The following is an 82726-nucleotide window of genomic DNA, read 5'->3' on the forward strand; positions in this document are numbered from 1 at the left end:
AAATCATAAGTCTTAAAATCCTCTCTACTTCAGATCAAAAAAGTCTAAGCCATTTTAGCTATTAAGTTGTAATAAAAAGTCTGAATATCATTAAGTTACTAGTTTGCTAGACTTTTAATATTCCCAATACACCAACCATCGCTTGAAATTATTTCAACTTGCTTTGAAACGCTCGACAAGTAGAGTCACATTAGTTAGATTGTTTAGCATTCTAGAAGTCTAAACGCACAAAGTATATTTAAGGGGATGAACCATGCCAATTCGCCTGCCTGATGAGCTACCAGCAGTTAATTTCTTGCGTGAAGAAAATGTTTTTGTCATGACCACGACAAGAGCCAGCCTTCAGGAGATCCGTCCCTTGAAAGTACTGATACTGAACCTAATGCCGAAAAAAATTGAAACTGAAAACCAATTTTTACGGTTACTATCAAACACGCCATTGCAAGTCGATATCCAGCTTCTACGCATTGATCAGCGAGAATCTAAGAATACGCCAACTGAACACTTGAACAATTTTTACTGTGATTTTGAAGATATTAAACACCAAAATTTTGATGGATTAATTGTAACAGGTGCTCCGCTCGGCTTAGTTGAATTTGCTGACGTGTGTTATTGGGAACAAATAGAGCGGGTCATTGCATGGGCAAAAGAGCATGTGACTTCAACATTATTTGTTTGCTGGGCGGTTCAAGCTGCACTTAACGTATTGTATGATTTACCTAAATTAACCCGCAAAGAGAAACTCTCTGGCGTATATTCACACGAAACATTAGAGCCTTATGCGTTATTAACTCGCGGATTTGATGCTTCTTTTTATGCGCCGCATTCCCGTTATGCCGATTTCCCTGAAGACTATATTCGTCAGAACACAGACCTTGATATTTTAGCCAGCTCACCGGAAGCGGGAGCGTACTTATTTGCATCAAAAGATAAGCGTTTGGCCTTTGTCACGGGGCATCCTGAGTATGATGCGGAAACATTATCTCAAGAATATTGGCGTGATGTGGATGCCGGGATCACACCTGAATTACCGTGTAATTATTTCAAAAATGATGATCCGAATAATTCGCCGGAAGTTCGTTGGCGTAGTCATGGTCACTTGTTATTCTCCAATTGGCTGAATTATTATGTGTATCAGATCACACCATTCGATCTTACTCATATGGAACCAACATTAGATTAAAAAAACTCACTTAATGCCAGATAGCTGGTCATATCTCAGAATATAAGGCTGAGTAATCAAAATTATTTAGCCTTTAAATCAAAATTCCTCCCATTTTTTAGATGAATAAAAAATCAATTTTTGTCTGCTTACTCATTTTCTTTGTTCAAAAGAAAATTTCGACTTATACATAACTTCATGATTTAACTTATATTTAACATTTTATTTTTAGAGATAGAAATTAAGAGCAAAATAATAAATTCATCTAATTACTTTATAATCAATATGATATGTTGATTATAAATTAAAATGGAAACCGTTTTTGATTTATTTGTTTTTTAAGTTTACTCTTAATTCATAGCCAGCCATGAATGAGGAAAAAACAATGGATCAGCAGTTATCTATTTCAGATTTAACCTTCAAGAAAGCATTTTCTCAGCAAGCAAAACAAATATTAAGTGCTGATTTTATTGTCTTTCTTTCTTATCTTGTCGAAGGTTTCTTGCCAAGAAGAGAGCAGCTACTCAAAGACAGAGTTCATCGTCAAAAAGAGATTGATGCAGGTGATTTACCTGATTTCATTATGGAATCTAATTCCATTAAAAATTCGGACTGGAAAATTCAAAATATTCCTGATGATTTACAAGATCGTCGCATAGAAATTACTGGGCCAGTTGATCGGAAAATGGTGATCAATGCATTGAATGCTAACGTAAAAGTATTTATGGCTGACTTTGAAGACTCTCTATCGCCATCATGGGAAAGATTGATCGACGGGCAAATTAACCTACGAGATGCGATCACTGGCGAAATCTCCTATACCAATGAAAATGGCAAAGTTTATCAGCTGAAATCTAACCCAGCCGTATTGATAGCTCGAGTGCGTGGACTGCATTTAGATGAAAAACATGTGCTTGTCGATAATCAACCGATCCCCGGTGGGCTATTTGATTTTGCTCTCTACTTTTTCAATAACTATCAGGCATTACTGGCGAAGGGTAGCGGTCCTTATTTCTATATTCCGAAACTGGAATCTTGGCAGGAGGCTCAGTGGTGGAGCGATGTATTTAGCGCTGCAGAAGATTATGTGGGCTTACCACGCGGCACTATCAAAGCCACGGTATTAATTGAAACACTCCCTGCGGTTTTCCAGATGGATGAAATTTTGTACCACATGCGTCATCACATTGTTGGGCTTAACTGTGGACGCTGGGACTACATTTTCAGCTATATCAAAACATTGAAAGAGCACGCTGACCGCGTTTTACCTGATAGGCAGTCGGTGACAATGACGCAGGAATTTCTAAGCGCCTATTCACGTTTGCTGATCAAAACCTGTCATCGTCGCGGAGCATTTGCGATGGGGGGAATGTCCGCCTTTATTCCAAGCAAAGATACGCAGGAAAATCAAGCCATTCTCGCCAAAGTTAAAGCGGACAAAGAGCTGGAGGCGCGCAATGGTCATGATGGTTCATGGATTGCACACCCAGGTTTGGCAGACACCGTCATGGCGGTTTTCAACGAAGCATTAGGTGAGCGAAAAAACCAGCTGAATATCCGACGTGAAAATGATGATGAAATTACAGCGCAGCAGCTACTAAAACCTTGTGAAGGCGAAAGAACCGAAGCGGGTATGCGTGCCAATATTCGAGTGGCGGTGCAATACATTGAAGCATGGATTTCAGGAAATGGCTGTGTGCCTATCTACGGTTTGATGGAGGATGCGGCGACGGCTGAAATTTCGCGGACATCAATTTGGCAGTGGATCCGTCATAGCAAATCACTATCGAACGGCATGAAAGTCACTAAAGAGTTATTTGAAGAGATGCTGGATGAAGAGTTGCAAGTCATCCAGAAAGAGCTTGGCGACCATCGTTTTCAAAGTGGGCGATTCAAAGAAGCTAGTGAGTTGATGCGCCGAATCACAACCCAAGATGAATTGATCGAGTTCTTAACTATACCGGGCTACCAATTGCTTGATTAGCCAACTTGAAGAATAGAGATAGCACTCAATTACCCTACAAAGACAGATAACAAGAAAGGATGTAAATCATGACAACATCGCGCTTAGAACAGATTGCTCAATTGGAAAATGAGTGGAAAAAACCACGCTGGAAAGGCATCACGCGCCCATATACGGCGGAAGAAGTGATCAAATTACGTGGCTCGGTCAACCCTGAGCATACATTAGCTCGTAAAGGTGCTGAACGCTTTTGGGCACAGCTGAATGGCGGCGCGAAGAAAGGCTATGTAAATGCATTAGGTGCATTAACTGGCGGGCAAGCATTGCAACAAGCAAAAGCGGGGATTGAAGCTGTTTATCTCTCTGGCTGGCAGGTTGCGGCAGATGCGAACTCGGCATCCAGCATGTACCCTGACCAATCACTCTATCCTGTAGACTCAGTGCCTAACGTGGTTCAGCGGATCAACAACACATTCCGTCGTGCGGATCAAATTCAGTGGGCGAATGGCATTGGTCCCGATAATAAAGAATATATTGATTTCTTTTTACCTATCGTCGCGGATGCAGAGGCTGGCTTTGGTGGGGTTCTGAATGCGTTTGAATTGATGAAGCATATGATTGAAGCGGGCGCAGCGGCGGTGCACTTTGAGGATCAATTGGCGGCAGTGAAAAAATGTGGCCATATGGGCGGGAAAGTCTTAGTTCCAACCCAAGAAGCAATTCAAAAATTAGTTGCAGCACGCTTAGCGGCGGATGTTTCAGGTGTTCCTACTATCTTGGTTGCTAGAACGGATGCGGACGCTGCTGATTTACTAACATCAGATTGTGACCCTTATGATGAGCCATTTATCACTGGTGAGCGTACGACCGAAGGCTTCTTCCGTACCACGGCAGGGATAGAGCAAGCGATTAGCCGAGGCTTAGCTTATGCCCCTTATGCTGATTTAGTTTGGTGTGAAACCTCCAAGCCAGATCTGGAAGCTGCGCGCCAATTTGCTGAGGCAATTCACGCTAAATTTCCAGGAAAATTACTGGCTTATAATTGTTCACCTTCATTTAATTGGAAGAAAAATTTGGACGACAGCACCATTGCTCGTTTCCAACAAGAGTTGTCAGATATGGGCTATCGCTTCCAGTTTATTACCTTGGCGGGGATTCACAGCATGTGGTTCAACATGTTTGACCTTGCCCACGCCTATGCGCAAGGCGAGGGAATGAAACACTATGTTGATAAAGTACAGGAATGTGAATTCGCCGCTATCAATAAAGGCTATACCTTCTCTTCTCATCAGCAAGAAGTGGGAACTGGCTATTTTGATAAGGTGACAACGGTGATTCAAGGGGGGAGCTCTTCAGTCACGGCATTAACAGGTTCGACTGAAGAAGAGCAATTCTAATCGGGGAGAAATATACGGTTCCTATTGCTCGGTGTATGTGTGTTGACATAAGTGTATCTTTTGAGTTTTCAGGCACGCAAGTGCCTGTTTTTTATTGGGAGAGTGAAGATGACCCTCGAAACTGAACAGATCATCGCTCAAACCATTTTGCAGGGCTTTGATGCGCAATATGGGCGATTTCTTGAAATCACATCGGGTGCTCAAGAACGCTTTGAACGCGGGGATTGGCATGCCGTTCAACACGCGATGAAACAAAGGATAAAGCTGTATGACCATCATGTGGGGCTTGTCGTTGCTCAGCTGCAATGTATGGGGCTAGTGCAATCGCTCAGTCCCTACAATTTGGCGAGGATCAAACAGGTCTATGCGACATTGCTACCGGATTACCCACGTTTTGAAATTGCTGAAAGTTTTTTTAATTCAGTGTATTGCCGACTGTTTCAACATCGAGAGTTAACCCAAGAAAATCTGTTTATCTTTACTTCACAACCTGCTCGGCGCTTTTGCACCTTACCGAGGCCATTAGCTCGCGAATATAAGCTTAATGGGAACATGGAAACGGTATTTAATGGGATCTTAAGCGGGTTGCCGATTCGCTTGGTGTGGCGAGATTTAGCCTTTGATATTGAATGTATTGTGGAAACACTAAGGCAGCGCTTCCCTGAGATTGTAGAGCAAAGTGCCCAATTACATGTGGCGAATGAGTTGTTTTACCGAAATAAAGCTGCATGGTTAGTTGGGAAGCTATATATCAATCATCAAGTTTACCCATTCTTATTGCCTATTCACCATAATGAAGACGGCAAAATGTATGTAGATGCGTGTTTAACTGGCTTTGATGACGCAAGTATCGTGTTTGGCTTCGCTCGTTCCTACTTTATGGTGTACGCCCCGTTTCCCGCAGGGTTAGTTTTCTGGTTACGTGAAATTTTACCCAGTAAATCAATCGCTGAATTGTATATGGCGATTGGTTGTCAAAAGCATGGTAAAACAGAATATTACCGAGAATATTTGGCGTATTTAAACTTTTCACGAGAACAATTTACCCTTGCCCCCGGTGTGAAAGGGATGGTGATGTTGGTGTTTACGGCGCCATCATTTGATCGAGTATTTAAGATTATTAAAGATAAATTTGCGCCACAAAAAGAGGTGACTAAAGCTCGAGTGCTTGAGTGTTATCAAATGGTCAAAGAGCACGACCGAGTGGGGCGCATGGCAGATACTCAAGAGTTTGAAAACTTTATTATTGAAAAGCGTTTTGTCAGTGATGAGCTAATGACCGAGTTACTGGCGGAGGCGCCGTCTCAGGTTGAAGATTTGGGGGATAAAATATTAATTCGTCATCTCTATATGGAACGTAAGATGATCCCGCTGAATATTTTCATGGATGAAGCATCGGATGAGCAGCTTTATCACGCGATAGAAGAATATGGTTGCGCCATCAAGCAGCTGGCTGCCGCCAATATTTTCCCGGGGGATATGCTATTTAAAAACTTTGGGGTAACACGCCATGGTCGGGTGGTATTTTATGATTATGATGAAATTTGCTATATGACCGAGGTGAATTTCCGCCATATCCCTGAGCCGCTCTACCCTGAACAAGAGCTCTCAGGCGAACCTTGGTACAGTGTGCGAGAGCAAGATGTTTTCCCCGAAGAGTTTGCGCAATTCTTATGCCAAGATCCGAAAGTCAGGGACTATTTGCAGATGCATCATCAAGATTTATTTAGCGCGGATTATTGGCAAAAACTGCAAAAACGCATTTTGGATGGGTATGTCGAAGATGTGTTTGCTTACTCGGAAGATCAGCGCTTTTGTCGTCGATTTTTTCGCACTATCTCTACGGTTTAGTTGATTAAAAGTGGGTCAATGACCCACTTCATGACTTAACAATTACAGAGCACCTTGCACTGCTTGTTGTGCTAATTCGGTGATTTTATCGTAGTTGCCATTTTCCAGAGCATCTTCAGGTACCAACCATGAGCCGCCAATACATAACACGCTGTCTAGCGCGAGATAATCACGGTAATTGGCGAGGGAGATCCCGCCAGTTGGGCAGAAGCGAACTTGAGAGAAAGGTCCTGCAATTGCTTTGAGCGCTTTCACGCCACCATTGGCTTCGGCTGGGAAGAATTTGAATTCTTTAAGCCCATAGTTCATGCCCGCCATTAATTCAGATACAGTGGAAATCCCAGGAATTAATGGAATACTGCCTTGATTTGCAGCCGCTAATAACTCGTCCGTTAAACCGGGACTGATAGCAAATTGCGCACCCGCTTGTGTCACTTCTGCTAGCTGTTTTGCATTGATGACAGTACCAGCGCCGACAATCGCTTCAGGGACTTCTTCAGCAATCAGTCGGATAGCTTCGATAGCGCATTCCGTTCTCAACGTGACTTCCAATATTTTGATACCGCCTTTGAGTAAGGCTTTTGCTAAAGGAACGGCTTGCTCGAGTTTTTTGATCACAATGACAGGAACAACAGGACCTTGTTTTAGAACATCTTCAGCGGTCATTTTCCAATTATTCATAATAAATCCTATTAAGCGGTATAAATTAAAAATTAATGCTGCAAGCACCTTCTTCGGCGCCAGATAAATGTTGTCTTAATGCACCAAACAGCTCTCGACCACAACCCACTCGTTCTGCACTCAGGTCAGCTTGATAAGGTTGACGAGCAGATAAAATTTGTTCGTCCACGAGAAGCTCAATCTCTCCCGTTAATGCATTAACGCGAATTAAATCACCATCTTGGACTTTTGCAAGTAAGCCGCCATTGTAAGCTTCTGGCGTGACATGAATAGCGGAAGGCACTTTACCCGATGCTCCCGACAACCGTCCGTCAGTGACTAACGCTACTTTATAGCCTTTGTCCAATAATACCCCGAGTGGTGGCATTAATTTATGTAATTCAGGCATGCCATTCGCAGATGGTCCTTGGAAACGAACCACAATGACGCAGTCTCTGTCTAATTCACCAGCTTCAAAACGTGGTGCAATATCATTTTGATTATTGAACACGATGGCTGGGGCTTCAATCACTTGGTTTTCAACGGGTACGGCTGAGGTTTTCATCACAGCGCGACCGAGATTTCCAGACAGTAGTTTAGTCCCACCATGATGGGAGAAAGGATGATCAATATCAGCAATCACTTCAAGATCATAAGAATTTTTTGCCCCTTCACGCCAAGATAATTGACCGTTGTCCAACCAAGGTTCGAGGGTATAGCGTGATAGCCCAAATCCGGCAACGGTGTGAACGTCATCATGGAGTAAACCTTTAGCAAGGAGCTGGCGGATCAACAATTGAATGCCACCGGCCGCTTGGAATTGGTTAATATCGGCTTGGCCATTTGGATAAATACGGCAAATCAGCGGAACGACAGCAGAAAGATCAGAGAAATCATCCCAATTGATAATGATGCCAGCAGCACGTGCAATCGCCACCAGATGCATGGTGAGGTTGGTGGATCCCCCTGTTGCCAGAAGCGCTACAATACCATTCACAATGACTTTTTCATCAACCAGTTTACCAATCGGTAAATAATTTCCTGATTGCTCAGTAAGACGTGTAATTTGGCGAGCTGCAGCATGAGTAAGTTCATCACGTAATGGGGAATCAGGCGGAACAAAGGAAGAGCCAGGTAAATGTAGTCCCATCACTTCCATCACCATTTGGTTAGAGTTTGCAGTGCCGTAAAATGTGCAGGTACCAATGCTGTGATAGGACGCGGCTTCAGCATCAAGTAATGCATTACGATCCACTTTTCCTTCAACATATAGCTGACGAATTCTCACTTTTTCTTTGTTGGGCAAGCCTGTGCTCATAGGACCTGCGGGGACAAAAACGGCGGGTAGATGCCCAAAAGAGAGCGCGCCCATCATCAGCCCTGGAACAATTTTGTCGCAGATCCCTAAATAGAGCGCACCATCGAACATATTGTGGGAAAGGCCGATGGCAGTGGACATCGCGATAACATCACGGCTCAGTAATGAGAGCTCCATACCATCTTGTCCTTGGGTAACGCCATCACACATGGCAGGAACACCAGCGGCTACTTGCCCAATGGCGCCATTTTCAAGTAATGCTTGTTTCAGCTGGTCAGGGTAGCGGTCATAGGGGCGATGGGCGGAAAGCATGTCGTTATAGGAGTTAATGATAGCGATATCGGAACGGGTCATGCTTTTGAGTATGCTTTTTTCTTCGCTTTGGCAGGCGGCAAAACCATGAGCCAGATTCCCACACGCTAATTCAGCGCGATGCACAGTACTGCTACGAGCCTGTTCAATTTTTTCGAGATAGGCTTTTCGAGTCTCTTTAGAACGCTCGATGATACGTTGGGTGATCTGTAAAATGTGGTCATTGACCTTCGTTGAAGGCGTGACGTCAGAAATATTTTTGCTCATGATAATGGCTCCATTATACAAACAGTATTCTTTATGTTACCGGTAACATTGTTCAATGAAAAAACAATTGTTGCAATGATAAAAATGAAGATTTCGACATATATGTGATCTGAATCAAGAGGAGGATCGGAGAGAAATTGGGAGTAATCGTGACCATTTCAGCCTAACAGAATGATAAATAATAACTATAATGAGTTAGTCGATGGCATTGAGATAAAAATCAAGTAGGGAAATATGGCTGGGTTGAAAAAACGTAATCCGCTTGGGTGGCTGTTAGGTATTTTTTGGTTGTGCTCAAGCAGCGTTCAAGCGACAGAAGTGCCTGAAGTGGTCTTAACCACTGGATCTTACGGCGTTTTAGAGAAGGTGATTTCAGCCAGCCAAGGTAGTTCTGCGGAGCAAAAAATGGCGAATGCCACTGCTATTTTGTTGGGCACCCCGTACAACAATCGCACTTTAAATATGGATGCATTCTCTGCTGAACGGTTAATCATTGATTTAAAAGCCGTTGATTGCATGACATTTATTGAGTATAGCGAAGCCTTTAAACATGCGGATGATGCTGAACAATTTGCCTCATATTTAGAAAAAGTACGCTATGTCGATGCAAAAGTCGCATTTAATCAACGTCGTCATTTCTTTTCTGATTGGGCGGAAGGGGAGCATAAAATTGTCTCTGATATAACGGCTCAATTAAGCCCCCATACGGTTTTTGTTAATAAACAACTTAATAAAAAAAGTAACGGTGACCCTATTATTGCTACGGTTAAAATAACACCAAGAGTGATTAGTTATGTCCCAACTCGATTTATTGATAGAGCACTACTGAAGCAGTTAAAAACAGGGGATTACATTGGTATTTATTCCTCAGCATCAGGATTGGATGTTACCCATGTGGGGGTTGTGATTCGAGAAGGGGAAAAGGTGCTATTTCGCCATGCTTCTTCACAACGAAAAAATTTACGGGTAATGGATGTCGAGCTATTTTCGTATCTTCAAGGAAAAAGTGGAATTATGGTATTTAGATAAAGTCGGTTTTAAAGTTAAGCTATCTAATTACCTATTTTTTAATGTTAATTACGCCCGTCTTATTTTAAATAAATTTTAATTTTTAAAATAAACTTAAATCGTAAGTACAAGTGATTTTTAGTTACTAATCATTGCCATAACCGTGTAAATTGTAAGACATTATTAAATTAGAGATGTTTTAATAATAGTTTCACATGGTTAAAACAACTACTGATATTAAAAAAATATTTTATAAAGCAATGAATTACAACCCAGAGTAGTAAAGATTAAAAATTAAAATCATAATGACACCTTAAATTCCTATCAATAATAGTTAATTCGATTGTTTTTATCTATTTTAAAAAAAATAGATTGTTTTTATAATGCCCATTAATGTTTGATTAGATTCTTTATATTGAGGTGAGCGTGTACATGTCGGAAAAACAAAATATTTATGCTTTGCTTGGCAATCATCTTCGTAAAGCTAGGGTACGTAAAGGGTTATCAGGACAGGAGTTGGCGGCTATTATTCAGCTTAGCCAGCAGCAGGTATCTCGATATGAATTGGGTGTTAACAAGCTAAGTTTAGATAAATTAATCGAGATTGCTATTTTACTTGAAATTGATATTCATGAAATTACCACTATGATTGCACGTCAGTTTGAGAAAGAGAGGATTAATTCAAGTGAGCTAGCATTAGCGAGTTTTTAATTTATTTTATCTTATCTTGAAATCTTATAGATTAATAAAACTACAATGATTAAATGATTTTAATTATTAATGCTATCTTTAACGTATTAATTAAATTTCATAAATCTGATGATTCTGCTTTTAAATGATAAAAGCAGATAACGATTAAATTCAATTAGATTATTTTTATAAAAGTATTCATATTTTGTTTTTTTGATTCATTTAATTTACGCTTTTTTTAATGTTTGTTCATATTTAAGACGATTCTTTGCGCAAAGTTCTCATGGTTTTATCGAGGTCGGTGTGCTTAAATGTGCGACAATTCAACATGGAAAAAGGGCAGTTTTAAATGGCTAGGGCAATATGGATATTTGTCATATTCCTACTTGTCGGTTGTTCAACGACACCTTCAAAAACGGGTTACTATCTCGATCAGAGTTACCCGTCACAGAATACCAGCGAGCGTATTCAATTTATTGTTCTGCATTACACTGTTTCTGATGATGCCCACTCAATTAAAATATTAACGAAAGGAAAGGTGAGTTCCCATTACCTCATTCCTAGTCAACCTGCACAAAAAAATGGTCAGCCTGTCATTTTACAACTTGTTCCTGAGCGCTTGAAAGCGTGGCATGCAGGGGATAGCCGTTGGCAATATCATCACGGGCTTAATGATAGCTCGATTGGTATTGAAATCGTTAATGAAGGTTTGGTGAGAAAAAATGGTCAAGATATCTGGCCGCCTTTTAATGACTCGCAGATAGATGCGTTGATCCCGCTATTGAAAGACATTATGCAACGTTATGACATTCCTCCAGAAAATGTCATTGGCCATAGTGATATCGCCCCGCTGCGTAAACAAGATCCGGGTCGTGCATTCCCGTGGCAATCATTAGCGCTGCATGGGATTGGCGCTTGGCCAGACCCTCAAACCGTTAATAAGTATTTAGCAGGGCGGCAGATTAATGCATCTGTCAGTGTGTTAAACCTACAAAAAGCATTGAAATTTTATGGCTATGCAGGGATCCCACTGACAGGAAAATTAGATAAAGAAACGAAACAGACGTTACGTGCATTCCAAATGCATTATCGTCCACGGGATATTGATGGGCGGGCAGATGCAGAAACGGAAGCTATCGCTTTAGCCTTGATTGAAAAATATCGCAATATGCCGAAGTTCAAACAATCTTTGAAATCGAATAAATCGGAAAGTGCGTCCAATCAACAGGGTGATTAGCCCGCCAGTAACATGATTAATTGAAGAAGTGCGGGGAGATCCCGCACTTTTGCTTGCTAGCGATTAGCGCCATATTCATGGCTGATTTCTTTAGCGGCTTTGATCATCATCGCTCCCAGCTCTGTTACCCGATCATCGGTGATCCGCGAAAGTGGTCCAGAAATTGAGATCGCGGCAAATGCCTCTTTATGCTCATCATAAATACAGGCACCAATACATCTTAACCCCAGCGCATGCTCTTCATCATCATAAGAAAATCCTTGTTTTTTAGCTTGTTGCAGATTTTCTTTCAATGCTGATGGATTAGTTAATGTATGCGGTGTATAGGCATGTAAGCCTTTTTTGCCCAGTAATGGAATTAGCTGCTCTTCAGGCAAATTGGCAATAAACGCTTTTCCTGCACCCGATGCATGTAATGGCAGCTTTCCGCCAATTGGGGCAGACATGCGCATTAACGCATTACATTGCACCTGGTCAACAATCACAGCGTCATATTCTGTGTGATCCAAAATCGCTAAATTGACGGTTTCGCCAGATTCTTCCATCAAACGGCGTAATATTGGATGGACAAGGGCTAATAAATTACGACTTTCAAGGAAGCTACTGCCGATGATAAAGGCATGAGAAGCGATGACCCACAACCCAAGATCCCCTGTCTGGCGCACAAAACCGTGCTGTTCGAGGGTCATTAATAAGCGGTGAGTCGTGGAATTAGGTAAACCAGCTTGAAGGGCTAAATCGGTGAGGGCGATCCCCCCAGTTGATTCAGAAATGTATTCCAAAAGCGTCAGTCCACGGCTTAAGGATTGAACTTGTCCGGCAGCCGTAGCGCCACTCGCAGGTCCTTTTGCCTTCTTTATTTTTTTAGTAATGGGTGTAGCCGCCATCAAGTGTCTCCTGACAGGAATGAGTATTCGTTTCTATTATGAATGATTTCATTCAAAAATACTCATCGGATCAGCAAAAAGTCGATCTTTGGCAACCTGAAAAACTCTCATCATAACGACGAATTTTCTCTTCTGAAGTTATGGTAGGATGTGATTCATACAAATTTAGTTTAGTTTCAATTCATTGACGATTTAGCTGTGCGAAGTCACAGCATGGGGCAGATTAAGCCGAGGGATTATCATTTTCAGGAGGACAGTGCAGTGTCCAGCAAGAAAAACCAATTAGAACAACAATTAAAAAATAGAATTCTCGTCCTAGATGGTGCGATGGGAACGATGATCCAACGCCATAAACTCTCTGAAGAGCAGTTTCGCGGCGAGCGTTTTGCAGATTGGCCAAGCGACTTGAAAGGCAACAATGACTTACTTGTGCTAACTCAACCTGAGATTATTCGCGATATCCATAGCCAATATTTTGCGGCAGGGGTGGATATTGTTGAAACCAATACGTTTAACTCCACCACCATTGCGATGGCGGATTATAAAATGGAAGCACTTTCTGCGGAAATAAATGAAACCGCAGCTCGCCTTGCTCGTGAATGTGCCGATGAGTGGACATGTAAAACCCCAGAAAAACCGCGTTATGTGGCTGGGGTTCTGGGACCAACAAACCGTACAGCATCGATCTCCCCTGATGTGAATGATCCGGCCTATCGCAACGTGACGTTTGATCTGCTGGTGGACGCGTATCGTGAATCCACACGATCGCTGATTAAGGGTGGTGTCGATCTGATCATGATCGAAACTATCTTTGACACATTAAATGCAAAAGCGGCGATTTTTGCCGTAGAAACTGAATTTGAATCCCTTGGGATCCACTTGCCTGTGATGATTTCAGGGACTATCACTGATGCTTCGGGGCGAACTTTATCGGGGCAAACCACGGAAGCATTTTACAACTCATTGCGCCACTCTCAGCCGTTATCATTTGGGCTTAATTGCGCATTGGGACCTGATGAACTGCGTCAATATATCGCTGAATTATCTCGTATTTCAGAGTGCTATGTTAGCGCTCACCCCAATGCAGGGTTACCGAATGCATTCGGTGAATACGATCTTGATGCCCAAAATATGGCGCAGCAGATCCGCGAATGGGCGGAGGCTGGCTTTTTAAATATCGTCGGTGGATGCTGTGGTACCACGCCACTTCACATCCAAAAAATGGCACAAGCCGTTGAGGGACTAAAACCTCGCCAGTTACCAAAATTACCTGTGGAATGTCGGTTATCCGGTTTAGAACCGCTGAATATTGGTGCGCAATCTCTATTTGTGAACGTTGGTGAGCGCACTAACGTCACAGGCTCTGCAAAATTTAAGCGTTTAATTAAAGAAGAAAATTACCAAGAAGCCCTTGATATCGCTCGCCAACAAGTGGAAAACGGCGCGCAGATCATCGACATCAATATGGATGAGGGCATGTTAGATTCCCACGCGGCGATGGTGCGTTTTCTGAATTTGATCGCGGGAGAACCTGATATTGCACGAGTGCCTATTATGATCGACTCCTCGAAATGGGACGTGATCGAAAAAGGGCTGAAGTGCATCCAAGGCAAAGGGATCGTGAACTCCATCTCCATGAAAGAGGGGGTTGATGCCTTTATTGAACACGCCAAATTAGTCCGTAAATATGGTGCGGCAATGGTGGTCATGGCGTTCGATGAAGTGGGGCAAGCTGATACCCGCGAGCGTAAAATCGAAATTTGCCGCCGCGCATACCAAATATTAACGGAAACGGTCGGTTTTCCACCTGAAGATATTATTTTTGACCCGAATATTTTTGCAGTTGCTACGGGGATTGAAGAGCATAATAACTATGCTGTTGATTTTATTGAAGTCTGTAAAGATATCAAAGATCAACTGCCCCATGCGTTGATCTCAGGTGGGGTGTCTAACGTCTCTTTCTCATTCCGAGGCAATGATCCGGTGCGTGAGGCAATTCACGCTGTTTTCCTGTATCACGCGATCCGCAATGGGATGGATATGGGGATCGTCAATGCGGGGCAACTGGCCATTTATGACGATCTTCCCGCCGAGCTCAAAAACGCGGTAGAAGATGTGATCCTCAATCGCCGAGAAGACGGCACTGAAAAGCTACTGGAACTGGCTGAAAAATACCGTGGAACAGGAGGACAGGAGCAGCAAGTTCAACAAGCGGAATGGCGCAGCTGGGAAGTGGAAAAACGGCTTGAATACTCGCTAGTGAAAGGGATTACGGAATTTATTATCCAAGATACGGAAGAGACTCGCCAACGTGCGTCAAGCCCGATCGAAGTGATTGAAGGCCCGCTAATGAACGGCATGAACGTGGTGGGTGACTTATTTGGTGAAGGAAAAATGTTCCTGCCCCAAGTGGTGAAATCCGCCCGCGTGATGAAGCAAGCCGTGGCGTACTTAGAGCCGTATATTCAGGAGCTAAAACAGTCGGGAAGCAGTGCAGGTAAAGTATTACTAGCGACGGTGAAAGGGGACGTACACGACATTGGCAAAAATATTGTGGGTGTCGTTTTACAGTGTAATAACTATGAAATCATTGATTTAGGCGTCATGGTGCCGTGTGAAACGATCCTAAAAACCGCCCGGGAACAAAACGTCGATATTATCGGTTTATCGGGTCTGATTACGCCGTCATTGGATGAGATGGTGCATGTGGCAAAGGAGATGGAGCGACAAGGGTTTACCTTACCACTATTGATTGGAGGCGCAACGACCTCGAAAGCTCATACTGCGGTGAAAATCGAGCAAAACTATTCAGGACCTACGGTCTATGTGCAGAACGCATCCCGTACGGTGGGGGTCGTCGCTGCATTACTTTCAGCAACCCAAAAAGCCGAGTTTGTTGCCCGAACGCGTCGTGAGTATGAGACGGTTCGCCTGCAACATGGGCGCAAAAAACCAAGAACGCCACCCGTTACATTAGAAGCCGCTCGCGCTAATGGGGTGAATATTGATTGGCAACAGTACCAGCCGCCGGTTCCTAAATTCCTAGGCGTTCAAGAAGTGACGGCTTCCATTAAAACATTGCGTGACTATATCGATTGGACACCATTCTTTATGACATGGTCATTGGCTGGTAAATACCCGCGAATTCTCGAAGATGAAGTGGTCGGGGAAGAGGCGCGCAAATTGTTGTCTGATGCCAATGCGATGCTCGACACGTTGGAAAGCCAAAACTTACTGACGCCAAAAGGGATTTTTGGAATTTTCCCAGCAAACCGCGTGGTGGATGATGTGGAAATCTATCGTTCCGATGCTCGGGATGAAGTCCAAGTGGTGGCACTTAATTTACGCCAACAAACGTTGAAAACCGATTTTCCGAACTACTGTTTATCCGATTTTGTGGCACCTAAAGAGAGCGGTAAAGCGGATTATATTGGTGCATTTGCCGTGACTGGCGGGTTAGAAGAGGATGAGCTGGCCCAGCAGTATGAAAATACCCACGATGATTATAATAAAATCATGGTGAAAGCCTTGTCTGATCGCTTAGCAGAAGCTTTTGCGGAATATCTGCATCAACAAGTTAGAACCCAGTATTGGGGCTATGCGTCAGAGGAAGCACTGAGCAACGAAGAGTTGATCCGTGAAAATTATCAAGGCATTCGCCCTGCACCGGGTTATGCCGCTTGCCCTGAACACACAGAAAAGGAAAAAATCTGGCAACTTCTGAATGTGGAAGACAAAATTGGTATGAAACTGACTAGCTCTTACGCAATGTGGCCGGGAGCCTCGGTGTCGGGTTGGTACTTTAGTCACCCTGATAGTAAATACTTTGCGGTGGCACAAGTGCAAAAAGATCAAATTGAAGATTATGCCAAACGCAAAGGAATGACGGTCGCAGAATTAGAACGCTGGTTAGCGCCAAACTTAGGCTATGACCCAGAAGATTGATTTGATCCATAAGATTGATTTTTCAGTTATTCGCCTCCATCTTATAGGTAGGAAATCTATTGGGAGCAAATGATGAGCTATGAATTTATAATTGAAGGAAAACTGCCGTCCTCGGTAGTTTATCCTTATCAGATCCAAAATAGCGCCGCGCCAGAGACATTTATGATGAGCGAAGACGCGGTGAGTGCCATGATGAGTATTTTGCAAATCATGGACAAATTGGATACTGAAGATTCATTGACGGAACATTGCTTTAACCAAATTTGGTTAAGAAGCGAGTTAACGCCAGCAAGAGCAGAAGAAATTTATCTGTTCTTGGAAAACCAAGAGCGGGTTGAGCCGATCCCTTCACAAGAGGAAATCGACGCGTTTTATCAAGCGCAACAAGCGGAAGATAAGTTACTCTCTAAAGAAAGTACCAAAGAAGGTATGGTTCCGGTTCATAAATTTGCGACCAATGATGGCTGGTTAATTACAGCGAAAGAGAGTGGATTAATTGCCGAGGTATTTTCAGAAGAATTAGTGGGTGAAAACCATTTTGTGGTTTCCCAAATATCGACGCTATGCAAAATTAGCCATCAAAAATTGGAATTGATTTTAATTGAGTGGGGTAAGTTTAATTTATTTGCCAGTAAGCATGGCGGATATCGCGTTAATTAATTTTGCGCATTAAGACAATTTAATTATTAATTAGAGGGTGATTAGCTCGTTTTATAACCAATTACGATAATCACCCAAATTATTTTCTTAAAAATTCACATCATTTGGTTATTTTCTGCTTATAGTCCTTATGATTTTTGTATGGGAATGATATCTTATATAGCAGTGGTCAATGCCAAGCTGTGAGTAAATGTCATGAAATTACCCTCTCTCTTATTTAGTTTCTGCATTATCTGTGCCCCTTATGTGCAAGCAGAGCCAATAGAGTCGGGTTCGTTTCATAACCAGCCAACCAAAGCGGCTGCTAACCAATCTTCCAACCCAATTATCACCCCTGTGGTTTTGACGCCTCAGGCGGACTCCGCTTTAGTTGAACCTTTACCTAAAGCCCTTGAAGTGACTGAGCCAAGCAACCTTCCAACCGATTTTCAAAGCAGTATTAAAGAGGCCAATGCGGGTAAAGTTGATGCCATGATTGACGTGGGTGTCGCTTATTTGGATGGCACAGACTTTCTCGATTCCGATGAAAATAAAGCCTATTACTGGTTTAAGAAAGCTTCTGATTTAAATAGCAATGATGGTGATTACTACATCGGGATGCTGGCACAGCGCAAAAAGGATTATGAGCAAGCGGGTAATTGGTATCGTAAATGCGCCGAAAAAGGCGATGCATACTGCCAATATGCGATGGGCTATTTATTTGAGCGTGGTTTAGGTGTCGAAAAAGACTATAAACAAGCTCGCGCTTGGTATTATGAGGCCGCAGAACAAGAGCAAGAGTATGCACAGTTTGCCATTGGGTTGTTCTACCATGATGGGCTTGGTGGTGATATTGACTACAATAAAGCTTTTACATGGTATGAGCGCAGTGCACGTAATGGCGTAGCCTCTGCCGTGAACAACTTAGCCGTGATGTATGAAAATGGCGAAGGCATGGAAAAAGATGAGGATACGGCGATTTACCTGTATCGCCAAGCCGCGAACATGGGCTCCCCAGTTGCACAAAAAAATATGGGAGACTTTTACAGCAAAGGTCATCCGCTCGTTGAGCAAAATAACTACCAAGCCGTTTACTGGTATAAGCGCGCGGCAAACCAAGGTGAATTTTCGGCTCAATATGCGTTAGCGCAAGCGTATGAGACAGGCGATGGCGTTGGGCAAGACCTGAGCGAAGCCTTCAAATGGTACCAAATGGCGGCAGATAATGAATCTGCTGAAGCCGCTATGAAAGTGGCTGAGTATTATGAAAAAGGCCTTGGCGGCGTTAAACCGGATATGGCGAAAGCGACCCAGTGGTATATCGAATTAGCGGATTCAGATATTGTCGACGCACAATTAAAGTTAGCGAATTTATATCTGGCAGGTCAGTTGAAAGATGTTGAGATCCAGCAGATTGTGAAGTGGCTGGAAGTTACTAAAGAAGACAATATGGAAGCAAAAAACCAGTTAGCGATTTTTTATCTGACTGGAACTGGGGTTCAGCAAGATAGCCAAAAAGCACGGGAGCTTTTGGAGTCTGCGGCATTCAAAGAAAACAGTGATGCGCAAAATAACCTCGGCGTAATGTATGCCCGAGGAGAAGGTGGCAGTAAAAATATTTTCCGCGCTATTATGTGGTTTGAGCGTGCGGATAAACTGGGTAATGTGACCGCAAAAAATAACTTAGCATTATTGCAAAAAGACCATAATGCAAAAGCGAATATGCTGCAATATACAGAAAGTGTAAAAAATTCATTGCCTTCTAAAAAATGAATCACTGAAAGAATCCATTCCATTTCATTTAAAAGCCAATAACCTTATTAATACTGTTGGCTTTTAATCATCTCTATCTATTTTGCTGTTTTCATCGTAATGACAAATATCATTTTGATATTCTTAAAAATTACTTTCTTACTCTTTCTTTTAAGATAATTACGTATTTCTACACCATAAAATTTATCAATCTTTGTGAATTAGGAAGCTATTTTTATTTAGCTAAATAATGAAGTATAGTTTTATTAACTGGTTCTTTGTTGAGTCTTTGTTGTAAATCTCTCCATTAGATTAGAACGAGTTTAGTTGTTTTTTGAGCATGAAAAAATGAGGTGTTAAATGAGCACTTATTGTTTTTTTATTAAATCTGACGAAGTTGTTGCGTTAGAGATGACTGAAACCCAAAATGCTACCGAGTTAGTGAATATGGGTTACCAAAAGCAGTTTGAAGAGATTGAGGCGAATAGCAAAGAATTAGCGTTAGCGCGCTTTGCAGATATTCGCGGAGAAGAGCTAAAAAGCACTTATGCTTTTGCAGGTGAGTCGACGTTTAGTGGGCTGATTACCTCTTTCCTAAGTCGTTAAATTTATTTTTATTAGCAAGTCAAACGGGCAATCAAAAGATTGCCCGTTATCGTTTATGGATTGCTATTATTTATGGTTAGCTATCCGCTATCACTCAAAAAGATTATTGTGCAGTGTGCGAACAATCTCTTCCGCGTCGTTACCTGGCACAAGCAGACAAATATTATGGCTGCTAGCACCGTAGCTGATCATACGGATATTAAAGGATTCCAACGCGCCGAAAATCTGTTTGCCGAGCCCGTTCACTTGTGAAAGTTGGTTACCAATAATCGCCACCAGAGCCAGGTTTTCTTCCACTTCTACACGGCACAGTGCGGATAATTCGGTCATTAAGGCATTAGTCAGCAAGCTACCATTAGTGCCTGTTGAGCCCGTTGTATCTAATGTCAGTGCGACACTCACTTCCGACGTGGTGATCAAATCCACGGAAATATTATGGCGCAGCAAGATAGTAAAAATCTCTGCCAGGAAACCACGTGCATGCAGCATTTTCAAACTGTGCAAGGTCAGTAACGTTTGTTTGCGGCGTAATGCGAGCGCTCTAAATTGCGGAGGGTTTTCCGTTTGGTCGCTGACAATCGTCCCGCCTGCTTCTGGGGCTTTACTCGAGCCGACGAATACAGGGATCCCCGCACGCACTGCGGGTAATAACGTGGCTGGATGCAGAATTTTTGCTCCGAAAGTTGCCATTTCAGCGGCTTCATCAAAGGCGATTTCATCGATTTTTTGGGCATTCGGCACCACACGAGGGTCGGTGGTGTAAATGCCGGGTACATCCGTCCAAATATCTACGCGGGATAGGTTCAATACTTCAGCCAGTAAGGCAGCGGTATAGTCACTTCCTCCGCGCCCTAGTGTGGTAGTGCGCCCTTTGGCATCACGCCCAATAAACCCTTGAGTGATAACAATCGATTCGGCTAAGCGTGGAAGTAATTGCTGCTGTGCGAGCACTTGTAGCTGTTCAAGATCCGGCTCAGCACGACCAAAGCTTTCATTGGTTCTCATCACTTTACGGACATCAAACCATTGTGAGGATGCCCCGCGCTGGCGCAATACTTCCACAAACAGTAATGTGGACATAATCTCACCGTGGCTGACCATTTCGTCCGTTAAGGCATCAGAAGTGGCAAGAGAGGCGGAATCAGCTAAATGAGCGATGTTCTCAAGTAGACGGTCGATTTCTTCGCGAATAACGTTCGCAGTTTGCAGGTGTTCGATAATGTCATACTGAGTCTGTTTGACTCTTTGCAGTAGCTCATTGCGTTTATCAGTGTCGCAGCCTTCAGCGAGTTCAATGAGTAAGTTGGTGATCCCTGCACTTGCAGAAAGCACAACCACACGAACTTGATCATTTGCCAGTACGATATCTGCACTTTTATTCATGGCGTCGAAGTTAGCGACGCTTGTGCCGCCGAATTTTGCGATAACAAACTGATTACTGCCAGCTACTGTATTCATTTTCCAATCCCTTTAATTAAACCGCCTATCTTTAAATAATGCATGAACCCAAAATAATTCCTGCGGCGCAGGCCGAATACGGCACGACATCAACAGCTTGAAATACGTTGGAGTAATAGATTTATCGACTTTGGCACGTATCGTCAATAATGAATCGAGGTAAATCAGTAATTCTAATGATGGGCAAATGATTATCGGTTTTCTCAATATCATTTTTGGGATGAGATGACAGTGGCCGTTAGGTTTGGGAGAATAGACCTAACAACAGCAGATTATGAGAACGCAGAAAACCGATAAGCTTCGTGTCCTCGGCGAGTTACAATCTATTATTATTTGAAATTGTTTTGGAGGTGTTATCCATGAAAAGTATCAATCCAAGCCAGACGGCGGCATGGCGAGCGCTAGAGCAGCATTATGCAGACATGAAAAATGTGCATATGCGTGACTTATTTGCACAAGATAAACAGCGCTTTACGAAGTTTTCAGCCACTTTTGATGACCAAATCTTAGTGGATTTCTCCAAAAACCGTATTACACAAGAGACATTGGACAAACTTTTGGCATTAGCCAAAGAAACGCAACTGGAAGATGCAATCAAAAGTCTGTTCAGTGGTGAGAAAATCAACCGCACTGAAGATCGTGCTGTGCTGCATACCGCATTACGTAACCGCGACAATACCCCAGTGCTGGTGGATGGCAAAGATGTGATGCCAGAAGTGAACGCGGTACTGGAAAAAATGCAGCAATTCAGCGCACGCATTATCAGTGGCGAGTGGAAAGGATACACCGGTAAAGCCATTACTGATGTGGTGAACATTGGGATTGGTGGTTCAGATCTGGGACCATTTATGGTGACTGAGGCGCTACGTCCTTATAAGAACCATTTAAATATGCATTTTGTTTCTAACGTTGATGGTACTCAAATTGCAGAAACATTGAAGGATCTCAATCCTGAAACTACGTTATTCCTGATTGCATCGAAAACATTTACGACGCAAGAAACCATGACCAATGCGCATTCAGCGCGTGAGTGGTTATTGACGTTTGCCAAAGATGAAAAACATATTGCGAAGCATTTTGTGGCGCTTTCAACGAACAGCGAACAAGTCGCAAAATTTGGTATTGATACCAATAACATGTTTGAATTCTGGGATTGGGTTGGTGGTCGTTACTCTCTGTGGTCAGCGATTGGTTTGTCTATCATCTTATCCGTCGGTTATGAGAATTTCGTTCAATTACTGAGCGGTGCTCATGCAATGGATAAGCACTTCACGCAAACGCCTCTAGAAAGCAATATCCCTGTTTTATTAGCGCTGATCGGCATCTGGTACAACAACTTTTTTGGTTCAGAAACTGAAGCGATTCTCCCATACGACCAATACATGCATCGCTTTGCCGCCTATTTCCAACAAGGCAATATGGAATCAAACGGGAAATATATTGACCGTAATGGCAATGCAGTCACTTACCAAACAGGTCCGATTATTTGGGGTGAACCGGGAACTAACGGGCAACATGCGTTTTACCAGTTAATTCACCAAGGGACAAAAATGATCCCATGTGACTTTATTGCGCCGGCAGTGACACATAACCCGCTGGGGGATCACCATGCTAAGTTGCTGTCTAACTTCTTTGCACAAACGGAAGCATTAGCCTTCGGTAAAACCCGTGAAGTGGTGGATGCTGAATTTGCTGCGCAAGGTAAAACTGTCAAAGAGATGGAATATGTGGCGCCTTACAAAGTGTTTGAAGGCAACCGCCCAACTAACTCTATTTTACTTAAAGAGATCACTCCGTATTCATTAGGGGCGCTGATCGCTATGTATGAGCATAAAATCTTTACCCAAGGTGCAATTTTGAATATTTTCACCTTTGACCAATGGGGGGTTGAGTTAGGTAAGCAACTGGCGAGCCGTATTCTGCCTGAATTGGAAAATAGCCAAGCGGTAGAGAGCCATGATAGCTCTACCAATGGGCTGATTAATTGCTATAAAAACTGGCGTTAATGGCGTTTTTTTAAGCGACTAATAGCCTGTAATTGGCAGGCTATTAGTATCCTAATAAAATACGATTTTTAAGCTAACTCATTATAAATCAAATATTTTTCACAAAATTTTTACAATTTGTGTTGAATTAGCGACTTTTTATATAAATTGTTATCTATCTTTAACCTTGCACAATAACAACGTGCTATTCTATCGCCCAATAATTTAGATGAACGATGCTGGTTGTGGCTTTAATACGCTAGACGTTAACAAGCTTGAGTAGCAATCAGGGGATAACCATAATTACTATGGTGGAATTTGATTGAATGCCTGAAACGATTTTTACCTCTCACCCGATAAACTGGTTAGAAGAGGGCGACGAGAGTGTTCCTGAAAGTGTATTAGATTGGTTGCAAGAGCAAGGGTCGATGACCAAGCGGTTTGAGCAGCATAGTCAGAAAGTGACGGTAATACCTTATTTAGAACGCTATATCTCACTGGATATGCTCACCGCCGACGAACAAAAATGCTTACCAATTAGTGAGCGTTATTGGCTACGGGAAGTGATTATGTATGGGGATAATATCCCTTGGTTGATTGGCAGAACGCTGATCCCAGAAGAGACGCTCACTGATAATGACAAAAAATTAGTGGATATTGGGCGTGTCCCATTAGGGCGCTACCTCTTTAGTCATGAAAACCTAACCCGAGATTATATTGAAATGGGATCCAGCGCTGACCGCTGGGTACGCCGCTCCCTACTTAGATTGTCCCAAAAACCATTATTATTAACCGAAATATTTTTACCTGAATCACCTGCATATAGATAACTATCTAACATAATTCAAATAACGTTTATGGGTAAAATAGAAGCATAAAGGAGCACGATAACGTGGAGGGAAGTATGGCGCTAAGTAAATGGCATGCATACAGCCGTTTAATGCGTATTGATAGACCTATTGGCTCACTGTTATTACTGTGGCCAACCTATTGGGCGCTGTGGATTGCCGCCCAAGGCACGCCAAGTTTGCATATTCTGATTGTCTTTACGGCCGGTGTATTTTTAATGCGTGCCGCAGGCTGTGTTATCAATGACTTTGCTGATCGTAATTTCGATGGGCATGTAGAAAGAACTAAACACCGACCACTGCCTAGCGGTGATGTTACGGAAAAAGAAGCAAAAATTCTATTTGCTGCGTTGGTAGGGCTCTCTTTCTTATTGGTATTGAGTCTGAATACCATGACCATCTGGTTATCGGTCGCAGGCTTAGCGCTAGCGTGGATCTACCCGTTTGTGAAACGTGTGAGCCATTTGCCTCAAGTAGTCTTGGGCGCTGCATTTGGCTGGTCAATCCCGATGGGATTCTCAGCAGTTAGTGAGTCCTTACCACTAGTTTGTTGGTTACTGTTTTTAGTGAATATCATCTGGTCAGTGATTTATGACACGCAGTATGCCATGGTCGATCGTAACGATGATTTAAAAATTGGCGTGAAATCAACGGCGATTCTGTTCGGTCAATATGACAAGCTGATTATTGGTTTGCTGCAAATTGTGATGGTTGGCTTGCTGGTGGTGATTGGCTCATTGGCTAACTTAGGCATGGTTTATTATGGTTCGTTAGTGCTAGCCGCTGCGCTGTTTGTTTATCAACAGCAATTGATGGTGAACCGAGAACGAGCGCCGTGTTTCAAAGCGTTTATGAATAATAACTATGTTGGCTTTATTCTGTTTATCGGTATGGTGATTAGTTATTTTTAACCGCTAAAACGGGATAAGAAAAAGGGTAATGCAGATGCATTACCCTTTTTTATTGCTGAATATCATTGAGTTGCGATATTACTCTTGCGAGGTTTCTGAGTCTTCATCAGCACTTTCCGGCGTATTTTTCGGCGCTGGTTTTGGTGCAGAAAGTTCTTCAGTTTGGCTAACGCTCTCAATGGTCAGACGGATTTCCGGTGACATCAAGCGTGCAAGCACGGCGTACAAGTTCTTCGCATTCGTCGAGAAAATATCATTCTCGTTATTGTCGATATAGCCTTCTTCTTTGAGGGTATCGACCAGTGTTGAGAACACGGCTTTATCAAAGAATTCAGGGGCGTTAATACCGTGCAGAACGGACAGACGCTGCGCGAGCATACGACTCTCTTTCTCTAACGTATTGCGGCTGACTTCTGGGCTTGCATTGAGCAATGACAGTGTAATGGCGTAGCGTTGCAGTGTTTCACGAACACCAGCTGCCAGTAGCTGTAACGGACGGATACGGCGAGGATTTAACACCACCATATTCTCATCTTTCAAGCAGATCAGTTGTTGGTTATTCAGCTCATCAATCAATGTATCCACTGTTTCCGTAAGCGCGTTTGCGTCATAACGCATAAACAGCTCAGCTTTCAGGAATGGATAAATCAGCGCAACTTGCTGGTGGATTGCATCACGGCTAATGCGCTCATGGTGCAGCACAATGCTGGCGATAAGCGAAGGCAGAACCAGTAAGTGATGAATATTGTTACGGTAATAGGTCATTAAGACGGCATTTTCGCGTGGCAGAATAATAATATCCCCCATGCTGTCTTTTTCGACTTCAAACTTGTTCATCTGCAAAGCGTGTTCAAGCAGCTCTTCAGCCGTTTTGTTCGGCGTAGTTGCATCGGCAGTGTAAGGCACATTGCGCAGTAGCTGTAGATAGCACTCGATTTGTTCAAGCAGTTGTTCACGGGTGAGCGAGCGCTGACGTGAAGCCAACAATGCCGTTGAACATAGGTTAATCGCGTTGGCAGCTGCCGCATTATTGATATTCACCATAATGTTATCGGCTAAGCTGCTGACGGTTGGGTTTAACCAGCTCGGGCGCTGTGGTTCAATCGGGTCGATAGATTCACGCCAATTTGGTACGCGGTTATTTAAGTACTGGGTCAGTGAAATTGGTTGCCCAAAGTTCACATAACCTTGACCCAAATTACGTAGTTTACGCAGACCACGTACCATGGAGAAGAAGCCTTCTTTCTCTTTCTCAGCGCCACGCAGCTCTTTTGCGTAAGTTCCTACTTCCATCACATGCTCGTAACCAATATAGATAGGAACGATGGTGATAGGGCGGGAGTCTCCGCGTAGCATCGCTTGTAGGGTCATCGACAAGGTACCAGTTTTCGGTTCCAGTAAGCGACCTGTACGTGAACGACCGCCTTCCACAAAGTATTCAATCGAATAGCCGCGAGCAAATAGCTCACTGAGGTATTCGCGGAATACGGTGGAATAGAGTTTATTGCCTTTGAACGTACGGCGAATAAAGAATGCACCTAAACGGCGGAAAATAGGACCGGCTGGCCAAAAGTTAAGGTTAATACCCGCCGCAATGTGTGGTGGCACCAAGCCTTGGTGATAAAGCACATAAGAAAGCAGCAGGTAGTCCATATGGCTACGGTGAGAGGGCACATACACAATTTCGTGACCATCTTGCGCCAGCTGGCGAACGCGCTCAGCATGTTGAACATTGATCCCTTGGTATAAGCGGTTCCATGTCCAACCGAGTACACGGTCAGTCAGTCGCACTGCTTCATAAGAGAAGTTAGCTGCAATCTCTTCCATCATCGCCACGGCATTTTGCTGGGCTTTTTGTAATGGGATTTTTTTACTGCGCGCTTCGTCTTCAACGGCTTTTTCAATCGCTTTAGAGGATAGCAGCTTATTAAATAGCTCATAACGGGCAGGCAGTTTTGGCCCGACCGCAGCTAAACGCTGACGAGAGTAGTGAATACGTGCTACGCGAGCAAGTTTATTGGCAATGATGGTGTCGGTGCCATGTTCTTGCGCCATCTGGCCAAGAGAAATACTCGGAGAGAAACGTACAAAGCTATCGCGCCCTAACCACAGGACTGCAAAGAATTTTTGCACACCGTTTAAGAGTTTTAGCGGGGCAGGCTTATGCCCTTCGCGACCCGGCGCACGTCCAAACATGACGGATGCAGGTAGCATTTGAATATCAAGATTTGGATTGTTTTTATGCAAATCCAGATACGCATGGAATATTTTTACTGACTCTTTACGTGGATCTGGGGAGTAGTAACGGAACACGCGCGGACCATCATCAATAAACACATAGGCTGGAAGCTTGGTGCCATTGATGTCGTTATCCACTAGCGGATCAGGTAAACCAATCGCTAAGCATTGTTGGCGAAGCGTGAGCAGGTCGGACTTTGAGTGATATGGCAAGACGTACAGCGTTGGCTTGCTTGGGTCAAGCTGTAACTCTGTTATCGGATCCGTTGGGATTAGTTTACTTTTTACCAATAATTTCAGTGGTAAATTCAACGTGTTGTAATATATTTTACGCCATAGTGACATAAATGATTATAGCCTCTTGTTAGTAATGCTGCGCAATCATAGCAGAAAGCAACGTTTAGATCTGTTATCGATAATTCACTTTGACTGCAAAAGTTGATTATTGTTTAAAAATTAAGGAAAAAATATGGCAAGTCAAACTAAGGGACTCACTCGAGTCATCAAAGCGGCTGGATACTCCCTTAAAGGTTTAAAAGCAGCATGGGTAAATGAAGCTGCATTTCGTCAAGAAGCGATTGCTGCTATCATTGCGATAATTATAGCTTTTTACTTGGATATTAGCCAAATTGACAGAGTTTTGTTGATTGGTTCAGTTGTATTAGTCGCAATCGTTGAGTTAATTAACAGTGCAATTGAGGCGGTTGTTGATCGTATTGGCAGTGAATACCATGAATTATCTGGGCGAGCGAAAGATATCGGCTCCGCAGCCGTGTTCGTCACGATAGGATTAGCTCTGTTTATCTGGGGAACCGTATTATGGGCACGTTATTTTACGGCTTAGTGGGCTAAAAACAGTAAAAGAGATAAAAAGCCAGAAATTCATCAACAAAAGCAGGTTTTGGCTAATTTAACAGTTCCCAATACCCATTTACCTGTATATACTCACAGTCTGACTGTATAAACAAACAGGGGAACGGGATGAAAGCACTGACAGCTCGACAACAGCAAGTTTACGATCTGGTGCGTGACCACATTTCGCAAACGGGCATGCCACCAACACGCGCTGAGATAGCAGCAAGTTTGGGTTTTCGTTCGCCTAATGCGGCAGAAGAACATTTAAAAGCCTTAGCTCGTAAAGGGGTAATTGAGATTGTTTCTGGAGCTTCCAGAGGCATTCGTCTGTTGTTAGAAGAAGAATCCGAAGATTTAGGACTTCCTCTGATTGGACGTGTTGCTGCTGGCGAACCATTGCTTGCACAAGAACATATTGAAAGCCATTACCAAGTCGACCCAGAATTATTTAAACCACACGCAGACTTTTTATTACGCGTAAATGGTATGTCGATGAAAGATATCGGTATCATGGATGGTGATTTACTTGCGGTACATAAAACACAGAATGTCCATAATGGGCAAATTGTTGTGGCACGTATCGAAGATGAAGTTACTGTTAAACGCTTTAAGCAACAAGGCAATCGCGTTGAGCTTATTGCTGAAAACTCTGATTTTGCACCAATTGTGGTTGATTTACGCGAACAGAATTTTACTATCGAAGGTCTAGCTGTTGGGGTTATCCGTAACAGTGACTGGCATTGATGATGAGTGATTGAGTCTGGCAGCAGACTCAATATCTCTATTTTTTGAATAGCCTTTCTTTATATAGCTATTTTCATACTGTTTTTCTTTATATAGCCATCTTCCATGTTGCTATATAGCTTCCTTTATTTTACTTCCTGTAGACCACTTATTCTATATCACTTCTTTTTTGAACTGACCGTGGCGTGATGGTTATGCTCACAGTGTTCATGATCTTGGCAATTGGAAATCTCAAAACATTTTTGACATAAACCATGGTTTTCTACCACCGTATGCCTGAGATGAAAATGATTTTCTTCCGCTAGTGTGCTAATCGCTTGTTCGATAGTCGTGCAGTCACTTTCGGTCACATTGCCACAATTATCGCAAATCAACATCACTGAAATATGGCTTGGATTATCCACATGGTGACAAACCACATAGCTGTTTGTGGATTCAATTTTATGAATAAATCCTTGTTCCATGAGGAACTCTAAACCGCGATAAACGGTAGGGGGTTTAGCCTGAGGCTCTATTTCACGCAGTAAATCTAGTAGATCATAAGCACTGATCGCACCGTGTTGCTGCGCAATTAATCGCAGAACAGTCTCTCTTTGTGGGGTCAAACGCACGCCTCGAGACTGACAAATACGTTCGGCCGTCGTAAGCAGCATGTCTTCACTGATTGTTTTCATCTTGTTTGGCCCCACCTAGATAGCTTCAAGTTTTTATTACTGTTTAGTTTACCATAACTTCCATTTCTGTTGTGTTTGAAATGGTGGTGATGAAATAAACAATTTTTTACTAAATTGAATACGCAATTTTAACTTTAATAAAGGCAACATTAATAAAAAATGAACTCCTTATTTAAGAGATGGTTTTTTCTATTTTAAATAAATCATTAATTGCTACATTTTAGTTAATAATTGGGTGTTAAATTTAACCAAATAAAAACAATTATTGAAATTCATTGTTACTATTTAGCGTTGATTTTAATTAAGACTTATCTTACCCCTTGTTTCTTATGTAGCGATTACTGACGCGAAAAAGACACTTGATAGATGTTAAATCTAATAAATTTACAGCTGTTCGGTTTATTAAGTTGTATTTAAATATAAATATAGATTTTTATATTTATAGGTTTTTTGCAATATTTAGACATTTTTATAAATGCAAAATGAAGTCTTCATATAAATCTTTCTAAGTAATTCATCATTTCTTTAGATTTAAGTACTCATTCAGTGGGTAAAAGTTGTCTTTGCTCATTTTTCCGATATAAAAAACCAAGTCAACGCTTTATTTGGGTGGTTTTTGACAACATATGTCACGCATGTAGAATTGACATCAGAAAATATCACAAGGTAGTTATCAGAATTCATTTAGTGTTCTATATCAATTTTAATTAATTACTGAATGACTCAGTAATTAATTTAGAAGTGAGAATGTTGGCTTAATGATTTCTGTTTTTTAAATCACATAAATGAGATGGAGCTCGTTTATATAAAAAAATCTCTAACCTGAATGAAATTCATCAAGTAGGAAAGCTAGAGGAATTTTCAAGGGTGCACTGATTAAGTAAATGGACTTAATTTTGCATCAGTGGAAACAGGAAAGAGAAAAAGAGAAATAGCAGTTCCTACTCATTTAAAGGAAAACTTTTATGAAACTGAATAAATTAGCATTAACTCTAGCTTTAGGTTTAGGTGTTGGCGTTTCAGGTGTTGCTTTAGCTGCTGATCCAGTAGAAAGCTCACAAGGTGAAATCCGTTTTACTGGTTTCATTAACGACGTTCCATGTTCAATCGATGCTGACAACCTGAAGCAATTAGTTGAATTCGGCGAAATCGCGTTACACGAACTGACTTCTAACCAATTCCGTTCAGACAGCAAAGCGTTCGATATCGTTCTGAAAAACTGCTCTACTGAAACTTACAAAAACGCAAAAATCACATTTACTGGTTCTACAGTAAACGGTTTCCAAGGCTTCACTGGTGACTTACTGGGCTTAGGCGGTAAAGTTAAAAACGCTGGTATCGTAATCACTAACGGCGCTGACAAAATCGTTGAATTCGGTAAAGCATTCCCAGGTACTGGTGACGGCTACGCGTTAAACAATGGTGACGGTTCACAAACTACTCTGCACTTCGCAGCGTACGTTAAAGGTAACGAAGATCCAACTCAAAAAGCTACTACAGGTCGTTTTGACACTGTAGCTAACTTCAAAATTGTTTACCAATAATAGTCAGTTCCTATAGAGAACAATATGGCGTAGTCATACGCCATATTTCTTATATCGTCTTCACTGTATTTGTTTGTATAGGCGCATAGTTAATGAAAAGCATAAAGCTAAATCTAATTACAAAATTAATGCTTTTAATGTTAACGCCAATGGTTGCATTCTCTGAAGAGGCCGTTGATTTTAACACCGACTTCATTGATTCTGAAGGTAAAGAAAACGTCGACTTCAGTAAGTTCTCTCATGCCAACTATGTCCCTCCTGGGGATTACTCTTTAGCGATTGAAGTTAACCGCGCTAAAGTTTCTATGGAACAACCTATCACCTTTTTTAATCCTAATTACGACGACAAAGTTTCGTTGGCATGTATCACGCCTGAAATTTATGCATTATTGGGATTAAAAAAGGAGTGGAATAGCCAAGTCAAATGGCTAGATGATGGAAAATGTTTGGATATTCGCTCAGTTCCGGATATGACCATTCAAGGGGATTTGGCAAAGAACGTTGTACAGTTCAATATTCCTCAGGCCTACATGGAGTACTCAGACCCTGATTGGGACCCACCATCTCGTTGGGATGACGGGATTATGGGTGCATTTATTGACTATAACGCGACAGGACGCGTTGTTAATAGACAAACCGGCGATAAAGGAACGAAATCAGGTCTGACGGCCACAGGGACAATGGGTGCAAACTTCGGTGCATGGCGTTTGCGTGCCGATTGGCAAACTCAAAACGGTGAGCTGAATAAAGGTAGTAAATCATGGTCTTGGAACCAATTATACGCCTATAGAGCGATTCGTTCACTGAGTGCGCGTTTGACGATCGGGGAGCAATATTTAGCGTCAAACCTGTTTGACAGTATTCGTTATCTTGGTGCGAGTTTAGAAACCAACGAATCCATGCTGCCACCTCGCTTACAAGGCTATGCGCCTGAAATTGCGGGTGTTGCAAAAACGAATGCGACAGTCATGGTAAAACAAGATGGTCGTATTATTTATCAAACAGAAGTTAGCCCTGGTCCATTCCGTATTCAGGATGTGAACTCATTCGGTGGCGGTACGCTGGATGTAGTGATTCAAGAGCAAGATGGCACAACAAGCAGCTATCGAGTGGAAACCTCTCGACTGGGTACGTTGACACGCCCTGGTCAGCTGATTTATCAATTTGTGATGGGTAAACCGACAAAAGATGACCATGATACTCAAGGCCCTGCATTTAGCATGGGATCGCTCTCTTGGGGGGCGACAAACAATATCACGGTTTATGGTGGTTTACAGGCATCATCTGAATATCAAAACGTTGCATTTGGTTTAGGTCGTGACTTTGCGCCATTTGGTGTTTTATCGGGAAACATCAACATTTCTCGCGCGCAAATGGGGCGACTGGATGACAATGAAACGTTAACCGGTAACTCTTATAACCTGACGTATTCTAAGCAGTTTGATGAAATTAACAGCCAGATTACGTTTGCGGGTTATCGATTCTCTGAACGAAATTATATGTCAATGAGTCAGTTTATTGACCGTCGCTATAAAGGCGATAAGGTCGATAGCGGTAAAGAACTTTATACCATTATTTTTGGTACGGCGTTCCCGGATTATAACGCCAATATGTATTTGAACTATTCGCACCAAACCTATTGGAATAGAGCATCAACCAACCAGTATAACTTTACGCTTTCAAACTATTTTGATATTGGCAAAGTAAAAAATATCAGCCTGAGTTTAACAGCTTATAAAACGAAATCACGTGACCGTGATGATGATGGCGTTTATTTAAACCTCATGATCCCATTAAATAAAAATGAGTCGAGCATAAGTTATTCCAGTTCCTTTTCTGGGGGGAATAACTCTAATAACGTTAACTATTATAGCCGAATTGATAATCGCTCTTCTTACTCTGTATCTGCAGGTAACTGGGATAAAGATAAAGTCACGACCGCGGGTACATATAGTTACGATGGCGATAGAAGCCAGCTGAATTTGAGTGGTACCTATATTCAGGATAACCAAACCGCCGTTTCTATGCAGTTAAAAGGCGGTATGACGATGACACCTGAAGGTGGCGCGATACACCGTAATAACTCAGTTCGTGGCGGATCCAGAATATTAGTCGATACTAATGGTGTCGCAGATGTACCCATCTTAAATGGAGTAACACCAATAAAAACTAACCGTTACGGTAAAGCGGTGGTCACCAGTGTGATGGACTATAACCGTAATAACTTAAATATTGATCTGAAAAATGTGCCGGATAATGCAGAAGCGCTGCAATCCACACAGTATGCAACTCTGACAGAAGGTGCCATTGGTTACCGTAAATTCAATGTCATCACGGGTGAAAAATTAATGGGAATTATCAGCTTAGCTGATGGAAGCTATCCACCATTTGGGGCTTCAGTGAAAAATGCGAAAAAAATAGAAGTCGGAATTATTTCAGATAAAGGTTTTGTTTACTTAGCGGGTGTTAACCCATCAGAGTCGCTTGATGTGACATGGGGTGATGATACTTCATGCCATATTCAACTGCCTGAAAAATTAGATAGCAACATGGAGCATGATGTTTTACTGCCATGTAAATAATTAAAAAAAAAATTTTTAACGTCAACGGTGAATATATGAATTTATTAACTAAACGCAATGCGGTCGCTATTTTAAGTGCCTCATTATTGGCTCAATCAGCTTATGCAGCCATTGCTATTGATAGAACTCGTGTGATTTACAACGAGGGCGATAAATCAGTGAGCGTAGGTTTAAGTAATGAACACAAAACCAGCCCTTATTTGGCGCAAGCATGGATAGAAAATGATAAAGATGAAAAAGTAAATTCACCTTTTATTGTGACTCCGCCAGTACACCGACTTGAGGCGGATTCAAAAAGCCAAATTAAAATTCAGTCTGTACCTGCTATCGCTAAATTACCGAAAGATCAGGAAAGCGTTTATTACCTAAACGTGCGAGAAATACCACCGCGCAGTGAGAAAGCCAATGTATTACAAATTGCGTTACAAACAAAAATTAAACTGTTCTATCGTCCCGCTGCGATTGCAACGAAAGATAGAATGGAAACTATTCCTCAAGAAAACGATATTAAACTGGTGAAACAGGGTAGTGGATATGTCGTTAAAAACCCAACCCCTTACTTCCTATCAGTCACTAAACTCAGCAAAGGTAAGACAGAAGTTGCCGATTTTGAACCTATTATGGTTCCACCACGTGGTGAAACTAGCTTAGGAAAAAATACAGGGGATATCGGGGCATCACCAACCTTAGTATATCTCAACGATTTTGGCGGTACGATTGACTTGAAATTTAACTGCAGCGCGGTTGAGTGTTCTGTCGTACCTAGAAAATAAGGTCTACCGCTATGATGTCTATTAAAAATTTAGCCAAGGTATTATTGATATCATCGACTCTTTTTACGTCAGGTGCCCTTGGATTTTCAGGCTACCTGTATGTAGAAATTAAAGGTGTCGTCTTATCCAAACCCTGCCAGATTAATAATGGACAAGCCATAGAAGTCGATTTTGGCGATGTCATGACAACGCGTATTGAAGGTGAAGTGTATAAACAGCCAATGGACTACACCATTACCTGTAAAGACGGCGTTCAGCCAAAATTGAATATGTATATTGACGGCACGCCCGCTGCATTTGACCAGCGGGTGCTTAAAACGAGTGTCGATAATCTCGGTGTCCTTTTTAAGGCGGATACCAGCGATTTCCCATTAAAAACTAGGCGTGCCTTTAACTTTGCATCACCGACTAAATTATTTGCGGTGTTGGTGAAGAAAAGCGGTACTGATTTGCCAGCGAAAGCCTTCACGGCTAATGCGACACTCAAAGTTGAGTATCAATAAGGGTGATAAACATGCGGGACATTTATAAGCTTATTGGGGTGTTTTTACTGTTTATCTTATTTCCTTTCTCTTCAACGGCGAGAGATAACGAAACAGACATTCTGATTAAAGGTAATTTAATCACGCCGCCACCGTGCCATATTGATAATGGTAAAGATATTGAAGTGGAGTTTGGTAACGTTTCCATTAAATCCATTCAAGGTAATGCTCAAAAGAGACAAGTGAATTACCAAATCCAGTGTGAAGAAAACAAGAACAACTGGGCCATGTATTTAACATTAAATGGCGCAAAAAGTGCATTTGATACTAATGGGTTGAATACAGGAATTACTAATCTTGCGGTTAAATTTCAACTGGGCGATCAAACTTTAGATTTAGGCAAAAAATATTTAATTAACCCAAGTAACCCTGGGGTACTTTGGGCTGTATTGGTTCGTGATGGTAATAAAGAGCTGAAAACGGGCGACTTTATTGCAAACGGAACCATGCTAGTGGAGTACCAATAATGAATAAGAAAATACGTTTTGGAATTTTATTTGCATTACTGGGAAACCTCGCTGCGGTAGCAACGATGCCTGCACAAGCCGCACAGAATAATATGAAAATCAAAGGGACGCTGGTGAACGCACCTTGTGTGGTGTTACCAGAAAATTCAAAGGTTGAAGTCGATTTTGGTGATATCAGACTGTTGGATATCTATGAGCCGGGATTTCAATTTCCGAATGAATCCTTCACGTTAGTGTTGTCAGATTGCGATTTGACCATTGCGCAAAAGGTGAAAGTAAAATTCTCAGGAACTGAAAACTTACTGTTGCCAGGTTCCCTCGCGTTGACGGGCAGTGATTTAAACCCTGGATTAGGTGTTTTTATTGAGTTGGCGGATGGGACTCCGATGAAAATTAACCAATTTTCATCGCTAATGCCAATCAGTAAAGCAGGTAAGAATGAATTACAGTTTAATTCATTTATCAAAGCGACATCGGATGTTGTGAATAATAAACAAGTGAAAGTCGGTAAAATATCAGCCACTGCAACATTTATATTTGAGTACGAGTAATTTTATTATCAAAGTTTATGGCTTTGATTTAATTAAGCTTTATTAAGTAAATAAAGAGAACTGAAATGGGAAAACGAATTCAAAGGTTATTTTTAATACCGTTGCTTTTTATAAGCTCTCTTGGTTATGGGTCGACATATTTTTCGTATGTTGAAGACATTGTCTCTTCAGGGAGTAGCCATACCTATTATTACCAATTTGATTATTGGAGAGCTAACTCTCCTACGGAACCAAATCCATGTGTTTCTGTTCTAGGTTCTGGTGGCGCTAGGAACTGTTATTTTACGATTAACCATTTACATACAGCGCCAAATATTGGGGGAGCAGGGTCTCGTAAAGACTGGGAGTGTTCCATAAATTTCGCGACTTACCCGACGATGCAATCAATTATTGATGCAGCGCAAAATCAATGCGGTTTAAGTTTTCCTAAAAGAGGGGATAGTCGTCACTCCGGAGCGATTACAGCAGATGAGTGTGTCGGTATCTTTTTAGATACAAACCGCACTAGTAGTTCTGCGAAAATGCTACCCGGTGGGATCTGTGGTATTGCGCCACCACCTGCCGGTAAGTGCTATTTCAATTATGTTGCAAATAACCGAATGGAATTAGATCACGGTACATTGAACACTGGGGATCTGAATGGAAATACGCAGCGTGGATTCTTCTCGATTGTTTGTAACCAAAACATGCGAGTAAAAGTTTCTTCAAATATGTTGCAAGAGTATGTGAATTTACGTCCGAATGGTGAATTGATGTCACGAGTGACATTGAACGGTCAACCGGCTTGGTTTGGCACGATTATCAATGCAAGAGCAAATACGAATGAGCTTGTGACAGTAGAATCTGTATTGAAAACGAATGGTACGGTTGCAGCGGGTAACTTTAGTGGTGTAATTACACTGGTAATGACCATTCCATAATGTAAAGCGTTAAGAATTTTGTATTCGTCATTTTCCCATGTTGACGGTTTTGCCTACTTAAACGTAAATGTTGGTAGGCTTTTTTTTAATCTTTTTTATTTATTCTAAAATACGCATTTCTAATATAGAACTTATTAAGCTTTATGCTTATTCAACATAACAGGTGAAGGCAGAATAGGCCTCATCCTTCAAAATATAAACATTATCTTCCATTCTAGTCACATTTACATAATATTTTATTTTGTCTTTTTCCAATTGAATGAAATTGGCAAATACGTCATTAGGGGTGCTATCAGAGTTTGTCACTGATGAGGAATTCATCACGATTAAATAATTACCTTTTTTATCTACCGGTGTATAGGAAAAATAAATAGCACGATCTAATCGATAAATGGTTTCTTGGTTTTTTATATAACCATAAAAATTCATTCTGCCATTATGATTGTCTGAAACCTGTAATGACATTTTAGATTTAAGGATAATACCATCCGGTGTGCCATTTTCTTTTATCCAAACAATTTCAGAATGACAAAGTTTTACATCATCTTTATCTTTTGCAAAGGTAACATAAGTAATGGGGATAATAACCGCAGCTAGAGCCGCAGTAATAAGATACTTTTTCATTTAAATTCTCTGATCGTTAATAGAAACACAGTCAAACTTATTATTTTTTTCTTTACAAACGCTAATTGCAGCATTTTTATCGAATGAGTAAGAGGCATTGACATCTGAAAGAACAATAATTCGTTTTGGTTCTTCGCAGGCAATATTATATTTATCTAGCTTTTTATTAATAAAATCGAGATTGGTTTTTTTTGCCTGTTCATTCATTTTGATGGGAGATTGAAATACGCAATTATCTCGGCTTCCAAATGTTGTATAGCTATTCCTTTTATCATTATTTGGTTTTAGTGTATTGATAAATAAGTAAAATGATCCAATAAAGATGAATGAAATGATAGCGAATAAAAGCATCCTACCTTTTAGATTACTATTTTTAGTGGCAATGATTTCTGAAGTTGCAATGGGTTTCGTCTTTGAATTATCGGTGCTATTACTTATTGAAGTATTAAGTTCTAAAATTTCATTTTCACCCTCTGAAATAGCGACTTTTGTCAGTTCAGTATTTTGGGGTATTAGCAAATTCTTAGATGGGGTGACAAGTGTTTCTGTTATTCCATAATTATCTGAAGTGATAATTTCATTGGATACAGTTTGCTTGTTGTCATTATCCATTGCAATACTGGATAGATGACTATCAATTCTAAATCCTTTTTTGGGAACCGTAACAATTGTTTTTGGATCAATACCAACCAGCTCAAGCTTTTTCCTTATTTCGCTGATATAGGTGTTTAAATTATTATTTGATCCAACCAGACCATATTCTTCCCAAACATTTGTAAGAAGTTCGTCTCGAGTGGCAATACCTTTCTTTAAATTTAATAAAAGGATTTCACCAAATAATCGAGCGGCAGGTTTAGATAATTCAATATGTTGATCTGGATCATCTTTTAGAAAAATACGACTTGTCCTGTGCTCAAAAATAAACTTGTTATCGATTGTATAATCATGTTTTTCAATCATAGTTATCTTCTGCTCTCTGAAATTCAAATAATTCAATAGCTAAGCCACTATTAATTAGTGGCTTAATGTAATTTAAGTTAAATTTATTCTAGGGATTTATATATTTTTATTAATTTAATTATAGGTATAGTCTAAATAGGGATTGGAATAACTTCAAGTATTCGGAGATGAGCTTTTTTGCTGTAAATTAGCAAAAATATTGATTTGAATATCATATTGGAGTAATAAACTAAATAAAATATTATTGCTAGTTTATTATTATAAATATATTCGTTTTCGTTGTTATATCGGTAGATAAAACTAAATTTCTAGAGCGATAAGTAGAGTTATTTATAAGAATTATCCTAAGGGATTTCGCTTAATTCTATTTATAGGTCAAATTAACTGATAAGACAATTTATTTCTCAATTTATAAGGCAAGAAAGTAATATCTTGCCTTATAAAATTAAGTATTAGTATTTATATTCAATTCCTAGCCAATAGTTGCGACCTTCTTCTATATAGCCATCAGTATATTCATAAGACTTGTCGAACAGGTTGTTGACTGAGCTGTTCACAGATAGCCCATGCCCTAAGTCATAATCCACGCGGAGGTCAGTTTTGGCGAAGCCGCGTACCTTATCTTCACTGTCCACATAGTTAAATGCCCAGCTTCTGGCTTCTTCTGTAATCGTAATGCTCATTGGCTGATATGGGGTAAATTTCACCCAAGCAAACGCTTTGTGGGTTGGCAGCTCTGCAACATGGCGTACGCTATAGTGTTTCGGATCCGCGTGGATATAGCTGTAGTTCATACCTGCTTCCATCCAATCGGTGATTTGCCCTGTAGTGCCTAAATCCGCGCCGATATAATCCACTTTGCCGCTATTACGGTTTTGCAGTAATGCGCCACCTTTTTTATTTTCGCCTACATGGTGCGCCATAATGGCATCAGAAACGTGGTTATAGTAGGTACTTGCTGTATAGCTCCACACTGGAGTGAAATGCCCTTTATAAGTTAAATCAAAGGTCAGTGCACGCTCAGCATCTAAATGCGGGTTAATGAGGAATGAATCATCATTCTTCATTTTATTTTCGGTGTAGCGCTCTTTTTGTGTCGGGAAACGTGTTCTTTCGGATACAGAGAATTGAACGGTATCTTCATTTTCTAAATGGTAACGGGCCATCATCTCCCAGTTAAAGGCATGTTGGTTGTTATTGTCATAATGTTGAACGCCTTCCATTGCACCGGTTTTTTTATTGTATATATAGCGTTTTCCATCATCACTATCACGCCAGTCATAGCCAATTCCGCCGATGATATCGAGCTTATCTGTCGCAACCCATTGGTATTCGGTAGAGACAGACCAGGTTTGATCTTTATAACGGTCAAATGGGTTGGTTTTATTACTGCGAGAGCGGTGAACGTCTTCTTTCCAGTGTGCGGCAAATGACAGCATATCTAATTCACGCACAGTAAAGTCTGCGCGTAGGTCTGCGCCGTTGCTGTAGTCATCATAGCGGCTGTAGTTATAATTACCTTTTTGATAATCCTTGACGGATTTGTACTGGTGCAGCGTGTTTTTGAATGAATCGTGATAAACGCGGCTTTGCAGGGCAATACCGTCAGTGACTTGGGTGGTGCCATTAAAGTAGATGCTTTCTTTATCATAAGCTGGCCACTGCCAGATCTGCTGCTTATCAGAGTTGGCATTCGGCGCACTGTTTTTGTCACCATCTTGCTTAATATAAGTCACCACATACTCATCGGCTTCTCGTGGCGTCCAGCCCATTTTCAGCATCAAACGCTTATCATCGGTGGCGGAGTTAGTGCGGCGTCCATGCGTTCCCGCATACGGGTTATTATCATCAGAGCTAGGTAGACCCATAAAGCGCTGCTTATATTGGCTACCACTGACTTGAATAAAACCTAAATCATTGCGACCACCAAGGCGGGCGCTAACGTTATGGGCATTATCTGCACCACGCGCAAAGCCTTGGTTCAGGCTGATATTCGCTTCGAACGGTTTTTTTGGGGTCGCGGTGGTTAAGTTGATGGCGCCGCCCATTAAGTTCGGACCTTGTAACAGGGACGTATACCCCGTAGAAAGCTCAACACTTGCCAGTTCACTGGTCATAAAACGCCCAAGGTCAAGGGTACCGTCATAAGGAACATAGGTCGGGATACCGTCGAAGAAAACAGGCACTTGGCGGCTATCAAAACCACGTACATTCACTTGAGTCTCATTACGGTTACCGGATTTTTGGATCGCCACGCCGGGTAGGGTGCTGAGAGCTTGAGCCACGTTGGTTTTATTGAGTTGCTTCATTTGCGACTCAGTGATCACGTTAGCATCAGCGGCGAGTGGGGTACTCCAGACTGACATCACATCGCGGCTCGCGTCAGCTTGTGTCTGATTATTCTCTGGAGAGGTCGTTGCTGCTTGCCCCTGTGTTGCGAATAACGCCATTCCTATCAAATAGGTAATTTGTTTTATTTTCATTATTAATAATTTCCAGTTAGTTTTTCCTGCGACTTATATCGATATATTTATTTTTATATAACGATGGGCGTCGCTTTTGCCATAAAACACCATCCCGCGGTGAGCCGCAGGATAAGGTTTTAAATCTATGTATTTGGGTCGTTAAGATTTAAATATCTGTACTTTGATGTCTCTCGGGTTTGCGTAATAGGGAGCTGAAGTGATCAACAGAGGAACACCCGCTTGGGCGAAACTTTCGATAGTTTGCAAGTTAACGCCACCGGCAATGGATAATCGGCAGCGGGATTTTTTCTCATTCACCAAGCGTTGTAATTGCTGAATCTGCTCCACAGGAAGTTTATCCAGCTGGACAATATCGGCGTTGGTATCAATGGCAAGCAGAGCTTGCTGATAATCATCGGCTTCAACGATGATCTGCTTCTCAGGCGCGGCCGCTCGTAACGTATCGACATGAGATTGCCAATCATCGGGATTTGTAAGGCAGTTGCGATGATTGGTAAACAGCAAGATAGTTTCTGCGCTGCCAGCACGATGGACAATGCCGCCACCAGCGAGGATCGCGGTTAACGCAAGGGGCTTGGTCGCGGGAATGGTTTTCCGTGTGCAAGCGAGCTGCCCATTAGGGTGATATTTTTTTAATATCGTGACCATTTGATGGGTGTAGTGACTGACGCCACCGCACCATTCAAGGACATTCTGGACTGCCTTCCACCCTTGATGCAGTGCTTCAACCGAGCCAGACGCGTTAATCAAGCGGCTTTGTGGCTCCACAATATCTCCGTCACGAAATAGGCATTCACTGCGTATGCCCAGCTTTGTGAGCATACGCTGGGCGATATCCAACCCGCTTACACAGCCGCCAAGTTTCGAGGTAAAGGTCATGGTGCCTTGCTGGGTGTGTAAGCCAAGTGCGCGGCTGGTGAGATCCCCATACTGGATATCATCGAGAAGCAGCTGGTCAATTAGGGTGTCAGGCAAGTAAATCATAATGTCAGTTCCGCTTCATCCACCACATCCCATGAGACCATCGCCCAATCGCGGGATGGGAACGGCAGGGCTTTACCATCGGCGGTTTGTTTCTCGTAGTAAGCGCGCAGCTTTTCAGTTTCTTCTTCGGTGAGATCTTTGAGCGACCAGTTTACGCTGTCGATAAATGCATCCACGTTATCGAATCCACCTCGATTTGGACTTTTAATAAAGTCGACACGGGCATGGATCCCCATTTGATGCAGGACATTCACGGCATAGATATAGGTTGGCAGGCTAACCACTTCGCGCCCAATTTCACGGATAATTTTCTCATCAATAAATGTCGGGTTAACGGTGTGAGTGGTATACACGCGCAGGTTAGTTTGGCGGTTGAGTTTTAACATCGCAGCTTTTAAGTCATCCACGAGGGTAGAGCGGGAGGCCACCGAAATATCGGCTTTTGGTAAGTCGTCCCAGCTATCTTCCCACGCAAGGGTTTTAAATTGCGCATTGGTGACATTCATCTCTTTGGCGCGAATATTGGCCATTTCGAGCATACCTGCACTGTAGTCAATGCCGGTGACAGATTGAAATTGGTTAGCGAGATAAAGGCTAATAGAGCCAGGTCCACATCCCACATCCAGCAAGGTTTTTGCACCCGTAAAATCCATTAATTGGCGAAAGCGAATTAAGTATGGGTCGTTCGGATTGGCACAGTTTTGCGCCATTTGGTGGGCTTTTTTATCCCAATGTTCTGGTTCTTTGCGTGTGCGTTGGGCTTGTTGCATATGCTGCTGATACATCGCGGCAAAATCGAGTTGGTGAATAAGCATGATCCCTGACCTTAACAAGTAAAATTGAGTGGAAGCTGAAAATGCGCCGTAATACTCGGTGCATCGATATTATAGAGTTCTGCCAAGTTAGTGAGCGTTAACATACTTTGAGTCGAGCCTTGCCGTGCCTGCTGTTGTTTGTTTAATAAAATCACATGGTCGGCAATGGCAGCGGCATGTTGGGGGTGATGGGTGGACATTAACACCGTGATCCCATGCTGCTTCAGTGTTTCGATATGCTGTAACAGCCGAATTTGATTGCCAAAATCGAGGCTGGCTGCGGGTTCATCCATAATCAATAACTTGGGTTTTTGGACTAAGGCTCTGGCAATTAAAACCAGCTGCTTTTCTCCCCCGCTGAGGGTGCTATACAAGCGCTCTGCAAGGTGAGCAATGCCAAATTGGGTCAATTGCTCCATGGCACTGACTTTCTCTTTTTCCCCCGGTACGCTGAACGCTGAGAGATAGGGGGTTAGCCCCATCATCACCATATCGACCACCGAAAACGTAAAGGGCGTATCGTGAGCTTGGGGTACGTAAGCAATCACTTTCGCGATATCTCGCTGTTTCAGCCGGCTGATGGATTGCCCTTGCAAGCGTATATCCCCATCAATGGCAGGAAGTAACCCTAATAAGGTTTTCATTAAGGTGGTTTTTCCGCACCCATTCGCGCCCAGCAAGCAGGTCATCTCACCTTCAGGTAAATGCAGGTTAATGCCTTCAATAATGGCTTGGCGGTGGTAGCCGATCGCCACATTGTCTAGGGTTAAAATACTCATTTAACCCGCCTTGTTTGTAGCAAAATGGCTAAGAAAAAGGGTGCGCCCACGGCGGAGGTTAAGATCCCGAGCGGTAACTCAATGGCTGCAATGGTGCGAGCTAGCGTATCGGTGATCAGCAGTAAAATAGCGCCGATAGCCATTGCTGCAGGGAGCTGATAGCGGAAGTTAGCACCCACTATCATTCGCGTAATATGGGGAACAATCAATCCTACCCAGCCAATAATGCCAGCTATCGACACGGTGCTGGCGGTAATCAGGGTTGCGCTAACAATCAAAATGGTGCGATTGAGTGTGACATTTACGCCTAAACTTTTGGCTTCTTCATCGGATAAACTTAGCAAATTCATGCGCCAACGCAGCATCAATAATGGCACGAAACCCACGATCATAATGGGCAACACTGACCATAAATCTTGCTGAGTAATGGAAGATAATCCACCGAGTAGCCAGAACGTAATAGAAGGAAGCTGCGTGTAGGGGTCGGCTAAAATTTTCATTAATGAGATGGCGGAGCCGCAAATCGCACTGACGGCAACCCCAACTAGAACAAGGGATAGAATAGGATCGTGCTGGCGGGCTAGGCGAGCAATCAGATACACCACCGCCACCGTGATAAGCCCACCCACAAAAGCAAACAGTTGGATAGAAACCAGAGATTGTCCGAGAAATATCCCTAAAACAGCTCCGACGCCCGCCCCTGCGGAAACGCCTAAAATATCAGGGGAAACGAGAGGGTTACGAAACATACCTTGATAAGCCGCGCCGGCAATCGCTAGCCCGCCGCCAATCAAGATGGCGGCTAAGACGCGTGGAAAGCGAATTTGCCAAAATACCGTATTGCTACGAGGATCATCGACGGGCGCTTGAGTAAACAAGTGATAGAGCTCTTCCAAGGTTAGTGAGTATTTACCACTGGTTAATGCCATCAGAAAACAGAGTAGCAAAATAGCCATCAATAATAATGGCTTAGTTTTGGTATTGAGCCAGCTCGCCGTCATGACCTTTCCATTAGTAAGTCGACCTGCTCTTGAGTGAGCGATGAATGGTAGAACAGCTCAAAAAATTGTCTTAGATCGTGAGTCATCGTCTCTTCAACCGCTTTATCAAAGTGACTTTGTAAGCGTCTCATGCCCAGTAAACGGTTGATCCCTGGTGGACCATCTAACCAACCGAATGGCATCCCACTGAATACGAACAGGTTATTCGATGAGATGGCTTTGAGTCCTGCCCATAATGGCGAGCGAGTAATTAATTCAACAGATTCATCATATTGGGTGATGATAATATCTGGCTCCCACTGGTACAGCTGTTCCATGGAAACATCGGTCAAACCGTGGAATCCATCGATGTCCACCACATTACGAAAACCGAGCATTTCGATGGCTTCAGTATGAATAGAACCTTTTGTGCCGGTTTGTAGTCCTTTTGCACCTCTGGCGAGGTAAAAACTGAGGGGTTTTTGTTGTTGAGTCAGTGCAAATTGCTGCGCATTGCTAAGATAGCGTTCTGCTACCATACTCAGTTTTTCAGCTTGCTGATTAACATTCAATAGACGACCAAGTTGACGCAGCTGTTGCGGAGCATCAATCAGCTTACCATCCATCAGCAAATACGGGATCCCCGTTTGTTTGGCGACTTTTTCCGCTTGGGAACGGTAGGTTTCATCGATATTGCCAGTATCGAGGATCAAATCAGGGTGATAAGCCAATAATTGTTCAAGGGATAACGTGCTACCTCGTCCCGCAAGACGACCATAAACAGGCAAATTCATCCATTGTGGCGCAAATAGTTCACTATTCCCTTTTTTCAAGTTAATCGAGGCAAAACCCACCATTTTTTCTGGGGTGAGGGCAAACATCAGTAAGTCTGCGGGCGGACCCGCCGTGATCACCTTTTGAATGTTACCATTTGCAGGTAAAGTACCGAATAATGCCTCTGCGACAGGGCTGCGACTAAATGCAGGTAAACTGTAGTATGCCGCAAGGACAGCGCAGGATTGGATAAAATGTCTTCTGTTCATTGCCATAATTAACATCGTTATACTTATATTTATATAGCGCGAAAATTAGCGAAGTCAGGCAACAGAGTCAACAGTAAAAATGAGATAGCACTGAAAAGTCGATGTTTCTGTGATTTAAAGCAATATCAAGGATTGATATCCACTGGCAGATCGCAGAACATAGCGAAATATAACGGCGTATTATAGATAATCTGGGATATATGAAGAATAAAAGACCTTCTTTGCAAGATGTAGCCGACCGAGTCGGTATCACAAAAATGACGGTGAGTCGTTTCCTGCGAAATCCTGAGCAAGTTTCAGAATCCTTGCGTGGGAAAATTGCCAGTGCAGTGGAGGAATTAGGCTATATCCCAAACAAAGCGCCTGATATTTTGTCGAATGCCACAAGCCACGCCATCGGCGTTCTATTGCCATCATTAACTAACCAAGTTTTTGCCGAAGTGATCCGCGGTATTGAAGCCGTCACCGACAAACATGGTTATCAAACCATGTTGGCGCACTATGGTTATCGTGCAGAAAAAGAGGAAGAGCGCTTAACTTCGTTACTTTCTTACAATATTGATGGCGTGATTTTAGCGGAGCGTACCCATACCGAGCGCACCCTGCGCATGTTAAAAACGGCGGGGATCCCTGTCGTTGAAATTATGGACAGTATTTCGCCTTGTTTTGATGCCGCGGTAGGTATTGATAACTTTGAAGCGTCTCGCCAAATGACGCAGGCGATGATCGACCGTGGCTGCCGAAAAGTAGTCTATTTAGGGGCGAGGCAGGATGAGCGGACAATCATCCGTTTGGAAGGTTATGAAAAAGCCATGCTCGATGCCAAACTAACTCCGCGTAATTTAATGACTCAAGAGAGCTCCTCTTATTCTCTTGGCGCACAATTACTTCAAGAATGCCGCGTAAAATACCCCGATACTGATGGGCTATTTTGTACCAACGATGACTTAGCCATCGGCGCGATTTTTGAATGCCAGCGTTTAGGGATTAATGTCCCCAATGATTTGGCTATTTCGGGCTTCCATGGACACGATGTGGGACAGGTGATGACACCGAAATTAGCCAGTATCTTAACCCCTCGTGACCTTATGGGGCGCAAGGCGGCAGAAGTGCTGCTGGCAAGGATGCGCGGTGAAAAATTAGCACAGAAAAAATTCGATGTTGGTTTTAAGTTACTAACTGGTGAAAGTATCTAGTAAGGTTGCATCGAGTCAGCAAAACATTATTGCGATTACCATCACAATTCCGCTGTTTTCTTCACCTATCTAATTGCTAAATAAATATCCACTAGCAATAATGTTACCCGTAACCTGTTACCGGTAACATCCAGCCAGGGCACCGGAATAACAACCTAAATTAAATTTCAAATCTAGAATTAAATAACCTCTTTTCAACACCCGAGGAGTTTCCTATGAGTGATACCCAAAATCAAAACTACACATTTGTCTTAATGGGGGTATCGGGTAGCGGCAAATCCGCAGTGGCGAGTGGCGTTGCTCAGCAGTTACAAGCTGCCTTTTTAGACGGGGACTTTTTGCACCCGAAATCCAATATTATGAAAATGGCATCTGGACATGCACTGAATGATGATGACCGTCGTCCGTGGTTAGAAGCGCTGAACGGTGCCATTTTTGCAATGCAAAGAACCAATCAGGTTTCTCTGGTTGTGTGCTCTGCATTGAAAAAGAGTTATCGCGATATTCTTCGTGAAGATAATAAAAATCTCTATTTTATCTATCTGAAAGGCGATGCAGCAGTGATTGAAGAGCGTTTAAGAGCGCGTCGTGGTCATTTCTTTAAACCAGAAATGTTGAAATCACAGTTCGATACACTGCAAGAACCAGATACCCAAGAAGCCGACGCTTATGCGGTTGATATCCGTCCTGCGCTCAATGAGGTTATCGACAATACCTGTGCAACCATTCGTCAAATCATGACGGGAGATAAAGCATGAACGCACCAGTAGAAACATTAAGTACCTTAACATTGGTACTGACCGCCGTTGGCTCGGTGGTATTATTGCTATTTTTAGTGATGTACGCGCGTTTACACGCTTTTGTAGCGTTAATGATTGTGTCGATTGGCGCGGGTCTATTTTCTGGTATGCCAGTCCAAGATATCACTGCAACCATGCAAAAAGGGATGGCGGGAACCCTGGGATTCCTTGCTATCGTCGTCGCCTTAGGTGCCATGTTCGGTAAAATCTTGCATGAAACGGGCGCTTTGGATCAGGTTGCTCATAAGCTATTAGACCTTTTCGGTGAAAAGCGCGCGCATTATGCGGTGGGGATCGCCGGTTTAATCTGCGCACTGCCATTGTTCTTTGACGTGGCTATCGTGCTATTAATCGGCGTGGTATTTGCGGTCGCAAACCGTACTGGCCACAACGTAGTTCGCTTAGCAATTCCTCTGTTTGCTGGTGTGGCAGCAGCGGCAGCCTTCCTGTTACCGGGGCCAACACCAATGCTGGTGGCGTCGCAAATGGGTGCAGATTATGGCTGGATGATCTTAATTGGTCTGTGTGCGGCTATCCCGAGCATGATTTTAGCGGGTCCACTGTTTGGTAGCTTTATCAGCAAGTTTGTTAGTATTGAAATTCCTGCTGACTACCAAGCACCACAAAGCACTAACGGCAAAATGCCAAGCTTTGGCTTCAGCTTAAGCCTCGTGTTGTTCCCATTACTGCTGGTTGGTTTAAAAACCATCGGGACTCACTTTGTGGAAAAAGGCTCGAATCTAGAAAACTGGTTAGAGTTTATTGGTCATCCATTTACTGCATTATTACTGGCATGTTTGCTGGCAATCTACGGCTTAGGCTTCCGCTACGGCATGGATAAAGAGCGCGTGATGGCGGTCTGTTCCGCAGCAATTCAACCTGCGGGTATCATCCTGTTAGTGACTGGTGCGGGTGGTGTATTCAAACAAGTGCTGGTGGACTCAGGTGTAGGTCCGGCATTAGGTGATTCGCTGATTGGTGCAGGTTTACCGATTGCTGTCGCGTGTTTCGTCTTAGCGGGTGCGGTGCGTGTTATCCAAGGTTCTGCGACTGTTGCTTGTCTAACGACTGTTGGTTTAGTCCTGCCTGTTATCGGTGAGCTAGGTTACTCTGGCGCACAACTGGCTGCATTAGCGATTTGTATCTCTGGTGGTTCATTAATTCTGAGCCATGTGAATGACTCCGGTTTCTGGTTATTCGGTAAATTTACAGGTGCAACTGAAGCTCAAACCTTAAAAACGTGGACTATCATGGAAACGATTTTAGGCACGACGGGTGCGATTGTTGGGATGATTTTCTTTACCTTCCTCTAAAACTGATTTCTCTCTATCTCTTCTGTAAAAAACAAAAGTCAGCTTACTTAGGTAGGCTGACTTTTTTGTATGTGAAGATAACGAAATAGGTTTATTTCAACATCTGATTAAACTGGCTATATAAAGCCTGTGCGCTTTTCTTATAACCATCCGCAGAGAAATGCACATTATCAGGACGGGCTAAACCTTGTGATGCCCATGCGCGGATAGAGCAAGGCCCGCCCATGTTCGCTTGCCAATCCCAAAACAGCGTATGTTCCTGAGCGGCAATGTTTTTCTGAATACGGATCACATCCATCAAATTCACCGGCATCTGTGCGCTACAACCCGCCGCATTACTGAATTTAATTGAGTCGCTAGGCCCCACTAGCATAATCACGGCATTAGGTGATTGCTGGCGGATCTGACGAATTTTATCCCGTAGATTTTGTTCGTAAGCCACTAAGTTCAGTGTGTCATTAAACGCTTCATTGGTGCCGAAGGCTAAAATCACCATATCTGGCGACATTTGAGCCAGCGTGGCGCTCCACTGTGGTTGCCACTTATCCAGCATGTTGATGGTCGCACCGTTTAAACCGATAGCAGATAACATCACACCGGGTTTATTCGAACGGACTAACCATCCACCCACTTTGAGATTACTTGTTGTTCCAACTGACACAGTTGATGGCAATTGCGTGCTCACTGGCGCAGAGAATTGCCAGCTATTTCCCGTGGCAGGTAAGGCAACTGTCGAAGATGAGGATGGCGAAACCTGCATCTGGGCACCATTCGAGCTTTGGTACAGTGCTTGTAAGCGATAACTATTTTGGACAGGCTGCAACGGTTTTAATAACACATTGCTCTTGCTACCTTGTGGCTCCGCTATCAATCCACCTAACGGGTAGTCAAAACGCTCGTCTTTGCGGCTACTGGAAAGTGACCAATCTGACTTATCACTGACGCGATTAATGGTGGCGGTGCGTTGACCCGGTACCGAAATTGGCGGTACAAAACCAGGACCTGCATCTCCATAACGTTGTTGGAACAATGCTCTTAATTCACCAGTGAAAAAATCTGCGGCCGTGTGTGAATCCCCTATCTGAACGATATGGACTTGTTGACCACCTTGGCGCAGTTTAGACGCCAATTGACTTAAATTGGGTTCACCGTTATTGACTAACTGCCCTTGCTCTGTAGGCGCTTGCCACTGAGTTTGCGACGTTTTGCCGCGTTTAGTATCAGGGGTTTGACAAGAGACTAAGCCTAATGACAGCAGGGTAATAACACTAGCTGTGAGTAGCTTGCTCTTGACCTGATTCTGGTTGTTCAGTTTCATGAGGTTCCTTGTCTTCCTCTTCGAAATGGATCAGTGAAAATACGCTTTCGGCAATCATTTGTTGCCCTTTACCACTGAAATGGATCCCATCACCACTGCGCAATTTTATAGCATTGCTACCATCCCCAATATAGTCGGAATAGTCGTCATTTTTATATTTAAAGACGTCATTAGCAGAAATGTACATTTCGCCATACTTCGCAACTTCGGTTTGGTAGAGACCGCGTAGGAACTTCATTCCATCGGAGAGAGTGTTTTTACGCATATTCGGTGGACCCACCCAAATCACATCGACATGATGTTGGCGTGCGGTGGAAAGAATTTCACTGATACGCGAACGATAGGTTTGCTCCCACTCTTCACTCTTGAATTTCACATACTTATAGCCCGATTGTGGTGGCATATCCCACGGGTCATTAGGACCTAAAAATACCACTAAGACTTTAATTTTCGGGTTATCGTTCAATGCTTTGGCAATGGTATCTGGCCAGTTAAAGAATTTAGGGTACGCGAGACCGGTACTCTGCTTACTTAAGTTAATACTCTCAATATTATACTTTTTCAACAGCATGTTTTTAACATGGGGAGCGACGCCCTGCATCATGGAGTCCCCAGCAAACAAGACTTGATCCCCTGTAGCAATATTGGCTATCTGTTTTTGAACAACAGGTCCTTCAGGCTGCGCAATAGTCACTCCTGCAAAGGTTCGACCTGGAATTTTAGCGCGAGCTTGAGGGCGTTTTAATAACTCAGGGAATGTGACCGATAAGCTCTCTGCGGGATGAATATAACCATTAACAAAGTGTAGCCCGACACGGAAATCTTGTGGGAAAACTAACGTTTCGTGGTTAGCGGCCATTTGGGCGGCAAGTTTATCTTCAGCGGCTTTTTGTCCAGATGCGTGATAGGCAAAAGTTGCCCCTGCTTCTTGGACACCATCATGTAACGCGCTCCCGTAATCCCAGACAGGGTTTCCACTGATTTTCGCCCATGGGGTATCTTGGTGATACTTTTGCTGCCAGAATCGCTCTAAGGAGCTTTGGTTTAACCAAATCAGTAGCAAGCCAGTGATGATGACAATCAGCACCACTTGTCCGGTTTTTTTCAGGTTATTTTTAAACTCAGAAGTTAGCATAGATAAATCCTGGCATTCCTGAAGGTGAAAGCATAAACATAATCGTCAACACGATGGCTAATGGGATTGGGTAATAGTACCAAGCGATATCTTGATATTTCTTGGCAACATACTGGTAGCCTTGAACGAAATAAGGGTAGGCGAAGAACAGTAACCAGAATGCAATCAGCAAGCCGAGGTTCGCGCTAATTGAGGCGATAAATCCAGGCTCAATAAATTGATTGAGCATCACCAGAGCATCATCAAACGATGGGCTACGGAAAAAAATCCATGCAAAGCAGACAAAATGGAAAGTCAGAATTCGTGCAAGTAATTTTGAAACATGGGCGTTGGGAATTAAGTGGGTTCTCCCCAGTTTTTTCATTAGCTCAGTTTTAATATTAAAAATTACCGTCCCTAAGCCATGAATTGCGCCCCAAATAACAAATGTCATTGCAGCACCATGCCACAGACCCGAAATTAACATTGCGGTTAATACGTTGATATTTTTTCGTACAAATCCTTTGCGACTACCACCTAATGGAATATAGATATAATCCATGATGAAGGTCGATAAACTGATATGCCAACGTTTCCAGAAATCTTGCAAGTTAGTGGCTAAATATGGGGCATTAAAGTTAAGTGGCACTCTAAAGCCTAATAGTAACGCAATCCCCGTCACTAAATTGGTATAACCGGAGAAGTTAAAATAGATATTCCACGCGTAAGCGTAGGTGGCAATTAATATTTCCCCTGCACTAAAGCCTGCGGGAGCATCAAATACTGGATTAACGTAGTTTTCAGCGAGGTATGAGCTGAATAGAAACAGCTTTACCAGTGCTAAGCTAATTAACAAAATGGCGCGGCGAGAGTCGAGAATAACGCGGCTTTCAGCTTGGATTTGCGGTAAAAAGTTTCTTGCACGGTTAATTGGACCCGCAACGATACTTGGGAAAAAAGCCAAATATAATACGACGTCAAAAAAGTCGGCTTTTTCAATTTCTTTGCGGCATACAGAAACGGTATAGCTGACGGAATGGAAGGCGTAGAAAGAGAGCCCCAATGGTGCCAACAGTTCCAGTACAGGCAGTCCAACGCTAAATCCAAACTTATCGAGGGTTTGCTGAATAGTTTCCTGGAAAAAAGAATAATATTTAAACGCAGTAAAGCAGCCAATGATCCCGATAGCTAATAACGAATATACCCATCGATTAGATAACCAAACCGTTGCCCAGTTGGTGAGCAAATAGATAAATAACGTGTAGCCAAACAGAATATAGGCAAAGTCAGGGCTAAACGAGTAGACAAAGAAATAACTTGCTGTGATGAGCAACCCATTCTGCAATTTAGAGCTGGGTTGGCAGCCCCAATAAATAAGAAAAAAAACTAAAAAAGAGCCAAGAAACTCAAATGAGAAGAAATTCATATTAGACTCAGGTGTTATTTGTTATGGGTGACCATGATATTTATTCTTCCTCGGCTTGCAATCAGAATTTCGTCATATTTCGCGCCGTCGCGGTGTTGTCATCGTATTGTCACCCTAGTCACATACTTGTGTATGCTCCTAGGGATATCAATCCTCGACGCCTAGCGACAACACGAACTATTTAGAAATTCAACCGTAGATGAATTTTTCTTACCCAAAAAACCTAATGATTTAGAGTAAATCGGGGATAGGGAAAATAAGTTATACAAGACTCAAGATTCAAAGTCTAAGAAGTATAGCTGGGGCGGGGTGGGTTGTCATATTTCGAGTGGATGGGAAAACGTGCAAAAAAATCCACTTTCGAAAAAGTGGATTTTTATACTGTGTACCTGGTGTGTAGATACTAAAATTAGCTGCGAGTCGCTGCTCTTTGTTGAGCTTGTGTAATCAATTCTTCGTTGCTCGCGTACATCTCTTTCAAATAGTGGTTATATGATGAACCTAACTCTGAGTACCCTTTCATATCGTTAATCAGCTTGACGGAGTCTAACTCATCTTGTGATTGACGCTGTTTAGCACGCGAGTGACGTAAAGACTCATACGCGTTATGGGTATTCATATTCTTCATATAGGCAGTCACTGTTGCTTCAACAGAAGCGTAAGCTGAGTAGCCTTTGATCTTTCCTTTGCTAACTTGGCAACCGCTACCACAGCGCATACCAAATAAATTTCCGTTTTGTAGAGCAAGCTGAGAAGTACCCCAACCAGACTCTGTAGCCGCTTGTGTCGCAACTAAATGCGTTGGCATGATGTCTACACGACTTAACAGCTTATCCCAATTAATACGTTTTGGGTTGCTGCAACTGATGCCATAACTATCGCAGATCTGGGTTAGGCGACGTAGCTCTTGGGCGCTCCATTTGGTGTTCGTGCGCACGGAAAGCAGCCAGTTACGCTCTTCCATAATCTGTTGATTGACTTTTTCAATCACCGGGACAATCGTTTTCAAAAACGCTTTCTTACGTGGAGTACCAGACGGGTATTTACGCATATCAGGCAGTGGTGTTTCTGCTTGATTTGAGTTTTGTGCCGACTTCAGTGTGAAGTCTTTTTTAAGCATCGTACTGGTACTGGTGGAGCCAAAACTGAGGCCCGAAAACAAAAGTAAAAATAAGAAAGCGAAGACGGCGTTTGTCCCCATCGTTCGAGAGGGCATTTGCTTCTCCTATGTTTCTCTGAACAAAAATCGAGCGAATGGTAGCAGAATAATTTTTCACGAGCTACCTTTATCCGACTCACATTAGGTAAATTTCTGTATTGGTATGTCATTAAGTGTTGATTTATTTTAACTTAATGATTTTATATTAAAAATAATTGCGTTATTTATATTTTCAATGCTTTATTTATCAATTTTTGTTTTTGATTTCATCTTGCAATCATCTGATTTAAGCTAAATTAGATTGATTTTCAAACAATTAACAGGTGTATTGTAGGGTTATTATGCTTAAAAAATAACCGATCAGTGGTCTAAATTTTAAACAAAATGGGGTGTTTCGCATTTTATGAGTGGTATTGGTTGTTAAAAATACAGAATCAAAATCGACTTTCAATGTGTGAAAAGGACAAAAAAAATGCCGTTTTTTGACCTTTTGCCTCAGCCAAATATTACTATTAGTCGACGACTTTTTTAGTCGTAGAATGGCACGGTTTGCTGTTTCTGATCTTCAATTTTTGCATTCTCCGCGAGCCGTTTGAAATCATCAACTGTCCAATATGTCTCTGGGATAGGAAGTTGTGCCATATGATCGGTGGGTACTAAGCGAAACTGTGCGAGAGAGGATAATGCAAATCCTGCATATTCCGACGGCAAACTGAGTTTCAGCCCCAAAGTCGCTACAGCTTGGGTTGGTAAAAACGGATAGCGGCTATCGGTGGTGTCATAATCGCGTGTGAGCACTAAAAATTTATCTGGAACACGCTTCGCACTATTCCACCAAAGCCCATCAATTTTGTTAAATGCATCGCGAGTTAAGGGTTTTTCTTGAGCCCCAAGTTGATGTAGTGCAATGGGAAGCAGTGCTTCGAGAGATTGCGAGAATATCGCAAGTGACTCAGCACGACCTTGTAAAATCAGCGAACTTGCTAGTCTTGCTCCCACTAAGTTGGAATATAAGTCTTCGGGAGAGAAGGCAGATATCCCCTCCGAAAAGCCAGGAACTGATTGATAGCCATACCATTGTGCAATTTCATGCCAAGCAGCTAACTGAAATGCAAGTTTAGCTGCCAGATAAGTGCTTAACGTATAGCGCTCTGCGGGGGACGCAGGTGGTGTAAAGGCTGAAAAATGGATTTGTCTGCTCGCGAGTTCATCGCTGAGGGTTAGTGTCCACTCTTCACCAAGTTTTGGGTAAATCTGGCTAAAGAGATATAACGTATAGTCGGCGGTATCTCGAACATGTGCAATATCAATAAACCCGCCATCTGTGGTATAGATAAGCCCCACTTTTTCGTTACTGATCCCCATTAGACCTGCGGTGGCGCCCAAGTAACTATCATTATAATGGTGCTCACCAAGATTATCGGCTTCCACTATGTTGTCGATGGTATAGAAAGGTACGGGGATACCTGCCACTTCCGCTTGCAGGTTATAGCCAAAAGCACAGCAGGCTCGAAGTCCTTGAGGGGCTTTGAGATCTTGTAGAACAGACCACGCTTTAGATGCTTCCTCGTTGGAAATCGTATCTAGATTAAGGTTCGCCGCAGGTAAGTTCAGCTCCTCGCGAGTTTGGCAGGCGACGAGCATAAGTAAAAAACATGAAGTTATTAGCAGCTTAAACATTAAAAAGACTCACCAACTTGGAAATAGACGCCCGTACTGTTGCGACCAACACCAAAATCCAGTCTCACATTCATCCGAGGCTTAAATTCAAAACGATAGCCTACACCGGCACTTGGTAGCCAGTGTCCAGCACCTAATTCTGAGGGAGAGTCGCTCATGGTCCCCGTGCCTAACCAGCCAACAACCCCGTGCCGCCAGTCTAATTTATGCCGTAACTCGATTTGACTAGTAAAAATATTGTTGTCCCGATAGCGCCCTTCATAGTAACCCCGCATGCGGTTACTGTTACCTAATAAAGAAAGCTGATTCCACGGCACATCTCCCGTGGTAAAGCGGGCATAGTTATCAACGGCTACGACGGTTTTCTCTGTGAGCTCATGGTAATAGGCATACTGCAACTGGGTCGCTTGAAAACGGGTATCACTACCGAGGTTCGGTGAAAAATAAGTATAAATAACCTCAAGTGTTTGCCCATGGTGTGCGTTGGGTAAAAAGTCTCGGGTGTCATAGCTATAGTAGGCGCTGACGCCTGAACTGATAACCGAACGCCCGCCAACTGATTGCGAAAAGTAAGCTTTTGCGCCTTCATCGGGATCGCTGGCATTGATCGACGAAAAATTCCAACCTAGTCCCACATAGGTGGCATCGGTTAGCTTATATAAAGCCCTTGGGGTAATTTTGAACTCTTGGGAATGGTATTTTTCTTTATTGCTCTCTTTTTTACCCGCTGCGTATCCTTTACCCCAATAATAAGTCGGTACATTATTGATGGTGCCAGATACAAACAGTCGCCATTGGTCGCTATCTACAAAGTTGTAGTTAGTGAAGTTGAGTCCAAAAGCCCCTGTGGATGATGCAAAACCACTTAATCCAATCGAAGAGGGCTGGGTTTTGGTGTCTTGTTTGTCGAGACGATATAAACCCACTAAAGCGGTTCCGACACCTAACCCCATTTCAGGAGTATAGAAAGGCCCCGGTAAGACGCCCCAGTCGATAGTTTTGGATTCATCAAAGCTGTTTTCGCCCCCAAGCTCGCTGAGCCAACAATCAATTTGCTCACGTTCAGGAAGGATTTTCGCTTGCGAGGAGAAGGCAATGATAAGGCTGAGCAGTGTCAGCCTACGCAGGTGTTTCTGTTGTAACATTAAAAACGGAACTCGCCTGAAATAAAGAAGCTGTTACGGTTATTAAAGCCCACTTCGGTCAGAACGTTAAAGTTACGAGTTAACTCAACGCGAGCACCGACGGTATTATTCCATTTATGGGCAAGGTGTTGTTCTACATCGAACTTAGTATCAGCGGGCGCTAAAGCCATCCATTTATTTAATTCGGGTGGTAAATCTAAATTACTAATATTACCTTTAAAGCGCTGAGTAATATCTTGGTACATGGCACCTGTCCAGACTTGGACTTTAGTATTACCTTGACCAGAAATGAGCGGCTCAAAGACAAACTCATAGCCAATACGAGGAGTAATGACTAAGGCTTTAATATCCCCATCAATAATATCGAGATTGGTTTTTGTATAGTTGATATCTAAAGTGGAGAAAAATTGGTTATAACCTCCAGCGAAGGTCACTCCTCCCCCATAAGATTTACCATCATAATCTAATTCAAATGGGAGGTTCTTACCGATAGGGATTGGAACATTTTGGCCAAATATTTTAACATTAGCTTCAACATTTGTTAGGTTAGTTGTTGATGTTCCTTTAGTTTTCCCATAAACACCATAGACATTCATAAATGGGAATATCCAAGTATCCAGTTTTAACATTTGAGATTGGTTTTTGCTGCGGGTATGCCCTGTCTCTATTTTTAAATCTTTATTCATGTCGAATTTAACAAATGGCATTCCAGGAACTTTGACCTCTGAATTTGTATGAAAGCCAATCTTGTCCACTACAACATCCTGACGCAGATTCATATAGCCATAACTGACACCAAAAGGTTCTGGTAAGTCATAACCTCGAGCGCGTGCTTCATCTCCCCAAATAGGCAATACACGGGATTCAGTCGTGGATGAACGCGTGACGCCGCCTTCGCTATTATTTTTAGGGACTCCAGATTCGCTCATGCTTAATGAAAATAGTGGTGTGTCACTATCGGCAAAACTGGCAGGGATAGCCAGACAAGAGGAAAGTAGCAGCGCTGCGCTGTATTGAATGCGTGTCATAATGGACTCAATGATTAGTAGAATAGAATGAAGGAAACAATAAATTAATTAACTTACAGTTATCCACAAAAGTTTAGCATATATGGTAATTGATAGTATGGCTCATGGTGCTATTTTAATGATATTTCGCTACCTATGAACGCATATTATTATCAATATGATGGATGTGATTAAGATATTAAGAAGATGCTATTGAGGTACTAAAAAACGTGCTGAAACTCTGGGTATTTCAGCACTGAAATGCATTAGAGGAGTAAGAGCGGTATTATTTGCTGTTTTTCTGATGAAACTGAACACGCTCATGGAAGTAATCTTTTAAATGCGCTTCCATGCTGTGAATTTTTTGTTCCAGCGCATTAATTAAGACATCATCATTATTCATATCAAAAACGCGCTTCATTGCGAGGTCATCAATATATTCTTTTTGTTTCTCAGATAAATCAGCCATGTTGTAAAGCCTCTATTTTCAAAACCTATATAAGAAAGGATTATTTCACCAACCAAAAGCCTTGGTGATGCTGGTTCTCATTGTGCCCTAGTGAATACGGGATGAAAAGTGGAATTACGTTGCATCAAATAATGATGATTAATGCTCCTAGTTTAAATATGAGAGATTAAACGCCTATCTGATTGGGTTAAGAATTATCACAATATTCTTATCGAATATAAGCTGATATCCTCCAGTAAGATAATAAATAACAGGGCAAAATAGTGAACAATAAACAACAATACCTTGATATTGCTGCTGGAAACGGGGAGAAAGAAGCCTCGATGATGGTGGCAATCCCTGCATCAGAGCTGACCTCCCTACAACTTGAACAGCGTCTGGAAGAGCAAACCTACTTTACTGAAGGGGAAATTGATTACCTGCCTGATGAAGAAGGCGGCGGTTTCTTCTTTAGCTGTAAACGTGGCGAAGAAGAGTTACGTTTTTACGTTTCGCTTGTGGAGAGCGACCCGGAATACACCATCAACCCGTATTTCGCGACAGATCCTATTAGCCAAGAACTTTACACGCAGGCAAGCAATGCGCCACAGGCCGTGGTGGTTGAATGCCTATTCCAAGAAAAGCCTCTTGTGAGCTACTTACAGCAGCTTAAAATTATCCAAATTTTAGTACCTGATTTATTACTGGGCTTGGATATTTCTGCCGCAGGTAAAGTCTTTACCCGTGAATGGCTTAACTTCCAGCTGATCGACGATTTAATGCCAAGCATTGATTCCCTGTATGTGGTGCATGCCATTTACGATCACGATGAAAACTCCGAAGATTCAGCGCCGACCAAATATTGGTTCCATACTCATGGGTTAGCCCGTTGTGGTTTATCGGAAGCGGAAATTATCATTCCACACCCGATTGCGTCTTATTATGGGATCCCTGAGTTGTTCTGGAGCTTTGTGAACAACAGCATTACCAACGGAAAAATCGACTTTAATGAGCCGATTTTCATTGGGCAAACACAAACCGGCTATGAATATTTAGTGGCGGTACCTTTTGAAGAAGGTCTCCTTCATGTAGGAACTTCCACACCGATCGATAACTTAAAACCGCTGGAAGAGATGAACTTCGAGTTTGGCGATATGAGCTCTGAGCGTTTTATGGGGGATTGGCACGACCGTGACGAATCTCACCAGCATCCATCCGTAATGTTATTCCGTGTCACGCAAGAAAACCCAACATTGGAAAGCTTCTTTGAAGGGTTTGAAGACCAAAATGCAATGATGTTTATGCGCACTGATGAAGAAACGGCGGATATGTCCAGCAAAGCCAGACTACGTTGGGAATACTTCACTCACATGCTCGATAACTATGGTCCAAAGCCAGTCGCACCGAAAAAAGGGCTATTTGCGAAGCTGCTCGGAAAATCGGAAGAAGAGGAAGAATCAGAGTGGCGCTTCTTAATTAAATGCGGCATTAGTTATCAAGATGAAGAGGGTGATGAAGGGCACGAACATATGTGGTTTGAGCCGTTGACATGGAACGGCGACCAGTTTGAAGGCCGTTTAATTAATCACCCATTCTATGTGGAAACCATGGAAGAGGGCGGTGTTTATCCGCTAACGCGTGACCATATCACGGATTGGACTATTTATTATCAGGACGGTAGCTATACTCCTGATACAATCTATAAACTTCTTAGTGGTGCTCAAGTGCATTAATCTATCTTGATTGACTAATGCGAATAGGGCACTGAATTCAGTGCCCTTTTTAATGAGTTAAATGTGACAATGACCCAACCTGAACTGTACCAATATGCCCTATTTTTACTTTCCAGACGCGATTATGGCAAAGCGGAGTTATTTGCCCGTATGAAGCGCCGTATGTATGAAAAAAATGAGGGGATTATCGATGAGCAGTTGATTGAAGGGGTGTTGGATAAACTGAGTGAGCAGCACTTTTTGGATGATGACCGTGTGGTATCACTGCTATTGCAAGGGTATTCGCGTAAAGGATATGGACCTTTACGGATCAAACAAGAAATGCGGCAAAAAGGATTTGCCGAGACATTAGTCGAACACCATTTTGCTGAGCTTGATGTCGACTGGTTTGAAAAGGCAGCAGAAGTACGCAGTAAAAAATTTGGGGATGAAATCCCAACTGACTTTAAAGAGAAGGGTAAACAAATTCGTTATCTGCAATACCGAGGTTTTTTTGGTGACATGATATTTGAGTTATTCTCGCGCTAATTTTTGCAGTTAATCTTACATTATTTATGATGGTCATTATGTAGATAATCACGCCATTTAATATCGCTTAAATTACTATTATTTGGCTTTAGTTTAAATGTTTAATGCCCCTGAATTTCATTTCTTTTGCTTAGTCAAAAAATAATATTTTTTTGACTTGTGTTTTTATCTATTTCTAGATTAAAAATATTGTCCACTATGATCATTATCAGTGTATTTCGCTTTTTTTTTAGGCAGAGTACCACCAATAATTACAAAATGAGACGGGCAGGAGAAACACATGATTGAGCTCTTAATAGGCGTATTGGTCGCCGTTGGAGTTGGGCGCTATATAATAAAGGGTTACTCTGCAACTGGGGTATTAATGACGGGGGGTATTTTACTCCTAATTATTACTGCGTTAATGGGTAAAAGCATTTTACCAGAATCAGTGAAAGCAACGGGATGGCGCGTTACTGATATTCTGGAATACATCAAGTTCTTATTAATGAGCCGAGGTGGTGACCTCGGTATGATGATCATGGTGCTGTGTGGGTTTGCGTCTTATATGACTCACATCGGTGCGAATGACGTGGTGGTTAAAATTGCCTCCAAGCCATTAAAAATGATCAACTCCCCATACTTATTGATGGTTGCGGCGTATATTGTTGCTTGCTTGATGTCACTGGCAGTTTCATCGGCAACAGGTTTAGGGGTGTTATTGATGGCAACCTTGTTCCCTGTGATGGTTAACGTCGGGATCAGCCGTGGCGCAGCGGCGGCTATCTGTGCATCACCGGCCGCTATCATTCTGGCACCAACGTCTGGAGACGTTATCTTAGCGGCGAAAGCAGCAGAAATGCCTCTGATTGATTTCGCATTCAAAACCACACTGCCTATCTCCATCGCTGCCATTGTTGCGATGTCAGTGGCTCACTTCTTCTGGCAGCGTTTTCTGGATAGAAAAGAGCACGTTAAAACCGAAATGCTGGATGTGAATGAAATTAAAACCCACGCACCAGGTTTCTACGCGATTCTACCATTTACTCCAATCATCGGCGTATTAGTGTTTGATGGTAAATGGGCGCCTGAGCTACATATTGTCACCATTATTGTTGGCTGTATTATTATGGCTGCAATCATTGAGTTCATTCGTAGCTTCAGTGCAAAACATGTCTATGGTGGCTTAGAAGTTTGCTATAGAGGTATGGCTGATGCGTTTGCAACCGTCGTGATGCTGTTAGTGGCAGCTGGCGTATTTGCTCAGGGCCTAAGCACCATCGGCTTTATTAAAGGCTTGATCGACTTAGCACAATCCTTTGGTTCTGGCGCGATTGTGATGATGATTGCGCTGGTGGTGATCACTATGTTAGCGGCGATGACCACTGGTTCTGGTAACGCGCCATTCTACGCATTCGTTGAATTGATCCCTCACTTAGCGAAGCAAATGGGCGTCAACCCAGCTTACCTTGTCATTCCAATGCTACAGGCATCTAACTTAGGTCGTACATTATCACCGGTTTCTGGGGTGGTGGTTGCGGTATCGGGGATGGCGAAGATTTCACCATTTGAAGTGGTGAAAAGAACCTCGGTTCCCGTATTAGTTGGGCTTATCGTTGTTGTGATTGCCACTGAGATTTTAGTGCCAGTCTATTTGTAACAAAATAGGTATTTACCAAACAAAAATGGCTAGAAATTATTCTAGCCATTATGTTGCTGACAAAGAGGGATAAAAGCGTGGTTTTTCCCTCTTTGTGTTATCAGGCGAAAATCAATGAATTGATTTTCCTTGTTAATTCTACAACCCAAAAGAGCCATTTCCAACCCTGATGGGTTTGGAAATGGTCTGATGGCTAGAAATTATTCTAGCCATTTTTTTTATCGATATTTATTTCGGTTAAAACTTAGGTTCAAAAGAAAAAAACTCTACGCTTTTTTGACGTGGTGTTTTGGTATTTTCAATCAAATGATAAAAATTTATTTGCGATTATTAACAAATTGTCATTTTTTTAAATTCAGATATGAGATCTACACCAAAAAGCCAGAAAGATTAATCAAAATAAGCTAGTTGCTCTAACGCATTTAATGCAAAATTCGCCGCATCTTTTTTTATCCATTTTAAAACGATGAAGTGACGGTATGAGCACAATAAAAACCGCAGTAAACACGACAGACAAACCTGCCAGTAAGTGGACTTATAAAGACTTCACTTGGGTATTATCTCTTTTTGGTACCGCCGTTGGTGCGGGTGTTCTTTTTCTGCCAATTAAAGCTGGCGCGGGTGGTTTCTGGCCATTAGTTGTATTAGCTTTAATTGCAACTCCAATGATTTGGTTAGCTCATAAAGGGTTAGCGCGTTTTGTTTTATCGGCTAAGAAACACGATGCTGATATTACCGATACTGTGGAAGAACATTTCGGTAAAACAGGTGCGAATATTATCACTTTTGCTTATTTCTTTGCGATTTACCCAATCGTATTAATTTACGGCGTGGGTATCACTAACACAGTCGACTCATTCTTAGTGAACCAAATTGGTATGGACCCACTGCCACGTTGGTTGCTGTCTGGTGTGTTAATTGCAGCAATGACCGCAGGTGTCGTATTCGGTCGTGACTTAATGCTGAAGCTCACTTCTATGATGGTTTATCCATTAGTCTTCATCTTATTAGCGCTGTCTCTGTACCTGATCCCTGAGTGGAATACGTCGATGTTAGAAGTCGCACCAGATTGGAGCGCAATGCCGATTGTTGTCTGGATGGCGATCCCTATCATCGTATTCTCTTTTAATCACAGCCCAATCATCAGCCAGTTTGCAAAAGACCAACGTCAGCAATTTGGCGACCAAGCTGTGATTAAAACTGACATGATCACTGGCGGCGCAGCATTTATGTTAACTGGCTTCGTGATGTTTTTCGTATTCTCTGTGGTTCTGTCACTGAGTCCTGCTGAGTTAGAAATCGCGAAGAAAGAAAATATCAGCGTGTTATCCCACATTGCGAATATTAACCCATCACCAATCCTGTCTTACTTAGGTCCTATCGTGGCATTCGCAGCTATCGTTTCTAGCTACTTTGGTCACTTCTTAGGTGCGCACGAAGGTCTGGTTGGATTAGTCAAATCGCGCTCTTCAGTTTCTGTGAAGAAAATTGAGTTAATCTCTTTACTGTTCATTGTAATCACCACTTGGATCGTCGCGATTATCAACCCAAGTATCTTAGGTATGATTGAAACCATGGGTGCCCCAATGATTGCGGCAATCCTGTTTATCCTGCCAGTTGTGGCGATGCGTATCGTGCCTGCAATGAAACCGTTTAGCACCTCTAAGCCAGCGCAAATCTTTACGCTGCTATGCGGCTTAGCATCAATTACCTCTGTGATTTATGGCGCGTTCGCGTAATTAAATTCAGTTGTACCGAAACCCATATTGCTTCGGCAATATGGGTTTTTTTGTTTCTAATGCGGTCTTATTTATTTTATGAATAACTTTAGATGAAATTATTTCAAGTCTAGATGGTTGTGCGAGGAATTTACTTGGGGGATATTGGAAAGGACTGCCGTGAAATAATAAGTACCGTGAAATAAAAACAAGAACCCATTCAATTGGCAGTGCGGGTATAACAAGGATAACTCAATGAAATTAGAAACATTATCAATCCACGCAGGCTATTCTCCAGACCCTACAACCAAGTCTGTCGCGGTGCCTATTTATCAAACCACCTCTTATGCATTTGACGATACACAGCATGGCGCGGATCTGTTCGACTTAAAAGTTGCAGGTAATATCTATACCCGCATTATGAACCCGACCAACGATGTGCTAGAAAAGCGCGTTGCTGCCCTTGAAGGAGGAATTGCTGGGCTGGCGGTGGCTTCGGGCATGGCAGCTATCACCTATGCAATTCAAACTATTGCCCAAGTCGGCGATAACATTGTTTCGGTGGCAAAACTGTATGGCGGTACGTACAACTTACTGGCGCATACTCTACCGCGCCTTGGTATCGAAACCCGGTTTGCTGAACACGATGATTTAGCCGCACTAGAAGCCCTGATTGACGAGAAAACAAAAGCCGTTTTCTGCGAATCTATCTCTAACCCTGCGGGCTTCATTGTTGACCTTGCCGCGCTGGCGGAGGTCGCTCATCGCCATGGCGTACCTCTGATTGTCGATAATACCGTAGCGACTCCGTATTTATGCCGCCCATTCGAACACGGTGCGGATATCGTGGTGCACTCGTTAACCAAATATATCGGTGGTCATGGCACCTCAATCGGCGGAATGGTGATTGATTCAGGTAAATTCCCATGGGCAGAGCACGCAGAGCGTTTTTCTCTGCTGGTTGAGCCGGATATCGCTTATCACGGTGTCAGCTATACAGAGCACTTCGGTGCGGCGGCGTTTATTGCGCGTTGCCGTGTGGCACCGCTGCGTGGAACGGGAGCAGCATTATCGCCATTTAACGCCTTCTTGATCTTACAAGGTCTGGAAACGCTCGCGTTAAGAATGGAGCGCCATACTGAAAACGCAGTGAAAGTGGCACAATTCCTCGAAAACCATCCGCAAGTGGCATGGGTAAAATATACGGGGCTACCAAGCAACCCTGAGCACGCACTTGCGCAAAAATATATGCAAGGTAAACCTGCTAGTATTATGTCTTTTGGGATCAAAGGCGGGCAAGAAGCGGGAGCGCGTTTTATTGATGCACTGAACCTGATTGTTCGCTTGGTCAATATTGGCGATGCAAAATCATTAGCTTGCCACCCAGCATCGACCACCCATCGTCAATTAAATGATGCAGAGCTAGCTCGTGCAGGAGTATCGCGCGATATGATCCGTTTATCCATTGGTATTGAACATATCGATGACATTCTTGCTGACTTAATCCAAGCCTTGGATGCAGCCAAGTAAATCTTGTTAAGTAGCTACCGATAAATAAAGGCGGTTATTGTGAAGAATATATTGCAATAACCGCCTTTATTGTTACCTGCGTGATTAACTATTGGGTTTTATTCTTCTTTCTAGAATTAATAACTATTCGCAAGCGGCACCGTTTTTTAATTTATTTTTCATTCTGTTAAAAATAAATGGAAATCGCTGAACTATTGTTTTTTAATCGAGTCTTAACAAGCAGCTCATCCTGCTATCTTAATGTTGAAATAAAAGATTCATTTATTGATTGTTTATCTCATATGGATGTATGAAATACGAAAATGTTTATTGGTTTATACTGGGTTTAGTCGAACTAATGATAATAGAACCCTGATTTTATTAATCAAAAGTGCCTGAAGCTTCGGCGCAAATAATAATTATTAAATATTTATGACAATAATGGTTGAGATTAAATGATGATGGCAAATAATAAAGTTGCCTACTTTAAGTGGTGCCTATTATTCGGTTTTGTACTCATAACCTATTTTCTTCCTCTCAATGGGCGCATGCTATGGCAGCCCGATGAGCTACGCTATGCAGAAATCAGCCGTGAGCTGATATTAAGTAGCCATTGGAGCGTGCCTGAGCTGCTTGGTATCCGCTATTTTGAAAAGCCGATTTTTGGTTATTGGGTCGGTTCTTTCTTCCAAATGTTATTTGGTGAAAACAATGTCTCGGTTCGGTTAGGTGTGGTGTTTAGCACCCTTATCAGCGGGTTATTTGTTTATCTTAGTGCAAAGATGGCATGGAAAAATAAAGATCTCGCGTTTAATGCGGTGCTTATTTATCTTTCCATGTTTATGATTTTGACCATTGGGACTTATAACATCCTTGACCCAATTGTGACCGCCTTTATTACGATGATTATCTTCTTTTTCCAATGGGGGATAACCACGACACAACGCGCTCATAAATTGTATGCCTATATTCTGATTGGCGTGGCATGCGGTTTAGGCGTTATGACAAAAGGCTTTTTAGTTTTAGTGCTTCCCGTTTTAGTGTGTTCCGTTAGCGCAATTTACTTTAAAAAGTTCAAAGACGTCTGCCTGTACGCATTAATTTCGATTCTTGTTGCCGTATTAGTTTGCTTACCGTGGGCGCTTACTATTGCAAGCCTAGAGCCAGATTATTGGAGCTACTTTTTCTGGGTTGAGCATATTCAGCGTTTTATGGCGGATAACGCACAAAACAAATCTCCGTTCTGGTTCTATATGCCGATTTTGTTGGCGGCGGTGCTTCCGTGGTTAGGTTACCTCTTCTCATCCATTGCACACGCAGTTCGCGCGAGAGGCATGAACCTCTATTTCTTATTGTGGGCGGCGCTACCTTTCCTGTTTTTTAGTGTGACAAAAGGGAAGCTTCTCACCTATATTCTGCCGTGCATCGCACCCATCGCGATTTTGATGGCATCCTATTTGCAGCAGGTTTTAACTCAGAATAAAGTGGCTACCATTCGCCTGAATGCACTGATAAACATCACGTTGGGTATCGCGGCGGCAGGGGCATTTATTGCATCACCTTATTTCCCTAAAATGAATTTATATCAAGGGGATGAAAGCTACAAAATGTGGATTGCCGCAGGGGCATTTCTGTTTTGGGCTGTGATGGGTGTAGTGTCATTTAACCGCAAATTCTGGTCATGGGCAGCCGCCTGTACGTTAGTACTCAGCCTCAGTATAGGGCATGTGATCCCTAAATATATTGAGAGCAATAACACCCCGCAAGGCGTGTTAACAAAATACCAAGATCAGCTACAAAACCGCGCGGTACTTTTAACCAACAATGTGGGATTAGGCACTGCATTGGCTTGGGTACTCAAACGCGATGACATTACCATGCTGTATCAAACGGGTGAGCTAGGCTACGGGCTGAATTACCCAGATGCGGAAAATCGTTTTTACCGTTTAGAGCAGCTACCAAGCTTGTTGGCGAGCCAAAATAACCGCAACGTTGCGGTGGTGGTTGATGCTTCGCAAAATGAAGTCATTGATGCTTTACCGGGTACGCCAATCATTATTAAAGAAGGTAAGTTAGTGATGGCTTTCTATGAAGGTCAGTAAATTAACAGCCTGATAATAGCTTGAAGAAGAGCCGCACTACGAAAGTATGCGGCTCTTTTTTCTGTTGATTAGAGTATTAATTCAAACATCGCTGAAAACACTATTTACGCCATCGGTTAGTTGCGTCGGAGCGCGTTTTCCATACCGGATAAGGATGATAAATCATCATCATTGCCACACTGTTGCTCATAGGATTAGCCACTGAACCTGCTGATTTGCTGTCATGAACTGACCGTTTATCATGAACGCTTCGCTTTTCCTTGCGAGCGGGAACAAGTGAAAGATGGTTTAACGATGATAAATTCATGGTGCCGTCTCCTCAGAGTGTTTAATTAAACGGTTAGCTTCAGCCAGCTCATAACGTCTTGGGGTTAACGCTGTTGCGCTGTGATTACGTGCAAGCACGGAATAGATAGTTGGCAACACAAACAGGGTAAATAGCGTCCCCACCAACATGCCTGTGACAATCACCAAACCCAGCCCAAAGCGGCTATTTGCTCCAGCGCCAGTCGCGAACAGAAGAGGAACTAAACCGATAACCATTGCTGCCGTCGTCATCAAAATTGGGCGTAAACGGATTTGTGCTGCTTTTAAAATGGCATGGCGTTTATCTAACCCTTCGTTAGCTTGCAGCTCATTGGCAAACTCCACCATCAAGATCCCGTGTTTACTGATTAGCCCGATCAAGGTAACTAAGCCAATTTGGGTATAAATATTGAGGGTGGCATAACCCAATGCCAGCGGAATCAAGGCACCACAGATAGAAAGCGGAACGGTAATTAAGATAATCAACGGATCTACTAAACTTTCATACTGAGCCGCGAGCACTAAATAGATAATGAGCAGCGCCGCCATAAACGCGAAGGCGAGGGTGTTTCCTTCTTGTTTATATTGGCGCGAATCAGATTGCCAATCATGGCTAAAACCAGCTGGCAGCTCACTGGCTATCTCATCGAGATACGCCACCGCTTGCCCTATGGTAACGCCCGGTGCAGGGATCGCTTGGAAAATGGCGGCATTTTGCTGATTAAACTGAGACAATTTATTCGGCTCTACTTGCGTTGAAATATCCACCACCGTCGACAGCGGGATCATGCTGCCATCTTCGGACTTAACATAATGGCGGGATAACGCTTCAGGCGTCAGTCGCTGGCTGCGTAGGCTTTGCGGTATCACATCATAAGAGCGTCCATCCATGCCAAAGCGGTTGATATAATTCTCACCCACCAGCAACGTTAGGGACTCTCCAATATCCTGCATACGAATGCCTAAACTGTTGGCTTTCGAGCGATTAATGCGAACCTCAACCACAGGGTTGTTATAGTCGAGGTCGCTATCTACCACCATAAACAGGCCACTTTCACGCGCTTGCTGTTTAATCTCTTCCATGGTGCGATACAGCACCGGATAATCTTGGGGGCTTTTTAGCACCATTTGAATAGGCAAGCCGCCCGTAGAGCCGGGTAATGCAGGTAACTGGAACACAAAGATACTGTTACCTTCGACATCACCAACACGATTTTGTAAGTCTGATTGGATCGCCGACGCAGGGCGCTCTCGTTGCTCCCAAGACGTTAAATTTGTGCCTCCGAAACTGGCTGATGGGCCATCGGTACCGTTAATAATCCACGTACTTTCCGTTTCGGGTAGCTCCATAAACACATCGTGTAATTTACGGGAGAAACGCTCCACATACTCAAGGTTGGCATGCTGCGGAGATTTAATTGCCGTTAAGACGCTCGACTGGTCTTCAACAGGTGCCAGCTCTCGCGGTGCGGATTGATACAACATTGGCAGGCTGATCACGACTCCGACAGCCAAAATTCCGGTGATCCAGCGGTTTTTCAATGAGAAATTCAGCACCGCCGTATAGTAATGGGAAAGGGTCTCGAAGAAGGTTTCTGCCATTCGCGCCATACGCCCTTCATTCTGTTTTGAGTTCAACATAAACGAACTCATCACCGGAGAAAGGGTTAATGCCACGATGCCAGATACAATCACCGCACCCGCCAATGTAAGCGCAAACTCTTTAAATAATGCCCCTGTTAATCCAGACATTAAGCCAATTGGTGCATACACCGCAGCGAGGGTAATGGTCATCGCGATAACGGGACCTGCGACCTCTCGGGCGCCGATCAAGGCTGCCAGAACAGGGGATTTCCCTTCCTCAATATGGCGATGCACGTTTTCCACTACCACAATGGCATCATCTACCACCAACCCAATCGCCAGTACCATCGCCAGTAAGGTCAGCAAGTTAATACTAAAGCCGAACGCCATCATCAATGCCGCTGCACCCAGCATGGACAGCGGGATGGCAAGAATAGGTATAATTACGCTGCGAATCGAACCAAGGCACAGATAAATCACGGCGATAACAATCAGTAGGGCTTCAACAAGGGTGTGGATCACTTGGTCGATGGAGGCTTTAATAAACCGTGAAGTTTCAAAGGCCATTTCCACTTTTACCCCCGGCGGCAGGGTTTTGATGATATCTGGCATTAACTTATTCATGCCATCTACAATCACCAGCGGGTTACCGGTTGGCGTGGCAAACAAACCTAAGTAAATGGCAGGTTCCCCATTCATTAAGCCACTGGTTTCTGTAGATGCAGCCCCCAGCTCAATGGTACCCACATCCTTTAAGCGCACCAATCCGTTACCATCATTGCGGATCACCAAATCGCGAAATTCATCCACATTGGTTAAATCGGTGTTCACATACACGTTAGAAATGACAAACTCACCTTTCACCTTACCGGGAGCTGCTTGATAGTTATTTTGGCGCACCGCTTGGGCGACCTCAGCCGCTGAAATGCCGCGACCAGCGAGCTTATCCGCATCCAGCCATAAACGCATCGCCAGTTGTTGCCCGCCAAATACCTGCACTTTCGCTACGCCATCAATGGCGGAATACATTGGTTCTACCACGCGGGAAAGGTAATCGGTTAGTGCGGGAATCGAAAGTTCGGTACTGGAAAAACCAATATAAGCGACGGCAGTGGACTCTCCTGAAGAGAGCTCAATCACAGGGTCATAGGCCTCTTTCGGTAACTTATAACGTACTTGGTTCACCTTCGCCATCACTTGGGTGAGAGCTTGGGTTGAATCGCGGTTTAGCTCCATGCGCACCGTCACAAGGCTGCTGCCTTGAACGGATGATGAGGATAGGTAATCAACCCCTTCAACGGAAGAGACCGCTTGGGCAATCGGCTGAGTCACAAACCCCTGCATTAATTTTGCCGATGCGCCCGGATATTGCGTGGTAATTGTGATGGTTGAACTTTCTAATTGAGGATATTGGCGAATGGGTAATTTACTCAGCGCAAACAGCCCGATCAATACAATCAAGGCACTGACGACTAAAGCCAATACCGGTCGGCGCACAAATAAGTCCGTAAATTTCATAGCACCGTCCTTAGGAACCTTGCGGAGTTTCAGATAATGTATTTTGAGCGATAGGGGTAATGGCAGAGCCATTATTCAGACGTAGCTGGCCAGAACTGACCACTTGGTCGCCCTCGGCAAGTCCGTGCTCAATTTCGATATTGCCATCAAAACGCTGCCCCGTTTTCACGGAAACGCGTTTGACCGTCATGGTGTCCCCAGTACCTTCAGCGATAAATACCGTATCCCCATAAGCGGTGTAAGTGACCGCTGTTTCAGGAATGGTCAGCACTGCATTGTTTGCTTGTCGCACCACAGTGACATTGGCGTACATACCCGCTTTTAGCTTGCCATTGCTGTTATCGAGCGTAGCTTGCAACGCAATTGTTCGGGATTTGCCAATCAACGGATCAATCGCCGTCACTTTGGCGGGGAATGGGGTTTCGGGGTAAGCATCGACGGTGATATCTACCACTTGTCCTTGATGCAATTCCGGGGAGGCTTGCTCATCCAATGAGAAATTCAGCTTCAACGTTTGGGTATCCACAAGGCTGGCTATCGCTTCACCAGGACTAAGGTATTGCCCTTCATGGACTTGGCGAATACCAATCGTGCCATCGAATGGGGCATGAATGGCTTTTTGCGCAATCAGTGCTTGGGTCTGCTGAATCAGCCCTTGTGCCATATCGCGCTCGGCACGGGTGCTATCCACCTGCGCTTCTGCCACTAAATGTTGCGCAGACAGAGAACGGGTTCTGTCATATAGGCGGGCAGCATTGCGGTATTGTGCTTGATAGCGAGCTAAATCTGCACGTTCCACCGCATCATTGAGCTGCACTAATAATTGCCCTTTTTTGACCTGTTGACCGGATTCAAAACCAATTTTGGTGATGCGCCCACTGGTTTCTGCGGCTACAAACACCTGACTACCCGCTTCTAATTCCCCCACACCGTAAAAAGTGCGTGGAGCATTAGCCAAGGTGACGGGAGCAAGAGCCACTTTCACTGGAGGATGCTGATAAGCCGCTTGTGGCTTATCGTCTGAGCTGGCGTAAGTCGAGTAAATGGCGGCTCCTCCACCTACGGAGAGAAGCCCTGCACATAGCAAAGTTAGCGTTTTTTTATTCATTATCATTGGCATCTTAAATTGACAATTAAAGAGGCTGGCACTATAAAACCTTAAGTTAAGTTGAGGTCAATAGGGGGGAAGAAGAAATGGTGGGTAAAACCATGAATACGATAAAAACGCGAAAAATTGCCGCTGAAAAGGTGGATTTTTCACGGGCACTGACGGTAGGAGAAGTGGCTAAGCGCGCAGGCGTTCCGGTTTCTACCGTACATTTCTATGAGGCGAAAGGGCTGATTCAAAGTACCCGAACACAAGGGAATCAACGGCGTTTTCCACCTGTGGTTTTACGCTACATTGCCATTATCAAAGTGGCACAAAGCACAGGTATTCCCCTCAAAGAGATCCAAGATGCACTGGGGCAGTTTCCGGCAAACAGCAAGTTGACCGCGGAAGAGTGGAAAGGGATGTCAACGGAATGGAAAAGTTCATTAGATAGACGAATCAAACAGTTAACTCGATTGCGCAATGAGTTGGATCACTGTATTGGTTGTGGTTGTTTGTCTCTCAAAGATTGCCCATTGCGCAACCCTGAAGATATCTTAGGTCATCAGGGTTCGGGCGCCCAAATCCTCGAACGTCCTTAAATCACACTTTTCACTATCTGGATAGCCACGGCAAGATGTGGCTATTTGTTCTGTATTATCATCATGTTATTAAATAAATAGCCGCGCTGTGTGGATAATCTTTGCGCATATGGGCTACAGGCTTTTGCCTTTTTTACGTAATGATTCGTCATGTTAATTTTTTGTGAACGAATGAGAGCAAAGAGGGCACAGTGATGAAAGGTCTGAATAATAAAATTGCCATCGTGACGGGTGGTGCAACCAAAATCGGCGCAACCGTGGCAAAAATCTTATGTTCCTATGGGGTCAAAGTCACCATTTTTGATATCGACAAAACCAATGGGGAAATTGTGGCGCAATCGGAGCCCAACATTGATTTTCTACCCGTAGATATCACTGATGACCAACAGTTAAAGCAAGGTATTGACCGCGTTGCGCAAAAATATGGTCAACTCGATTTTTTGGTTAATCTGGCCGCCACCTATCTGGATGACGGTCAAGCCTCTTCACGTCAAGACTGGCTAACGGCATTAAATATCAATGTGGTGAGCGCTGTGATGGCAGCGCAATTTGCCAAGCCCCATCTAGCCAAAGCGGGCAAAGGTGCAATTGTAAACTTCACCAGTATCTCCTCTTCGGTGGCGCAAACAGGTCGCTGGCTCTATCCCGCATCGAAAGCCGCCATGCTAGAAGTGACGCGTAGCCAAGCGATGGATTATGCCCCTGACGGTATTCGCGTCAATTCTGTTTCCCCCGGTTGGACATGGTCTCGGGTGATGGACGAATTGACGGGTGGCGATCGCCAAAAAACCGACCGTGTCGCGGCGGATTATCATCTTTTACAACGTGTTGGCGACCCTGAAGAGGTGGCTCAAGTTGTGGCATTCCTACTGTCTGAGCTAGCGAGTTTTGTCACTGGCGCAGATTACGCGGTCGATGGTGGATACTCCGCCATGGGACCTGAACAGGCGAAACCCGCCATTCCCCGTCTTGCTGAATAAGACACCCTGATTTTAATTTTATCGAGGAATTCACTATGCGTCGTATTGCAATCGTAGGTGGTGGTCAGGCGGGTATGCCATTGGCATTAGGGCTGCTGGACAAAGGTTATGACGTGACGGTTGCCACCAATCGTACTCCAGATGATGTGAAAAATGGTCGCGTGATGCCCAGCCAATGTATGTTCGATATTTCGCTGCAATTTGAGCGCGATTTAGGGATCAACTTCTGGGAAGACAAATGTCCGCCAGTAGAAGGTATTGGTTTTACTGTCCCGCATCCTGAAAAGGCAGGTGAAAAAGCCATTAGCTGGCGCTCACGTATCGATAATTATGCTCAAGCCGTTGATCAGCGTATCAAAATGCCTTATTGGCTGGAGTTATTTGCCGCTCGTGGTGGCAATTTGATGATTGAAGATGTGGGCATAGCAGAGTTAGAAAAACTCGCTGAAACTCACGATTTAGTGATTTTAGCGGGAGGAAAAGGGGAAATCGTTAAGCTGCTAGAACGTGACCCTATTCGTTCTCCGTATGATAAACCTCAGCGTGCATTAGCGCTCACGTACGTTCACGGCATGCTGCCAACCCCTGAATTTTCACAAGTCTCCTTCAACCTAATACCGGGTGTGGGGGAGTACTTTGTGTTCCCATCTCTAACCAATAGCGGCGACTGCCACATCATGGTTTTTGAAGGTGTACCGGGTGGGCCGATGGATCAGTGGGGAGAAGCACGTACACCACAAGAACATTTGGCCTACAGCAAAAAAATCATCGATACCTATTTACCGTGGGAAGCAGAGCGCTGCCGCCATGTGGAGTTAACTGACGAAAATGGCATTCTGGCAGGGCGCTTTGCCCCAACAGTCCGTAAGCCAGTTCTCACGCTGCCATCAGGCAAAATTGTCTTTGGTTTAGGGGATGCATTAGTGACCAACGATCCACTGACTGGACAAGGATCGAATAACGCCACGAAAGCCAGCAAAGTCTACTACGACGCTATTTTAGCCCGTGGTGACAAGCCGTATACGGCGGAGTGGATGAACGACACGTTTGAGCAATTCTGGAAATACGGTCGCCATGTGGTGGAGTGGACGAATGCTCTATTGGCGCCGCCACAGCCGCATGTTCTTAATGCATTAGGCGCAGCGCAACAACTGCCAACCTTAGCGCACACCATCGCGAACGCCTTTAACTATCCGCCAGTTCTTGCACCATGGTGGCATGATGCCCATGCCTGCGATGCCTATATTCAATCGCTGATGCAAGAAGAAGTTCGCGCTTCGTAGGAGAAATCAGTATGTCGATGATTGCAGAGGACACGCTTATGTGCGAAAGCGAATGGGGTCATACCGAGTTTGAATCGAAAACCTTACGCAATTTACTAGGCTGCTACCCCATAGGGGTAGCGGTTGTGACCACTCGCACCCCTGATGGACGTGACGTTGGATTGACCATCAACTCATTTGCGTCACTGTCGCTCGACCCGCCTTTGGTGCTATGGAGTTTAGTTAACCATTCGCCCAATCTCGCGGTATTTCGTGATTGCCAACATTTCACGATCAATATCTTAGGCAAAGATCACCAAGAGTTAGCAATGCGTTTTGCTAATCCTCGAATCGAAAACAAATTCGAAGATGTCGCCGTACACATCACGCCAGAAGGGATCCCCGCCTTACACGGCGCGATCGCCACCTTAGTGTGTGAAAACCACAAGCAAGATCATATTGGAGATCACTTATTGATGGTGGGGCATGTACGCCGTATCGGCAGTGAAACAGGCAAGCCTTTAGTTTTCCACGGCGGCACATTTACCGCTCTACATGAAGCGCAATAGGCGCAGGAGATAGTATGGAACAGCAAACTTTGATGTCATTTGCCAGCGAGTTACAAAAAGGCAATATTCAGATTATCGACCTGACACAAACCTTATCGCCTTCATTTCCGGCATTGCAACTGCCCGCTGAGTTTGGGCAAGTGTGGTCATTCAAAATGGAGCAAATTTCCCGTTATGATGAGAATGGTCCCGCTTGGTATTGGAACAATTTTAGCTGCGGTGAACACACCGGCACCCACTTTGATGCTCCCATTCATTGGATCAGTGGTAAAGATCAGCCAAAAAACACCGTTGATACCATCCCGCTACACCACTTTATTGCCCCAGCGGTAGTGGTTGATGCAAGTAAAGAAGTCGCGCAAAACCCCGATTGGGTTTTAACTGTGGATTTTCTACAAAAATGGGAAGAGAAACACGGCAAAATTCCAAAAGCGGCATGGGTTTTACTGCGTACAGATTGGTCGAAAAAGTCCGATAACCCAGAAGCGTATGTGAATATGCGCGAAGATGGTGCTCACACACCGGGTCCTTCTCAAGAAGCGGTTGAATGGCTTATCCACCAGCGTGATGTCAAAGGTTTTGGGGTTGAAACTATCAATACGGATGCGGGGCAATCTTACAGCTGGCCTGTGCCATACCCGTGCCACACGCTAATGCACGGCAACAATAAATACGGTCTGCAATGCTTGAAAAACCTCGACCAACTACCGGCTACTGGAGTGGTGATCGTCGCTGCGCCCTTGAAAATTGAAGGCGGTTCGGGCAGCCCATTACGCGTGCTTGCGCTGGTGGGGTGAAGTATGGCGACCTTATCCAATCCCCAAGTGATCGTGGTCGGCAGCGGGATGAATTCGCTGATGTGCGCCGCCTTATTGGCGGTGCGTGGGAAATCGGTTTTGGTTCTAGAACGTAACGACAGCCTTGGCGGCTGTATTCGTACCGAAGCGTTATTTGAAGGCTACACTCACGACTTACTTTCATGCTGGTATTCACTGTTCGTTGGTAGCCCAGGCTACCAAGAGTTAGCGCCATTGCTTCAACAACAGGGGTTGGAATTCGCGCAATGCGACTATTCCACTGGATTGGTGCAGCCTGATGGCAAATCTGTGGCATTAAAGCGAGATATTGCGCAGGCTGCTAAGCAGCTAGATGCTATCGCTCCCGGAGATGGCTTAGTGTTTCGCCAAATGGCAGAAAAACTGTTTAGCGAAGATGCCGCACTGACATTTGGTCTATTGGGGCAAAATCCCTACAGCGGCGGCATGCTCAAGTTGCTGTTTTCCGAGTGGCGCAAACGCGGTGTTGATGGCTTGCTGGATTTTGCTAAATCTGGCGTGGAAAGTTTTCGTCGCTGGTCTGAGCGGGAATTACAGCATGATTTTAGCCGTGCGTTGATGGCGCCGTGGGTGCTGCATACGGGGTTAGGGCCTGATGAAGCCAGCTCGGCGCTGATTGGTAAACTGACGTTTGCCGCGGTTGTGGCGGGTGGAATGCCCGTTGTCAAAGGTGGCAGCTATCGGATTGTCGATGCGTTTGCCAAAGTGATTGAGCAACATGGTGGTGAGTTACGTACCAACGCCCATGTGGAGAAGATCATTACACAAGGCAGCGGTAAAAATAGCCGTGCCACAGGGGTTCGTGTGAATGGGCAGTTTATCCCTGCGAGTGAAAGTGTGGTGTGCAACGTAACGCCAACCCAGTTATATGGCGGCTTGCTTGATGAGGTTTCACCACAAGTGAAGCAGAGGGCGAAAGGTTATCGTTATGGTCGCGGTGGGATGCAAATCCATTTTGCGCTAAGCGCGCCGCCGCCATGGTGCAACCCTGAATTACTGAATGTGCCGTTGGTTCATTTCACAGAGAGCATGGAACAAGTGTGCTTATCTGTCACGCAAGCCAATAATGGCTATCTACCTGATCGCCCGACGTTTGGGATCGGTCAACCGACCACATTAGACCCAAGTCGTGCCCCTGAAGGCGGGTGGATCTTGTGGATACAAATGCAGGAACTGCCTCGCTATCTTAAAGGGGATGCAGCGGGAGAAATTGCGATCCCTGAAGATGGCCGTTGGAATGATGCGGTGCGTGAAGCAGTTGCCGATCGCATTCAGCAGTGTTTGGAAATGGTGATGCCGGGGGTGTCTGATTTGATAGTCGGTCGTAAAGCAATTTCCCCAGCCGATCTTGAGCGTTATAACTGCAATCTGGTGGGGGGGGATCCTTACTCAGGAACCTGTTCGCCAGATCAATTCTTTTGGTTGCGACCGTTTGCCGCTTCAGGGCAGACCAAAGCGCATCAAACAGCAGTCAAAAATCTGTTCCATATTGGGGCATCAACCCATCCGGGTCCCGGTCTTGGCGGGGGCTCTGGGTATTTAGTCGCTGAGAAATTAGCAGCGAAGAAAAAGCGGTAATAGAGAATGGGCCTGAATCAATTCAAGGCAAGACAAACACAGCAAACATACAAGTAAACATCAAAGTAAACATATAAAAAATATCATAAAACCACTACAGCGGCAGGTAAATGATGAATAAAGAAATGGTGAATAAGCTGCTCGTCGGCTCGTGCTTGGGTGCACTGTCATTTGGTGCTGTCGCAACAGAAGGGGGCGGTCTTGGGATCTACCCTGATGGGCTAGAAAACTTTATGTCTGGCGCACTGCCACCGCAAGGTGTCCATGTGTTGGTCTATGGTGGAAATGCCCACTATGACAGTGTTCGCGACAACAAAGGCGATAAAATTCCAATCCCCGGGTTTAGTGTGAATGTGAACGTACTCGCACCACGTTTTATCTGGGTAACTGACCAAAAAGTGTTTGGTGGCGATTTAGCGTTTCATACCATCCTTCCTTTGTTGGATGTGACGGCGAAGGCGGCGGGGAATAAAGAAACCAGTCGTGGACTCGGGGATATTACTTTTGGTCCCGCACTCGGTTTCCATCCTTCCGCTGACTTGCATTATGTCTTAGGGCTGGATGCTTACGCGCCAACCGGAAAATACAGTAAAACCGACCCATCAAGTTTAGGGAAAAATTACTGGGTATTACAGCCGGTGTGGGCAATCAGCTACATTCCTCCTGTCGGGGTGAATGCGGATTTAAAAATGATGTATGACTTTAACTTCCGTAACAATGATACGGACACGCGTTCAGGGCAAGCATTCCACGCCGATTATGCATTAGGCTGGGGCTTTGGTAATGGCTGGGTCGCGGGTGTTGGGGGTTATGGATTTATGCAAACCACCAATGACAGTGGTCCAAACTCAGCGCAAGGTAAGGCTCAAGCTTTCGCAGTCGGTCCTTCAATCCGTTATGCAAACCCACAAGGTTGGCTATTTACGGCGAAGTGGGAGAAGGATTTTTCTGTGAAAAACCGTCCTGAAGGTTCACAAATTTACCTCAAAGCGTCTATTCCGTTTTAATCCCTTTCTCTTCAATATTGGCAGCCGAAAGGCTGCTGATATTGAAGTACGTAATTCTTATTACCTATTTTCATTTTCAGGTGATAGTTGAGCCTTCCATATATGAAAAATGACCGTACAGCTTGCTAATCAGCCATACGGTCACTTTAACCTAGATAGGTTTTAATACGTGAATTTACGCTTTTTTCATACTTTGGCTTGGGCTTTCTCCGTAGCGTTGCTTATATTCTGCGCTAAACCGTCCCATGTGGGCGAATCCCCAGCGTAGTGCCACGCCAGTCACGCTGGTGGCTTCCCCTGACATCAATTCGGCTCGAACTCGCTCCATACGCAAATCACGTAAATATTGCATCGGGCTAATATCTAAAAACTCTTTAAAACCGGCATATAAGCTGCGCAAACTGACGCCAGCAATATGGGCGAGTTGTTCAACGGTAATCGGTTCATGGGCGTGTGCTTCGAGGTACTCTTGAACGCGGCGCACATGACGCGGGCGAATGGTGGCTCGGCGCATACCCGAATCTTCTAAATAATTATGCTGGTGGGTGGAAAGTAGGGTAACAGAAACCAACTGCTCTACTTGGGTGGTTATCAGTTTATGCTGCAGTAAATCAGGTGTACGTGTAGCGCATTCAACCAAATAATTCATCAACGTACGCCATGCAATACAAGACTGCCAAGCAAACCCTAATTCAAAAACTAATGGTTTCTCTAAGGTATGCCCAAGCTGCCCAACTAACGTACGCTCTAATAAAGAACGAGAAATTCGTAGCATAAATTGGTCATTGTCACTGTTCCAACGCATCACCGTAGACTCTTCTGGGCTAAGCAAAGAAGCCATTTGTGGTGTGGATTCTAAAGTTTTCCCGCCACTTTCGATAATTGCACTACCTGATAATGGCATTTGCACCAGAAAAAAATCTTCCAGTTGTCCAGGGGTGATAGCGACATCTGCCCCATAGCGTAGCCGGCTGAGAGAAATATCCCCCATTGGAATGTAATGCATGCGAGCATCAAGACGCTGATGCTGGTTAAGTAACTGAAATTGATGAGGCTTCATCACACGCCCCACCATAGATTTAATCTCTTCAGGATCAGCAGAACTGAATAATAATCGCTCAGAAGAACAGAGTTGGTTCTCTATCTGAGGTGCAGGTGCGTAAGGCCATGAATTGCTCAACATAAGGAGGTGCCTCCAAAGTAAACACTGTGACCTTGATAGGTTGCCTAGCGAGTGTCGCGATAAGCTAGGATCCTCGAGGGTCACTATGGGATATTTCGATATCTCATTGTTATTTTTTTATTATCTTCGACTTATTACACAGGTCGATTTTATTAACATTTTATTAAACAAATTTTAACTAATTACGCTTCGAACATAGCATAAAGGAATTTGCTTACCTAGCCATATTTGTGCAAAAACTATCCAGATACTGCAAAAAAATAGAGAGAATTCACTGAATGTGATTTCTATAACAAACTAAAAAATAAAGTTATTCTTATTAATTTTTAGTTATAAATATATGATTTTTCATATTGTTTTGTATATTCACCTACCTATTGATTAAGCAAAAAGTTATCTATGGTGGCATTTCATTTTTTATTAGAGGAATACTCTAATACCCTTCTATTTGTAAGTGATAATTAGGATTATTCGTTGATTCATTAGGAAAGTTAGCCACAGCTTTCTTTGGTGAAGATTCTTATCCATTGTCCATTTCTATGACATTTTTTCATTGTTTTACAATGATTTTGTCCGCTCTATGCACCTCTTATCCACTCTCTGCAAAAATCTAATATGCATGATTAATCATGGATTGACCATTTATTAACAAATGAGATACAAGAAAGAAACACAAAAAAGATAACAACGTGCTGACGTTGACTGGTGAGGTTAAAATGGCTGAGCGCTCGTTTGTTCAAGAAGTTCAAAAATTACGGCAGGGTGAAGGCGAAGTCTTCAGCGGTGAAGGGATACTTGCCGTTACGAAAGCGTTACTCGAATCAGGGGTTTCCTATGTGGCAGGCTATCAAGGCGCTCCCATCTCCCATTTAATGGATGTGCTGGCAGATGCGCAGGATATCCTATCGGAATACGGTATTCGTTTCGAAAATAGCGCCAGTGAAGCCACTGCTGCCGCGACTCTGGCCGCATCGGTTAATTATCCTTTACGTGGTGCAGTGACATTCAAAGCAACCGTAGGTACTAACGTGGCTTCAGATGCATTAGCAAACTTAGCCTCTGGAGGTGTACTGGGTGGTGCGTTGATCATCGTCGGTGAAGATTACGGCGAAGGCTCCTCCATCATGCAGGAACGTAGCCACGCATTTGCCATGAAATCCCAAATGTGGCTACTCGACCCACGCCCTAATTTACCTTGCATCGTTCAAGCAGTTAAAGATGGTTTTGATCTTTCCGAAGCCAGTAATACCCCAGTTATGCTGCAAATGCGTATTCGCTCTTGCCATGTTCATGGGCAGTTCACATGCTCTGATAATCAATATCCAAAATTTACGGTCAAAGACGCGCTAGAGAACCCAACTCGCGACGTGAGCCGCATCGTGTTACCGCCAGCCAGTTTTTTACATGAAAAAGAAAAAATTGAGGCTCGCTGGCCTGCTGCCATCAAATTTATTCAAGAACGTGAACTCAACGAATTTTTTGCGGAAGATGCCGAAGATGTGGGGATCGCCTTACAAGGTGGTAACTACAACACGCTGATCCGCGCATTAAACCAAATTGGTCTAGCCGACGTTTTTGGTAATAGCAAAATCCCGTTGTATGTCATGAATGTGGCTTACCCGTTGATTGATGACGAATTTGAACGTTTTTGTCGCAATAAAAAAGCTATTTTAGTTTTAGAAGAAGGGCAACCGAATTTCGTTGAGCAAAACGTGGCAAATATTTTACGTCAACGCAATATTGACGTGGCGCTACACGGTAAAGATATGCTCCCGATGGCGGGAGAATATAACACCGCAACGGTATTAGCAGGGCTGTGCTCATTCTTCGAACGTTATGGCAAAATTGAGCCACAAGTGAAAGCGGCTGCAAATCAGATTCGTATTCCAACTATTAATGTCGCGGCTGTCAAAGCCGATGATGACCTACCTGAATATGTGAATGCGGCGGAACCGACTCTGAATGAAACGGTGCATGCACGCCCACCTGGATTTTGTACGGGCTGCCCTGAACGTCCCATTTTTACTGCAATGAAGCTAATTGAGCGTGAACTGGGTGAACACCATGTGAGTGCGGATATTGGCTGCCATTTATTCTCTATTCTGCCGCCATTTAACCTCGGTAACACGACGATGGGATACGGGCTTGGTGGCGCGGGTGCTGCTGCGTTAAATGCCAAAGCGGGCAAACGAGCGATTTCTGTGATGGGCGATGGCGGTTTTTGGCACAACGGGTTAACCAGCGGTATTGCTAACAGTGTATTTAACCGTAGCGATAACTTAACCATTGTTGTTGATAACAGTTATACCTCTGCAACCGGTGGGCAAGATATTTTATCGTCAACGGCGCTAAATTCTACCCGCAGCACTGGGCATGAGATTGAAAAAGCAGTTAAAGGCGTTGGAGTTAATTGGGTAAAAACCATCAAGCGTACCTATGATTTAAAAGCCATGACGAATACGCTGCGTGAGGCACTGACGACGACAGAAAGCGGTCCTAAAGTGTTAATTGCGCAAAGCGAATGTATGTTGAACAAACAGCGCCGCGAAAAGAAAAAAGTTCGTGATGACGTTTCAGCAGGCAAGCGAGTTGTCCGTGAACGTTTTGGCGTTGATTCAGACACTTGCACGGGAGACCACTCCTGTATTCGTTTATCGGGTTGCCCATCGTTATCAATCAAACCTAACCCAGATCCTTTACGTACAGACCCTGTCGCGACAGTGATGGATAGCTGCGTAGGCTGTGGACTGTGCGGTGAGGTTTCCCATGCCGCAGTGCTGTGCCCTTCATTCTTTAAAGCTCAGATTATTACCAACCCAAATGGCTGGGACAAATTGCGCCACCGTGTTCGCGGTTGGTTTATTGGTTTCTTGCAGCGTCGTGATGCACGCCGCCGTGAACAACTGAGTTTCTAGGGGG

General features: G+C 43.5%; 66 protein-coding genes. 40 read left to right on the forward strand and 26 right to left on the reverse strand.

Features of this window, described 5'->3' with window-relative positions; genetic code table 11:
• Positions 1 to 253 precede the first annotated feature (253 nt).
• The 4 genes from metA (at position 254) to aceK (ending at position 6373) form a co-directional block, all read left to right on the forward strand.
• Positions 254 to 1183: a homoserine O-acetyltransferase MetA gene (gene metA, locus GKR71_RS14040; RefSeq protein WP_036955456.1), complete on the forward strand. Its 930-nt coding sequence runs from the start codon at positions 254 to 256 to the stop codon at positions 1181 to 1183.
• 364 nt (positions 1184 to 1547) lie between these two features.
• Positions 1548 to 3146, forward strand: a complete 1599-nt coding sequence (gene aceB / locus GKR71_RS14045) for a malate synthase A (RefSeq protein WP_154634456.1) — start codon at positions 1548 to 1550, stop codon at positions 3144 to 3146.
• A 68-nt stretch (positions 3147 to 3214) separates the two neighbouring features.
• Positions 3215 to 4522, forward strand: coding sequence for an isocitrate lyase (gene aceA, locus GKR71_RS14050; protein ID WP_036955448.1), 1308 nt, complete (start codon positions 3215 to 3217; stop codon positions 4520 to 4522).
• 108 nt (positions 4523 to 4630) lie between these two features.
• Positions 4631 to 6373 carry a bifunctional isocitrate dehydrogenase kinase/phosphatase gene (gene aceK, locus GKR71_RS14055; protein WP_036955445.1) on the forward strand — a complete coding sequence of 581 codons (1743 nt, stop codon included), beginning with the start codon at positions 4631 to 4633 and terminating at the stop codon, positions 6371 to 6373.
• A gap of 42 nt (positions 6374 to 6415) precedes the next feature.
• Here the strand turns inward: aceK and GKR71_RS14060 are convergent, their stop codons facing one another.
• Positions 6416 to 7054, reverse strand: a complete 639-nt coding sequence (locus GKR71_RS14060; protein ID WP_036955442.1) for a bifunctional 4-hydroxy-2-oxoglutarate aldolase/2-dehydro-3-deoxy-phosphogluconate aldolase — start codon at positions 7052 to 7054, stop codon at positions 6416 to 6418.
• A gap of 25 nt (positions 7055 to 7079) precedes the next feature.
• Complete coding sequence (gene edd / locus GKR71_RS14065) at positions 7080 to 8930, reverse strand: phosphogluconate dehydratase (protein WP_051422798.1); 1851 nt, start codon at positions 8928 to 8930, stop codon at positions 7080 to 7082.
• Between the two features lie 234 nt (positions 8931 to 9164).
• Between edd and GKR71_RS14070 the strand changes: the two genes are divergently transcribed.
• The 3 genes from GKR71_RS14070 to GKR71_RS14080 all read left to right on the forward strand — a co-directional run bounded on the left by GKR71_RS14070 (position 9165) and on the right by GKR71_RS14080 (position 11865).
• On the forward strand, positions 9165 to 9959 hold the full coding sequence (locus tag GKR71_RS14070) for an N-acetylmuramoyl-L-alanine amidase-like domain-containing protein (protein WP_154634457.1): 795 nt from the start codon (positions 9165 to 9167) through the stop codon (positions 9957 to 9959).
• Between the two features lie 411 nt (positions 9960 to 10370).
• A complete protein-coding gene (locus GKR71_RS14075; RefSeq protein WP_036955440.1) occupies positions 10371 to 10649 on the forward strand; it encodes a helix-turn-helix domain-containing protein in 279 nt (92 codons plus the stop codon).
• A 328-nt stretch (positions 10650 to 10977) separates the two neighbouring features.
• The gene (locus GKR71_RS14080; RefSeq protein WP_036955437.1) at positions 10978 to 11865 is read left to right on the forward strand and encodes an N-acetylmuramoyl-L-alanine amidase; all 888 of its coding nucleotides are present in this window, start codon (positions 10978 to 10980) and stop codon (positions 11863 to 11865) included.
• A 56-nt stretch (positions 11866 to 11921) separates the two neighbouring features.
• Here GKR71_RS14080 and iclR read toward each other — a convergent pair whose 3' ends face one another.
• Complete coding sequence (gene iclR / locus GKR71_RS14085; RefSeq protein WP_154634458.1) at positions 11922 to 12752, reverse strand: glyoxylate bypass operon transcriptional repressor IclR; 831 nt, start codon at positions 12750 to 12752, stop codon at positions 11922 to 11924.
• Between the two features lie 261 nt (positions 12753 to 13013).
• Between iclR and metH the strand changes: the two genes are divergently transcribed.
• The 4 genes from metH to GKR71_RS14105 all read left to right on the forward strand — a co-directional run bounded on the left by metH (position 13014) and on the right by GKR71_RS14105 (position 19694).
• Entirely contained in the window at positions 13014 to 16697 is a 3684-nt protein-coding gene (gene metH, locus GKR71_RS14090) for a methionine synthase (RefSeq protein WP_230085090.1), read from the forward strand.
• A 72-nt stretch (positions 16698 to 16769) separates the two neighbouring features.
• On the forward strand, positions 16770 to 17357 hold the full coding sequence (locus GKR71_RS14095; RefSeq protein WP_036955429.1) for a hypothetical protein: 588 nt from the start codon (positions 16770 to 16772) through the stop codon (positions 17355 to 17357).
• 195 nt (positions 17358 to 17552) lie between these two features.
• Positions 17553 to 19109, forward strand: a complete 1557-nt coding sequence (locus GKR71_RS14100; protein ID WP_036955425.1) for an SEL1-like repeat protein — start codon at positions 17553 to 17555, stop codon at positions 19107 to 19109.
• Between the two features lie 339 nt (positions 19110 to 19448).
• The gene (locus GKR71_RS14105; protein WP_036955421.1) at positions 19449 to 19694 is read left to right on the forward strand and encodes a hypothetical protein; all 246 of its coding nucleotides are present in this window, start codon (positions 19449 to 19451) and stop codon (positions 19692 to 19694) included.
• A gap of 90 nt (positions 19695 to 19784) precedes the next feature.
• Here GKR71_RS14105 and lysC read toward each other — a convergent pair whose 3' ends face one another.
• Positions 19785 to 21152 (reverse strand): lysine-sensitive aspartokinase 3, encoded by a 1368-nt coding sequence (gene lysC, locus GKR71_RS14110; protein WP_036955418.1) that lies wholly within the window; start codon positions 21150 to 21152, stop codon positions 19785 to 19787.
• A 359-nt stretch (positions 21153 to 21511) separates the two neighbouring features.
• Here lysC and pgi point away from each other — a divergent pair, with 359 nt between their 5' ends.
• The 3 genes from pgi (at position 21512) to ubiA (ending at position 24896) form a co-directional block, all read left to right on the forward strand.
• Positions 21512 to 23158 (forward strand): glucose-6-phosphate isomerase, encoded by a 1647-nt coding sequence (pgi, locus tag GKR71_RS14115; protein WP_154634460.1) that lies wholly within the window; start codon positions 21512 to 21514, stop codon positions 23156 to 23158.
• A gap of 305 nt (positions 23159 to 23463) precedes the next feature.
• Entirely contained in the window at positions 23464 to 23967 is a 504-nt protein-coding gene (ubiC, locus tag GKR71_RS14120) for a chorismate lyase (RefSeq protein ID WP_036955412.1), read from the forward strand.
• A 74-nt stretch (positions 23968 to 24041) separates the two neighbouring features.
• Positions 24042 to 24896 (forward strand): 4-hydroxybenzoate octaprenyltransferase, encoded by an 855-nt coding sequence (gene ubiA / locus GKR71_RS14125; protein WP_036955408.1) that lies wholly within the window; start codon positions 24042 to 24044, stop codon positions 24894 to 24896.
• 78 nt (positions 24897 to 24974) lie between these two features.
• Here the strand turns inward: ubiA and plsB are convergent, their stop codons facing one another.
• On the reverse strand, positions 24975 to 27479 hold the full coding sequence (gene plsB, locus GKR71_RS14130) for a glycerol-3-phosphate 1-O-acyltransferase PlsB (RefSeq protein WP_154599664.1): 2505 nt from the start codon (positions 27477 to 27479) through the stop codon (positions 24975 to 24977).
• A 124-nt stretch (positions 27480 to 27603) separates the two neighbouring features.
• On the opposite strand from plsB, the gene GKR71_RS14135 reads away from it, so the two are divergent.
• The gene (locus GKR71_RS14135) at positions 27604 to 27978 is read left to right on the forward strand and encodes a diacylglycerol kinase (RefSeq protein WP_154634461.1); all 375 of its coding nucleotides are present in this window, start codon (positions 27604 to 27606) and stop codon (positions 27976 to 27978) included.
• Between the two features lie 137 nt (positions 27979 to 28115).
• Complete coding sequence (gene lexA / locus GKR71_RS14140) at positions 28116 to 28733, forward strand: transcriptional repressor LexA (protein WP_036955398.1); 618 nt, start codon at positions 28116 to 28118, stop codon at positions 28731 to 28733.
• Between the two features lie 158 nt (positions 28734 to 28891).
• Here the strand turns inward: lexA and zur are convergent, their stop codons facing one another.
• A complete protein-coding gene (gene zur, locus GKR71_RS14145; protein ID WP_036955395.1) occupies positions 28892 to 29407 on the reverse strand; it encodes a zinc uptake transcriptional repressor Zur in 516 nt (171 codons plus the stop codon).
• Positions 29408 to 30372: 965 nt separating this feature from the next.
• Here zur and GKR71_RS14150 point away from each other — a divergent pair.
• The 7 genes from GKR71_RS14150 to GKR71_RS14180 all read left to right on the forward strand — a co-directional run bounded on the left by GKR71_RS14150 (position 30373) and on the right by GKR71_RS14180 (position 36786).
• Positions 30373 to 30951, forward strand: a complete 579-nt coding sequence (locus tag GKR71_RS14150) for a fimbrial protein (RefSeq protein ID WP_036955392.1) — start codon at positions 30373 to 30375, stop codon at positions 30949 to 30951.
• A gap of 92 nt (positions 30952 to 31043) precedes the next feature.
• Positions 31044 to 33533 carry a fimbria/pilus outer membrane usher protein gene (locus GKR71_RS14155; protein ID WP_154634462.1) on the forward strand — a complete coding sequence of 830 codons (2490 nt, stop codon included), beginning with the start codon at positions 31044 to 31046 and terminating at the stop codon, positions 33531 to 33533.
• A 35-nt stretch (positions 33534 to 33568) separates the two neighbouring features.
• Entirely contained in the window at positions 33569 to 34306 is a 738-nt protein-coding gene (locus GKR71_RS14160) for a fimbria/pilus periplasmic chaperone (RefSeq protein ID WP_108479282.1), read from the forward strand.
• Between the two features lie 11 nt (positions 34307 to 34317).
• Positions 34318 to 34809 carry a fimbrial protein gene (locus GKR71_RS14165; RefSeq protein WP_036955381.1) on the forward strand — a complete coding sequence of 164 codons (492 nt, stop codon included), beginning with the start codon at positions 34318 to 34320 and terminating at the stop codon, positions 34807 to 34809.
• A gap of 11 nt (positions 34810 to 34820) precedes the next feature.
• Complete coding sequence (locus GKR71_RS14170; protein ID WP_036955377.1) at positions 34821 to 35315, forward strand: fimbrial protein; 495 nt, start codon at positions 34821 to 34823, stop codon at positions 35313 to 35315.
• Complete coding sequence (locus GKR71_RS14175; RefSeq protein WP_036955373.1) at positions 35315 to 35866, forward strand: fimbrial protein; 552 nt, start codon at positions 35315 to 35317, stop codon at positions 35864 to 35866. Before GKR71_RS14170 ends, GKR71_RS14175 begins: the two co-directional genes overlap by 1 nt.
• A 65-nt stretch (positions 35867 to 35931) precedes the next feature.
• Positions 35932 to 36786, forward strand: a complete 855-nt coding sequence (locus GKR71_RS14180) for an MrpH family fimbial adhesin (RefSeq protein ID WP_036955368.1) — start codon at positions 35932 to 35934, stop codon at positions 36784 to 36786.
• A gap of 147 nt (positions 36787 to 36933) precedes the next feature.
• Here the strand turns inward: GKR71_RS14180 and GKR71_RS14185 are convergent, their stop codons facing one another.
• From GKR71_RS14185 to GKR71_RS14220, 8 genes are all read right to left on the reverse strand, one after another.
• Positions 36934 to 37410: a FidL-like protein gene (locus GKR71_RS14185; RefSeq protein ID WP_036955365.1), complete on the reverse strand. Its 477-nt coding sequence runs from the start codon at positions 37408 to 37410 to the stop codon at positions 36934 to 36936.
• Positions 37411 to 38370: a winged helix-turn-helix domain-containing protein gene (locus tag GKR71_RS14190; protein ID WP_036955363.1), complete on the reverse strand. Its 960-nt coding sequence runs from the start codon at positions 38368 to 38370 to the stop codon at positions 37411 to 37413.
• A gap of 452 nt (positions 38371 to 38822) precedes the next feature.
• Entirely contained in the window at positions 38823 to 40853 is a 2031-nt protein-coding gene (locus tag GKR71_RS14195) for a TonB-dependent receptor plug domain-containing protein (RefSeq protein WP_154634463.1), read from the reverse strand.
• 141 nt (positions 40854 to 40994) lie between these two features.
• Positions 40995 to 41840, reverse strand: coding sequence for a ModD protein (gene modD / locus GKR71_RS14200; RefSeq protein WP_154634464.1), 846 nt, complete (start codon positions 41838 to 41840; stop codon positions 40995 to 40997).
• Positions 41837 to 42655 (reverse strand): class I SAM-dependent methyltransferase, encoded by an 819-nt coding sequence (locus GKR71_RS14205; protein WP_154634465.1) that lies wholly within the window; start codon positions 42653 to 42655, stop codon positions 41837 to 41839. The genes modD and GKR71_RS14205 overlap by 4 nt, the downstream gene beginning before the upstream one ends.
• 11 nt (positions 42656 to 42666) lie before the next feature.
• Positions 42667 to 43434, reverse strand: a complete 768-nt coding sequence (locus GKR71_RS14210) for an ABC transporter ATP-binding protein (RefSeq protein WP_154609811.1) — start codon at positions 43432 to 43434, stop codon at positions 42667 to 42669.
• The gene (locus tag GKR71_RS14215) at positions 43431 to 44435 is read right to left on the reverse strand and encodes a FecCD family ABC transporter permease (protein WP_036955349.1); all 1005 of its coding nucleotides are present in this window, start codon (positions 44433 to 44435) and stop codon (positions 43431 to 43433) included. Before GKR71_RS14215 ends, GKR71_RS14210 begins: the two co-directional genes overlap by 4 nt.
• Complete coding sequence (locus tag GKR71_RS14220; RefSeq protein ID WP_036955537.1) at positions 44432 to 45463, reverse strand: ABC transporter substrate-binding protein; 1032 nt, start codon at positions 45461 to 45463, stop codon at positions 44432 to 44434. The genes GKR71_RS14215 and GKR71_RS14220 overlap by 4 nt, the downstream gene beginning before the upstream one ends.
• A gap of 194 nt (positions 45464 to 45657) precedes the next feature.
• On the opposite strand from GKR71_RS14220, the gene gntR reads away from it, so the two are divergent.
• The 3 genes from gntR (at position 45658) to gntU (ending at position 48766) form a co-directional block, all read left to right on the forward strand.
• The gene (gntR, locus tag GKR71_RS14225; RefSeq protein ID WP_036955346.1) at positions 45658 to 46653 is read left to right on the forward strand and encodes a gluconate operon transcriptional repressor GntR; all 996 of its coding nucleotides are present in this window, start codon (positions 45658 to 45660) and stop codon (positions 46651 to 46653) included.
• 215 nt (positions 46654 to 46868) lie between these two features.
• On the forward strand, positions 46869 to 47411 hold the full coding sequence (gene gntK, locus GKR71_RS14230) for a gluconokinase (RefSeq protein WP_036955343.1): 543 nt from the start codon (positions 46869 to 46871) through the stop codon (positions 47409 to 47411).
• Positions 47408 to 48766: a gluconate transporter gene (gene gntU, locus GKR71_RS14235; protein ID WP_036955341.1), complete on the forward strand. Its 1359-nt coding sequence runs from the start codon at positions 47408 to 47410 to the stop codon at positions 48764 to 48766. Before gntK ends, gntU begins: the two co-directional genes overlap by 4 nt.
• Before the next feature lie 91 nt (positions 48767 to 48857).
• Here gntU and GKR71_RS14240 read toward each other — a convergent pair whose 3' ends face one another.
• The 8 genes from GKR71_RS14240 to GKR71_RS14275 all read right to left on the reverse strand — a co-directional run bounded on the left by GKR71_RS14240 (position 48858) and on the right by GKR71_RS14275 (position 58084).
• Positions 48858 to 50084, reverse strand: coding sequence for an SGNH/GDSL hydrolase family protein (locus tag GKR71_RS14240; protein WP_036955338.1), 1227 nt, complete (start codon positions 50082 to 50084; stop codon positions 48858 to 48860).
• Positions 50035 to 51219, reverse strand: a complete 1185-nt coding sequence (locus GKR71_RS14245; protein ID WP_154634466.1) for an SGNH/GDSL hydrolase family protein — start codon at positions 51217 to 51219, stop codon at positions 50035 to 50037. The genes GKR71_RS14240 and GKR71_RS14245 overlap by 50 nt, the downstream gene beginning before the upstream one ends.
• Positions 51206 to 52624 carry an MBOAT family O-acyltransferase gene (locus GKR71_RS14250; protein ID WP_154634467.1) on the reverse strand — a complete coding sequence of 473 codons (1419 nt, stop codon included), beginning with the start codon at positions 52622 to 52624 and terminating at the stop codon, positions 51206 to 51208. The genes GKR71_RS14245 and GKR71_RS14250 overlap by 14 nt, the downstream gene beginning before the upstream one ends.
• A 409-nt stretch (positions 52625 to 53033) precedes the next feature.
• The gene (locus GKR71_RS14255; RefSeq protein ID WP_154634468.1) at positions 53034 to 53840 is read right to left on the reverse strand and encodes a protein bax; all 807 of its coding nucleotides are present in this window, start codon (positions 53838 to 53840) and stop codon (positions 53034 to 53036) included.
• A 471-nt stretch (positions 53841 to 54311) separates the two neighbouring features.
• A complete protein-coding gene (locus tag GKR71_RS14260; protein ID WP_154599657.1) occupies positions 54312 to 55463 on the reverse strand; it encodes a DUF4056 domain-containing protein in 1152 nt (383 codons plus the stop codon).
• On the reverse strand, positions 55463 to 56608 hold the full coding sequence (locus GKR71_RS14265) for a BamA/TamA family outer membrane protein (protein WP_154634469.1): 1146 nt from the start codon (positions 56606 to 56608) through the stop codon (positions 55463 to 55465). Before GKR71_RS14265 ends, GKR71_RS14260 begins: the two co-directional genes overlap by 1 nt.
• Positions 56608 to 57636 carry a hypothetical protein gene (locus tag GKR71_RS14270; protein WP_036955323.1) on the reverse strand — a complete coding sequence of 343 codons (1029 nt, stop codon included), beginning with the start codon at positions 57634 to 57636 and terminating at the stop codon, positions 56608 to 56610. The genes GKR71_RS14265 and GKR71_RS14270 overlap by 1 nt, the downstream gene beginning before the upstream one ends.
• A 265-nt stretch (positions 57637 to 57901) precedes the next feature.
• Positions 57902 to 58084: a hypothetical protein gene (locus GKR71_RS14275; protein WP_006658236.1), complete on the reverse strand. Its 183-nt coding sequence runs from the start codon at positions 58082 to 58084 to the stop codon at positions 57902 to 57904.
• 263 nt (positions 58085 to 58347) lie between these two features.
• Here GKR71_RS14275 and GKR71_RS14280 point away from each other — a divergent pair, with 263 nt between their 5' ends.
• The 6 genes from GKR71_RS14280 (at position 58348) to arnT (ending at position 67292) form a co-directional block, all read left to right on the forward strand.
• A complete protein-coding gene (locus tag GKR71_RS14280) occupies positions 58348 to 59796 on the forward strand; it encodes a DUF4026 domain-containing protein (protein WP_211887887.1) in 1449 nt (482 codons plus the stop codon).
• 69 nt (positions 59797 to 59865) lie between these two features.
• Complete coding sequence (locus tag GKR71_RS14285; RefSeq protein WP_036955318.1) at positions 59866 to 60324, forward strand: regulatory protein RecX; 459 nt, start codon at positions 59866 to 59868, stop codon at positions 60322 to 60324.
• Between the two features lie 280 nt (positions 60325 to 60604).
• Positions 60605 to 61963 carry an anaerobic C4-dicarboxylate transporter DcuC gene (dcuC, locus tag GKR71_RS14290; RefSeq protein WP_036955315.1) on the forward strand — a complete coding sequence of 453 codons (1359 nt, stop codon included), beginning with the start codon at positions 60605 to 60607 and terminating at the stop codon, positions 61961 to 61963.
• Between the two features lie 479 nt (positions 61964 to 62442).
• A complete protein-coding gene (locus tag GKR71_RS14295) occupies positions 62443 to 63702 on the forward strand; it encodes an aromatic amino acid transport family protein (protein ID WP_036955312.1) in 1260 nt (419 codons plus the stop codon).
• 234 nt (positions 63703 to 63936) lie between these two features.
• Positions 63937 to 65211 (forward strand): bifunctional O-acetylhomoserine aminocarboxypropyltransferase/cysteine synthase, encoded by a 1275-nt coding sequence (locus GKR71_RS14300; RefSeq protein WP_154634470.1) that lies wholly within the window; start codon positions 63937 to 63939, stop codon positions 65209 to 65211.
• Between the two features lie 434 nt (positions 65212 to 65645).
• On the forward strand, positions 65646 to 67292 hold the full coding sequence (gene arnT / locus GKR71_RS14305; RefSeq protein ID WP_036955307.1) for a lipid IV(A) 4-amino-4-deoxy-L-arabinosyltransferase: 1647 nt from the start codon (positions 65646 to 65648) through the stop codon (positions 67290 to 67292).
• A 100-nt stretch (positions 67293 to 67392) separates the two neighbouring features.
• Here the strand turns inward: arnT and GKR71_RS14310 are convergent, their stop codons facing one another.
• The 3 genes from GKR71_RS14310 to GKR71_RS14320 are packed head-to-tail and all read right to left on the reverse strand — an operon-like array spanning position 67393 to position 71808.
• Positions 67393 to 67599 carry a hypothetical protein gene (locus tag GKR71_RS14310; RefSeq protein ID WP_036955304.1) on the reverse strand — a complete coding sequence of 69 codons (207 nt, stop codon included), beginning with the start codon at positions 67597 to 67599 and terminating at the stop codon, positions 67393 to 67395.
• Positions 67596 to 70700, reverse strand: a complete 3105-nt coding sequence (locus GKR71_RS14315; protein WP_036955302.1) for a MexW/MexI family multidrug efflux RND transporter permease subunit — start codon at positions 70698 to 70700, stop codon at positions 67596 to 67598. Before GKR71_RS14315 ends, GKR71_RS14310 begins: the two co-directional genes overlap by 4 nt.
• Before the next feature lie 10 nt (positions 70701 to 70710).
• Positions 70711 to 71808, reverse strand: a complete 1098-nt coding sequence (locus tag GKR71_RS14320; RefSeq protein WP_154599653.1) for an efflux RND transporter periplasmic adaptor subunit — start codon at positions 71806 to 71808, stop codon at positions 70711 to 70713.
• A gap of 101 nt (positions 71809 to 71909) precedes the next feature.
• Here GKR71_RS14320 and soxR point away from each other — a divergent pair, with 101 nt between their 5' ends.
• The 7 genes from soxR (at position 71910) to GKR71_RS14355 (ending at position 78624) form a co-directional block, all read left to right on the forward strand.
• On the forward strand, positions 71910 to 72392 hold the full coding sequence (gene soxR / locus GKR71_RS14325) for a redox-sensitive transcriptional activator SoxR (protein ID WP_187128693.1): 483 nt from the start codon (positions 71910 to 71912) through the stop codon (positions 72390 to 72392).
• Positions 72393 to 72586: 194 nt separating this feature from the next.
• Entirely contained in the window at positions 72587 to 73372 is a 786-nt protein-coding gene (locus GKR71_RS14330; protein WP_036955294.1) for an SDR family oxidoreductase, read from the forward strand.
• Positions 73373 to 73407: 35 nt separating this feature from the next.
• Positions 73408 to 74655: a styrene monooxygenase/indole monooxygenase family protein gene (locus GKR71_RS14335; protein WP_154634471.1), complete on the forward strand. Its 1248-nt coding sequence runs from the start codon at positions 73408 to 73410 to the stop codon at positions 74653 to 74655.
• Between the two features lie 11 nt (positions 74656 to 74666).
• The gene (locus GKR71_RS14340) at positions 74667 to 75203 is read left to right on the forward strand and encodes a flavin reductase family protein (RefSeq protein WP_230085091.1); all 537 of its coding nucleotides are present in this window, start codon (positions 74667 to 74669) and stop codon (positions 75201 to 75203) included.
• A 14-nt stretch (positions 75204 to 75217) separates the two neighbouring features.
• A complete protein-coding gene (locus GKR71_RS14345; protein WP_036955285.1) occupies positions 75218 to 76000 on the forward strand; it encodes a cyclase family protein in 783 nt (260 codons plus the stop codon).
• Between the two features lie 3 nt (positions 76001 to 76003).
• Complete coding sequence (locus GKR71_RS14350) at positions 76004 to 77617, forward strand: phytoene desaturase family protein (RefSeq protein ID WP_154634472.1); 1614 nt, start codon at positions 76004 to 76006, stop codon at positions 77615 to 77617.
• A 110-nt stretch (positions 77618 to 77727) separates the two neighbouring features.
• The gene (locus GKR71_RS14355; protein WP_036955277.1) at positions 77728 to 78624 is read left to right on the forward strand and encodes a SphA family protein; all 897 of its coding nucleotides are present in this window, start codon (positions 77728 to 77730) and stop codon (positions 78622 to 78624) included.
• Between the two features lie 175 nt (positions 78625 to 78799).
• Here the strand turns inward: GKR71_RS14355 and GKR71_RS14360 are convergent, their stop codons facing one another.
• Positions 78800 to 79807, reverse strand: a complete 1008-nt coding sequence (locus GKR71_RS14360; RefSeq protein WP_036955273.1) for an AraC family transcriptional regulator — start codon at positions 79805 to 79807, stop codon at positions 78800 to 78802.
• A 716-nt stretch (positions 79808 to 80523) separates the two neighbouring features.
• Here GKR71_RS14360 and GKR71_RS14365 point away from each other — a divergent pair.
• Positions 80524 to 82722 carry a thiamine pyrophosphate-dependent enzyme gene (locus GKR71_RS14365; RefSeq protein ID WP_154609815.1) on the forward strand — a complete coding sequence of 733 codons (2199 nt, stop codon included), beginning with the start codon at positions 80524 to 80526 and terminating at the stop codon, positions 82720 to 82722.
• Positions 82723 to 82726 lie beyond the last annotated feature (4 nt).

The organism is Providencia sp. wls1922, from assembly GCF_009706505.1.
GTDB classification, from domain to species: domain Bacteria; phylum Pseudomonadota; class Gammaproteobacteria; order Enterobacterales; family Enterobacteriaceae; genus Providencia; species Providencia lanzhouensis.

Bases quoted from the DNA above. Each gene is read 5' to 3' on its own strand.
- metA (WP_036955456.1), top strand. From the start codon at position 254: ATGCCAATTCGCCTGCCTGATGAGCTACCAGCAGTTAATTTCTTGCGT.
- aceB (WP_154634456.1), top strand. From the start codon at position 1,548: ATGGATCAGCAGTTATCTATTTCAGATTTAACCTTCAAGAAAGCATTT.
- aceA (WP_036955448.1), top strand. From the start codon at position 3,215: ATGACAACATCGCGCTTAGAACAGATTGCTCAATTGGAAAATGAGTGG.
- aceK (WP_036955445.1), top strand. From the start codon at position 4,631: ATGACCCTCGAAACTGAACAGATCATCGCTCAAACCATTTTGCAGGGC.
- GKR71_RS14060 (WP_036955442.1), bottom strand. From the start codon at position 7,054: ATGAATAATTGGAAAATGACCGCTGAAGATGTTCTAAAACAAGGTCCT.
- edd (WP_051422798.1), bottom strand. From the start codon at position 8,930: ATGAGCAAAAATATTTCTGACGTCACGCCTTCAACGAAGGTCAATGAC.
- GKR71_RS14070 (WP_154634457.1), top strand. From the start codon at position 9,165: ATGGCTGGGTTGAAAAAACGTAATCCGCTTGGGTGGCTGTTAGGTATT.
- GKR71_RS14075 (WP_036955440.1), top strand. From the start codon at position 10,371: ATGTCGGAAAAACAAAATATTTATGCTTTGCTTGGCAATCATCTTCGT.
- GKR71_RS14080 (WP_036955437.1), top strand. From the start codon at position 10,978: ATGGCTAGGGCAATATGGATATTTGTCATATTCCTACTTGTCGGTTGT.
- iclR (WP_154634458.1), bottom strand. From the start codon at position 12,752: ATGGCGGCTACACCCATTACTAAAAAAATAAAGAAGGCAAAAGGACCT.
- GKR71_RS14095 (WP_036955429.1), top strand. From the start codon at position 16,770: ATGAGCTATGAATTTATAATTGAAGGAAAACTGCCGTCCTCGGTAGTT.
- GKR71_RS14100 (WP_036955425.1), top strand. From the start codon at position 17,553: ATGAAATTACCCTCTCTCTTATTTAGTTTCTGCATTATCTGTGCCCCT.
- GKR71_RS14105 (WP_036955421.1), top strand. From the start codon at position 19,449: ATGAGCACTTATTGTTTTTTTATTAAATCTGACGAAGTTGTTGCGTTA.
- lysC (WP_036955418.1), bottom strand. From the start codon at position 21,152: ATGAATACAGTAGCTGGCAGTAATCAGTTTGTTATCGCAAAATTCGGC.
- pgi (WP_154634460.1), top strand. From the start codon at position 21,512: ATGAAAAGTATCAATCCAAGCCAGACGGCGGCATGGCGAGCGCTAGAG.
- ubiC (WP_036955412.1), top strand. From the start codon at position 23,464: ATGCCTGAAACGATTTTTACCTCTCACCCGATAAACTGGTTAGAAGAG.
- ubiA (WP_036955408.1), top strand. From the start codon at position 24,042: ATGGCGCTAAGTAAATGGCATGCATACAGCCGTTTAATGCGTATTGAT.
- plsB (WP_154599664.1), bottom strand. From the start codon at position 27,479: ATGTCACTATGGCGTAAAATATATTACAACACGTTGAATTTACCACTG.
- GKR71_RS14135 (WP_154634461.1), top strand. From the start codon at position 27,604: ATGGCAAGTCAAACTAAGGGACTCACTCGAGTCATCAAAGCGGCTGGA.
- lexA (WP_036955398.1), top strand. From the start codon at position 28,116: ATGAAAGCACTGACAGCTCGACAACAGCAAGTTTACGATCTGGTGCGT.
- zur (WP_036955395.1), bottom strand. From the start codon at position 29,407: ATGAAAACAATCAGTGAAGACATGCTGCTTACGACGGCCGAACGTATT.
- GKR71_RS14150 (WP_036955392.1), top strand. From the start codon at position 30,373: ATGAAACTGAATAAATTAGCATTAACTCTAGCTTTAGGTTTAGGTGTT.
- GKR71_RS14155 (WP_154634462.1), top strand. From the start codon at position 31,044: ATGAAAAGCATAAAGCTAAATCTAATTACAAAATTAATGCTTTTAATG.
- GKR71_RS14160 (WP_108479282.1), top strand. From the start codon at position 33,569: ATGAATTTATTAACTAAACGCAATGCGGTCGCTATTTTAAGTGCCTCA.
- GKR71_RS14165 (WP_036955381.1), top strand. From the start codon at position 34,318: ATGATGTCTATTAAAAATTTAGCCAAGGTATTATTGATATCATCGACT.
- GKR71_RS14170 (WP_036955377.1), top strand. From the start codon at position 34,821: ATGCGGGACATTTATAAGCTTATTGGGGTGTTTTTACTGTTTATCTTA.
- GKR71_RS14175 (WP_036955373.1), top strand. From the start codon at position 35,315: ATGAATAAGAAAATACGTTTTGGAATTTTATTTGCATTACTGGGAAAC.
- GKR71_RS14180 (WP_036955368.1), top strand. From the start codon at position 35,932: ATGGGAAAACGAATTCAAAGGTTATTTTTAATACCGTTGCTTTTTATA.
- GKR71_RS14185 (WP_036955365.1), bottom strand. From the start codon at position 37,410: ATGAAAAAGTATCTTATTACTGCGGCTCTAGCTGCGGTTATTATCCCC.
- GKR71_RS14190 (WP_036955363.1), bottom strand. From the start codon at position 38,370: ATGATTGAAAAACATGATTATACAATCGATAACAAGTTTATTTTTGAG.
- GKR71_RS14195 (WP_154634463.1), bottom strand. From the start codon at position 40,853: ATGAAAATAAAACAAATTACCTATTTGATAGGAATGGCGTTATTCGCA.
- modD (WP_154634464.1), bottom strand. From the start codon at position 41,840: ATGATTTACTTGCCTGACACCCTAATTGACCAGCTGCTTCTCGATGAT.
- GKR71_RS14205 (WP_154634465.1), bottom strand. From the start codon at position 42,655: ATGCTTATTCACCAACTCGATTTTGCCGCGATGTATCAGCAGCATATG.
- GKR71_RS14210 (WP_154609811.1), bottom strand. From the start codon at position 43,434: ATGAGTATTTTAACCCTAGACAATGTGGCGATCGGCTACCACCGCCAA.
- GKR71_RS14215 (WP_036955349.1), bottom strand. From the start codon at position 44,435: ATGACGGCGAGCTGGCTCAATACCAAAACTAAGCCATTATTATTGATG.
- GKR71_RS14220 (WP_036955537.1), bottom strand. From the start codon at position 45,463: ATGGCAATGAACAGAAGACATTTTATCCAATCCTGCGCTGTCCTTGCG.
- gntR (WP_036955346.1), top strand. From the start codon at position 45,658: ATGAAGAATAAAAGACCTTCTTTGCAAGATGTAGCCGACCGAGTCGGT.
- gntK (WP_036955343.1), top strand. From the start codon at position 46,869: ATGAGTGATACCCAAAATCAAAACTACACATTTGTCTTAATGGGGGTA.
- gntU (WP_036955341.1), top strand. From the start codon at position 47,408: ATGAACGCACCAGTAGAAACATTAAGTACCTTAACATTGGTACTGACC.
- GKR71_RS14240 (WP_036955338.1), bottom strand. From the start codon at position 50,084: ATGAAACTGAACAACCAGAATCAGGTCAAGAGCAAGCTACTCACAGCT.
- GKR71_RS14245 (WP_154634466.1), bottom strand. From the start codon at position 51,219: ATGCTAACTTCTGAGTTTAAAAATAACCTGAAAAAAACCGGACAAGTG.
- GKR71_RS14250 (WP_154634467.1), bottom strand. From the start codon at position 52,624: ATGAATTTCTTCTCATTTGAGTTTCTTGGCTCTTTTTTAGTTTTTTTT.
- GKR71_RS14255 (WP_154634468.1), bottom strand. From the start codon at position 53,840: ATGCCCTCTCGAACGATGGGGACAAACGCCGTCTTCGCTTTCTTATTT.
- GKR71_RS14260 (WP_154599657.1), bottom strand. From the start codon at position 55,463: ATGTTTAAGCTGCTAATAACTTCATGTTTTTTACTTATGCTCGTCGCC.
- GKR71_RS14265 (WP_154634469.1), bottom strand. From the start codon at position 56,608: ATGTTACAACAGAAACACCTGCGTAGGCTGACACTGCTCAGCCTTATC.
- GKR71_RS14270 (WP_036955323.1), bottom strand. From the start codon at position 57,636: ATGACACGCATTCAATACAGCGCAGCGCTGCTACTTTCCTCTTGTCTG.
- GKR71_RS14275 (WP_006658236.1), bottom strand. From the start codon at position 58,084: ATGGCTGATTTATCTGAGAAACAAAAAGAATATATTGATGACCTCGCA.
- GKR71_RS14285 (WP_036955318.1), top strand. From the start codon at position 59,866: ATGACCCAACCTGAACTGTACCAATATGCCCTATTTTTACTTTCCAGA.
- dcuC (WP_036955315.1), top strand. From the start codon at position 60,605: ATGATTGAGCTCTTAATAGGCGTATTGGTCGCCGTTGGAGTTGGGCGC.
- GKR71_RS14295 (WP_036955312.1), top strand. From the start codon at position 62,443: ATGAGCACAATAAAAACCGCAGTAAACACGACAGACAAACCTGCCAGT.
- GKR71_RS14300 (WP_154634470.1), top strand. From the start codon at position 63,937: ATGAAATTAGAAACATTATCAATCCACGCAGGCTATTCTCCAGACCCT.
- arnT (WP_036955307.1), top strand. From the start codon at position 65,646: ATGATGATGGCAAATAATAAAGTTGCCTACTTTAAGTGGTGCCTATTA.
- GKR71_RS14310 (WP_036955304.1), bottom strand. From the start codon at position 67,599: ATGAATTTATCATCGTTAAACCATCTTTCACTTGTTCCCGCTCGCAAG.
- GKR71_RS14315 (WP_036955302.1), bottom strand. From the start codon at position 70,700: ATGAAATTTACGGACTTATTTGTGCGCCGACCGGTATTGGCTTTAGTC.
- GKR71_RS14320 (WP_154599653.1), bottom strand. From the start codon at position 71,808: ATGAATAAAAAAACGCTAACTTTGCTATGTGCAGGGCTTCTCTCCGTA.
- soxR (WP_187128693.1), top strand. From the start codon at position 71,910: ATGAATACGATAAAAACGCGAAAAATTGCCGCTGAAAAGGTGGATTTT.
- GKR71_RS14330 (WP_036955294.1), top strand. From the start codon at position 72,587: ATGAAAGGTCTGAATAATAAAATTGCCATCGTGACGGGTGGTGCAACC.
- GKR71_RS14335 (WP_154634471.1), top strand. From the start codon at position 73,408: ATGCGTCGTATTGCAATCGTAGGTGGTGGTCAGGCGGGTATGCCATTG.
- GKR71_RS14340 (WP_230085091.1), top strand. From the start codon at position 74,667: ATGTCGATGATTGCAGAGGACACGCTTATGTGCGAAAGCGAATGGGGT.
- GKR71_RS14345 (WP_036955285.1), top strand. From the start codon at position 75,218: ATGGAACAGCAAACTTTGATGTCATTTGCCAGCGAGTTACAAAAAGGC.
- GKR71_RS14350 (WP_154634472.1), top strand. From the start codon at position 76,004: ATGGCGACCTTATCCAATCCCCAAGTGATCGTGGTCGGCAGCGGGATG.
- GKR71_RS14355 (WP_036955277.1), top strand. From the start codon at position 77,728: ATGATGAATAAAGAAATGGTGAATAAGCTGCTCGTCGGCTCGTGCTTG.
- GKR71_RS14360 (WP_036955273.1), bottom strand. From the start codon at position 79,807: ATGTTGAGCAATTCATGGCCTTACGCACCTGCACCTCAGATAGAGAAC.
- GKR71_RS14365 (WP_154609815.1), top strand. From the start codon at position 80,524: ATGGCTGAGCGCTCGTTTGTTCAAGAAGTTCAAAAATTACGGCAGGGT.